The 115343-nt window shown below is 59.6% G+C and carries 92 protein-coding genes and 16 pseudogenes (1 of these 108 running past the window's edge); 58 read left to right on the plus strand and 50 right to left on the minus strand.

From position 1 onward, the window contains the following. Positions 1-77 precede the first annotated feature (77 nt). Both ACVJGD_RS21580 and ACVJGD_RS21585 read left to right on the plus strand, forming a co-directional pair. A pseudogene (locus ACVJGD_RS21580) lies at positions 78-415 on the plus strand (transposase). Between the two features lie 172 nt (positions 416-587). Then, positions 588-1087, plus strand: a pseudogene (locus tag ACVJGD_RS21585) (transposase); the annotation flags it as partial. A 120-nt stretch (positions 1088-1207) separates the two neighbouring features. Here the strand turns inward: ACVJGD_RS21585 and ACVJGD_RS21590 are convergent. Continuing rightward, positions 1208-1621 (minus strand): annotated as a pseudogene (locus tag ACVJGD_RS21590) (AMP-binding enzyme); the annotation flags it as partial. Between the two features lie 68 nt (positions 1622-1689). Between ACVJGD_RS21590 and ACVJGD_RS21595 the strand changes: the two are divergent. The 5 genes from ACVJGD_RS21595 to ACVJGD_RS21615 all read left to right on the plus strand — a co-directional run bounded on the left by ACVJGD_RS21595 (position 1690) and on the right by ACVJGD_RS21615 (position 7001). Further along, the gene (locus ACVJGD_RS21595) at positions 1690-2478 is read left to right on the plus strand and encodes a peptide-methionine (R)-S-oxide reductase (protein ID WP_456636218.1); all 789 of its coding nucleotides are present in this window, start codon (positions 1690-1692) and stop codon (positions 2476-2478) included. Between the two features lie 245 nt (positions 2479-2723). Beyond that, positions 2724-4628, plus strand: coding sequence for an FUSC family protein (locus tag ACVJGD_RS21600; RefSeq protein ID WP_456636219.1), 1905 nt, complete (start codon positions 2724-2726; stop codon positions 4626-4628). Then, positions 4625-4831 (plus strand): DUF1656 domain-containing protein, encoded by a 207-nt coding sequence (locus ACVJGD_RS21605; protein WP_456636220.1) that lies wholly within the window; start codon positions 4625-4627, stop codon positions 4829-4831. Before ACVJGD_RS21600 ends, ACVJGD_RS21605 begins: the two co-directional genes overlap by 4 nt. Before the next feature lie 11 nt (positions 4832-4842). After that, positions 4843-6018, plus strand: a complete 1176-nt coding sequence (locus ACVJGD_RS21610) for a biotin/lipoyl-binding protein (RefSeq protein ID WP_456636221.1) — start codon at positions 4843-4845, stop codon at positions 6016-6018. 113 nt (positions 6019-6131) lie between these two features. Then, positions 6132-7001, plus strand: coding sequence for a class II fructose-bisphosphate aldolase (locus tag ACVJGD_RS21615; RefSeq protein WP_456636222.1), 870 nt, complete (start codon positions 6132-6134; stop codon positions 6999-7001). Positions 7002-8062: 1061 nt separating this feature from the next. Here ACVJGD_RS21615 and ACVJGD_RS21620 read toward each other — a convergent pair. Beyond that, positions 8063-8593: a GNAT family N-acetyltransferase gene (locus tag ACVJGD_RS21620; protein WP_456636223.1), complete on the minus strand. Its 531-nt coding sequence runs from the start codon at positions 8591-8593 to the stop codon at positions 8063-8065. A gap of 229 nt (positions 8594-8822) precedes the next feature. Beyond that, complete coding sequence (locus ACVJGD_RS21625; protein ID WP_456636224.1) at positions 8823-9497, minus strand: peroxiredoxin-like family protein; 675 nt, start codon at positions 9495-9497, stop codon at positions 8823-8825. Between the two features lie 273 nt (positions 9498-9770). Between ACVJGD_RS21625 and ACVJGD_RS21630 the strand changes: the two are divergent. Then, a pseudogene (locus ACVJGD_RS21630) lies at positions 9771-9890 on the plus strand (LysR family transcriptional regulator); the annotation flags it as partial. Positions 9891-10101: 211 nt separating this feature from the next. Here ACVJGD_RS21630 and ACVJGD_RS21635 read toward each other — a convergent pair. The 4 genes from ACVJGD_RS21635 to ACVJGD_RS21650 all read right to left on the minus strand — a co-directional run bounded on the left by ACVJGD_RS21635 (position 10102) and on the right by ACVJGD_RS21650 (position 13120). Continuing rightward, entirely contained in the window at positions 10102-11010 is a 909-nt protein-coding gene (locus ACVJGD_RS21635) for an OsmC family protein (RefSeq protein ID WP_456636225.1), read from the minus strand. Positions 11011-11070: 60 nt separating this feature from the next. Next, the gene (locus ACVJGD_RS21640) at positions 11071-11436 is read right to left on the minus strand and encodes an FAD-binding oxidoreductase (protein ID WP_456636226.1); all 366 of its coding nucleotides are present in this window, start codon (positions 11434-11436) and stop codon (positions 11071-11073) included. Then, positions 11396-12001, minus strand: a complete 606-nt coding sequence (locus ACVJGD_RS21645; protein ID WP_456636227.1) for a sulfite oxidase-like oxidoreductase — start codon at positions 11999-12001, stop codon at positions 11396-11398. Before ACVJGD_RS21645 ends, ACVJGD_RS21640 begins: the two co-directional genes overlap by 41 nt. A gap of 237 nt (positions 12002-12238) precedes the next feature. Next, complete coding sequence (locus tag ACVJGD_RS21650) at positions 12239-13120, minus strand: LysR family transcriptional regulator (protein WP_456636228.1); 882 nt, start codon at positions 13118-13120, stop codon at positions 12239-12241. An 820-nt stretch (positions 13121-13940) separates the two neighbouring features. On the opposite strand from ACVJGD_RS21650, the gene ACVJGD_RS21655 reads away from it, so the two are divergent. From ACVJGD_RS21655 to ACVJGD_RS21665, 3 genes are all read left to right on the plus strand, one after another. Then, positions 13941-15536 (plus strand): GMC family oxidoreductase, encoded by a 1596-nt coding sequence (locus ACVJGD_RS21655; protein WP_456636229.1) that lies wholly within the window; start codon positions 13941-13943, stop codon positions 15534-15536. A gap of 202 nt (positions 15537-15738) precedes the next feature. Continuing rightward, positions 15739-16254, plus strand: coding sequence for a Dps family protein (locus tag ACVJGD_RS21660; protein WP_456636230.1), 516 nt, complete (start codon positions 15739-15741; stop codon positions 16252-16254). 517 nt (positions 16255-16771) lie between these two features. Further along, positions 16772-17341 (plus strand): redoxin domain-containing protein, encoded by a 570-nt coding sequence (locus ACVJGD_RS21665; protein ID WP_456636231.1) that lies wholly within the window; start codon positions 16772-16774, stop codon positions 17339-17341. Between the two features lie 569 nt (positions 17342-17910). Here ACVJGD_RS21665 and ACVJGD_RS21670 read toward each other — a convergent pair. Then, positions 17911-19191: a lactonase family protein gene (locus tag ACVJGD_RS21670; RefSeq protein ID WP_456636232.1), complete on the minus strand. Its 1281-nt coding sequence runs from the start codon at positions 19189-19191 to the stop codon at positions 17911-17913. A 45-nt stretch (positions 19192-19236) separates the two neighbouring features. Next, positions 19237-19751 (minus strand): annotated as a pseudogene (locus ACVJGD_RS21675) (NADPH-dependent FMN reductase). Between the two features lie 302 nt (positions 19752-20053). On the opposite strand from ACVJGD_RS21675, the gene ACVJGD_RS21680 reads away from it, so the two are divergent. Together ACVJGD_RS21680 and ACVJGD_RS21685 are read left to right on the plus strand one after the other, a co-directional pair. Then, on the plus strand, positions 20054-20269 hold the full coding sequence (locus ACVJGD_RS21680; protein WP_456636233.1) for a thiamine pyrophosphate-binding protein: 216 nt from the start codon (positions 20054-20056) through the stop codon (positions 20267-20269). Between the two features lie 204 nt (positions 20270-20473). Further along, positions 20474-20797: a c-type cytochrome gene (locus ACVJGD_RS21685; protein ID WP_456636234.1), complete on the plus strand. Its 324-nt coding sequence runs from the start codon at positions 20474-20476 to the stop codon at positions 20795-20797. 1083 nt (positions 20798-21880) lie between these two features. On the opposite strand, the gene ACVJGD_RS21690 is transcribed toward ACVJGD_RS21685, so the two are convergent. Beyond that, positions 21881-22201, minus strand: a complete 321-nt coding sequence (locus ACVJGD_RS21690) for a hypothetical protein (RefSeq protein ID WP_456636235.1) — start codon at positions 22199-22201, stop codon at positions 21881-21883. A gap of 162 nt (positions 22202-22363) precedes the next feature. Between ACVJGD_RS21690 and ccoN the strand changes: the two genes are divergently transcribed. Genes ccoN through ccoS form a run of 8 tightly spaced genes read left to right on the plus strand, consistent with a single transcriptional unit; the run spans position 22364 to position 29366 of the window. Beyond that, positions 22364-24022, plus strand: coding sequence for a cytochrome-c oxidase, cbb3-type subunit I (gene ccoN, locus ACVJGD_RS21695; RefSeq protein ID WP_456636236.1), 1659 nt, complete (start codon positions 22364-22366; stop codon positions 24020-24022). A gap of 3 nt (positions 24023-24025) precedes the next feature. After that, entirely contained in the window at positions 24026-24757 is a 732-nt protein-coding gene (gene ccoO, locus ACVJGD_RS21700) for a cytochrome-c oxidase, cbb3-type subunit II (protein WP_456636237.1), read from the plus strand. Positions 24758-24759: 2 nt separating this feature from the next. Beyond that, a complete protein-coding gene (locus ACVJGD_RS21705; protein ID WP_456636238.1) occupies positions 24760-24930 on the plus strand; it encodes a cbb3-type cytochrome c oxidase subunit 3 in 171 nt (56 codons plus the stop codon). Further along, a complete protein-coding gene (gene ccoP, locus ACVJGD_RS21710) occupies positions 24921-25802 on the plus strand; it encodes a cytochrome-c oxidase, cbb3-type subunit III (protein ID WP_456636239.1) in 882 nt (293 codons plus the stop codon). Before ACVJGD_RS21705 ends, ccoP begins: the two co-directional genes overlap by 10 nt. Further along, positions 25799-26044 (plus strand): hypothetical protein, encoded by a 246-nt coding sequence (locus ACVJGD_RS21715; protein ID WP_456636240.1) that lies wholly within the window; start codon positions 25799-25801, stop codon positions 26042-26044. The genes ccoP and ACVJGD_RS21715 overlap by 4 nt, the downstream gene beginning before the upstream one ends. Positions 26045-26049: 5 nt before the next feature. Further along, on the plus strand, positions 26050-26847 hold the full coding sequence (locus ACVJGD_RS21720) for a DUF2189 domain-containing protein (protein ID WP_456640330.1): 798 nt from the start codon (positions 26050-26052) through the stop codon (positions 26845-26847). Positions 26848-26895: 48 nt separating this feature from the next. Beyond that, the gene (locus tag ACVJGD_RS21725) at positions 26896-29175 is read left to right on the plus strand and encodes a heavy metal translocating P-type ATPase (protein WP_456636241.1); all 2280 of its coding nucleotides are present in this window, start codon (positions 26896-26898) and stop codon (positions 29173-29175) included. Next, positions 29172-29366 carry a cbb3-type cytochrome oxidase assembly protein CcoS gene (ccoS, locus tag ACVJGD_RS21730; RefSeq protein WP_456636242.1) on the plus strand — a complete coding sequence of 65 codons (195 nt, stop codon included), beginning with the start codon at positions 29172-29174 and terminating at the stop codon, positions 29364-29366. Before ACVJGD_RS21725 ends, ccoS begins: the two co-directional genes overlap by 4 nt. Positions 29367-29431: 65 nt before the next feature. Here the strand turns inward: ccoS and ACVJGD_RS21735 are convergent. Beyond that, positions 29432-29918 (minus strand): annotated as a pseudogene (locus ACVJGD_RS21735) (DDE-type integrase/transposase/recombinase); the annotation flags it as partial. On the opposite strand from ACVJGD_RS21735, the pseudogene ACVJGD_RS21740 reads away from it, so the two are divergent. The 3 genes and pseudogenes from ACVJGD_RS21740 to ACVJGD_RS21750 form a co-directional block, all read left to right on the plus strand. After that, positions 29916-30162, plus strand: a pseudogene (locus ACVJGD_RS21740) (TrbI/VirB10 family protein); the annotation flags it as partial. The pseudogenes ACVJGD_RS21735 and ACVJGD_RS21740 overlap by 3 nt on opposite strands. Before the next feature lie 359 nt (positions 30163-30521). Beyond that, positions 30522-30864: pseudogene (locus ACVJGD_RS21745) on the plus strand (response regulator); the annotation flags it as partial. Between the two features lie 497 nt (positions 30865-31361). Beyond that, positions 31362-33542: an ATP-binding protein gene (locus ACVJGD_RS21750; protein WP_456636243.1), complete on the plus strand. Its 2181-nt coding sequence runs from the start codon at positions 31362-31364 to the stop codon at positions 33540-33542. 263 nt (positions 33543-33805) lie between these two features. On the opposite strand, the gene ACVJGD_RS21755 is transcribed toward ACVJGD_RS21750, so the two are convergent. Next, a complete protein-coding gene (locus ACVJGD_RS21755; protein ID WP_456636244.1) occupies positions 33806-34279 on the minus strand; it encodes a hypothetical protein in 474 nt (157 codons plus the stop codon). Between the two features lie 112 nt (positions 34280-34391). Between ACVJGD_RS21755 and ACVJGD_RS21760 the strand changes: the two genes are divergently transcribed. The 6 genes and pseudogenes from ACVJGD_RS21760 to ACVJGD_RS21785 all read left to right on the plus strand — a co-directional run bounded on the left by ACVJGD_RS21760 (position 34392) and on the right by ACVJGD_RS21785 (position 39697). Then, on the plus strand, positions 34392-34664 hold the full coding sequence (locus ACVJGD_RS21760; protein ID WP_456636245.1) for a hypothetical protein: 273 nt from the start codon (positions 34392-34394) through the stop codon (positions 34662-34664). An 827-nt stretch (positions 34665-35491) separates the two neighbouring features. Then, positions 35492-36352 (plus strand): SDR family oxidoreductase, encoded by an 861-nt coding sequence (locus ACVJGD_RS21765; protein ID WP_456636246.1) that lies wholly within the window; start codon positions 35492-35494, stop codon positions 36350-36352. A 149-nt stretch (positions 36353-36501) separates the two neighbouring features. Next, positions 36502-36611, plus strand: a pseudogene (locus ACVJGD_RS21770) (transposase); the annotation flags it as partial. Between the two features lie 1814 nt (positions 36612-38425). Then, the gene (locus tag ACVJGD_RS21775) at positions 38426-38689 is read left to right on the plus strand and encodes a helix-turn-helix domain-containing protein (protein WP_456636247.1); all 264 of its coding nucleotides are present in this window, start codon (positions 38426-38428) and stop codon (positions 38687-38689) included. Between the two features lie 270 nt (positions 38690-38959). Continuing rightward, entirely contained in the window at positions 38960-39256 is a 297-nt protein-coding gene (locus ACVJGD_RS21780) for a hypothetical protein (protein WP_456636248.1), read from the plus strand. A gap of 132 nt (positions 39257-39388) precedes the next feature. Then, complete coding sequence (locus tag ACVJGD_RS21785; RefSeq protein ID WP_456636249.1) at positions 39389-39697, plus strand: hypothetical protein; 309 nt, start codon at positions 39389-39391, stop codon at positions 39695-39697. Positions 39698-39754: 57 nt separating this feature from the next. On the opposite strand, the gene ACVJGD_RS21790 is transcribed toward ACVJGD_RS21785, so the two are convergent. After that, positions 39755-40219, minus strand: coding sequence for a DUF1348 family protein (locus tag ACVJGD_RS21790; RefSeq protein ID WP_456636250.1), 465 nt, complete (start codon positions 40217-40219; stop codon positions 39755-39757). Positions 40220-40818: 599 nt separating this feature from the next. Next, entirely contained in the window at positions 40819-41457 is a 639-nt protein-coding gene (locus tag ACVJGD_RS21795; protein WP_456636251.1) for an MFS transporter, read from the minus strand. A 59-nt stretch (positions 41458-41516) separates the two neighbouring features. Between ACVJGD_RS21795 and tnpA the strand changes: the two genes are divergently transcribed. From tnpA to tnpC, 3 genes are read left to right on the plus strand one after another with little or no spacing between them, the layout of a single operon-like run. After that, positions 41517-41939, plus strand: coding sequence for an IS66-like element accessory protein TnpA (gene tnpA, locus ACVJGD_RS21800; protein ID WP_456636252.1), 423 nt, complete (start codon positions 41517-41519; stop codon positions 41937-41939). Beyond that, entirely contained in the window at positions 41936-42283 is a 348-nt protein-coding gene (gene tnpB / locus ACVJGD_RS21805) for an IS66 family insertion sequence element accessory protein TnpB (protein ID WP_456632751.1), read from the plus strand. Before tnpA ends, tnpB begins: the two co-directional genes overlap by 4 nt. A gap of 44 nt (positions 42284-42327) precedes the next feature. Beyond that, on the plus strand, positions 42328-44070 hold the full coding sequence (tnpC, locus tag ACVJGD_RS21810) for an IS66 family transposase (protein ID WP_456632752.1): 1743 nt from the start codon (positions 42328-42330) through the stop codon (positions 44068-44070). A 47-nt stretch (positions 44071-44117) separates the two neighbouring features. Here the strand turns inward: tnpC and ACVJGD_RS21815 are convergent, their stop codons facing one another. The 5 genes from ACVJGD_RS21815 to ACVJGD_RS21835 all read right to left on the minus strand — a co-directional run bounded on the left by ACVJGD_RS21815 (position 44118) and on the right by ACVJGD_RS21835 (position 50560). Next, the gene (locus tag ACVJGD_RS21815) at positions 44118-44813 is read right to left on the minus strand and encodes an MFS transporter (protein ID WP_456636253.1); all 696 of its coding nucleotides are present in this window, start codon (positions 44811-44813) and stop codon (positions 44118-44120) included. A gap of 53 nt (positions 44814-44866) precedes the next feature. Next, positions 44867-47707 carry an ATP-binding protein gene (locus ACVJGD_RS21820; RefSeq protein WP_456636254.1) on the minus strand — a complete coding sequence of 947 codons (2841 nt, stop codon included), beginning with the start codon at positions 47705-47707 and terminating at the stop codon, positions 44867-44869. An 827-nt stretch (positions 47708-48534) separates the two neighbouring features. Next, positions 48535-48786: a hypothetical protein gene (locus ACVJGD_RS21825; RefSeq protein ID WP_456636255.1), complete on the minus strand. Its 252-nt coding sequence runs from the start codon at positions 48784-48786 to the stop codon at positions 48535-48537. A 40-nt stretch (positions 48787-48826) separates the two neighbouring features. Beyond that, positions 48827-49765 carry a LysR family transcriptional regulator gene (locus tag ACVJGD_RS21830; protein WP_456636256.1) on the minus strand — a complete coding sequence of 313 codons (939 nt, stop codon included), beginning with the start codon at positions 49763-49765 and terminating at the stop codon, positions 48827-48829. A gap of 48 nt (positions 49766-49813) precedes the next feature. Next, on the minus strand, positions 49814-50560 hold the full coding sequence (locus tag ACVJGD_RS21835) for a sensor histidine kinase (protein WP_456636257.1): 747 nt from the start codon (positions 50558-50560) through the stop codon (positions 49814-49816). Positions 50561-50996: 436 nt separating this feature from the next. Here ACVJGD_RS21835 and ACVJGD_RS21840 point away from each other — a divergent pair, with 436 nt between their 5' ends. After that, on the plus strand, positions 50997-51653 hold the full coding sequence (locus ACVJGD_RS21840; protein ID WP_456636258.1) for a DoxX family protein: 657 nt from the start codon (positions 50997-50999) through the stop codon (positions 51651-51653). A 74-nt stretch (positions 51654-51727) separates the two neighbouring features. Further along, positions 51728-52471 carry a class I SAM-dependent methyltransferase gene (locus ACVJGD_RS21845; protein ID WP_456636259.1) on the plus strand — a complete coding sequence of 248 codons (744 nt, stop codon included), beginning with the start codon at positions 51728-51730 and terminating at the stop codon, positions 52469-52471. Between the two features lies 1 nt (position 52472). On the opposite strand, the gene ACVJGD_RS21850 is transcribed toward ACVJGD_RS21845, so the two are convergent. From ACVJGD_RS21850 to ACVJGD_RS21870, 5 genes are read right to left on the minus strand one after another with little or no spacing between them, the layout of a single operon-like run. Continuing rightward, positions 52473-53237, minus strand: a complete 765-nt coding sequence (locus ACVJGD_RS21850; protein WP_456636260.1) for a glycosyltransferase family 2 protein — start codon at positions 53235-53237, stop codon at positions 52473-52475. 5 nt (positions 53238-53242) lie between these two features. Beyond that, on the minus strand, positions 53243-54253 hold the full coding sequence (locus tag ACVJGD_RS21855; protein WP_456636261.1) for a radical SAM protein: 1011 nt from the start codon (positions 54251-54253) through the stop codon (positions 53243-53245). A gap of 56 nt (positions 54254-54309) precedes the next feature. Then, positions 54310-55182 carry a hypothetical protein gene (locus ACVJGD_RS21860; RefSeq protein WP_456636262.1) on the minus strand — a complete coding sequence of 291 codons (873 nt, stop codon included), beginning with the start codon at positions 55180-55182 and terminating at the stop codon, positions 54310-54312. 5 nt (positions 55183-55187) lie between these two features. Further along, entirely contained in the window at positions 55188-56405 is a 1218-nt protein-coding gene (locus ACVJGD_RS21865; protein ID WP_456636263.1) for a TIGR04282 family arsenosugar biosynthesis glycosyltransferase, read from the minus strand. After that, positions 56402-57205: a nucleoside phosphorylase gene (locus ACVJGD_RS21870; protein WP_456636264.1), complete on the minus strand. Its 804-nt coding sequence runs from the start codon at positions 57203-57205 to the stop codon at positions 56402-56404. Before ACVJGD_RS21870 ends, ACVJGD_RS21865 begins: the two co-directional genes overlap by 4 nt. Positions 57206-57472: 267 nt before the next feature. Here ACVJGD_RS21870 and ACVJGD_RS21875 point away from each other — a divergent pair. The 5 genes and pseudogenes from ACVJGD_RS21875 to ACVJGD_RS21895 all read left to right on the plus strand — a co-directional run. Continuing rightward, a pseudogene (locus ACVJGD_RS21875) lies at positions 57473-57980 on the plus strand (PLP-dependent transferase); the annotation flags it as partial. Positions 57981-58306: 326 nt separating this feature from the next. Continuing rightward, positions 58307-58768, plus strand: a complete 462-nt coding sequence (locus ACVJGD_RS21880) for a hypothetical protein (protein WP_456636265.1) — start codon at positions 58307-58309, stop codon at positions 58766-58768. Between the two features lie 347 nt (positions 58769-59115). Continuing rightward, positions 59116-59493: a hypothetical protein gene (locus tag ACVJGD_RS21885; protein WP_456636266.1), complete on the plus strand. Its 378-nt coding sequence runs from the start codon at positions 59116-59118 to the stop codon at positions 59491-59493. 896 nt (positions 59494-60389) lie between these two features. After that, positions 60390-61106, plus strand: a pseudogene (locus ACVJGD_RS21890) (IS91 family transposase); the annotation flags it as partial. Between the two features lie 833 nt (positions 61107-61939). Further along, on the plus strand, positions 61940-63478 hold the full coding sequence (locus ACVJGD_RS21895; RefSeq protein WP_456636267.1) for a GMC family oxidoreductase: 1539 nt from the start codon (positions 61940-61942) through the stop codon (positions 63476-63478). Between the two features lie 617 nt (positions 63479-64095). Here ACVJGD_RS21895 and ACVJGD_RS21900 read toward each other — a convergent pair. After that, complete coding sequence (locus ACVJGD_RS21900; RefSeq protein ID WP_456636268.1) at positions 64096-65157, minus strand: permease; 1062 nt, start codon at positions 65155-65157, stop codon at positions 64096-64098. Positions 65158-66098: 941 nt separating this feature from the next. Here ACVJGD_RS21900 and ACVJGD_RS21905 point away from each other — a divergent pair. Beyond that, positions 66099-66593, plus strand: coding sequence for a reverse transcriptase domain-containing protein (locus tag ACVJGD_RS21905; protein WP_456636269.1), 495 nt, complete (start codon positions 66099-66101; stop codon positions 66591-66593). On the opposite strand, the gene ACVJGD_RS21910 is transcribed toward ACVJGD_RS21905, so the two are convergent. From ACVJGD_RS21910 to ACVJGD_RS21925, 4 genes are all read right to left on the minus strand, one after another. Continuing rightward, positions 66513-67517 (minus strand): integrase core domain-containing protein, encoded by a 1005-nt coding sequence (locus ACVJGD_RS21910; protein ID WP_456636270.1) that lies wholly within the window; start codon positions 67515-67517, stop codon positions 66513-66515. The two genes, ACVJGD_RS21905 and ACVJGD_RS21910, sit on opposite strands and share 81 nt — an antisense overlap. A 2566-nt stretch (positions 67518-70083) precedes the next feature. Further along, positions 70084-70890, minus strand: a complete 807-nt coding sequence (locus ACVJGD_RS21915; RefSeq protein WP_456636271.1) for a hypothetical protein — start codon at positions 70888-70890, stop codon at positions 70084-70086. 37 nt (positions 70891-70927) lie between these two features. Continuing rightward, positions 70928-72382: a DUF1254 domain-containing protein gene (locus ACVJGD_RS21920; protein ID WP_456636272.1), complete on the minus strand. Its 1455-nt coding sequence runs from the start codon at positions 72380-72382 to the stop codon at positions 70928-70930. A gap of 164 nt (positions 72383-72546) precedes the next feature. Continuing rightward, positions 72547-75006 (minus strand): arylsulfatase, encoded by a 2460-nt coding sequence (locus tag ACVJGD_RS21925; protein WP_456636273.1) that lies wholly within the window; start codon positions 75004-75006, stop codon positions 72547-72549. Positions 75007-75268: 262 nt separating this feature from the next. Between ACVJGD_RS21925 and ACVJGD_RS21930 the strand changes: the two genes are divergently transcribed. Beyond that, positions 75269-75406: a hypothetical protein gene (locus ACVJGD_RS21930; protein WP_456636274.1), complete on the plus strand. Its 138-nt coding sequence runs from the start codon at positions 75269-75271 to the stop codon at positions 75404-75406. A gap of 73 nt (positions 75407-75479) precedes the next feature. On the opposite strand, the gene ACVJGD_RS21935 is transcribed toward ACVJGD_RS21930, so the two are convergent. The 6 genes from ACVJGD_RS21935 to ACVJGD_RS21960 form a co-directional block, all read right to left on the minus strand. Continuing rightward, positions 75480-75887, minus strand: a complete 408-nt coding sequence (locus tag ACVJGD_RS21935; protein WP_456636275.1) for an Ig-like domain-containing protein — start codon at positions 75885-75887, stop codon at positions 75480-75482. 287 nt (positions 75888-76174) lie between these two features. After that, the gene (locus ACVJGD_RS21940) at positions 76175-76831 is read right to left on the minus strand and encodes a MarC family protein (RefSeq protein WP_456636276.1); all 657 of its coding nucleotides are present in this window, start codon (positions 76829-76831) and stop codon (positions 76175-76177) included. Positions 76832-76958: 127 nt separating this feature from the next. Then, positions 76959-78644, minus strand: a complete 1686-nt coding sequence (locus tag ACVJGD_RS21945) for a SulP family inorganic anion transporter (protein ID WP_456636277.1) — start codon at positions 78642-78644, stop codon at positions 76959-76961. A 12-nt stretch (positions 78645-78656) separates the two neighbouring features. Next, complete coding sequence (locus ACVJGD_RS21950; protein ID WP_456636278.1) at positions 78657-79535, minus strand: polyphosphate kinase 2 family protein; 879 nt, start codon at positions 79533-79535, stop codon at positions 78657-78659. Positions 79536-79556: 21 nt separating this feature from the next. Further along, positions 79557-82154 carry a plasma-membrane proton-efflux P-type ATPase gene (locus ACVJGD_RS21955; protein ID WP_456636279.1) on the minus strand — a complete coding sequence of 866 codons (2598 nt, stop codon included), beginning with the start codon at positions 82152-82154 and terminating at the stop codon, positions 79557-79559. Positions 82155-82306: 152 nt separating this feature from the next. Beyond that, a complete protein-coding gene (locus ACVJGD_RS21960) occupies positions 82307-82492 on the minus strand; it encodes a hypothetical protein (protein ID WP_456636280.1) in 186 nt (61 codons plus the stop codon). Positions 82493-83148: 656 nt separating this feature from the next. Here ACVJGD_RS21960 and ACVJGD_RS21965 point away from each other — a divergent pair. The 6 genes from ACVJGD_RS21965 to ACVJGD_RS21990 all read left to right on the plus strand — a co-directional run bounded on the left by ACVJGD_RS21965 (position 83149) and on the right by ACVJGD_RS21990 (position 90442). Beyond that, positions 83149-83778: a nucleoside deaminase gene (locus tag ACVJGD_RS21965; protein ID WP_456636281.1), complete on the plus strand. Its 630-nt coding sequence runs from the start codon at positions 83149-83151 to the stop codon at positions 83776-83778. Between the two features lie 429 nt (positions 83779-84207). Further along, on the plus strand, positions 84208-84540 hold the full coding sequence (locus ACVJGD_RS21970; RefSeq protein WP_456636282.1) for a hypothetical protein: 333 nt from the start codon (positions 84208-84210) through the stop codon (positions 84538-84540). 587 nt (positions 84541-85127) lie between these two features. Further along, the gene (locus tag ACVJGD_RS21975) at positions 85128-86135 is read left to right on the plus strand and encodes a helix-turn-helix domain-containing protein (RefSeq protein WP_456636283.1); all 1008 of its coding nucleotides are present in this window, start codon (positions 85128-85130) and stop codon (positions 86133-86135) included. A gap of 440 nt (positions 86136-86575) precedes the next feature. Beyond that, entirely contained in the window at positions 86576-87514 is a 939-nt protein-coding gene (locus ACVJGD_RS21980; protein ID WP_456636284.1) for a helix-turn-helix transcriptional regulator, read from the plus strand. 213 nt (positions 87515-87727) lie between these two features. Beyond that, positions 87728-89395 (plus strand): arylsulfatase, encoded by a 1668-nt coding sequence (locus ACVJGD_RS21985; protein ID WP_456640331.1) that lies wholly within the window; start codon positions 87728-87730, stop codon positions 89393-89395. Between the two features lie 267 nt (positions 89396-89662). Next, positions 89663-90442: a hypothetical protein gene (locus ACVJGD_RS21990; RefSeq protein ID WP_456636285.1), complete on the plus strand. Its 780-nt coding sequence runs from the start codon at positions 89663-89665 to the stop codon at positions 90440-90442. 168 nt (positions 90443-90610) lie between these two features. Here ACVJGD_RS21990 and ACVJGD_RS21995 read toward each other — a convergent pair whose 3' ends face one another. Next, positions 90611-90838, minus strand: a complete 228-nt coding sequence (locus ACVJGD_RS21995) for a hypothetical protein (RefSeq protein ID WP_456636286.1) — start codon at positions 90836-90838, stop codon at positions 90611-90613. Between ACVJGD_RS21995 and ACVJGD_RS22000 the strand changes: the two genes are divergently transcribed. Beyond that, positions 90837-91436: a hypothetical protein gene (locus ACVJGD_RS22000; protein WP_456636287.1), complete on the plus strand. Its 600-nt coding sequence runs from the start codon at positions 90837-90839 to the stop codon at positions 91434-91436. The genes ACVJGD_RS21995 and ACVJGD_RS22000 overlap by 2 nt on opposite strands. Positions 91437-91464: 28 nt before the next feature. Here the strand turns inward: ACVJGD_RS22000 and ACVJGD_RS22005 are convergent, their stop codons facing one another. Further along, complete coding sequence (locus ACVJGD_RS22005) at positions 91465-91692, minus strand: hypothetical protein (RefSeq protein ID WP_456636288.1); 228 nt, start codon at positions 91690-91692, stop codon at positions 91465-91467. A gap of 359 nt (positions 91693-92051) precedes the next feature. On the opposite strand from ACVJGD_RS22005, the gene ACVJGD_RS22010 reads away from it, so the two are divergent. Continuing rightward, positions 92052-94505: a tetratricopeptide repeat protein gene (locus ACVJGD_RS22010; RefSeq protein ID WP_456636289.1), complete on the plus strand. Its 2454-nt coding sequence runs from the start codon at positions 92052-92054 to the stop codon at positions 94503-94505. 24 nt (positions 94506-94529) lie between these two features. Here ACVJGD_RS22010 and ACVJGD_RS22015 read toward each other — a convergent pair whose 3' ends face one another. From ACVJGD_RS22015 to ACVJGD_RS22040, 6 genes and pseudogenes are all read right to left on the minus strand, one after another. Beyond that, positions 94530-95612 carry a SphA family protein gene (locus ACVJGD_RS22015; protein WP_456636290.1) on the minus strand — a complete coding sequence of 361 codons (1083 nt, stop codon included), beginning with the start codon at positions 95610-95612 and terminating at the stop codon, positions 94530-94532. Positions 95613-96025: 413 nt separating this feature from the next. Further along, the gene (locus tag ACVJGD_RS22020; RefSeq protein ID WP_456636291.1) at positions 96026-99028 is read right to left on the minus strand and encodes a response regulator; all 3003 of its coding nucleotides are present in this window, start codon (positions 99026-99028) and stop codon (positions 96026-96028) included. Beyond that, positions 99025-100095, minus strand: coding sequence for a hypothetical protein (locus ACVJGD_RS22025; protein ID WP_456636292.1), 1071 nt, complete (start codon positions 100093-100095; stop codon positions 99025-99027). The genes ACVJGD_RS22020 and ACVJGD_RS22025 overlap by 4 nt, the downstream gene beginning before the upstream one ends. Positions 100096-100677: 582 nt before the next feature. Then, positions 100678-102042 (minus strand): UdgX family uracil-DNA binding protein, encoded by a 1365-nt coding sequence (locus tag ACVJGD_RS22030; protein WP_456636293.1) that lies wholly within the window; start codon positions 102040-102042, stop codon positions 100678-100680. 84 nt (positions 102043-102126) lie between these two features. Next, positions 102127-103380: pseudogene (locus ACVJGD_RS22035) on the minus strand (putative DNA modification/repair radical SAM protein). A 247-nt stretch (positions 103381-103627) separates the two neighbouring features. Continuing rightward, complete coding sequence (locus ACVJGD_RS22040) at positions 103628-104917, minus strand: DUF892 family protein (protein WP_456636294.1); 1290 nt, start codon at positions 104915-104917, stop codon at positions 103628-103630. 400 nt (positions 104918-105317) lie between these two features. Between ACVJGD_RS22040 and ACVJGD_RS22045 the strand changes: the two genes are divergently transcribed. Next, on the plus strand, positions 105318-105542 hold the full coding sequence (locus ACVJGD_RS22045) for a hypothetical protein (RefSeq protein ID WP_456636295.1): 225 nt from the start codon (positions 105318-105320) through the stop codon (positions 105540-105542). 351 nt (positions 105543-105893) lie between these two features. Here the strand turns inward: ACVJGD_RS22045 and ACVJGD_RS22050 are convergent, their stop codons facing one another. Both ACVJGD_RS22050 and ACVJGD_RS22055 read right to left on the minus strand, forming a co-directional pair. Then, complete coding sequence (locus tag ACVJGD_RS22050) at positions 105894-106397, minus strand: YciE/YciF ferroxidase family protein (protein WP_456636296.1); 504 nt, start codon at positions 106395-106397, stop codon at positions 105894-105896. Between the two features lie 121 nt (positions 106398-106518). Beyond that, positions 106519-106629: pseudogene (locus ACVJGD_RS22055) on the minus strand (integrase core domain-containing protein); the annotation flags it as partial. Between ACVJGD_RS22055 and ACVJGD_RS22060 the strand changes: the two are divergent. Then, positions 106617-107012: pseudogene (locus ACVJGD_RS22060) on the plus strand (TCP-1/cpn60 chaperonin family protein); the annotation flags it as partial. The pseudogenes ACVJGD_RS22055 and ACVJGD_RS22060 overlap by 13 nt on opposite strands. Positions 107013-107284: 272 nt before the next feature. Here ACVJGD_RS22060 and ACVJGD_RS22065 read toward each other — a convergent pair. After that, positions 107285-107500, minus strand: a complete 216-nt coding sequence (locus ACVJGD_RS22065) for a hypothetical protein (protein ID WP_456636297.1) — start codon at positions 107498-107500, stop codon at positions 107285-107287. A gap of 571 nt (positions 107501-108071) precedes the next feature. On the opposite strand from ACVJGD_RS22065, the gene ACVJGD_RS22070 reads away from it, so the two are divergent. From ACVJGD_RS22070 to greA, 4 genes and pseudogenes are all read left to right on the plus strand, one after another. After that, the gene (locus ACVJGD_RS22070) at positions 108072-108521 is read left to right on the plus strand and encodes an Hsp20 family protein (RefSeq protein ID WP_456636298.1); all 450 of its coding nucleotides are present in this window, start codon (positions 108072-108074) and stop codon (positions 108519-108521) included. A gap of 78 nt (positions 108522-108599) precedes the next feature. After that, positions 108600-109096: pseudogene (locus tag ACVJGD_RS22075) on the plus strand (Hsp20/alpha crystallin family protein). Between the two features lie 90 nt (positions 109097-109186). Beyond that, positions 109187-109699 (plus strand): hypothetical protein, encoded by a 513-nt coding sequence (locus ACVJGD_RS22080; protein ID WP_456636299.1) that lies wholly within the window; start codon positions 109187-109189, stop codon positions 109697-109699. A 251-nt stretch (positions 109700-109950) separates the two neighbouring features. Then, positions 109951-110457, plus strand: coding sequence for a transcription elongation factor GreA (greA, locus tag ACVJGD_RS22085; protein WP_456636300.1), 507 nt, complete (start codon positions 109951-109953; stop codon positions 110455-110457). 128 nt (positions 110458-110585) lie between these two features. Here the strand turns inward: greA and ACVJGD_RS22090 are convergent, their stop codons facing one another. Further along, on the minus strand, positions 110586-111278 hold the full coding sequence (locus tag ACVJGD_RS22090) for a hypothetical protein (RefSeq protein ID WP_456636301.1): 693 nt from the start codon (positions 111276-111278) through the stop codon (positions 110586-110588). Between the two features lie 16 nt (positions 111279-111294). After that, positions 111295-111420: a hypothetical protein gene (locus ACVJGD_RS22095; protein WP_456636302.1), complete on the minus strand. Its 126-nt coding sequence runs from the start codon at positions 111418-111420 to the stop codon at positions 111295-111297. 120 nt (positions 111421-111540) lie between these two features. Here ACVJGD_RS22095 and ACVJGD_RS22100 point away from each other — a divergent pair. Next, positions 111541-112110 (plus strand): annotated as a pseudogene (locus ACVJGD_RS22100) (S1C family serine protease); the annotation flags it as partial. A 620-nt stretch (positions 112111-112730) separates the two neighbouring features. Then, complete coding sequence (locus ACVJGD_RS22105) at positions 112731-112994, plus strand: hypothetical protein (protein ID WP_456636303.1); 264 nt, start codon at positions 112731-112733, stop codon at positions 112992-112994. Positions 112995-113339: 345 nt separating this feature from the next. Here ACVJGD_RS22105 and ACVJGD_RS22110 read toward each other — a convergent pair whose 3' ends face one another. Next, positions 113340-113792: a hypothetical protein gene (locus tag ACVJGD_RS22110; protein ID WP_456636304.1), complete on the minus strand. Its 453-nt coding sequence runs from the start codon at positions 113790-113792 to the stop codon at positions 113340-113342. A gap of 749 nt (positions 113793-114541) precedes the next feature. After that, positions 114542-115343, minus strand: the 3' portion of a protein-coding gene (locus tag ACVJGD_RS22115; protein ID WP_456636305.1) for an acyl-CoA dehydrogenase family protein. 452 nt of this gene lie beyond the right edge of the window; 802 of the gene's 1254 nt are visible here — the last part of the coding sequence; its start codon lies off the right edge, out of view; its stop codon occupies positions 114542-114544.

The raw sequence follows: 115343 nt of genomic DNA on the forward strand, positions 1-115343 counted from the left end.
ATGATTCAAACTCCCGATCGAGAGGGCGAATCATTCGATACGAACTCACTGACGAAGAGTGGTCTGCAATCGAGCCGATGCTACCCAACAAGCCGCGTGGCGCTCCTAGGGTAAATGACCGTCGTGTCCTCAATGGCATCTTCTGACCGTGGTTACGACGCCGATTGGATCAGAGAGCTTGCCATGAGGAAAGGCACATGGGCTAACATACCCCGAAAAGCAACATAACGATCCGATCTGCTTCAACCCTTATCTCTACTGGGCCCGCAACCGGGTTGAACGATTCTTCAATCGGATCAAGCAATGTCGTCGGGGTGCGACGCGCTACGACAAACTTGCCGTCAATTATCTTGCTTGTGTCCAGCTTGCGTCCATCCGGATATGGTTGGCTGCCCGTAATAAGTCCACGCCCTAGATGGAAGCAGCTAGAGTCGCTACTCGGTCTCGAACCACGAAGTCACTTTAGCGATGCCAGAGGTTCCCGTCGCGGGATTGGTTGGAATTGAAGGCGGCGTAGTCTCCGAGGTGATCAACCTCGAATCATCCGGCGTTAGAGCGCCGGATCGGAGACCATGCCATGACCAGCAATATCACGAAGACGTATTCTCCGCAGTGAAGGAGAAACGGCTCCCCAGCTTTTCGGCGATTGGTTCGATCCTAGTGGTGCGGCAACGAGCGGGAATTCATTGAAGAATTGATCCGCAGCGGGCTCGATGCGGCCCTTGGGCGCCCGCGGTACGAACGGCAAGAAGGCTGGCCGTGAGGCAACGCCCGGCATTAGGGGTCATCGGCACGGCAGCCGGCTGCGGTTGCTGACTGGCCGCTTCGGACTGATTGAGATCCCAGTCCCGCGCGCGGCTCAACACCGCCGACGGCCAGATCACCGAATGGAAGAGCCAAATCGCTGACCTACCAGCGTCGCACGCTGGCCGCCAACGCGCTGATCGCCAGCTGTTACCTAGCCGGCACCAACACGCGTCGTGTGCGCGGCGCGCTCAGCGCTTTGTTCGCTGACGCCCTCGGCAAGCGCTCGAAACGACCCTGCGGCAGATCCATGTGGTGGATCTACGCCTCTCGCAATTCGGCAGGCGGCACACGGCGGCCCTCGTACGACGAGGGCGGCGGCCTTGACCGCCGCCTCGACCTCACCGGGCGCGACGCCCGGGAGCGAGACAACAATCAGGCTCACCGACGCCTCCTCCACCCCTTGTGCCAGCTTGACAAATCCGATTACGCGCTGGCCGCGCGTGGCGTCCGGCATGCCTACGACGGCGGCCTCCACAACGGCAAGATGGGACGCAATGAGCGCCTGCTCGACTTCGACGGGCGAGATGTTGGTGCCGTCGCGAATGATGATGTCCTTTTTGCGCCCGACGAACAAGAGCTCGTCGCCCTCGCCGCGTTGCATCAGATCGCCGGTGTGAAACCAGCCGCCCTTCAGGCTCTCCGACGTTGCCTGCGGATCGTTCCAGCAACCGTAGCGAGGAATGCCACCCAGCCGCATGGCACCTCGAAACCGACGTCTTACTCTGCAGAGACCTCTAAGCCCCCTCAGTGAGACGCATATGTTTGTACTGCACCGTCTATTTTTTGCACGCAGGGTCGATGGCATCGATTCCATAGCCACAGGTCATTGGACCGTCGAGTTTCGTCGTCCTACTTCTTGCTTGTTTGCAAGGAGATCGGAGGATGAAGACATACAGCAAGGCACTGTCGCAGCTAACGCCAGAACAGTGCCGAGTCACGCAGCAAGACACTACGGAGCGACTGTTTCAGAAGGAATATTGGGACAACAAAGAGCCGGAACTTTACGCCGATGTGGTGTCGGGCGAGCCACTATTCGCCTCCGTCGATAAATTCGACAGCGGTATCGCTTGTCGGTCGAGGCCGCAGTCGTGGCTGCGCTTTCTTTCACCGATTACGAAGGAGGAACGTGGAGAACCTTTTTGTTGTCGCTGCGCCCGTCTATCGCTTCAATGCGGGCTACAACTCGACGGGCTTTTTGGGGGCACGCGCGCTTCGACTCGACGACGGACGACCTCAACAGTTACGTTGCGCGGCCGCGCTACCTTTGATCCCGATTTAAAAAAGGACCTCCCAATGAAAGGCGCGCGAAAGATTGGAGCGTTTATCGCAGTGCTCGTACTTACGGGAGCAACCACGAATCCCGGCTACGCACAGGACGCCGAGCACGGAAAAGCCATTTTCAAAGCTTGCGCAGCATGCCATGCAACGGATCATGCCAATCGCATCGGGCCGGGCCTGGAAGGAATCATCGGCAGGAAGGCGGCTGCGGCTCCCAGCTTCCGCTACAGTGACGCGATGAAGCAATCCGGCATTGTCTGGGATGCGAAGACCCTCGATGCGTATCTGGAATCACCACAGAAGGTGGTTCCGGGAAACAAGATGACCTATGCAGGGGTGAAGAACCCGACGGACCGGACGGACCTCGTTACTTATCTTGCTACGTTGAAGTAGCGGCTCGTTGAGCGAGGTGTCAGCAAAACGTGATCCATTCGGGCGTTACGTCGCTACGCTGGCAATCATTAGTTCCAGTGAGATTTTTTGCGAGCGGTCCAACGATCGCCGCCAAAGACGTCGTCGGCAACTACCGAAGAACCGCATGACAGGCGCGGACAACACCCCTTCTTCCGTTGAGGCGGACAGTCGACCTCACGGAGTAGATTTCTTCGACGCTGCCTAAACAAGTGAGATTCCTTCGATTGGGTATTCCTCTTACTTCTTGGGCTTTCGCGATCCGGATCTGGCTGGCGGTAATCCTGGCATTGTATGTGAGCTTCTGGCTTCAGCTCCAAATGCCGTCGACGGCGATAATAACGGTTGCGATCATAGCCGAACCAACTCGCGGTCAGGCCCTGGAGAAAGCAATCTTTCGTGTAGTCGCGACCATCATGGGTGTTTCAGTTTCGATTGCAATAACAGCGCTTTTCTCCCAGACACGAGATCTTTTGTTGATAGCCTATGCCAGCTGGATGGGCCTATGCGTGTACGTGGCAGGACTGCTCGACGGCAACCGTGCTTACGCAGCGGTCCTCTCGGGCTACACGGTGGGGTTGGTTGCGATCCGGGAAATCGACAATCCGGGGCACGTGTTCGAGGTGGGCATGATGCGCGGTGCAGGTATCTTCATCGGAATTGTATCTCTTACGATTATTAACGATCTGCTATTGGCGCCCGACCGTCATGCGAAGCTTGCAGCGCAATTGGCTGATATCCATCGCCGGATTGGCAACCACGCGAAAGCAGCGATTCTTGGTGAGGCCACGAAGCCAATAGCGTCCGCTGCCCTGCTCGCTGAAATAGCGGCGCTTCGGCCGGAGATGGCGAGCCTGGCGTTTGAGTCGAGCAGCGGCCCAGTTAGGATCGCAGCAGGCCATAACGCGGCCGTAGCGCTTGTGGCCGAGCTTCATGCTGCGCGGAGCCTCAATGTGCTACCGGTGGTCGCCGATGGGGCAACATCCGAGCGGATAGCGCGCGCGCTTGAGCGCAACGAAAGCGAACTCCCGCCGCCGACGGTCGTGTGGCGTGCCGACCCGCAAGGCGACGCAGGCGCGACCGCCTCGCTGGCCTGGACACTCAAGGAATTACTCAGAAGAGATGAGCAGGTTCGACAGAATCTTGCCGCCCTACGCACCGATGGACGTCCTCCATGGCATTGGCGTCCGCTGATCTATCGATCCCACCGCGCTGCTGTTGAAAGCGGCATTCGAGCGGCGATCTGGGTTGCGTTGGCAGGGATGTTCCTTGTGTATGCGGGCTGGCCTGCGGCAAGCACTTCCCTTGCCCTTATTGGAGCCTTCGTCGGCCTTGGAGCAATGACGCCCAATTCGCGCGCGACGACCGCCCTGGCGCTGGTTGCGGCACCAATTGCCGGTTTTCTGGCTGGGCTTCTCGAGTTTGTCGTCCTCGATGGCGTCGATGCCTTCGCGTTGCTCGCAATCGGACTTGCTCCTCTCGTGATCGGCGCCGCAGTCGTGATATCGTTGCCCAATCGGATAGCGTCGGCTCTCGGTCGATTCATCCTCATATCCGCTGTGACAATATTCTCGCCCACCAATCCGCAGACCTACGACGGACAGTCGTACGTTATCTTCTTTCTTTTGGCTTGTGTTGCCCCCGGCGTGTTACTGGCGACGCAATTTCTTGTGCCTCCAGTACCGCAAGACCAGCGGAGACGCTGGATGCTGTTGTCTGCTCGCGAAGAGTTCGCTCAGGGGCTATCGCGTGATCGACGGCATGAGCCCGAGGAGGAGATGTTTCGTGACGCCGTCAGGATTGGTCAGATCCTTTCCGCTGGGGGAAACGCTCCCAATAACGCAGAGACGATCGAGGAGGTTCTTTCCTATTTCGACCGATCTTCGATGATCCGGTTGTGCGACGACAAGCTGAAGATGCTCGCTGGCGGACCCTTAACAGCGTTGGCTGAAGCGGTGCGCGCTTCGTTCAACAAGCGGGAGCCACAAGCACTTCGCGCCGCGTCCCAGTTCTTATGCAAGGTGTCGCCGTCAGATCATGTTGTGGCCGATCTCTGTGCTGCGCTCATAGTGGCGAGCTACCACATCGAGGCGGCGCTCGGACGACGCGTTCTTCTTGGTGAGGCCGCATGATGGCGCATACCTTCCGCGAATTAGTTATCGGCGGCGTTTTGGTTGCGCCGTTCATCAGCTATGCAGCGGTGGCTCTATTTGTCGTGCTTCTCATCAGACCGTTGCTGCGTTTTGTCGGGTTTTTGCAGATCTTCAGCAACGCGGCTATTGCCGAGCTCAGCCTCTACGTGACAATTCTTGGTCTGCTCGTCTTGTTTTTTTAAGGGATATTTCTATGCAGGCTGCGAGTCAAAATCAGTCGATCGATCGAGAAGAACAGCAGTCTGAGTCCTCGTCGGGGCCGACCCAAAGCGAAGCGTTGTCCGAACTCAGTGCGGTTGCGCGTACGAAATCCGATCGGCCTTCATTATACGAGCAGGAGCCCTCCGAAATGGCTACCAAGCCACCGGTCGTCCGGAGAAGGGCCATCGGGCAATTTCTGTGGTCGATCTCGCGGAGGCTTGCGACCTTGGCGATCCTCCTGGTTGCCGTGCTCGTCTCAATCGTGGCATGGGACCAGTATATAAATGCGCCGTGGACCCGCGACGGCAGCGTCCGGGTCCAGGTTGCAAGCGTCGCACCTCAGGTGTCCGGCCGGATTACGCAGCTGCGGATCGCCGACAACCAATTCGTTCACAAGGGAGACGTCCTTTATCAGATTGAGCCCTTTGATTTCGACGTCGCGTTGCGGTTGAGCAAAGCGCTGTTGAAGCAAAGGGAAGCCGACAGCTACGTGAAGGAGCTACAGTCCGAACGGCGGAAGCGGCTATCCGATCTTTCCACCTCGCGAGAAGAGCAGCAGGTATTCGAAGGCAATGCCCTACAGGCGAAAGCCGCGGTCGACGCGGCGCGTGAACAGGTCGCCCAGGCAGATATTAATCTGAAGCGAACGGAGGTCCGTAGTCCAGTGAACGGCTACGTCACGAATCTTCTGTTACAGGTGGGCGACTATGCGCATGCGGGGGTCAGCAACATTTCGATCGTCGATACCGATAGCTTCTGGGTGGATGGCTATTTCGAGGAGACAAAGTTGGCGCAGTTGTGCATTGGCGATCGTGCCGAGGTCAAGTTGATGGGTTCTTCTACGCCGATCATCGGTCACGTGGCGACGATTACCCGAGGCGTTAGCGTGTCCAATGCGGCGACCGGCGCTCAGGGTCTCCCCAATATTGATCCCGTCTACACGTGGGTAAGGCTGGCACAACGTGTCCCGGTCAGAATCGCCATCGATGGGGTACCGCCTGGCATGCCGCTTGTCTCCGGTATGACGGGAACCGTAACGTTGCGCGACGATTCTCATGTTGAGGAGAAAACATGGCTTTGTCGCGCGAAGGCTGTGCTCAGTACGAGTCTCTCCCACATGATAAGTGGGGTATCGCCGCGACCTCGCTGCATCCCGCCCCAGACTTGAGCGAGAACGCATGTCAGTGGCCCATTTTTGGGGCGCGATCCAGTTCTCCGATCCTGAGATGAAATTTATACGCACTGTGGCGTGCAGGCGTATTGTGATGGAAGGAAGCTGTTATGTTCCGATTGCGTGGCGTGCTTGACGAGGCTCAGAAACACCAAGTGGCGGTCGGCCACTTCAATGTTGGCGACTTCGTCACTCTGAAGGCCGTCTTCGCCAGCGCACGGGAATTGAACGTTCCCGTCATCGTCGGGGTGTCTGAGGGTGAGCGCCAATTCATCGGAGACCGTTTGATTGCCGCGATGGTGCGAAGCCTACGTGAGGAATTCGACTTTCGTTTGTTTCTGAACGCCGATCATGTCCATTCACTCAAGAGCGCGGTCGACGCAGTCAAGGCAGGCTTCGATGCGCTCGTGTTCGATCTGTCTGCTTTGCCAATTGGAGAGAATATCCGCCGGACCAGGGAGGCGATCAAGGAGCTGAAGGCGATTAATCCGGCAATCCTCGTCGAGGGAGAGATCGGTGATATCGGTAGCGGCTCCGAAATCCATGAGGCGGCGCCTGATCTCACAAAAGGTCTCACCGATCCAGAGGAAGCCAAACGGTTCGTTGACGCCACGGGCATCGACATGCTGGCGCCAGCGGTCGGAAACATGCACGGACTGCTTCCAAGCATGGTGCGAGGACAGGTGAAGAAGCACCTCGACATCGAGCGGATCGAGAGGATCAAACGCCAGACCAGCGCGCTGCTGACGCTGCATGGCGGCTCAGGAACCGACGACGAGAGCCTGCGTCAAGCGATCACCGCGGGCATCAACATCGTCCACATAAATACCGAACTGCGCGTTGCGTGGAGGCGCGGCCTCGAGGCCGGCCTTGCGAACGCTCCCCAAAAGGTCGTGCCATACAAGATCCTGCCTCTTGCCGTCGATGCGATCAGAGAAGTCGCGACGGCGAGACTGAAGCTCTTCAACAATCTGGGCTAGAGCGGGATCTGCGTGATGACCAGAAACTGGCCGGTCTGGATCCTGTCGTGCGGGAATGACTTCGACATATGGAACCGCATGCCGAGCCGCTTATCTACAAACAAACGTCGGCCGCGGGGCGCAACTCGCTTCTACGGGCGCAAACGGCCCATTAATTTAGACCCGGTCGTGGCCATCACCTCTCTGAGAGGATCGACATGCCAGAGAAGACGGTTCACGGCTGGGCGACCCTTGTGCATTGCTTCGCGTGCGGCAAGGACGGCCTGGCTGCAGTGCGAGTCGCTCGAAGCCCGAACCGTCACGAAGAAATTCGAGGGCAGCCATTCCCAATATCCCTGGCAAGTCGCTGCTCGCTGTTGAGGCCGAACACGCGCCCGGGGCAGCCTCCGTGCCCCACACCCACGCGAAGTCAGCTTTCGTCTACGCCTGTGTGATCTCGGGCGCGATCAAGTCGAAGGTGAATGACGGCGAGACGCGCATCTGTCGTCGTGCGTCTTTCACCACGCGCATTGCGCGAAAGACGAGCATCAAGTGTACCGGATGGAATTGGAATTCGATTTGGCAGTGGTATCGTCGGCGTGACGCCTTGTCTTATGAATCGGCCTCGGGCCGACTATTGGAGCCGGCTTTCAATTCAAGCGCGCAGTTCCTGTAGGTCCGCTGCGAATATGCGGAGGCCCTCTTTTCGGTTGCCAAACCGTTTTCATCCATCATGCCAGCCTTCGTTCGGCTCCCGGCAGCGTGGTCCGCGAGCGGTCAAACCGGCTTATGTGATTCCTCTTCCTCGAAGGCGGCGGCTACGGCTGAGAACCTAACGCGGTCGTCGACGTAGCGGTGAATGGTGGAGATGGCTGAAACGGGCTGCCTTGAGCTGCGGTCGCTCCGCCATGCATCTGATATCCCAAGCAGCCGGAACAACAGCATGATCCCGTAAGCGAGCGCGGGTGGCACCGCATAGGACGTGCGGATCCGGATCCATAACTGATAGCAATAGCAGCGAGCAAGTGGCCTGTATAGGATCTTCGCTTCGCGGCCAACCAGCACGGTTTGGCGAGGGCCCGTCATGTCCCAACGCCGTTTGCGCCCGCCGCCCCTTCGATCTGCGTCGTGTAAAGCGCCCAATGTCTGTCGTGCCCGGGCAACTGGACAGTGCGGAGGAATCGGAGGCCGATCTTCTCCAGCACCCGCTGCGACGCGACGTTGTGGGGTTTTGTGATCGCCAGGATGACTTCGTGGCCCAAGACATCCATAGCGTGATGGAGCAACACGGCTGCTCCTTCGGTCGCATAGCCTAGGCCTGCATAGCGCGAAAGATTTGCGTAGCCGATATCAGGATGCGGCAGGCCCTTGCGATCGACCAAGCCATAGATTCCGACCGGATCGCTCGATCTGTCCCGAGCCACGAGCCAGAGTGATTTCGAGAGCCGGTCCTCGATATAGGCGCGCGCATCTTCCAAGTTGCGAACTCCCCGGTCACTGATGTTCGCGAGCCAACCTGGATCTTTGAGCAACTCGAGGATGAAAGCCGCATCCTCGGGAACGACTCCCGTGAGCGTGAGCCGCTCGGTACGCAATTCCGTCACGCCTGTCACGCAATCCCGTTAACCTGTACCGAACCTGGTGGAGCTCCATTGGATGTTCACTGTCAACTATTCTCGCCACTAATGAGCCCGTGCGATGGCAATGCGGCTCACGCAGCGCGCAGAGGCACTATATCCTAAAGCCATGTTGCCACTGGTGCTGGCGCGATGAAACCCGCGTCAGGCATCCCCGGACGGGCGGACACGCTTTCTGGAATCCAGAGCGGTCCAGCGCCGTGGATCAGTGCGCCAGACGCGCGCGAATATGGTTAAGGATCGGAAAGAGCTCAGAGGGGTCGCAGCGTCGGGTGTAGTCGCCGCTGATATCGGCGTACTCGACGATCCCTTCTGGACTTATTACGTACCGAGCTGGCATCGTCAGTGTCCAGCTCGACTCGCCATTCACGGCGGCAAGGTCGAGACCGCATTCTAGTTCAGCGGCGCGCAACTCTCGGGATAGCTTCCAACGCAGGCCGAACGCGCGAGCGACCTTCCCGGCACGGTCAACAACGCTGGGGAACGATAAGCCATTCATTCGCTCAGTGGAGCGGCTCTCGTGCGCAGACTGCTGAGAAACCGCGACGATCGATGCACCCGATGAGCGGAGCTGCCGCACGACAGCCTGGATCGCCCGCAAATCGAGGGTGCAGTAGGGACACCACCGCCCCCTGTAGAAGACAATGAGAACTGGGCCACTGTTTAGTAAGTCGTAGGATGAAATCGCTTTGCCATCGGGATCGCGCAGCCGGAATTCGGGAGCATGATCTCCAGCATGAATAGCTCTTTCGGCCATGCCCGAAGAGACCAGGTCGTCGATAGCTTCCTCGCGGACACGCCAAATATGCGGAGGGGTGTTTTCATAACACTCGTCCCTAACCGCATCGAGTCTATCCTGGAGTCGCATCGCGATTATCATCACCCTGATCGGCAGCCCCCCCTCTACATCGTGCTGGCGGCAGTCTGGCGGTAGTGCCAAAAAGTGAATTTAACATATCCTCGCACGACATGAGCGCGACTCCAACGCACGAGGCCAATGTTGCCCCCGTGCCACTTCTACGAGCTTATCTCAGCTTTGCGGGGTCGTCCTCCAGGGACTCGCGCAGACGCGAAACGGCGAAATCGACGAAGAGGCGCATTTTTCAATGGCAAGACCGCCGTTTGGAAGCATTTCATCGCCGCGGTGGAGGCTAGCGGAGCCTTCTATCTAGCCGCGTGCAAGCGCATCCTCGATCAGGTTGACGAAGCCGAATCCCAAGCCGCTGGAGAGTATAGCGGCCCACGCGGCACTCTTACGATCACGGCGCCGATCGATTCATCTTTCTCACTTTCCGAGAGGCCGACCGCTTGATTTGCCCGTTATTGGCGCGAACGGTAGGGGCGGGGTGCCCTGAAATGCCGGTTGTCGTAATGATCCCGGTCTTGGGAACGGCGATTTGGGCGCCGCCGAGCCGGAACCTGAGACCCTGCGGTATGATAGGTCTCAGGGTCCCCAATGTAGTGATCGACGGCACAAGAGAGGCTCAATCTGCATCGATATATGGGATGGGGAGTGCAGCCAGATCATCCTCATAGCTGGCTTGAGCGCGCGCGTTGTGGCCGGACGTAGTGGCGTCCGGGCGTGTGTGAATATCTGCACTAACGCCGAGAATTTCGCCAACGGGGCAGAGGTTTGTGGCCTCAAGCAAGAATGCGCGCTGTTGCGCGTCGAGTTCTCCCTCCAGCACGAGAGTGCGCTCGAACGAATCTCTTTCGCCCTGGGCGCCGTGGTGGAAGCTGACGCCCACTTCCACCCGCTCTAGCGGAAATTTTTGGCGCCGGGCCTGAAAACGAACAGTCATAGCGGTGCATGCAGCGAGAGATGCGCTAAGAAGGTCGTAAGGATTGGGACCGGGAGATACGTGACCGACTCCATCTGGACCGCCGATAGGAAACTGAGATGCGTCGACACGACCGACCAGCGCGCCATGATTGGTGGGGTCGCTCGCGACGATAACTTCTCGGAGCTTGGATGCCTTGTCCTGTGATGTCATAGAGCGTCCTTCCACTGTGTCGAGCGCATCGTGCAAAGCGGCGTCGTTAGCCGCCATATCGTTCCGTTTTGATCGCCGAGGCGTCCACCCTGCCATTAGCGAGCCATCGGCCGCGATATTGACGAAGGGGTTTGATCCGCAGATGAATACATGCGCAGGCATGCGAGGGAGCCGGACAATTAACTCGGCGACCATTGCGCTATCGATACGTCGCGCAAAGTCAGAGGCACGCTCTGGGGTCTCTCGAGTAATCGCCAACGCCAACTTGAACGTCGGATCAGCCATCTCCAATGAGAGCAGCTCATCGGAGAACAACAGGTCACGCCGCGTCCGAGATGACAGGAGCAGCGCTGTCGGCACAGTCTGCGCCAGGGCGTGGCGTTGTCGGATCATCGCCATCAGCGGAACGACGCCAGACCCCGCCCCGATCAGAAGTATCGGTGCGGTTGCCCGTTCAGGCTACAAGAAGTGGCCGCCGAGTGAACCTCGCAGTTCGATTTCATCGTCCAGAGCCGCAAAGTCATGGAAGAACGGAGAGACTTCACCGTCCGGGAGGCGTTCGATGACAAGTTCAATGACGTTCGAGGCACTCGGTGACGAGGCGATCGAATAACTGCGCATCGCGGCGTAGCAGTCCAGAGCAGTCAGTCGCACATCGACGTGTTGACCGGCGATATGCACAAACGGTTCACTGAGCCGCAGGAAGACGCTCTTGATGCCCGGCGTTTGCTGAATGATCTTGGCGATGGCGCATGTCTGCCAAACCGCCGATCGCGCGTTACCCTCAGCCATTGGTGTAGCGCTGCTCGCGCCATGGATCGCCATGAATGTGATATCCGCGCGCCTCCCAGAAACCCGCTTCGTCGCGTTCGGTAAATTGGAGCCCGTTTACCCACTTGGCGGACTTCCAGAAGTATAGGTGTGGCACGAGGAGTCGTGCTGGGCCACCATGGTCGCGTGGAAGCGGCTGCCCATCGTAGTTCAGAGCGACCATGGCCTTTCCGGAGGCAAGGTCTGCAAGGGAGACATTTGAAGAGTAGCCATCGTAGCAGTGCGCGAGCACGAAATCGGTGGGACACTCCACCCCAGCATCGGCAAGGATGTCGTCGACGCAAACGCCCTCCCAGGTGGTGTTGAGTTTCGACCAGGTTGTGACGCAATGAATGTCTCTCGTCATCTTGGTCTTAGGCAGCGCGTTGAACTCGCTCCAGGACCAAACCTTAACAGCCCTCGGCCCGATCTTGAGGGTAAATTTCCACTCCGCTGTCTCAATGCGCGGGGTCGGCCCGGCTGTGAGAACAGGCAAGTGCTCGACAAGGTGCTGTCCTGGCGGAATTCGATCGAACTGGTCTCCTCGCGAATTTCGGCCGGTAAAGCCTCTGGTGATCATGGCGGACTCCTTTGAAGCGTTTTGGGTGCCTTGGCCACGATCGGGGTCCCGATCGCTCGAACGACTGATCCACCGGTTTGGATGAGTGCGCAGGTCGGGAACAACGCAAAGTAAGTCTTGGAAGTCGTGGGAGATCTCAGCGCCGCATCCGCCCCAGCCGGTCCGTTCAGCAATTAAATTCGGCGACCATTCGGGTAAAGCTATCATATCCATAACCGGCGGGAATGCTTCGTGAAGTCAGCGTCGAAGCTCCGTGACGAGGAAATCCGTGAATGCGCGCGCGGCGGGCTTGATGGTCTTCCCGCTCACAAACAATGCATTGACTTCCATCGAGCCGAAGTCCCATTCGGACAGAATGCGAACAAGCGCACCACTTTCCAACTCAGCCTTCGCACTAATGAGGCTTGAGGCGACGATACCCAGCCCGGCCTTCGCCGCGGCGATCGCGCCTTCAGTGATTGTCACTGCCAACTGACTTTGCACACGGACAGACGCAACACGCCCGTCCTTGCGGAATGAGAATGTCGGTAAGAGATGGGCAGGGCCGATGATGACCGCGTGGTGCGCGAGATCCGACGGCATCACCGGTGTGCCGTGCTCTTCGAGATAGAAAGGGGCAGCTGCAAGAATGCGCGGAGCGTCGATCACTTTCCTCGCGGTGGCGCTTGAATCAGGCAGGCTTCCGAACCGGAACGCGACGTCGATGCCTTCGGTGACCAGATCTTGATACCGATCGTTGGACAGCAATTCGACACGAAGCGCCGGATGGGTTGACAAAAATTTCGGCAGCCTGGGAACGATCTCCCGCAATACGAAGCTCGACGAGGTGCCGACGCGAAGCACCCCTCGCAACTCTCCGGTGCCGCGAGCCTCGTGGTCGGCCTCGTCAAGAGCAGCTAGGATCGCCTCCACACGCATCAAGTAGGTTGCTCCAGCGTCCGTCAGCGTGACTGCGCGGGTTGTCCGGCTGAAGAGTGCCGCGCCGACGTCGGCTTCCAACGCGGCGATGAGGCGTGAGGCCGAGGGCTGAGAGAGACCGAGTTCACGACCGGCGCTCGAAAAGCTACCCACGCGGGCCGCGCGGGCAAACAGTTTCAGCGCTGTAAGTCGGTCGTTCATCGCTACTCTATTTTTCGCTCAATTTTCCAGCTGGGTTCCGGCGCCGAATGGCACCTCTCGATGGTAAAGACAATGCACGTGATTATGGGCTGAGACTCTCAATTTTTGAGAGGATACGGCGCGGTTGCACGGTCCTTCGAGCGATGGAAAGCCCACGCGTTTTCCAACCGTTTTTTCAGGGCGTAGAGCCGGGCAGCGTCCGCTGTCTCTTTCTTAGCGGTCGCTGTCGTCGTTGAGCCCGTGAGGGTTCCGATCGGTGTCAAAGCAACGGGCAAGGGGTCGCTTCAACCGAAGCTTTCGCGAAGGGCCTGTCATCTCCTGAATGATCTTGGAGTACGTCGGCGCGCAAAATGACCAATTCGCCGAAGAGCGCTAGATCGTGAAAATGCGTTTGAGTTATTCATGGGGATCATGAGTGACCCGCCGCGCCCTGCGCACTTTTGCCGTTCGCACCATCTAAGAGCTTTTCTCGGGCTCACGTCCCGACTCTCACAGCACCAGTCGCGTAGGCCGCGACGGCGTCGATCGCCGATTCAGCAACTGAACGCAGCTTAGGCTTCGCTCCGCAGGATAACAACGTGGGTTTCGAAAGTGTCATGTGGCTCATGGCATTCCTCGCTACGACATCACGCCGCCCGGCGAGCGGCAATAACGATTGTCTATCGACTCTATGGCCACAGGTGATTTCCCTCGTTGGCGTTGCAGGGTCATTCTGCGAAAGCATCGTCCGATCAATGTCAGGATCAGGAGTCGCGATGGCGAGGCGCCAGCTACGGACGTTGATTGAACGATACAAATGGCGCGAAAGAGAAAGACGCTGATGTCTCAGGAGGGGTATGATATTGTCATTGTTGGCGCGGGCGCGGCTGGCTGCGTCGTCGCGAGCTATCTCGCCGAACACACCGATGCGTCGATCGCGCTGATCGAAGCAGGCGACATGGATCGCGATCCGTTCATCCACATTCCTGCCGGCTTTGCCAATATTCTGGCCTATGACCGGCATGTCTGGAAATACGAGACGGTTCCCCAGCACGGCACCAAGCGAGCATATCGCTCAGGCAAGGTGCTCGGAGGCGGCTCCTCGATCAACGCGATGTGCTACGTCCGTGGTCAGAGACGCGACTTCGCCGCGTGGCAGGACGCGGTCGGCGACACCGGCAAATGGTCGTATGAAGACCTGCTTCCCGTCTTCATGGCGCAGGAACGCAACGACACCTTCCACGACGAATATCACGGCATCAATGGTGGTCTGGCGGTGCAGTTGCCCAAAGGCATCAACGAGCTGAACCAGTATTGCCTCAAGGCATTCCAGGAATATGGGGTTCCCTTCAATCCCGATTATAATGGCAAGAGCCAGATCGGCGTCTCGCCGGTGCAGTCGACGGTCGGAAATCAGCGCCGGTGCAGCGCGGTCGACGCTTATCTGCGTCCTCACCTCGCTTCGGGCCGCATCACTCTTCTCACCGGCAAGACCGTCATTCGGATTCTTATCGAAAACAAGCGGGCCGTCGGCATCGAGCTGAGGGACAACGGCCTCGAGAGGATCACGGCCGACGAAGTTGTGCTGTCGGCTGGCACGGTCCATAGCCCGACGATCCTCATGCACTCGGGCATCGGGCCAGCCGAGCAGCTGCGCCAGCACGGTATCGCGGTGATCGTCGATTCACCAGGGGTAGGCGAAAATCTCCAGGACCACCCGATGGTGCCGGTGCGTGCCTACGTAAAGGGTGATCTTGGCTATCAGGCCGCGGCGCATGGCCTCGGCACCATAAAGGCGGGCCTGCGTTATCTCATCACCAAGGATGGCCCGGCGGCGGGCAACGGCATCGAGACGGTTACCCACTGGAATCCATCCGACTTCACCGCCGAACCGACGATCCAATGCTATCACTCTCCCGTGGTCTTGAACGAGCAACTCGGCCCGGCCGGCGACCGTTCGGGCGTCACCTTCGAACTCGTGGTGCTTCAGCCCAAGAGCCGTGGCTGGGTGCGGCTGGCCGACAGCGACCCGACGTCGATGCCCCTCATCAACCCGAACTTCATCGGCGAAGAGGAAGACCTGAGGGCCGCGGTGGAATCCGTGCGTGCGATTCGCGAGGTTATGGCCCAGGAGTCGTTGGCGTCGGTCATCGAGGAAGAGATGGATCCCGGCCCGCACATCCAGTCGGATGCGGAGATCGGCGAATGGGTGAAGCGTGTCGTGACGACGATGTGGCACCCGGTCGGCACCTGCCGGATGGGCCAGGATGCGCGAGCGGTGGTCGACGCAAGACTCAGGGTCCACGGGGTCGATGGCCTCTGGGTAATCGATGCCTCGATCATGCCGAACATCACCAGCGGCAATACCAACGCGCCGACCCAGGCGCTTGCGCGCCACGCCGCGGCGATGCTGGTCGAGGATATGAAGCGGACCTAGGGAGTTCTGGCGCAAGCCGGCAACAGCGATGGCCGTGGTCGCCCGCTTGGGAGGTGTCCATACTCTTGTCAGAAGGAGTAGGTGGGCGGGGTGTTCCTGATCGTGACCCACGGCTACTCGGTGAACAGTTTCGCAAATTGCTTATTCAGAGCCATCCCCCAGCGAACAGCAAGACTGCATCAACCCTGAAGGAAGAATCAAAATGACTATAGAAGACACGAGAAAGCGCCGCGAGGCACCGCTAGAGACGCCGAGCAATCTCGGCTCCAATGCCACCAAGGATATTTCGGCCGCCCTCATGGCGCTTGTGGCAGACGTGTTCGCGCTTTACGTCAAGACCAAGAACTTCCATTGGCACATATCAGGCCCGCATTTCCGGGACTATCACCTCCTTCTCGACGAGCAGGCCGCGCAGATCTTCGCGATGACGGACGACATCGCCGAAAGAGCCCGCAAGATCGGCGGCACAACGATCCGCTCGATCGGTCACATTGCCAGGGTGAAGCATATCGCGGACAATGATGCCGATTTCGTTACACCCAAAGACATGCTGGCCGAGCTGAAGGAAGACAACCTGGCGCTCGCCCAGCGCATGCGACAGACCCGCAATGTCTGCGACGAGCATGGCGATGTCGCCACGGCCAGCCTGATCGAAAACTGGATCCACGAGGCGGAACGTCGCACATGGTTCCTGTTCGAGACGACCGGGAGAGCTTAACTCCGAGCGCACGTCCACCCGCCAAGCGCGGGTGAGTGCCTACACTCCCGCAAGAATCCCCTTTTGGACTTTGACATGAGACTCGTTCGTTTGGATTAGCATTTTGTTGGCCGTTACAGAACGTTCTCTCCATCGATACCCGGCCGTCCAGCAGGATGCGCAGCTCGCGCGATTTGGGTCTGCCATATTTGCGGACTCTAGGTTCGATCCGCTGGGTTGGGCGGTTCGCGACCGGCTCATGACGGAGCTGAATAAGTCGAAGTCGCCAATGACCGCTACCGAGAGAAGCCTTTATCTCCAGTTCTGGCATTGAAACGCGAGCTGTTCGGACTACAGGACGCCGGAAATGACCACTAATATCACGATTGCCCGGCGTAGGCCGCCGAATACCTGAAGGCCTCCGGGCAAACTGAGAAGGCGTTAGCCGCCGGACGACACGCGCCGGACTTCTCTCTGCCGAACCAAGATGGCGTAAAGACCTCCTTGACATCGATAACGCGCCACGGTCCGCTCCTTTTTGATCCTCTATAGCGGCAGTTGGTGTCGCAGTTGCAATCTCGGCTTAAGGGAGCTCGAAGAAGTCCGCCCACTAATCGAGGCACGTGGAGCTTCGCTGGTCGCCATCTCGCCTCAGACAATTCCAAGAACCCGAAGGACCATGCAAATAACGCTACCAATCTTGAGCGATAAAGGCGGGAAGATCGCGGTGCAGTACGGCGTTCGTTGGCGCGTTACCGAGCTGCGCCGGACATTGCATCTGAAGAGCGGAATTGATCTGCCAAGCCTTCACGGGAAGGATAGTTGGACGTTTCCAATTCCGGCACGGTTCGTTGTCGATCAACACGGAGTCATCGCCTACTCGGAAGTCGATCCGGATCAAACTCACCGGTCAAACCCATCGGACCTCTTTCCAGTACTGGATCGCCTCTCGAACGCACGGGCGCATAGTCACCTCAGCGCCACTCACAGTCTCACAAGATACCGCGAAGCGGTTGGGACGGATAGACGCGATATAGGCAGACGGGAGGCATTCGGCGGCACCGCAAGTTTGCTTTTCGCCAGGCGGAAGGCGTCAATTGGGGTGTAGGTAATTGCAGGAGTAGCCACCGGGGATGCCGTAACAGGTAGTCTTGATGCTCTGGCTCGACCGCCCAAAATCGCTCCTCGGGATTTATCCCGGACACGATGGGTCAAGGATTGCTGACCGGGAGCTCAGTCGGAAGTCGCTGCCCTGCTGCTCGTAAATCGTCGGGTCACAAACGACAAGCGCAGAAACGAGATCAGCTGGACTCGCAGGTAACCGAGCCGTCCTTATTGGCGGACCGTGCAGACGCGAGGAGGCACATTGCCAGTTCCGGCGTGTTCGGGCTCAACATTTGAAAGCCAAAACACCATGACGCGAGCGCCTCGCATGGCACTACGAGTGAGCTCGGTCGACACCCGTGTGGCCAAGAAGTCCTCGTTCCGTTCCGCAGTGTCACACAAGATAGGCAAGGCCGCCCCTTAATTGTATGCGTCAAGCTGCGCTATGATATCTCAGCGATCGACTGATTTGCTTGGCAAGGTGACGATCGTGACGGGAGCTCGTCCGCCGGACCGGATCACAGTGGAAAAAGCTGGATGTTGCCTGGTCGATCGCGCTCCGCCTGTAGACGCTTAGAATCCCGCAAGACCCTGGGGGCTATCGTAGGGTATCGGGTTTCGACCAATCTCCGTCAGTCGGCCGCTCGTCTTGTCGAGGCGGTAGCTGACAAGCACCGAGGCATTTCCAAAGATTTGGTAAAAGTACTGGTCGTCGGGAGTCAGCCAGCTGTCGCTGGGTCCGCTGCTGACGAGCCCGTTCACGGCGCGAAAGGTACCGTCGCCCGGTATCGGTTTGTTGGCCGGGTCCTGGAGAAGGCTCAATCGGCCTGCTACGAGCCGGTAGGTCGAGACCGTTCCGTAGCCGAAATTGGTCGCGAGCACGAGCGAGTCGTCAGAGGTCACCTGCAGCCAGCAGAGCTCGGACGGTTTCCCGAGCGAGGTGTCGATCGGGGTCAACGGGCCGTTGGTCACGCGACCTCTGCCATCAATGTGGCTCACCAGCACGCCATCCCCTGCCGCGACACCGTTGAGGAAGGTATCACGACTCTGGTTGAGGAAGGCGATGTAGAATGGCCCCCCGCCGCCGGCATCGGCAAACGAAGCCTCGTCGAGCGCGCCGTCGTCGCGCACCGGGAATATCGCGAGCCCGTCTGGGTCGGAGGCGTTCGCCACGACCAGATTTGGCGACCCGTCCGGATTGGCGGCTGGACGAGCGTCGAAGAGGATATCGATCAGCAGGAAGCGGCCGTCGGACGACAGAACCGCTTGTGACGACACCCGATCGGTCTTTGTCGCGGTGTTTACCGAATGGCGCTCCGGGCGCAACTTCAGCTTGCCATCCTCGGCGACCGTGTAGGAGCGGAGGTGGTTGGGGCCGAAGGCATGGAGAACGTATAGTGTTCGGCTTTGGGGGCGATAGGCGAGCGACTTCGCCGTTCCGCTGCGGCCGGTTACGAGCTCGCCAGTCAGTTGCCGATCGATCAAAGTCAGCTTGCCGTCCGGACCCACTCGGAAGCTCGTCACGCTGTTGTCGCCGCCGTTCGTCGTGAACAACAGGGTGTTGGATTCGGCTAGGATCACGCTGCCAGCGCCCTCGAATGCGTTGGGCGCGCGCTCCTGTCCGCTGATCGGCTTGAAGACGCCCGAGCCAGCGCCCCCCGTAGGGATACTCTCGCGTAGTTCGAGTTGCCCATCCGCATTGCGACCGAAGTGCATGATGCGGTTCTGGGTTTCATTGGTCTGGATGTAAACATGACCTACAAGGTCCGAAGCCAGCGCGTCTACTCGGAGAGCCCCGAAGAGAAGCAGCACGAGCGCGATAAAGATGAGATTCGACGATCGTGAACGACCCATGTAATTCTCCTAGATTGCTGCCGCTTGCGGGCACGGCCTATTGTTTCAAGTGCGATATCCCCGGACGTAGATCCAATCCGAGGCGTCGGTCGGGAGGCGGCATAACGGGCGGGCTTCTAGTCGGTCGACGTCATCTTCCTCGATAAGGCCTAACGTGAGTGTACTGAACACGACGACCATGCCCATCTCGGAGAGAACGCCACACCAGGCGAGCGCAGCGCGCACGCCGGCTGTTCGGCCTGCGGAGTAGCTTGTGATGACGGCGGGCCTCCAAAACCACTCCTCGAGGAAATGATCGATGGGATTCTTGAGGCTTGGCTGGACTCCCCAGTTGTATTCGCCGACAACGAATGCGAACGCGTCGGGCTGACGGATCTTCCTCGCCAATGCCGCGTATTCCTAGTACATGCGATGCATGATCGGCAGGCCGACAGTCCTAGCATCGATGAGCTCGGCCGCGTCACCACGTGATCCGAGCTCCTCGCATATGCGCCGCGCCAGGCGGATCTCCTTCCGTCCGACCGGTACGATCCGTAGAGCGCGAGTATCTGGTGCGGCACGGCGTTGACTCCCACGATCGCCGCCGTCCCCGGGCGACGAAGCAGTTCGGCTTGCGGCGCGTTGGCACCCACGTCTAAAGCTGCGTACCGCACCCAACGGTCGTGTGTACCTTCTGCGCGCGCTGGCGGGAAATACAACAGGGGCATGCTATTCATAACGCGGGGTTATCACTGCGCGAACGTGTCCTGCTGTACAACGAGCCGCTTAGTGCAAGAGCGCGAGACTTCGGCGGTGACGTCGCGGCATTGGCTCGGAGGCGGCGGCCATTTCGACGAAAGCAGGCCAAGCGCGGAGGTGATCCATGTCGCGTACTGTCGCAGAAGCCCTCGTCGACGTCTTCGAGAAAGTCGGCGTAAAGCAGATCCTCGGCCTGATCGGCGACTCCCTGAACCCATTGGGCGATGCCGTCCGGCAGAGCAAGATAGACTGGGTCGGTTCACGCTTCTGCCGCACAGAGGGGCCGCCTGGCTCATGGATGATCACGCGATTATGCCGCTATGGATTGCAACGCTGGTGACCAATAATCAGAGCGACAAGAACTTCCACTCGAGCCGTCGAGGCTTTCTCGGCATTGCCGCTGGCACGGGCGCTGCTTCGTTGGCTCCTGGTGTCCTGACAGGACCGCTAGGGGCACTCGCGCTTCGACCCGGCGACAACCTCAACGATTACCTTCCACGGACCGCGCCACTTCTGATCCAGATCTTAAAAAAGGAGTTCAACAATGAAGGACACGGAAACCGTCGGCGCGTTTATCGCAGTGCTCATGCCTGCGCGCGCAGCTGCTGGCCCCGGCTATGCTCAGGACGCCCAGCACGGCAAAGCCGTCTTCAAGGATTGTGCGACATGCCATGCAACGGACCACGTCAATCGTGTCGGGCCGGGTCTGAAAGAAGTTGTCGGTAGGAAAGCGGGTACTGTTCCAGGCTTCCGCTATAGTAACGCCATGAAGAATTCTCGTATTGTCTGGGACACGAGGACCCTCGATGCCTATCTGGAATTACCGCATAAGGTCGCCCAGGAAACAGTATGCCCTACGCGGGACTGAAGGATGCGACGCACCGGACGGACCTCGTTGCTCATCTTGCTACGTTGAAGTAGCGGCTCGTCGAGGGAGGCATCATCAAGACGCCATCCGCGATCAATTATAGGAAATGCCAGATAGCTTAGCTTTTGAGATGGGACCTTCATCACCACTTGCCACCGGCGCCATGCAGCGAGGTCGCAGTGATACGTCACCTATCACGTGGGAGAGACTCGTCCTGAGCAAAGCTTTCGCGTGATAAAGCCATGTTTTCTCGTTAGCACAAGAATCGTTGCGAAACATCACGCACGCCGCCATTGCGGGTCCATGGCGCAATTACATATTGGTCCCACACCATGAGTGAGACGGGCACCGCAACAAAAGAAGATCGCCAACGTCGGAACTCGACGCGACATCGACCACAGAAACGGCGCCATGGCGACCGGTGATTTGGGCGGTAGTATTGAGGGCTTCTGCTCGTATAATGGAGGCAGATATAGCGCCGCAATCTGGGTGGGAAGCACGCGACAATCAGAATGGCGAGTCGGTGTCGCGTTAAGGTGATGATTGTCGCGCTCAAGAGTTTTGTTGAACTTGGATTGTCGCGGAGCGTCAATCAGCCGCGGTTTTGGGTGTCGCGCGCGACCGCGGCCGTCGCGGACCGCGTTTTCGTTCGTGGGCCACGCGCCCGCGATAGCTCTCGACGTTCATCTCGACGATGATAGCGTGATAAACGAGACGATCGATCGCGGCGAGCGTAATGATGGGGGTCCGGACCCTGTTCCAGCCCTTTCAACGAAAAGAACCTGGCCTACTATGCGAGGGTTCATCGCTTGGCGTTCAGCGAGAGTACAGCCAAGGCTATCCCTGCCCTTCAAGCAAGCGACGATCCCGACACCGAAGTCAGCGAGTATCGATGGACTAATGGCGTGTTGATCTGGAAAGACTAAGGTGTGCACTCGAACGTCAGCTGTTGACGGTCGAGCTGAAATGCTACGAATGGTCACAGCATTACCGCTGGTGACCGAAGCGGACTAACACCGTACGACGTGACAGCTCCTCAAATTTTGGATGTTCGCTGAATTAAGAAACAGTGCCTTTAGACGCTCAGGGCAACTTTCTGTCAGCAATCCACTGTTTGAAAAGTTGAACGTTCTTGTTGGGCCAAGCTGCGTCGCAAGGCATCAGGCCGTTCTCAACCTTGATCAGGATCGTCTCTCCCCATTTCCTTACGTCGTCATACTTCCAGAGATCAAGCTCGGCGAGCATCGATTTTCTATCAAAATCGCGAAACAGGGAACGGATGTCATCCTTGTAAGAGACTGGCATTTTCATCACCATCGGCACAAGGCGGGCTACCCTGAACGGAATTGGTAGCGGGAGTTCAGTCTGGAAGTCAATTTCCTTGCTGCTATGGAAACTATACATGCCAGTTATTGGAAAGCTTCCTCGCATGCTGCGACAACTGACTAGCTTTGTTGGAGATCAGCACCGCGGATATTTGCGCATGATCCACCAGGCGATTGACCTGACCTTTGATCTTTCAACGCAGACCGGATCGCGATTCCAGTTTTGGAGGGCCGCAATACAATGATCGGACAACTGACCAAGGCTGAACGTCAGTATGCGTTATTGATCCTGCTCGGCCTCGCGCTGTGTGGATTGATATTTGGCATATCAGGCAAGGACGATCCGCTCGGCATTCACGGCGCGCTCATCGGGGTCGCAGCGCTTGCCGGGATATTCAAAGTCATTTCGGTTTACTACGATCCTGAACCCGGCAACGAACGCCTCAACCGCTATTACGACGATCCGACGAAATCCGGCATCGTTCTCGCCATGATCTGGGCTGTGTTCGGCCTCTTCATCGGCGATTGGGTGGCGTGGCTCTTGGTGAAGCCCGACTTCACTTTTGACGCCGGGTGGGCCAGCTTCGGGCGGCTGCGTCCCGTTCACACCACCAGCGTGCTCTTCGGCTTCGGCGGCAACGCACTGATCGCCACATCCTACTACGTACTACAGCGAACCTCGCGCGCGCGCTTGCCCGATCAGCTCAGCCCGTGGTTCGTTCTACTCGGCTACAATCTGTTCTGCGTGCTCGCCGTTACTGGTTACATGATGGGTATCACCCAGTCCAAGGAATACGCGGAGCCAGAATGGTACGCGGATATCTGGCTGCTGGTCGTGTGGGTCGTATACTTCGCCATCTATCTGCGCACGCTCGCACGACGCAAGGAACCGCACATCTATGTGGCCAACTGGTACTACATGGCCTTCATCCTGGTGATCGCGATCCTGCACATCGTCAACAACCTTGCCGTCCCCGTCTCGTTCGGCAGCGCCAAGAGCTACTCGCTGTTCTCCGGTGTGCAGGATGCCATGACCGAATGGTGGTACGGTCACAACGCCGTCGCCTTCTTCCTCACCGCCGGCTTCCTCGGCATGATGTACTACTTCGTGCCGGTACGCGCCGGACGGCCGATTTATTCCTATCGGATGTCGATCATCAGCTTCTGGGGCATCACCTTCTTCTACATGTGGGCGGGTTCGCATCACCTGCACTACACGGCGTTACCGCAATGGGTGCAGACGCTGGGCATGACGTTCTCGCTAATGCTGCTGATTCCGTCGTGGGCGTCCGCCGCTAACGCGCTGCTGACGCTGAACGGCGCATGGGACAAGGTGCGGGACGATGCGACGCTGCGCTTCATGATGGTGGCGGCGGTGTTCTACGGTATCACCACCTTCGAAGGATCATTCCTCGCCATCCGACCCGTCAACTCGCTCTCCCACTACACCGACTGGACCGTCGGCCACGTCCATGCCGGTGCGCTCGGATGGGTGGCCATGATCACGTTTGGATCGATCTATGCCATCGTGCCGTGGCTCTGGAAACGCGACCGCATGTATTCGCCGCGGCTCGTCGAGGTGCATTTCTGGCTCGCCCTGGCCGGCGCCGTTGTTTACATCTTCGCCATGTGGAATTCCGGTATCATCCAGGGGCTGATGTGGCGGACCTACAATGAGAGCGGCACCCTCGCTTATACTTTCGTCGACTCGCTGATTGCGATGCATCCCTACTACATCGCGCGCGCCATCGGCGGCCTTCTGTTCCTGATCGGCGCGATCGTTGGCGCCTACAACATCTGGATGACGATCAGAACCGGCATTCGCGAGGTGCATGAATCTGCAACCGACATGCCTTCGCCGGCGCTCGGCGGCACGACCGTCCTTCAACCGGGAGAGTAAGCCGTGTTCGGATTGCACTATCGGCTGGAACGCAAAGCGATCGGCCTCGCTCTCGGCATCACCCTTGTGGCCAGCATCGGCGGCCTCGTAGAAATCGCGCCACTCTTCACCATCCACCAGACGGTGGAAGACGCGCCCGACATGCGCGTCTACACACCGCTCGAACTGGCGGGCCGCAACATCTACATTCGCGAAGGCTGCTACGCCTGTCATTCGCAGATGATCCGCACCCTGCGCGATGAGGTCGAACGCTACGGCCCCTACTCGCTCGCCGTTGAATCGAAATACGACCATCCGATGCTGTGGGGCTCGAAGCGCACGGGACCGGACCTCGCACGCATTGGCGGTAAATATTCCGACGAATGGCACGTCGCGCACCTCAACAACCCGCGCGATGTGCTTTCCGTTTCCGTCATGCCCGCCTATTCTTGGTTGCTGAAAACGACGCTGCGCACCGATGATCTCGGCGCGCACCTGAAGGCCCAGCGCGCCGTCGGCGTGCCCTACACCGACGACATGATCGCGAATGCGAGCAAGGACGCCTACGGCCAGGCCGCGCCGGAATCACCCTACGCCGATGGCGTCACCCAACGCTACAGCAAGGTCACCAACGTCCGCGCGTTCGACGGCAGGCCTGGCGAACTCACCGAGATGGACGCCCTGGTCGCTTATCTCCAGGTGCTCGGCCACCTGACCGACGCGGCGCACAAATCCGTCGCGGACGCTGCGAGGTGATCATGGATCTCGGACACGATACGCTGGTGTGGTTCTCGAAGTCGTTCGGATTGTTCTATCTGATCGCACTCTCGATCATCACCGTCGTCTACGCCTATTGGCCGTCGAACAGGAAGGCGTTCGATCGCGCCGCGAAGTCGGTCCTGCACAACGAGGATGGACCATGGCGGTAGAAGAACGCGACAACTACACCGGTTATCTCACGACCGGGCACGAGTGGAACGGCATCAAGGAATTGAACACACCCGTTCCGCGCGCGGTGTACTTTTTCCTGTTGATCGCTTTTGTCTTTTCGGTCGGCTACTGGGTGTTGATGCCCGCGTGGCCACTCGGCGTCAGCTACACCAAAGGACTGCTCGGCCTCGACCAACGCAACATCGTACAGGACTCGCTGAAGCGAGCCGCCCTCGGCCGCAGCGCATGGACCAAGCAGATCGAGGCCAAAAGCTCTCAGGAGATTCAGGCCGATCCTGCGCTGATGAACATCGTGCGCCAGACCGGCCGCACCGTGTTCGGCGACAATTGCGCCGTGTGCCATGGGCTCAACGCACAGGGTGGCCACGGCTTCCCGAACCTGACCACCACCTCATGGCTGTGGGGCGGCGATCCGGACGCCATTGCCGAGACCATCCGCGTCGGCATCAACTCGCCGCATCCCGACAGCCGCACCTCGCAGATGCCGGCTTTCGGCCATGATCAGATCCTCCAGCCAGCCGATGTCGACAAGGTGGCGGCCTTCGTGCGCTCGCTCTCCGATCCATCCAACGCGAAGACCGCAAAGCCCGGCGATGTGGACGCTGGCAAGGAGATCTTCACTGCCAATTGCGCCGCATGTCATGGCGAGGACGCTAAGGGCAACAGCGGCGTGGGCGCACCGAACCTGACCGATAAGTTCTGGATCTACGGCGGCGACGTGCAGACGATCACGAACACGCTGTGGAATGGGCGGCAGGGCCACATGCCGTCATGGGAGGGCCGCCTGACACCGCTCGATCGCAAGATCCTGGCGCTCTACCTTTTCGATCAGAGGATGCCCACCCCATGAGCAGCGCGGCGGCATCCCATGGTGGGCGGAAGGCGAAGTCCATCGTCTGGCTGTCGATCGGCATCGGACTGATCGTGTTCGCCGCCGCCAATGCGCATCTACTTTACGTGGCTGTATCCTCGCAGCCGGACTGCGTCGCTCATCTCCTGCACGGCGAAGGCAACGGCACCAATAGCTTCAGCGCGGCGACCTCGTCGTGTTCATCTAAACCGTCCATGACAACCAAAGCGCAGGTGGAATGATCGACATGACCATGATCCCGACCGTCTTGCCTCCGCTTCCCACAAAAAACCGCTGGCATCGCTTTCTTGTCCCCGCCGATGCCTTCACATGGCTTACGAAAGGCTGGCACGACCTGACCGTGCAGCCGATGACGAGCCTGAGCTATGGCCTGCTGATCTTTCTCGCGTCCGTTGCGATTGTCGACGGCCTGTTTCGCCTAGAGTGGGATTACATCCTATTTCCTGCGTTCGCCGGCTTTATGGTGGTGGGCCCGATCCTCGCAATCGGCCTGTATGAAAAGAGCCGCCGCCTCGCCGCCGGCCTGCCTGTCAATCTCGTGAACATGATCTTCGTCAGGCCGCGATGCGGCGGACAGATTCTGTTCGTGGGCGTCCTGTTGTGCCTTTTGATGATCACATGGATGCGCGCGGCGGTGATCATCTACGCGTTGTTTTTCGGCCTGGTGCCGTTTCCCGGCCTCGAGTATATCGCACCGATGCTATTCACCACGCCGGTCGGCTGGGCGATGCTCATTGTCGGCAGCGCCGTCGGCGGACTCTTCGCGGCCTTCTCGTTTGCCATCAACGCGTTTTCAATTCCCATGATGTTCGACGAGCGCGTTGACGCCCTCACCGCCATGGGCTCGAGTATGGCGCTGGTCTGGAACAACCTGACCGTGATGCTGACCTGGGGCGCCATTGTGCTTGCACTATTCCTGCTCTCCCTCGCCACTGGAATGCTGGGCCTGATCATCGTGTTTCCCCTGCTCGGGCACGGCACCTGGCACGCCTATCGCGCGGTGGCGGTTGAAGCTGCAATATAACGACACGCCGCCGGCGGAATGCCGGCGACGTACAGAAACGGAGTGCCGATGAGTTGTTGTGCGCCCGGCGCTGAACTCGCTCCCGCGATGGCCGATCCCCACACCGCGAATGAGGAAGTGCTGCTCGCAAGCCGCATCATCGGCGACGGCGTCCGCCAGACTGACCTGTCGGTGCCGGGCATTCACTGCGGCGGCTGCATCCAGAAGGTCGAAGCGGCGCTCGGCGCGCTTCCCGGCGTGGAAGAAGCGCGGGTCAATCTCTCCACCAAGCGGGTCGCAATCCGCTGGCAGGCGGACGAACCGCCCGCACCGTTCATCGAGACACTCAACAGCATCGGTTACGACGCATACCTTCACGATGCGGGCGCGGACGAGACCGACGAGACACTGAAAGAATTGATCCGCGCGCTTGCGGTGGCAGGTTTCGCCGCCAGCAACATCATGCTGCTGTCAGTGTCGGCATGGTCCGGTGCGGAAGCCTCGATCCGCAACGTGTTTCACTGGATCTCCGCACTGATCGCCTTCCCTGCGTTGATCTATTCGGGCCGCGTATTCTTTTCCTCGGCTTGGCGCGCGTTACGCCATGGTCAGACCAACATGGACGTTCCGATTTCCATCGGCGTGCTGCTTGCCTTCGGCATGAGCCTTTATGGGACGTTCCATCACGAAGCGCACGCCTATTTCGACGCCGCAATTTCACTGTTGTTCTTCCTGCTGATCGGCCGCACGCTCGATCACATGATGCGCGCGCGCGCACGAACTGCTATCCGAGGCTTGGCTCGCCTGTCCTCGCGCGGCGCGCTCGTGGTGCAGGACGACGGCACACACGCCTATCTGCCGGTGAACGAGATCCAGCCGGACATGCACATCCTGCTGGCAGCGGGCGAGCGCGTACCGGTCGATGCCCGCGTCGAAACAGGACAATCAGAGATCGACTGCGCGCTGGTGTCCGGCGAGAGCCTGCCGCAGCCGGTTGCACCGGGCGCGGTGCTGTCCGCGGGTACGCTGAACCTGACCGGCCCGCTCACCATCGTTGCGACGGCTGCCGCGAAAGATTCATTCCTCGCCGAAATGGTACGCATGATGGAAGCGGCCGAAGCCGTGCGCTCGGTCTACCGGCGCATCGCGGATCGCGCCTCGCGTCTCTATGCGCCGGTCGTGCATCTCACCGCGCTCCTGACATTTATCGGCTGGATGATCGTGGAAGGCGACCTGCATCGCGCGGCAACCATCGCCATCGCGGTGCTGATCATCACCTGCCCCTGCGCGCTCGGCCTTGCCGTGCCCATGGTGCAGGTCGTTGCCGCGCGGCGTCTCTTCGAGAGCGGCGTCATGGTCAAGGACGGCGGCGCGTTGGAGCGCATCGCCGAAGTCGACACCGTAATCTTTGACAAGACCGGAACGCTGACCATGGATCGGCTGCGGCTCATGAACCGCAATGACATCGATCCTGCGGCGTTGGCGATCGCCGCTTCGCTCGCGGCGCATTCACGCCATCCCTACTCGCGCGCGCTGGCCGCCGCGGGACGCGACAATGCCGTCACGCCTGTGGCGCTGAACGATCTTTCAGAGCAGCCGGGCGCCGGAATGCAGGCCACCATCGGCACGACGACCTACAGGCTCGGCCGGGCGGACTGGGCGCTGCCGGCTGCAGCCGAACAGTCGGCCACCGCCGGCGTTGTCCTCTCCGAGAACGGGCGGCTGCGCGCGGCCTTCCGTTTCGACAGCGATCTTCGCCCGGACGTCCGCGAGGCCGTGCTTGCCATGTCCAATCAAGGATGCCGCGTCGAGATCATGTCCGGCGACCGCGACGAACCGGTGCGCTATCTCGCATCGGATCTCGGACTTCCCTACCGCGCCGGCGTCTCCCCCCCAGACAAAACGAAACACGTCGTTGATCTGACGGAAGCAGGACAGCGCGTGCTGATGGTCGGCGACGGCCTCAACGACACGCCTGCCCTCGCCGCTGCCCATGCATCCATGGCTCCGGCCACCGCCGCCGATGTCGGACGCAATGCCGCCGACCTCGTCTTCCTGCACGACAGTCTTCTCGCCGTGCCGCAGGCCATTGCGGTTGCGCGCAATGCGCGGCAGCTCGTGCGCCAGAATCTCATCCTCGCCATCGGCTACAATGCCATTGCAGTGCCCATCGCGATCCTCGGCCATGTGACACCGCTGGTGGCGGCGGTGGCGATGTCGGCTTCGTCACTGCTCGTGATCGCCAATGCCCTGCGGCTGCATGGCTGGCGCTCGCGCGAGGAGCCGCGCGCGGGCGCGCCCGCTGGCAATATCTCCAACCAGGCGCTCGCGATAGAGAAAGCCCGATGACGGATTACTTCTTCCTGATTCCTGTTGCGCTCGCGCTCGGCGCCATAGCGCTCGGGGCGTTCATGTGGTCGCTGCGAAGCGGCCAATATGACGATCTTGCGGGCGCCGCCGAACGAATCCTGTTCGAAAACGGCGATGGGCCCGACGACACAGCCCGGGCGCACGGGGACAAGCCGAGTCACCGCCACTAGTTGTTCGGTTCCGATGTGAGATGGATCGGATCGTATCTGGATCGCTCGGCGTTGTCCGTTCAAGCTTTGCAGATGGCCTCATATGATGTGAGGCCTTGTAAAGTCTTCAATCGCCTGGCGACGTTGTAGGCATCGAGGAACTCGCGAAGCTGTTGGTGATCCTCGCAGTAATAGCGCTGAACGTTCGCCTCCCTGAGGGTGTGGTTCATTCGTTCGACCTAACCATTGGTCCAGGGCTGACTAGGCTGGGTCAGGCGATGTTCGATGCTATGGCTCCGGCAGGCGCGATCAAAAGGGATGGCCACGTCATCTGGCGGTAGGTCCCTCGTGGTTTCTAGGCAGCCGATCGACGAAATGAATGCCGTTGTCGGTGAGCGCGGCGTGGATCTCATACGGCACCGCTGCCATCAAGGCCGCCAGCAAGGCGCGAGCCTCGCGCCCAGTCGCCTTCGGCAAGAGCCGGGCGAAGGCGTATTTCGAGGTCCGGTCCACGGCGACGAAGAGATAGAGCTTGCCTTCCTCAGTCCTCACCTCGGCGATGTCGATGTGGAACTAGCCGATCGGATCACCGCGCAGGTCACTGAAAATATCTACGACAGCCCAACGTGCCGAACTCCCCTTGCGCCGCAGGGGACGCGCGTTATCGGTGAGCACTACAACGCCAGTTAGGTCAGCGCCGCGAACCTTTGGTCTGGGACCGCCTGATTTTCTCCGACGGCCGCTCGATCGTGCACGAACGCCAGCCGGATGCTGACGCCGAGGGCTACGCCGGCTCGCGGGATGGGTGGATTATCACTAGTGGGACCTCGCGCGCAACTCGCCTCGATGCACGAACGGCGGCGAGGACCGTCGCGGCAGTATTCCCCGCCGCTATGGAAACTATTCTCGCAATGCATTGGAAGATTTCGTCGCGCGCCGCGATAACTTGGTAGCTTTGTCGCCGATCTCATCGAGTAACGGCGAGGGCAACTGAGGACGGAACACAGCGGGTGGAAAACCGTCTGCCGGAGAGTTACGCACGTTGAACGGAATCGACGGGCTTTTGGCCAACATCGACGGACCTCATTCGCTGTGTCCACGCGCGTGGCTTTCCAGTTCTGAGACCGTGCAATGACATCAACCAGCAAAGAACGCCGCAGGTTACATCGAGACGAAATCGAGCTGCCGGACGATGTCGCATGCCTCCACGTCGACGACGACCATCATCTTCGCGGCTTGGTGAAGAATTTTCTGGAGGATTATGGCGTCCGCGTGATGTGCGCATCCCGGCTGCGCGACGTGGCAGCGTTGCATGCGTGCAACCAGCCCAATCTGATTGTGCTCGATTTGCAGTTCGGACAAGAATGTGGCCTCGATCTGCTTCGTGAACTCCGTGCGCGATCCAGTATACCCGTCTTCATCACTACCGGACGTCTCGGGGACGAGATCGATCGAAGTCGTCGGGCTGGAGCTTGGAGCTGACGACTACATCACCAAGCCGTTTAGCTTAAGGGAATTGTCGAGTTAAATCCTGGCGAAGCGAGCAGGCGAACGCGCTCCTGTTTGCATCGGCTGGCGAGACGGCACGAACTGACCACGTTGCAACGCCTAGTAACGAGAACGCCGCACCGGACGAGGCCGGCCGTTACGCAACTCCGGCCAGCTCCATGGCCGGGCTACTCCCTTCTGCCTGGGAAATAACGTGAGGCAACGATCGCACGTTCGGCAGCATCTACTCATGAAGCAGTACGGGCTTTCCACCCAGATTGTCGCGCTATACCCGATAGCGACCGAATTCCACATCGGCGCGAAAACGACGCGATGGAGGCAGCTCAACCGCCTGCTTTGCTTTTCAAGTGCGACCGTTTTGGCCGCTCGGCTACAATCGCAATCGTTTGCCGATGGACTGAAACAGTCTTCCGATTGCGGTCCGGAGAACCCTTTAGACAATGGCGCTTGTCGGTGGACTGGCGCGGTCGGTCTGATGCCACCGAGCATGCGTAGGAAACGGTCGAAATGAGCAGCCTGTTATCACGCCTCTTCGTGCTGGTGGCTGCGGCCACGCTGCCGGCAATCGCGATACAGGCGTACAATGAAATCGACCTGCGTCGCACGCGCCAAGTTGAAGTGCAGAACGAAGCACTCGGCCTCGCCAAGCTTGCCGCCGCTGAACAGCAGCAGATCGTCCAGGGAATTCATCAGGCCCTGATTGCGCTCTCGGAGCATCCGGCGATAAAGGTGAAGGACGCCGACGGATGCAACGCCTATCTGTCCAGAGTCAAGGAACGATATCCGGCCTTCGTCAGCTTTGACGTGGTCGATATCAATGGCAGTCGCATCTGCGACACAAGCAGCGATCATAAGCCGACGACCGCCGCCGGGCGGGCCTACTTCGCCAACGTCCTGAAAACCGGTGAATTCACAGTCGGAGAGTTCGCGATCGGTCGAGTGACCGGCGGCAAGGTGGTCCATTTTGCGCTGCCATTCTACGGCGACGATGGCCGCATGGGCGGGGTCGTCATAGCGGCTCTCAGTCTCGATTGGTTGGCTGACTACATCGCGAACAAGGGCGTTCCGGAGGGAGCCGCGCTCGCCATCGCGGACCGCAACGGCATCTGTCTCGCTCGCTATCCCGATAATGGCCTGTGCGTCGGCAAGAAGTTGCACATTGTAGACCCGATGCTCAACAACGGGACTGTAGCCGACATGGTTAACATTGACGGCGTGCGAAGAATTGTCGGCTTCGCCGCTGTGGACGAAGATCTTCTTGTCGGCTACGGACTTGGCATGAACCAGACTTTCGCCAAGATCGAACGTCGCACGCGGCGCGACGTGTTGTTCATTTTTATGAGCACCATGCTTGTCTTGATCCTGACGGCGTGGGGCGCCCAGCGGTTCATTCAGCGCCCGTTCGCGCAATTGGTTGACGCCGCGAACCGATGGCGGCTTGGCGATTTCGGCCAGCGTGTGGACATCCCGGGCAACTCGGAGATCGCACGGGTCGCTAGGGCATTCAACGCCATGGCCGATGCGCTGAAGCACCGTGAGCATGAACTATCCGAAGCGCGGGAGCAGTTCCATCAGAGCCAGAAGATGGAGAGCGTCGGCCAGCTCACCGGTGGTGTCGCGCACGACTTCAACAACCTGCTCACGGTGGTCTCCGCGAGCCTCGAACTTATCGAGACCGGCGACGACATTGGCAAAGCCAAGCGCTTCGCTGCAGCTGCACGGCGGGCTGTTGATCGGGGGGCAAGACTGACGGCGCAGCTTCTTGCCTTCTCGCGACGGCAGATATTGAATCCAAGACCGGTCAATGCGAACCAGCTTGTTTCCGAGTTCCAGGGGCTCATTCGCAAAGCCGTTGGGGAAGCATGCCGGGTCAAGGTGTGGAGCAGTGAAGGGTTATGGCTCTGCCATGTCGACCCGGCGCGGCTGGAGACCGCCCTTCTCAATCTGGCCCTGAACGCGCGCGACGCCATGCCCAATGGCGGCGTGCTCGACATCGAGATGAGAAACGTCGTCGTGAACGAAGGAGCCGTGCCCGGCTGCTCGCCCGGCTCGTACGTCAGGATCTCTGTTAGAGACACGGGTTCTGGAATGCCTCCCGAGGTGCGGAACCGGGTGTTTGAGCCTTTCTTCACGACGAAGGAGGTCGGCAAAGGTACCGGGCTCGGCCTTAGCATGGTCTACGGCTTTGTCCGTCAGTCCGGCGGTCACATTACGATCGAAAGCGCATTGGGAAAGGGGACCACTGTCGCTCTCTACTTGCCCAAAGCCACGCAAAAGCCTGACGTTGAAATCGAAGACACCCAATCCCAAACGTTTCCGGCCGGCTCGGAACGAATCCTGGTTGTCGAGGACAACGACGATCTTCTGGACCTCACGTCGGCGATGCTGACCAGGTCGGGCTATCAGGTTCGTTGCGCCCGGAACGGCACTGAAGCAATTCGGTTGCTCAGGAGCGAAGAATTCGACCTCTTGCTGAGTGACGTTGTGATGCCAACCGGGGTTAACGGCATTGAGGTTGCCCGCGAAGCGAGGAAATTGAACAAGCGCATCAAGGTCCTGCTTGCCTCGGGCTACGCCGGAGACGTGCTAGAACGACATCAGGCGGTCGGCGAATTTCCGATTATAGACAAACCATTCCGCATGTCAGATTTGGCGGCGCGCGTGCGGTCAATCCTGCACGAAGATTGAGATGATATCTTGCCGTTGCTTTCTTGCGGCGCATGGTGCCATTAACGAGCTTTATGGACGCCGGTGAATCTAAGCTGCACTTCCTTCACACTTGACGTAGGTCCCGGTTCACCCCCCCAAACAGCGATGAGGCGGCGGTCGACGAGCCTTGGTTTGCAACGGGTCATTCGCGACTGGGCGGGCCAAGCGGCAAGTCCGGGTATAGTCCGTATGCCGCTGAAAGCGGAAGTTCACGGCCTTGGCGCTGCGTTTAGAGACCGCCTTCACCCTGATGCTGCAATCGGAGTATCCTGCCGCGACGCTTCAGGAACGAATACACGTTGATTGAGTCCGTCACCAACGATCCGCTGGCCGCCTCTCGACCACGATTTGGAAAGCCCGCATCCGTTGTCGGCGCGTCGGCACTGGCATTGCACCTCGATTGCAGCCGCACCTACAAGTTCGAAGCTAAAGGCATCATCCAGCGGCAAACTGACGGCTTCGCGGTCGACCAGGGCCGCGCCTATCCGCGATTCCTGCGACGCAAGCGACGACCATCGCCGCGTCACGAGGCCGTCGCTGACCACATCAAAGTCAAGACCGAGATGCTGCAGTTGCGACTGATGGAGAAGAAGCGAGAACTGGTACGAAGGGACGAGGTCGATGCGCTGATCGACCAGATCGCTGGCACCAATGCGGACGCATCCGAGCGGCATGTCGGCCTGGTGCTCGCGTGGCGCAGCGGTCAGGCGCAACATCGACGCCATCGTGAATCAGGTCCGGCGCGAGATCGCGTTGGCCTGTCTTGCCAGGGCCGACGAGTGGAACTAACCACCGTTCGATAAGCGGGACTAACGCTCCGGTCAGGCGGTGCAGCGCTACCTTGCAACTGCCGCCTTGTACGACCGGTCGAAATGGACACAATATGCTCGCTTCGGGATCGAGAAGGATGCCATGCCCGAAACGCCGACCGACATTGGTTATACTGTTGATGTGGGCGGACACGAGACGGTGTTCCGCGCGAACACACTCAACGGAGAGGAATTTCTCGGCGGCGATGATCTTAAAATGTCCAATGAGGAAGCACATACATTCATACAGAATGCTCGCGCGGCAGGGCTGACGGTCAGATCGTCTTTCTAGCAGTTCGCAAGCGGATCCGCCCCACCCTATCTGCGCCAAGCCTGAAAGCGGACCATCGCTGGGCCTTCGGCCGAGGTCGAAGGGCTGACAACGCTCGGCAAAATCAAGAAGGCCGTCAACTGACGTCGGCTCGTTTGTTCCAGAACGATTCTCCGCGCTCGCATTGAAACAGGCGAAACACCTTCCCATTGATGTTGAGTACGTCAACGAAGACACGAGGCGCGGTGGTGCATTTGGAGCAAGATACTGGGTCGCTCTCGGTGGCCTTTCTGCCCAAGCGCTCATTTGTGTCGATGCGATCCATTGATCGTGTCAGCCGGCCGCTTGCGTCCCCGGCCCGCCAAGGTTTTTGGTTTATGACCCACCACACAATTCGGCGCCTTATCCTGAGTTAGAAACGAAGCACTGGAACATATCCACATCCACGACGCTTTGTTGTTCGGCTCGGTTCCGACTCCCAAACATTGATAATTTGCCCCAACGGGTTAGCCGCGCTTTGATGCCAGGAGCTTCGACATCGTCGCGAGGGAAATCAGCCCTCGCCATAGAATCCGTAGACGATCGTTATTGCCGCTTGCCGCGCGGCTTGACGCAGTCGCGGCCTGTGCAACTTGCATTGATTTACGAACGGCAGTGAGGACTGTCGCACCGCAATTCCCCGCCGCTATGGAAACTATTCGTACCAACTATTGGGAAATTTCGTCCCGCGGCGCGACAACCGAAATGTCAACGCCACGGGTTCGCTAGCGCAAGCATCGCGATGAGAATCGCCAGTGTCTCGGGCGTTGCCTTGACTAACCCCAGCCCATCGCCAGAAGGAACTAATCATGTCTAAGAGGATTCTGATCACTGGTGCAAGCACCGGCTTTGGCCGCGACACGGCGGAAACCTTGGCTCGCGCCGGCCATACTGTGTTCGCCTCAATGCGCGATCCGCAAGGGAAGAACCGACCTCATGCGGAGGCTCTCCGCAAACAGAGCATCGACGTCGTGGAGCTCGATGTCAGCAACGATGCCTCGGTCGACCAGGGCGTGCAGGAGGTGATGAAGCGCACGAAGTGTATCGATGTGCTAGTCAACAATGCTGGCATCGGGTCGGCCGGAGTCACCGAGGCCTTCACGCCCGACCAGGCCAAGATCGTATTCGACACCAACGTCGTGGGCATTCTGCGCACCACCCGCGCGGTTCTGGCAACGATGCGTGATCAGCACGCGGGATTGATCGTCAACGTTGGCTCGGTCCTGGGCCGCGTGACGTTCCCCTTCTTCGGCATCTACGGCGCGAGCAAGTTCGCAGTTGAGGCACTTACCGACAGCCTCCGCTATGAGGTCTCGCAATTCGGTGTCGATGTCGTCCTAGTGCAGCCGAGCGCCTATCCCACACCGTTTTACGAGAACGTTCAGCAGCCCGCCGATACTGATCGGATCGCGGCCTACGGGACGGTGGGGGAGATTCCAAGCACTATTTTCAAGCACTTCATGACAAAGTTTCAAGCCCCCGACGCTCCAAATTCCCACGACGTCGCTGAGGCAATCGCCAAACTCGTGGCGCTGCCCAAGGGCAGCCGCCCTGCGCGCACCGTGGTCGGCGTGCCGTTCGGTTCTGATACCGTGAACGCGCAGACGGCGCCCGTGCAGGCAAATGTCGTCGAGGCGCTCGGCTTAGGTCATCTAACCAAGGTCGCCTAAGCAAGCCATGCCAGATCGGCGGCGCCACCCTGCCGATCCGACTGCGCCCGGTCCCGCATTCCTTAGAAACTCGGAGGCTTTCATGACTTGAGCTGCAGCCGGTTTGATGGACACCAAGTTTAGGTGTTTCATGGAGCGGGAGGGAGGTCATGCAAAGACGAAGATTAAGTCGGGAGTCAAGGTGGAGGCGGTCAAGCTTGTGGGGAATCGCGGGGTTTCGGTGGCGGAGGCCGCCCGGGACCTGGATGTTTATGAGAGCTGGATGGGTCTGCGATGCCGATCAGGGAGCATTTCTCGATCAGTATTTACATTCGGCAACACCGAAAGTTCACTGAACTTTTAGCGCCATCCCGCCCATACCAATATCCGAGCAAGAGGATGAGCAATCCGGCGATCAGTATCAGGATCCCGGCAACCGTTATCTCACTAGCTAGCGAAGATGAAACTCCATCATTGACCAAATCGCCGTTCTGCATTCGGAACGCATGTGTGCCACTTCGGCGCCAAGTGTTCGCAGCATGGTCCTGACTGCGTCGCTCTGTACGAACTTTGGCGCGGCCAGTTACTACTGTAACCAAATTTCCGAAAGTCGAAACAGTGGAGCAACGGGAGATCTTCACGATGCGATGTGTGATGACTTGGAGACTTTGATGCAATTTTCTGCAGTTGTTGTACCAGCCCCGCCCGCGAGAGCCTTGAGCGCACCGCTTCGCGACTTTTCACTCGCTTCGCCGGATGAAGCGATCTGCACAGCGGCTTCGACGGCCTCGCTCGAAGGCCTCTCCGATGACAATTAGATTTACGCAGTCCGCGATCGTGTTCGAAAAGCTGGAAGGCAAGCTTGAGCCAGGGCGCCTGCCAAGAACGCCAAGGGCGGCAAACGATAATCAGTTAGCTTGGCCGCTTATCTCTTTTCCTCCAGGATGGCACGCTACCAACTAACAACTCGGGACAGTTCGGTGCAGGAGGCGCCGCAACCATCAGCATCGGTTACCACGATAACATCTTGTCGAGCAAACCTCTCTGGTGATCGGCTCCGGCCCGACGTAATCTTCCGAACTTACTCAATGACGAAACCCATCATCTCGCAAATCTTCATGTAGCGGCAGGATCGCAGACGGTGGCTTGGTCACATCAATAGCGCCAAAAAGGAAAGTCTTTTTTCGACCTTCCGCTCGTTAGAAAGAGACAGCGTTTATGCGACATTCCCCCTGAGGATGCCTGCGGACAATGATGTGCGACGCGTGAGCAGCCATAAGGTTCTAAAGATTGATTCGTCGGTACAAATGTCCCATACGTCTGCGTCGCTTCCAGCAGTGTTCCGGCAACGAGAAGCGTTATTTCACGTTTCATATTGTAGGCGAGCGCATTCGGCGCCATCTTGGTCGTGACCTTGTGTCGTCTTCGCAACAGTAAGTGCTTCGCATTCATCTAGGCCTTTATCCGTAAGCCACGCCTACGAGGCCATGCCGTTCATTTTCGCTGTGACAATGAGGCTATGGATAGCCGTGTGTCATTACCGAAACATGATCCGAGTGTGATGCCGCGTTGGTTGATTGCAGCCTCATACCAGGGTTCCAAATTTTCAGCCAACCTAGCTCAACGGATAAAGCAGTCGCTTTGTAAGCGAAATGTTTTTGGTTCAACTCCGGCAACCGGCTCCAGGTTGACGTAGGTCCGTTCCGGACACATGCGTTACGGTTGACATCGGAGACGTGGGTAACAGTCTGGTCGTCTCGTGTCATGGGGGGGACGACGCCGCCTATCGTGCGTAGGTGGTTCGGCGGCGACGGCTACAAGCATGCGCTAGCCTTCCTGGCTACCGAGCAGGCACGACAAGACATATGGATCGACCGAGAGTGCAGTGTCGAAGTGAGGCCGCTTGAGTTCAGTTAGGACCTCATCGGGAACGCTTTCACGAAGCGCGTCTGGGATTCAAGCCTGGCCAGTCTCCCGCCGAGCAGTCTGAATTCGACGAGCGTTTGGCTCGAACGCTTTTCTATCCTGAGTGACCGTCAAATCGCTCTTGCGTTCGCCGATATGGTGGCGCGACCATCGACCGATCACTCTGTCATGGCCTTGGCGCAGAAGGCCGGCTTGAGCCGATCCGCATTCATGGCGCGCGTCGTGCGCGCAATCGGATGTTCGCCAATGATTGCGCTCCGGCAAATGCGGATGAAGCGTGCAGCCGATATGCTCGCCGCGAGGACATTTTCAGTTGAGCAGATCGCGCGGGCGGTCGGTTATAGGAGTTGCAGCAGCTTTCTCCGTGCCTTTCGCCAAGTGCATCGATACGTCCCAGCAAAATCTGAGGCTGATGGACAGCACTCCGATTGAAGATACGGCGAGGTGCCCGCGGCAGCATCAGGCAAGGCCGCCGCGATGCGCTCGCGTCTGAATCAAGGTCCATGATGAATGGTTATCGGATAGATAGTCACACGGCATTTCCCTTTACCCGGCGGCGGCGGCATCCTCCAACCAATTCGCAGTATGCGTTTAAGGCCGCTATGCCGTGGTACCCAGCCTCGGGTCGGCCGGCCGACGCCGGAGTTGGAGGAATCCCGTGGAGAGAGCAACTTCGTTAGCTCGGCGAGAGGGAGCGGATGTATGCGACCGATCGCGGCGGACGTACTAAATTGGGCGGGGGCCACGCCAACCGGGGCTGCTGCGTTCGGCTTTGACCCGCTGTCGCTTCGCCCCACGGAAGCACTTGCCAAAAGCGGTGCGGTCGACCTCGGCACCGGCGACATCGCTATCCTGAAGGATCAACGGAAACTGATCACTGACGGCGACGACCTCGAAGCCAAGAGTGCGTCAGGCTTACTGGTGAGCCCTGTGGGCGAGCCGGTGAAGACGACAGACAATCTGGCGATTTGTCCGGTCGTAGGCTTCACCAATGAATAATCTTCCGGCCACATAACTGCGCTCTCCTCTTCATGCGGGCCAGCGCAATCGTCTCTCCAGCCACTGACGCTTACAAGCATACTCGTGGCCCAAACGATATTAACGACAGTCAGAAGCGTGAAGGAGATTGCAATGACCAAAGCTAGCACCACTCCTCCTATCGTGACGAACGCTGAAAGACATTCACGCCTTGCGTACTCATTGTTTTTTGCCGCGCTATTGGCGTGTGGTCTGTATGTGGCTTTCATCGCCGGACCAGCCGTGCGCGCGAGTGCGCAAGAGCGACTTGATCTCGCGATAGCAGAAGAAAATTGCGACTTCTGTGAGAAGTTTGGAATGCGCGCCGGGACCAGCGAGTTTCTCGCTTGCGTCAATGAACTAGCGGTTATCCGGCGAAAGCAGGTTGACCGCGACCATGCGGCCGAGCTTGGTTTACTGTAGAGCACGGGTTCTTCATCAGCACCCGTTTCGACAGAGTATCTGGAAGTTTCGCGGTTCTTAAAAATCGAAATGGCTGAGCTCGGGATGGTTATCGGGCCTGCGTCCCAGCGGCCATACGAACATCCGATCGACCTCGTCGATCGGATGATCGTTGATACTAGCGATGCAGCGCCGTATCAGTCCATCTGGATCTAGCTCCCAGTTTTCGCTTGCATACGCCCTGAACCATCTGCCATTGCCATCGCGATATTCGCACGCGGACCTCGCTGCTATCCGATTGTCGGTGAAGGCCCAGAGTTCGTGAATAAACCGGCACTCAAGCTCGCTTGCCCATTTGCGTGCGAGAAACGCCTCAATAGCAGCGCGCCCTGACAGAAACTCGAGGCGAATTCGCCAGAAGCTATCGATGGAGTAGTCACGCGCCACCTGAGCCGGTTCGCGGCTATTCCAACTGTTTTCTATTGCCCGGACCTTTTCTATTGCGGTTTCCCACGTGAAGGGAGGCAAAGGGCGGGGTAACATGACTACTTCTCCGGCGGATGACCCTGAAATGCGCTACACATTGGCGCGATACACGACCAGTTGCGAGTTCATTTGTGTGGGAAAGTGTGAATGCGACGCTCGGCAAGGCGGCCCTACGGCATTCTGCGAGCAACGAGCCGTTCCTTGGAGAACACCCAAAAGGAGCCCCCAAAATCGACTGACTCGTCTGCTGATGCTAACCAGCTCAAGAATGCAATGCTCGGGCTTCGAGATCGCGAAGCAGACGCTCAGCCTCGATCAGATCGGCACTTCCGAATCTTTCGGTGAATCGCTCGTAGGAATCCGCAAGCAGATTTCGCGCTTCGTCTGCACGCCCGTGATCTGCCCATTGGCGGCCCGACGCTATTGCTAAACGAAGTTCCCAACCGAGGACGGACTGTCGTCGTGCGCAATCGAGCAAATCCTTCAGTGCAGCCCCCGCTGTTCGCCGGCGGCGCCGCAGAACTCACTTGACTAATTCCTTGTGGCTCACGACCTTACCGACCCGCTCGACTAAAGCGTTCAGAATGTCGAGAGCACAACCCCCGGCGCCGCCGGCTCGGAGAGGATCAGACGATACAGTCCGAGCGTCGAGGACTTCACGGCAACGGCTGCCTAAATCTATCCGTAAACCGCAGGAGAGCAAAGCCACTGAGGAGACCTGCACCTATCACGATCAATGCTGGTGCACGGGCGTCACCGGTCGCAGCAACGAGCCAAGTTGCCAAAGCTGGCGAGAAGCCGCCGATAGTAGCTGTCAGGCTGTACGCTAGAGCGACCGCAGTGGCGCGTACAGACGTGGGAAATAGCTCTGCCAGAGCCGACATCAAAGGACCCGCGTACAGCGCTTTGAGGACGCCAAAGCTCGATTGAACAATCGTGAGGAGTGCAACGGAAGGCCACGTCGTGACGATTGCGAACATCGGATAGGTCAGCAGCAGATAACTTAATGTTGCAAGTAGGAGTAACGGCTTGCGGCCGAAACGATCGGACATAGCCGCCACAAGCGGAGTGCAGACGATTGTCACACAGGTTGCTACGACCGTAGCGAACAAACCTCCTGCACTGGGAAGGCCCAGCTTGTGAACGGCAAATGTCGGCATGTAGACCGACAGGACGTTACCGGTGACAAGGTATAGCATTAAGATGCCAAAGGCGAGTAGTAGCGCCCGGCCTTCGCGCTCGAGCATAGTCACGGTACTCGCCGCTGCTGGCTCATTGCGTTTCTTGAGGAACACCGTACTCATCCGAGGGCGGCCGCCTTGCAGAGGTTGGCTATCGCATGATTACAGGCAGTATGGACACCATATCGACTGCCAATAATGCGAAAGTTATGGAGATCGTCGACACAGGACGGCGCCGACGGTTCAGCATTGAAGCGAAGCAGCGGATTGTGGAGGAGAGTTATTGCTGTGGCGATCCTGTTTCTGTCGTTGCTCGCCGCCACGGACTTTTTCCTGGTCAACTGTTCGGGTGGCGACGCCTGGCGCGGCAGGGCACTCTTGCAGCGCTGAACGCCAAAGATGGCGATTACGGGTTTGTCGCGGCGCTGATTGAGCCGGAGCCAACGAGAAGCGAAGGGAGCCGTGACGACGCTCGCTGCGAGCAGACTGTTGGACGGATGGAGATCGTGCTCGGCAGCGGTGTTCGTCTGATCGTTGGCGTGGATGTCGATACCGCCGCTTTGTCGCGCGTCTTGAGAGTGCTGGAGGGGCGATGATCCCGATTCCGACGGGCGTTCGTGTCTGGCTTGCCACCGGCTACACCGACATGCGGTGCGGCTTTCCGAGTTTGGCTCTCCGCGTGCAGGAAGTGCTCAAGCAAAATCCGCTCGGCGGGAATCTTTTTTGCTTCAGGGGGAAGCGCGGCGATCTTTTGAAGGTCATTTGGCACGATGGCCAGGGGGCATGTCTGTTTACAAAAAGACTCGAGAGAGGAAGGTTCGTCTGGCCTTCGGTGGCAGGCGAAGCAGTGACGATCTCTCCGGCGCAATTGAGCTATCTCTTGTCCGGAATCGACTGGCGCAATCCTCAAGAAACGTGGCGTCCAACGCGAGTTGGATAGCGATTTGCGGTTGAACTTGCCAGCAAATATGATTCATTGGCTTCATGAGTCTGAAGCCGGATGATCTTCCCTTGGACCTTGCCAGCGCCCAGGCCGCACTGCTGGTCGAACGTGAATCGTTGCGGGCTGAACGCGAAGCGCGGCTGAAGGTTGAGGTTGAGCGCGATGCGGCCGTGGCCCAAGCCGCCAAGGTACAGGTCGAGGCCATCAATTGGCAGGTCGAAGCCGCCAGTGCGCAGGCGAAGCTGTCCGACACCGAAGCGTTGATCGCGCATCTGCAGCTCACGATCGAGAAGCTGAAACGAGAGTTGCACGGGCCGCGCTCCGAACGCACGGCACGGCTGATCGAGCAGCTGGAGCTGCAGCTGGAAGACCTGGTGACGTCAGCGACCGAGGATGAGCTCGCAGCACAGGCCGCGGCGGCGAAAACCCAGACCGTGCGCGCCTTCACGCGCAAGCGACCGATCCGCAAGCCCTGGCCGGATGACATCGAACGCGAGCGCGTCGTCATCGATCCCCCGGCCGCCTGCGCCTGCTGCGGCGGATCGCGGCTGTCGAAGCTGGGCGAGGATGTGACCCGGACATTGGAAGCGATCCCGCGCCGTTACAAGCTGATCGAGACGGTGCGCGAGAAGTTCACCTGTCGGGATTGCGAGGCGATCACGCAGCCGCCGGCGCCGTTCCACGCCACGCCGCGCGGCTTCATCGGTCCCAGTCTGTTGGCGATGATCCTCGTCGATAAATTTAACCAGCATCTGCCACTCAATCGTCAGAGCACGCGCTTCAAGTGCGAAGGGATCGACCTGTCGACGCAAACGCTGGCCGATCAGGTCGGCTACGGAACCTTCGCCGTCATGCCGCTCTTCGAGCTGATCAAGAGCCATGTGTTCGCCGCCGAGCGGCTTCACGGTGACGACACCACCATCCGCATTCTGGCGAAGAGCAAGTGCACGACCGGACGGATCTGGACCTACGTGCGTGACGATCGTCCCTTCGGTGGCACCGCGCCGCCGGCGGCGGTCTATTACGCCTCCGGCGACCGGCGGGGTGAGCACCCGCAGAAACATCTGGCGCTGTTCAACGGCATCCTGCAGGCGGATTGCTATAACGGCTTCGAGCCACTGTTCGATCCGAAGAAAAAAGTGTTGCCGATCACGCCGGGATTTTGCCTTGCGCATGCGAGACGGAAGTTCTTCGAGCTGGCCGACATCGGAAAAAATGCGCGGGAGGGCAAGAAAGGCAAGCCGATCTCCCCGATGGCGCTGGAGGCCGTCAAGCGCCTCGATGCACTCTTCGCCATCGAGCGCGAGATCAACGGCCTGACCGCCGCCGAGCGAGTTGCCGTGCGACAGCAAAAGAGCAAGCCGCTGTTCGATGAGATGCACGAGTGGTTGACCACGGAACGCGCTACTCTCTCTCGCGCCTCCGAGGTCCGCGGGCCGATCGATTACATGCTCAAGCGCTGGACCGACTTCGCCCGCTTCCTCGATGACGGCAGAATCTGCCTGACCAACAACGCGGCGGAAAGAGCGCTGCGTGGTATCGCTCTTGGACGACGTAACTGGACCTTTGCCGGCTCTCAGCGCGGTGCTGACCGTGCCGCCGTCATGCTGACACTCATCACAACCGCACGCCTCAATGACGTTGACCCGCAAGCCTGGCTCGCCGACATCCTCGCGCGCATCGCCGATCTGCCTGCTTCGCGCCTGCACGAGCTGCTTCCCTGGGAATGGAAAAGGCTGCGCGAGGTCGAAAAGCCCGCCGATCAGCGGCCCGTCGCAGCCTGAACTGTCCTCCATCATAACGCAGTCACGACTGCTCGCGCGAGAGACCGTTACGCGGCCTTCCTCTGATGCGTACGGAACACCTCCGGCTCTTGAAGCTTGAACCGGACGTAGATAGCGACCGGCACGATCACTAAGCCGAACACAAATGGCAAACGCCAGCCGCCCGCCTCGATCTGGGCTGGGGCCATGGAAAGGTTGATGACCATGACAACAAATGCGGCAAGCAGGAAACCGATTTGCTGGCTTGAGGCATTCAAGCTTGCATATAGGCCTCTCCAACGGTCCGGCGCGCTCTCGACCAGAAGGGCTGTCGCGTTGCCAAGTTGGCCGGAGCCCGAAAACCCCTGCAGTAGCCGCGCAAACACAATGAGCAACGGTGCCGAAACTCCGATGGTTTCATAAGTCGGTGTTAGCGCCATAAGGCCGGTACCGATGCCCATCACAGACATCGCAAGGCAGAGTGCTGCCTTGCGACCGATGCGATCAGCATAAAGTCCAAGGACGATTGCCCCAGCAGGTCGCATCGCTACCCCGCCGCCGTATGTGGCAAGTGATAGAAACAGGGATGTGAATTCATTCTCAGCGGGAAAGAACAGCTTAGCCATCGTGATGGCGAGCACGCCATAGACAAAGAAATCGTACCATTCGAACAGATTGCCGATCGTCGCGGCGATGACGAGATGTCGACGCTTGAGGTCGAACGCATCAGACACGGGGGCAGCGATGACTTCAGGATTAGACATGATGAGTCTTGTATGAACTTTTGGCGTGACTTTTCTTGCGTGTTCGCGAATGGTCAGGCCCGGGCTTCGAGATCGCGAAGCAGACGCTCCGCCTCGATCAGATCGGCAGTCCCGAATCCCTCAGTGAATCGCTCGTAGACATCGGCAAGCAGATTTCGCGCTTCGTCTGCACACCCGTGATCTGCCCACCGGCGACCCAATGCTATTGCCGAACGGAGTTCCCATCCGAGGGCGGACTGCCGCCGGGCGCAATCGAGCGAATCCTTGAGCGAGGCTTCGGCTGTCGGCCAGTTCGCCGGCGAGGCCGCCATCAGCACTGATGCCCGAGCCCGCAGCAAATCGGGCAGTTCGAAGGTTTCGGAGCCGCGTGCGGCGTCGGCCACGATTGCGTCGATGATGCTGATTGCCTCTGTCGAGTGTCCGGTGCAAGCCAAACCTTCTGCCAAGGCCCGAGAAAATGCGGATGAGAGGATATATTGCCGCTCGGTTTGCAGGATCGACAGCGCGGTACGCAAGGCCTCGATACCAAGCTTTGTCTCTCCTCTCGCTAACATCAGCTCACCCCGCAGACCTAGACCGCAAGCACGGTACGGCGTGAGCGAATACCTGGCCGCATAAGCGATAAGCCGTTCAATGAGATCCCCTGCGATCTTATAATCTCCCCGCCATAGTAACACCTGCGTAGCATAGAGAAGAGAGATGCAAAGCGTGACGGGGTGCTCTTGTCTTCCAGCAACGTCAATGGCCTTATGTGCGAGTTGAGCCGCCTGATCGGGAAGGCCTCGGTCCCATAACGTCCGCGCGTACCCGATCAAGGCTCTCACGTAGTGATCGTATCCGAAAGAATGTACTTCGCTCAGGCTGGCGGCGGCTGCACGCTCGAAGCCGCTTTCAAAGCTATCCTGCGCCGCGGCGTGGTTTCCCACCAGACGATAACTCGCTCCGAGCATCCACTCGGCCATCACGGTCTCGCGCGGCCCACCAGTTTCCCTGGCCAGGGAAGCATAGCTTTCCGCTGCCACCAGCGACCCGCCGAAATCCGCAAGCCGAACCCGGTAAAGATTGAGACCGGCCAGCAATTCCAACTGGTACTCGTTATCTCCAAGGGACTTGGCAAGATTGAGACCGCGCTCCAGCGCCGTACGCACCTCGTCGCTATTGCCGTTAACGTAGGTCGAGGATATCGCCAATGAGAGTTGCAGAGCGAGTTCGAGCTGTGTTCCACAATCTTTCTCGCTCAACGCATGTATCGTTTGCAGGCACCAGCGCCGGCACTCCCTCAGCATCGACAGCCCGAGAAACAGTGGCACCGCCCCGGCACTCAATTCCACACCAACAGAGGTGTCGCCTGACGGCGAAAAACTCCATTCGAGCGCCGATCTGATGTCGCCTACCTGCCGCGAGCAATCGGATAGATCGCGCTTTTGCAACATGTTGGTGCGCATCCCCACGAGGCGCTCTGCATAGTAAAGTCCGTGTCTCCGCGCGATTGCATTCGCCTCCCCCCGCTCTGCCAACTTGACCGCAGCATAGGCTCGTGTCGTATCAAGAAGCCGATACAGGCTTGGGCCCTCAGTCTGCGGAACCGAGACAAGCGATTTGTCGACAAGGCTCGCGATCACATCAGCGACGTGCAATGCGTCGCCGTCCGGCTCTACGACGGCCCGCGCCATTTCTAGAGTAAATGCACCGACAAACACGGAGAGCGCGCATAGAATCGCTCTCTCGCGTTCTGATAACAGATTGTAGCTCCAATCGAGTGTCGCCCGCAGCGTCTGATGGCGAGGCACGCTACGCCGCCCCTGCCAAAGGAGCATCAAGCGATCGCCGATCAGCTGCGCTAGTCCGGTGATGCCATATTTGCTTGCCCGGCTGGCTGTTAGCTCGATTGCCAAGGGCATCCCGTCAAGTTGACGACAAATGGTCGCTGCGACAGGTGCCTCCTCGTCGGTGAGATCCCGCCGATATCCACCGGCAGCCGCACGGTCCATAAAGAGCTGTATGGCGGGAGAGGACAGCGCCTTGGCCGCCGTCAGCTTGATCCCGCTTTGCGGATAGTCGAGAGATTTGAGCAGATGGACGTTCTCTCCTTCGACCCTCAATGCTTCGCGGCTAGTCGCGATAATGTGCACAGGCAGCGCTTCGCGAAAGAGCCCCTCAGCCAACATAGCTGCAGACTCAATCACGTGCTCGCAGCTGTCGAACACCAGAAGGATACGTTTGTCGGCCAGGAATGCTAACAGTCGCGGCAGGGAGTCTTGCGTCTGCGCCAGGCATCCCACCGCCGACGCGACGGCAGGAACGACAAGCGCGCCGTCCTGGAGCGCACTGAGGTCGACGAAGCAAATCGAGTTACGGAAGTCAGCCGCCATCGCGTGTGCGACGGCGACCGCCACAGTTGTTTTGCCAACTCCGCCGGGCCCCACGATGCTCACAAATCGTTGAGACGTGACCTGCGAACTCAACGATTTAATAGCTTCATCGCGGCCGACCATCCGCTGTAAGCGCGCGGGCAGAGTCGAGACTTTATTATGCCCGGCCGATGCACTCTTGGACAAGTCCTGTTGCGTCGAGTGCTGGACCGATGCAACAAAGGAATAGCCTCGTCCGGGTACATTGGCGATGTAGCGCGCGCCCTCCTGGCCGTCACCAAGCGCTCTGCGGAGCGCGGCAATTTGGTAGCGAAGGTTCGACTCTTCGACGAAAACGTCACCCCAAACCTGCTTGACTAGTTCTCGGTTGCTCACGAGCTGTCCCGCCCGCTCGACCAAAGTGATCAAGATGTCGAAAGCACGGCCGCCTAACGGCACCGGCTCGTCCCCCTTCGCCAACAGTCTTTCGGACGGTATTAGGCGGAACGGGCCGAACCGGAATCGCTCATAATCCTCGGTCAACGCGACCTCAACGTTTCCCCATACTAGCTACTATTCAATATGCGCTGGTGTCGGCTGATACATCTAAATCGCGCTCGCCTCCTTTGGTGTCTCCAAATGGTCTTGGAGCTTCCGTAGATTGGCCTCCGCCGCCGGCAATGGAAATCACCCTTCGTCATAGAGTCGATAAACGATCGTTATTGCCGCTCGCCGTGCGGCGCGATGCCGTAGCGAGGAATGCCACAATCGGCATCACACCTCGAGACCGACGTGTTTATTCAGCAGAGACTTTCAAGCCCGTTCAGTCGCTGTATCGGAAATCAATACCGTCGCATGAACTCTATTGCTGAACCGGTCTCTGGATGTTCGCGAGGGCTAGGATGCCGGTGCGACCGTCGCTGGATCGACGACGCGGAATGTTCCGCCGTTGGGGGGCGCCTACGCGATTTCCATGCCGGCGATACCGCTCTGTACCACCGCATCGCCGACGTGCGGGAGAAAGAAGCGCACCAGTGTGCCGGCACCATGCTCTCTATACCGATGGCGCCGCCTCGCGCTTCGGCGAACCGCTGAACCTAGGCGAGTCCGAGGGCCTGTGCCGCTGCAGCGACCTTTGTCATGAAGTAAGAGGTGGATACCTGCGAGAGGACTCCTCGGTCAGACTTCCCCGTCGTTGATAGCGAGGATCTCGACGAACCCCGGGATCGCGCCGGCGTACGACACGACGTTACGCACCACGACGGTGATCGCGCCGCCGTTCGGCATAGTATCGGCCGCCCTGCGATGTGGAACGCGAACACCTCATTGCGGTCGTTCAGCATATTGCGCCGGATTGCCTGCACCAACTATCAAACGAAGATGTGAGGAAACCTGAGCGAACGACGGACAACATCGAGATAAGCTGCTTCAAGCGTATCGGCGCTAGCAAGATGATTGCGCCACTCGATCACGGCACTCCAATTCTGTTGCGCATTTGCGTCCGCAATGACCGAGATCTGAGAGCTCGCGACCGGGCACCACGGGTCGTCGAGCGGAAAAAGCTCGCTACGCACCTGGCTGAGGGTCTTGGTTAAATGGTCGGACATCAATTCGACGGTCATCGACACACCGGGCATCTCAAAAAATGGACGATGTGCGCGGTCATGCGGACATCCTGGCCGCTTCGAGGTGGTTGCGATACTCTGCTTGGAGAGGCGATTCCGTGTGAGCAGACCAGTCGCGCAGACGCGCAACCTTTACGAAGGCATCAAGCGCCGGTGAGTAGCGGCGGCCCTGCACGGTAAGAAGCCGGACCTTTCGGCGTACCGGATCCCCTTCGATCGGAAGCGCCTTTAGGGAGGGTAACCGGGGCATATGCTCGGGAGCGAGGACTATTCCGAACCCCGCGGCCGCCAAATGCTGCAGGTGCAAGTCCCGGCTGCTGCGGTGATTGTGGTTTGGCGGCGCGTCAGGAAAGCAGAAACGGTGAAATTTCGGAGCCACGTCACAGTTGAAGCGATCCAGAATCGTGGCTTCGCGAAGCGCTTCCATTCCAATCACGGGAAGATCCGCAAGTTCATGCGACGGAGCGAGAACTGCGACATAGCGCTCTTCGAACAACGCCCAATCGTCGATCCGTTCGGGCTTATCGTCGAGATCACCAACGATGGCGACGTTGATGTCGCCCTCTAACAGAAGTTCAACAAGGCGGCTTTGGGGCTCTTCTCGAAGCTCGACATGGAGGCCAGGCACAAATTTGCGAATTTCAGCGATAGGCTCAAGAACAAGCGAAGCGGAAATGGACGGGGCGAGACCGATAGCCAGAGGAGCCACCTCCTTTTGCTGAAACTCACGTGCGCGGCGTCGAACGGCCTCCGTTGATGCAAGTGCGCGCTCAAGCATGGGCAGCACCGCGTACCCCAAGTCAGTCAGATGCGTGAGTTGACGTTCTCGGTATATGAGCTCGCCCCCAAGTTCCTGCTCCAGCTTTTGCACGCCTTTGGTCAGTGCCGGCTGCGTGACGTTACACACCTCCGCAGCGCGCGTGAAGTTCAGCGTGTTCGCGAGAGCTAGAAAGTACCGAACCTGGTGGAGCTTCATTGGATGTTCACCGTCAACTAACTTCGTGATTTGCGATCAAGCAGCGAACTAAGCTGTTTCCATCTGGCTTTCGGCCGCCACCGGTAAGTAGAGCTTTATGGATGTGCCCTGTCGCGGCGTGCTGTGAACTTCAATGTGGCCGCGCGCCTGATCAACAAAATGGCGTATCATGGGAAGTCCAAGCCCTGTTCCAACACCTTGAGGTTTCGTCGTAAAGAATGGTTCGAATATCTTTTGCAGGACGTCGGAGGTAATGCCGCATCCAGAATCGGTGACGCATAGGGAAACATACTCTCGGCCATTGTCGCCTTTGGGCGAGTAAGTCTTGCCGGTCTCGATTGTAATAATACCTCCCTTGGGCATAGCGCCTCGGCTGTTTATCACCAAGTTTATGATAGCGCATTCGAGCAGGTGAGGATCACATCGGATCCGAGTTGCTGAATCCGATAAAGCCAAGCGTAGCACGATTCCTTCTCCGACGACGCAGCGCAGCAGATCACTTATTGAAAGCAGGGCATCGTTAAGTTGAAATAGAGTGTCTGATTGATGATGCGTTTTACGTGCAACGGTCATGAGACGATGCGCGAGTTTGCCGGCGCCAGCTAATGACCGTTCTGCAACTTCTATGAGAGAACCGAGGTCAGACGTGCACCCCGTGGCAACGCGCGCGCGTATCAGGCTGAGGGCGCTGGCCATGCTCTGCAATCTATTATTAAAGTCGTGAGCAACCCCGCTTGCGAGCAGGCCGATCACATGCATGTCGTTGTCTCGCCGAAACGTCTCATGGAAGTTCATGCAATTCGCGCCTCCAAGCGCCAGCAAACATGCGAGCCACCGTTCGCCTACGGTCGTGCCCGCATGCTATGCAAGCACCGTGGCTAGCCGTTGTCCGGTGTGTGGCTCTTTTCACTGCGCAGTAAAGTGCCAAGGGTTCGGGCCGGATGCCCGTTAGAATCTGCGGGAAGTTGTGAGATCGAGGAGGCGCCTCACTAATGTTTGTTCGCCGTCAGCGCCGTTGAGACAAATTGAAGGATTTGCGGAGGGAGGATTTCTGGTTCATCGTAGCCACCAGGAGCGAAAATAAAACAAGAATCCGGACCGGTACGCGCTGTTCAGCGTAATAGTTGCGCGTTCTGCTGCGTAGTAGCCCAGGTAGGCGCACCTCTCGACCCGCTCGCGTGGTGGTGCGCCTTACGCAGAGTAACTATCCAAATCTCTGGAGCACCCGCTTATGCCCAACAATCCCTTCACCAATGCGTGGCAATTCCTGACCGCGAATACGGGTGATTATCTCCGTCTGGGAAACTGGCGCTATTTGGTCCTGGCACTGTTCTGGGCATTGCTGATCGCCGGCGTTGCAGTGGCGTTTCAGAATTGGCGGGAGGATCCGGCGCAGCGTACTGGCCGACATCTTGGAATCTGGCTGGTCCGCGTCCTGATCGGCTGCATGTGGTTCCAGGGCATGTTGTGGAAACTGCCGCTGCCCGTGTCCGACGGCCTGCAATATTGGACCGAACAGGAAACGACCCATGCGGCTTTCGAATTTCACCGCACCTTCATGAAGGACGTCGTGTTGCCTAACATGACGATCTTTGGACCAATTGTCTTTCTTGCCGAGCTGGTGTTTGCAGCATCGATGATCCTCGGGCTTGCCGTGCGGGTGGTTGGCGTGCTGGCCATCGCCTATGTGCTGCAACTGTGGCTCGGCCTCTATGGCAATCCGGCAGAGTGGCCGTGGACGTATATGTTTCTGGCCTTGCTGATGTTCCTGTTCGTGGTCGAGAGCGCCGGCCGCAGTCTTGGCCTTGATGCTTGGTTGCGTCGCAAAGTCCCTGCCGTGCGCGACAAGAAGGGCTTTATCGGTTGGTTCCTCTACATCGCAGGCTAGTTGCGGAAGGATGATGCTGGATCACCTCGTGAGCTGATAGAACCGGACGACGGCGCCGGATGCTTGGCAGGCAGATGATCGCACTGGTGCGCGCGGCGATGTTTATTGCGGCGCTGGACGCAGCTCGCGCATACGCTGCCGACATCGGCTACCTGGCTCCGCCTGGAGTCCCTGCAAAAGAGTTTCCCTCGCCTCGGCGTCCGGTTGCACAGATCGTCAGCCCGACCCGTGGCTCCGAGGAGCGCCGCGATTCACTGAATGAGACCGGCGAGATCGCCCGTCTTCTTGAAGTCAAGCCAGGGATGACGGTTGGCGATGTCGGTGCCGGTAACGGCTACCACACGGTCCGGCTCTCGCGGCTCGTCGGTCCCGCCGGCTCTGTCATCGCCCAAGATGTCACGCGGCATTACCTCATCGCGCTCGCCAAGCGAACGCAACGCCTGAAGCTGACAAATGTCATATTCGCATCGGGCGAACCGCACGACCCGCGCCTGCCCGCTTCCCTGCTCGACGTCGCCATCCTCGTGCACATGTATCACGAGATAGCTCAGCCATACGCTTTCCTCTACAATCTGGCGCCCGCCTTGAAGCAGGGCGCGCGGGTCGGAATTGTCGACCTCGAGCGCCCGACGTCGGAGCATGGCACGCCAATTGAGCTACTGCGTTGCGAGCTCGCCGCCGTTGGCTATCGCGAGATCGCCACGTATCAGCTCGCAGGCGATGGTGGATATCTGGCGGCGTTTTCTCCACCTGAGGAAGGAAGCCGAAAATCTCCCCGGGACATCGTTGCCTGTGGTCATCGTACCGGCCCCCGTTGATCTAGCCACGCCTGTCTGCCGGAAGCCTCCGGTGTCGGAGTTCAAGGGCGAGGCGGACGAACGTCGCCGAGATGGACCATGCCGCCTTGACGCCAGCGATAAGATTGCCGGAGACCTTCGATACACCGCCGATCCGGCGCCGCTGCCCGACAGCGATCTCCAGCGCCGGCAAGCGGGCGACCGCGACCCGCATCAACATTTCCAGGTTCCAGCCATACGTCTCTTCTTTCATGCCGAGACGTCTGAGCTCATCGCGCCGGATGGCGCGAAACGGCGACAGATCGGTGAAGCTCGCGCCATAGGTCAGCCGCAAGAGCAGACTGCCAACATGGGCCGCGACGACCTGCTGCGGCGTCAAGCTGCCGGGCTCGCGCGAACCGCGAACGCGCGAGCCGAGAACGAACACAGCCTGCCCGGCGGCGATCGGCGACACCAGATCAGAGATGAATTCCGGGCGATCGCTGCCATCCCCGTCGAGGAAGACAAGAATGTCGGCGTCATCGCGCACGGCGGCGATGCCTGCCTGGATGGCGCGACCGTAGCCGCGTTGTTGCTCGACAATCACGCAAGCTCCGGCGGCCCGTGCCCGCTCGGCCGTGCGGTCCCGCGAACCCCCGTCGACCACGATGACTTCACTCACCCTCTGTCCCAGCACCGCAGCTACGACCTGGCCGATTGCCGTTTCCTCGTCGAGGCATGGAATGATCACCGAAACGACGGGCGGTTGGCACGATGCAGGCCGCTTCCCGTCGATCTCGTGGCTCACCTCGCTCACAGGCTCCAGCGCAGGCCGCAATTGGCGCAGCTCTTGGGCGGCTTGTCCGACAGGAGGGCCGCACGAAAGTCCCGGTACGCCGGTCCGTTCCAGATATCGTGCAAGGACTGCTGCCCTGCATGGCCTAGTGTATAGTTGTCGTAGCCATGCTGCGAAAATGGCGCGATACAGCACGGCAAGGCGCGGCCATTGGCCGTGAAATACATCAGCGACCAGGGCCGCCGGCAGAGCGACCACGGCGAACCGTCACCGCTGCTCTTTAGACTTAACCCCGGCTCGCTCGCTGCGCCCGATGCGCTGAAGGCCACACCAAGCGAGCGTGCGAGATCCTCGGCCTGTTTCAGATACACTGCCTCCCCCTCAGTCAGACGTTCGAACAACGCCTGATCGGGACGCGCCTTGCCGATTGCTGCTTCGTCGAAAAACACGAGCCGTTGCAGATAAACTTCTTTGACACTGATCTCCGCCGCAACTTTCACAAAGGCCGGGAGTTGCTCGACGGTCTCTTTCAGGCCGGTAAGCCAAACAGAAACTTGCGGCCTTGTGTGACCCTCCCGCTCCTGCAACTCGCGAAATGCACGCACGTTGCGGATGATACGACCGAAATAGTCCCTGCCACGGATCGCCTTGAAGCTCTCGCGATCTGATGCGTCAAGCGACACACGCAACTCATCAAGTCCCGCGTCGATCAGCGCACGGCCGTTGCGCTCGCTGAGCACTGTTCCGTTGGTGTTGAACAGGACGTAAACGCCGCGCTCCTTCAGGTACCTGACCATCCGGGGCAGGTTGGCGACCAGCATCGGCTCACCGACGCCGTGCAGCACCGCGCGCGAGAGGCCCGGAGCCTGATCGACAATCGACGTGAACAGGTCCCAACTCATGTCCGCCGGCGGCTCGAGTTCCTCGTAGGTGCGAGGACAGGTCGTGCACAGCAGGTTGCAGCGATTGGTGACTTCCAGATAAAGACAGACCGGCGGACGCGGGGCGATCTCGGTGCGTTCGCCCATGACCGACTCGTGATATCGGCGCGGATCAAGCGGCGCGCGACCGTTCTGCGAAAGGCTCATCGCGATGCCTCTGTATCTGCAATCCGCTGCATGCGGGCCCTCCAGGCTGTGAAGGCGCAGGCTAGGAAAAGACCTCCGAACAGAATTGATTTGGTCACTATTCTCGGAATTTTGGTCACTATTCTCGGAATGTAGAAATCCCGATCGAGCTGTTCGGACAGCAACAGCGCGCCGATCGAAACGACCCAGGTAGATGCCGATCCACGCAGGGCGACAAACGGCATGATGATCAGAAAATACCAGGGATAGTTGGGCGACAACAACAACAGCGTGAGGAGTAACAGCATATTGATGTCGGCAAGCGTTGACACGATCGTGCGGTCAGAGCTGCGGGCCACGGAGAGCCCCTTGAACAGGAGGACCAACGCGGCCAGGGCGACGTAGACGATAACAACACCTTGATGCTCGCCAAACAAAAGGCGCCAGACGGACAGCAGCCAGAGATCGTTGCCGGCACTGATCCCCTCTTCCGTCAGATAGCCCTTGGTCAGGAATCCGAGAACGCCCCAGCCAACCGACAAATAGGGAAGATAACAAAGCGCCACGGTGGCGATCACGACGAGTGGCATCCTGAGGTCCCAAGGGCGCCAAATTCCGGCCAGCACCGGCGCCGCATAGGGCTTCACCAGCACTGAAAAAGTGATCACGACGGCTCCGCGGAGAGCGTGGCCCGTCAGGGCAATCCACAGCCCCAGCAGCATCAGCGCAACCATCAACGCATCGACATGGCCGCTGTTGGCAATCTCCCACAGGGGAAGCGGGTGCCAAAGATAGGCGATCACGCGCGTCACCCGACGGTTCATACGCCGCAACAGAAGCATGATCAGGGTGACGGTGACTGACTCGCACCCCTGCAGTGCAAGACGCATCGTCGTCACGCCTTCGCCGATCCGCGTGACAATAAGAAGAAGAATTGCGCCACCGGGGGATAGATGGTGACGGCGATATCAGCCCGGTTGATGTGAGGAAAGATCGTCCCATCGCGCAGAAACGCCAGCGCGTCATCGGCTGGCATATAGCGATAGGGATTGATGCCAGCGGCCTGCACCTTGCCGTCCCAGACATAGCGATAAATGTCAGTGGACAGAAGTGGATCGAACAGCAGCGCACAGATTCGCAGCGCAATCCGGAGCCCCAAAACAAGCAACAGGGCTCGATCAGGCGGCGCGCGCTCGACCAGGCGTGTTGCTACGATCGTCAGCAGACCTGCGGCGATGCTCAGAGCAATGAAAGCATTGTCACCATAGGCCTCGAAGGCAAAGGGTGTCACCAGGGTCAGAGCCACCAGAGCCGCACCGATGCTAGCCAACAAGTGAAGCGGAGGCATGTTGTTGGCGGAGCGCGCAAGTCGATCGAATTGACTGGGAACAGCCACCGGCATTGGCTTCATGGATCTATCTGCGGCGCGGCCTCGAGAAAGGCCCGGCTCGCCGGGGCAAGACCACCGCCACGAAAAGCGCGTGGAACTGCCGGACAGTTCGTCCCTAAGCCAACCCAGCGTTTCAACGTCGTCGATATCGTACCATTCCGGAAGCAGCGTCGTCGCAAGCCCGATCGCCGTAGCGCGCTCGCATGTGCTGCGAGCCACAGTTTCGGTTCCCCAGGCAATTCGCGTGAACAGCTGCCTGTGCGGGTGTTTCAAGCCGATAAGATAGTAGCCGCCATCGCTCGCCGGCCCGAGCACCATTCGGTCGCCTGGCTCGCGGAGGATTTCAATGGCCTGCATCAGGAAACGGGTAGGAAGGGTCGGGCTGTCGCCATTGACGAGCAAGACGCAGTCATGCCCATCGATCAGCAGATCGCGCGTGGCACCGAACAGAACGTCACCTAGATCGTCGCCAACCTGCAGCATGAGCCCGAACGTTGCGGGAAGAAGCTCCCGCATGATGTGTTCGACTCCCGCGGGCGCATAGACACCATACCCGCGCCGGCCGAGAGTCTCAGGGACCGCGTCAATGGCTGCGGCGACGTCACGCAGAAAGCAGGAGGAGAGCTCCGACGCCGCAACTGCGCCAATGGCGGTCGCCAGCCGCGTCTTTGCGCGGCCGGGCTGTGGCGCCTTGCAAATAATCCCGATCGCCGCGACACTCACGGAAGGAGCCGGAACCGCAGGCGATCGGCGGCGATCGCGATCAACTGCAGCGCGTCCCGGCTACCGTCTGCTTCGCCCTTTTCAAAGTCACCATCGACGCGCCCCATTTGATTGGTCACATGGGCAAGACACAGGACGGGCTTCTGTCGGGCTTGCGCGAACGCGTAAAGCGCAGCGGCTTCCATTTCGACTGCCATCAAATTCCTTTGAACCATTGCGTCGATCGCCGGCTGGGTTTCACGGAACGGCGCGTCAGTTGTCCAGGTCGCGCCCGTTAGCACCGGCACGGGGAATTCGCGGAATGCGCCGTTGAGCGCCGAGATCAATCCGGCATCAGCATGTGAATAGTCGGACGCCGCCATATAGTGATAGCTGGTGCCTTCGTCGCGCAGGGCGCGTTCGATGACGATGAAATAAGGCGGCGGACGTACCGGCACGATCTGCCCGGAGGAGGTGACGCTGATCAGCAGTTTGCAGCCCGATGCAAACATTTCCTCGGCGATCAGCACCGCGAACGAGGCGCCGACAGCGCAGCCGACAATTCCGAAATCGATCCCGCTCCGGCTGAAGGTGTAGAGCTGTGTATGATAACAGGCCCATCCCGTTTCAAGTCCGGCCTCGCAGCAGGCCAGCAGGCTGCGCACGATGTCACCATCGGGGTCGAGAATGCAAATATCCGGGACGCGGGAGCGCCCAATCTGCTTCTGCCGGCGCGCTTCGCGCAGCAAGTTTTCCGGAGTGAATGCGGACGGCTGCCTATAATGTTTCTGCGCGAGGATGGGCGGAACGCCCCCCGTCATTTTCCGCCATCGCGGTAGAAGTCCTTGTTGCCCACCAAGTCTGTTGGAGGTCGGTAACCTGATCGCTTTCGGACCGATTTTGCTCCTTTGCCTCGACTTATCGCGGAGATCCTCGAACTGGGAAATAGCTTACGGTTATGGAATCGATAAACGCACCTGGCTTCAAATGATCGGCGCGCTTCGTTACACGACACTGCGAGGTTTTGCTCTCGACCGCCATTGCCGCGGCCAGGGCGAGTTCGTGTATCGCGGTTTCGGAGGGAAGGCGTGCGTTCGGAGACGATAGCGATTCATGCTGGCTTGCGTTGCGATGAAGCGACCGGTGCTGTGGCCGTCCCGATCTATCAGACAACTGCATTCCAGTTCGACAGTGCGGAGCACGCAGCGAACTTGTTGCCCTGAAGGAACTGGGCAACATCTATAGCCGCATCCCACTTCAGACGCTTTGGAAAGGCGCGTCGCGACTTTGGAAGGCGGCGCGGCTGCGCTTGCGGTTGCCTCCGGTCAGGCGGCGAGCGCGCTTGCGGTGCAGAATCTTGCGAAGGCCGGCGATAACATCGTAAGCTCGTCCGGGCTTTATGGGGGCACTTGGAATCTTTCCGCCAATACCCTGAAGAACCAAGGCATTGAGACTCGTTTTGTCGAACCGTCTGACCCAGAGGCCTTTGTTCGAGCCAGGGACGAGCGAACTCGCTGCTGGTATGCCGAGACGCTACCAAATCCAAAGTTGAACGTATTTGCGTGCTCGACCGGACGATCTGGGCCTACGCCGCTCGATCAATCTCAGATTGGAAAAATGCTTGCCTTGATCAGTGCGACGGTTGTCGCGAAAAAAGTAATTGCAGCGGCTTCTTTGCCACCGGCCGCCCCCGCTATAGTCGGGGTATCGCGGCAATAGCATGAAGGCTGCCTTGTTGCGCGCGATATTCTCAAACTCAATCTTGTCCTTGTCGCTCGTGGCGCTTTTGGCAACTGCCATGGCCGACCTCGTTAGCGAGTGCGAGGGTGGGCACGAGCCGTGTCACGGGACGATTGATGCATCTTCCGAATTGGAGAATCAATTAATAAAAGCGGGCGTTATTCGGAAGGAGCAACCGCTCGGTGCCGCGCATCAATGTTTCAGATTGGAGTCCGTCGCCTTATGACCATCAGTTGCGCGTCGTTGTGGGCCACAAATGCGAGATCAGCCGAGGCTCGCTAGCACTGCTCGCTATACGTTTTCGCGCGAGCGGCCATGTCCGTGTAGCCAGTTACGCGTGCGCCGACGACCTCTTTTCTCAGTCAGCAACGCAAAGCGTGATGCATAGTGAACTGGACAAAATTCTGTCGCTTTCGCCTTTCGTTAGGAAGGCAGCCGCGTTATTTGCGTCCACACCGGGGCTGGTGCTTGATCTTGCTCGTGGGTCTGGCCGCCACACGTTTTACCTTGCCAAGTTCAACGTACTCGTTGATTGCCTAGACATAGACCTCGATCCGCACTTCGTCATGCAGAAGCGGTTGGCGAATCCTCAACTGTTGTCGCGCGTTAGCTCTACGAGGTTTGATCTATCCAAGGATCCTTGACCATTCGCCAACGGGAGCATCGGAGGGGTCTTGATGATAGATTTCCTGCTTGTATCGGCCTTTCGAAAGATCGCGGATGCCCTCGCAAAACGGCTCGCCCTTCCTTGTTCAGACCGTCGGCAATCGTGGGCATTGTCAGCGAGGATAGTCATGCTCGTCAGCGAACGTTTCGCATTTTTTTCAAACGCGCCGGATAGCGCTACAGATGAAACTGTGCGCGGACGATTGAAGACGTGTTGTGGACTCGCTGTGACCAGCAAGAGCATAGCCTGGAGAGCACTTTGCTCTTTCTGGTTCTGGCCCGTTGGCGCAGACCAACGAGTTAAGCAGGCAGAGGAGCCGATAACGTGGAGATCGAAGCGAAATTCTTTACGTCCTGCGATGTCGCCTCTGATGGTGGCCTCATCTTGCTTGGTTTCGTCGATTCCAACGGACAGCCCGTGACCGTTCGGCTGTCGGTGGATCAGGCCAGCGTATTGATCATGACATTGCCCGACCTGATCGATAAGGCGCTGCAGACCCGCTATGCCGATGCCACTCTGCGCTATAGTCATGAGCTCGCATCATGGAAGCTCGAACAGTCGAGCGAGGCGAACAAAAGTCTGTTGACGTTGCGGACCGCCGATGGCTTTGGTGTCTGCTTCTCGATCAGGCGTGAACAGCGGAGCCTGCTCAGCGAAGCACTCGCCACCAGATCTCCGCTGGTCGTCTTTCGGCCGAATTAAGGCGCCGGCCGAAGCCCTTGCCCATCCGGCCGCATGCTGATGTTGTGCGCCAGATCGTCGTCAGGCCAGACGGCACCACCAGCTTCACCGGCGATGACGGTGATACTTGCGACTACGAGACGCTGTCTTGGGCACTGCGCACGGTAAACACTCGGAGTAACCAAAATGCCAAATCCGCCATTGATCCGCATCGCAATCGGCTGCACCGGTTGTCCCCGGCGGGTGGCCGAGCGCTTCTGGAGTGATGTCGCCCGGATGTACGGCGCGCATTCCGGAAGCGACCAATCCTGCAATCGCGTGGTAGCGATGTTATCGGTGTCCGCTTTGAACTACCCTCGCGGACTCAACTCGGACATTTCCCTAGGTCTGGGCAGGCCATGTGTGGACATGCTCCACGCGCAGAAACGCGACGCTTACCATCTGGGCTGGTACGTACCGCCGTCGTCGGTGCCGAATGTGTGACGCGCGTCTGAGAACGCTTCGCAGCCGCCTTCGCCTCAGGGGGTTGAGATCAACCGCCATTGGGGTTGCCGCCAACCGAGCCTCCAAGGTTGTTCGGGCCTGGATCGTTGTAGGCTGGCAATAGTCCTAGCACCACCAGAATAGAACGCATTCGATCGCTCCGATTCGGTTAATGTCTATGAGGTCAACAGGCTCAGCCGGGGCGAACAAGGAAGCCGCACGTCGAGGCGAGGCGTTACAGATCAGGTATGCAGCACCGACCGTTTTTCAAACCTATAGCGGTTCACGGTTACTCACGTTGTCGGCGCAATGCGCCATGCCGCGAAAGGTCACCCCGGCCTCATATGCAAGGTCGTCCTGCGAAAGCCCCTTGGCGTGTCGCAGCCGGCCCTCGGATAACTGCCGTGGCAACCTGAGCCCGAAAAAATGTGTCCGTGCACATGATCGTGCCCGGCGGCGGCATCTCGCTGGATGGCCAGCGCTGGGTGTCGTGCCGACCCGGCTTCTTCCTCCCCGTGCGCGTGCTCTCCCGCCTGTTTCGGCGACTGTTCCTTCAGAAGCTCGTCGCCGCGCATCAAGCCAGCCGCCTCAGCTTCTTCGGCGATCACATCCATCTTGCCGAGGCGCAATCCTTCGCGGCCTTCTTGGCCCCGCTACGCAAGGTCGAATGGGTCGTCTACGCCAAGCGCCCGTTCGGCGGGCCCGAAGCGGTGCTGGCCTATCTGTCGCGCTATACCCACCGCGTCGCCATTGCCAACAGCCGTCTGATCTCGGTCGACGATGCCGGTGTGACCTTCAAGTGGAAGGACTACCGCATCGAAGGCCGCGATCGATACAAGCGCATGACGCTCGCCACCGACGGGTTCATCCGCCGCCTCCTCGTCCACCTGCTGCCCAAGGGCCTGCACCGCATCCGTCACTACGGCCTGTTCGCCAAAAGCTCTTGCGCCGACAACATCGCACGCGCCCGTGAGCTGCTGGCCGTTGCAAAACCTGAAGGCCAGCCCACCGATGCCGCCGTCGAGCACAGCAAGCCCAGTTGTCCATGCTGCGGCGGCCGCATGATCGTCATCGAGGTGTTCGCGCGAGGAGCAACGCCACGGCATCAGCCAACAGCTCCAACGAGCCGCATCAGGATCGACGCCTCATGACCGCGTCACGGTCCTGCAAATCTGTTCGTTGTGCCCGCTGGCTCTCGACCGGCCACGGCACAGCGCGCCCCGATATCGGGCGCGCATCTCCAATCGTCCGACAGTTCACGATGTTCGATGCGATCCGCCGCTCAGTCGCCAGCCGGTTTACCGTCGCACAACTTGCTGAGTCGGCTCGATCCATCTCAGCCAGCTCGCCCGCAGCACTTAAATCCCCATAACGCCTGCCGCACCGCCCGACGTTCCCTTAAGCGCGGTTTCCTCCCTTGGAGGCTTTCGGACGCCGGCGCTCACAGCCCGCGGCACCGTCAATCATTGGGCCGGCATCCGAAACCCTTCACAATCAGAGACATCAAGCGAGGACACGCAGCCCTGCGCATCTCGGCTTGATTTAATCGGACGAACAAGTATTGGCAACGAGACCTCCTGCGAAAACACAAACGGTGCTTCTCTGCGGAGAAAACAGGCATTCGTCAGGAATCTCTCGCATGACCTTTGTAAGACTTGCAGATGCACTCGCAACGGTGCCAAGAGCATCGGTCATGCAAAGCCCTCCACAGCATTCTAGGTTGCGGTGCTTCCCGCCGATGTCTTTTTTCGGACAGAACCTTCAACTATCGGCGACATCTGCGCCAGGCTTCTCCACAGCCACAGCATACCGGCAATACAATCGTAACATCCTTTGTCCGTGCTGAAATCACACCGTAACGATTCGTCGCCATGACGATTGGCGACACAGCATCATGCAAGAACTTTCCGGCCGCGACTTTGTGCGGTTGCCCGAGGCTTTGTCATTCGACGGCGGCCGATTCAATTAGACGGCGGAGTGGGACGTGCTTGAGACCTTCGACTTTATCGTGTGCGGTTCTGGATCATCGGGTTCAGTGGTTGCAGGTCGTTTGGCTGAAAATCCTGAAGTCCGGGTCTTGTTGCTTGAGGCCGGAGGGAGCGATGACGTTCCGGAGGTGATGAATCCGGCGGCGTGGCCTGCCAATCTGGGCTCGCAACGCGACTGGGGATTTACGGCGCAGCCCAATCCCCATCTCAACGGGCGCGCCATTCCCCTCAACATGGGCAAGGTGCTCGGCGGTGGTTCCAGCATCAACGTCATGACCTGGGCGAGGGGCCACAAGAATGACTGGGATCATTTCGCCGCCGAAGCAGGCGATCCGGCCTGGGGATACGAGGCGGTGCTCGGTGTCTACCGCAGGATCGAGGACTGGCAGGGCGCCAGCGATTCCCTCCGACGCGGCGTGGGTGGCCCCGTCTTCGTTCAATCGGCCATCGACCCGCAAGCCGTGGCCCTGGCTATGGTCGAAGCAGCCCGTGGGCTCGGTTTGCCACGCTTCGACAGCCCCAATGGCGAGATGATGGAAGGCAGGGGCGGCGTCGCGATCAACGACCTGATCGTTCGCGACGGGCGGCGAGTCTCGATTTTCCGATCCTATGTGCAACCGCGACGGGGACAGTCCAATCTCACGATCCTTACACAGGCCGTGGTGAGCCGGCTGATCCTGAACGGCACCCGGGTTTCAGGCGTGGAAGTGGCCCAGGACGGAGAATTGCGCCGCTATGTTGCGCAGCACGAAGTCATCGTCTCGCTGGGCGCGATCAACACGCCGAAGGTGTTGATGCAGTCCGGCATCGGGCCGGACGCAGAACTCCGACGACACGGCATCTCGACAAGAACGCATCTGCCCGGGGTCGGCCAGAACCACCAGGACCACGTTTCTTTCGGCTGCATCTTTGAATATGCGAAACCACAGCCGATCGGCTATGGCGGCTCGGAAGCCACCCTGTACTGGTCCAGCGACGAGCGTCTGGATCTCCCCGACATGTTCCATTGCCAGGTGGAATTTTTGGCACCCAGCGCCGAAACTGCGTTGTTGGGCCTTCCGGAGCATGGATGGACGATGTTTGCGGGCTTGGCCCATCCCAAAAGTCGTGGATCGGTCCGTCTGTCCGGCCCAGATCCGCGGGATCCGGTCCTGATAGACGCCAATACGCTGTCTCATCCGGACGACATGACGACGGCGCTCGCCAACATCGAGCTATGCCGCGAACTCGGCAACCACGGTGCTTTTCGCGAGCTGGTAACTCGTGAGGCTCTGCCTGGGAAGCTCCGCGAGCAGGCTATGCAAAACTTTGCGCGAAACGCCGCGGTCACTTACTGGCATCAGTGCGGTACCGCCAAGATGGGACGCGATTCGATGTCTGTGGTTGACAGCTGCCTCAAGGTGTACGGTGTCGAGAACCTGCGCATAGCCGATGCGTCGATCATGCCAAGAATTACCAGCGGAAACATTATGGCGCCCTGTACCGTTATTGGTGAGCGGGCAGCGGAGATGATCAAGGCCGCCTGCAGCATCTAGACAAGCAGTCGTCTTCAAACTCGCCCGTAGGCGCTCGATGGCCTTCGAGGAGCAGAACGTGTGTTTAAAGATTGCGTAGAGAGGCGCGACCCGCATGGACCCGAGAGTCGAGAAAGTGGCTGTACCGATAAGGCCCGTTGTGGGTCATTCGCGTCATTTTCGACCTGTTCGTCAGATGTCTGCTTGTCCCCCTGACAGCGGTGGAATAGACGACATCCTCGAACCGTCGCTTCGGGCCAACAACCGAAATGCCCTGCTACTCTTACCTTGATTAGTATTTTCGGCGGCGTTCGCCAACTGGGTCGTCGACTACAATATCCGGCCGCCTCACTCGTCGCTGAAATACCTGACCTCCGCGGCCTATGCCGCCCACCTCACCGCAACGGACGATCGGCTGCGCAAGCCCGACCTGCTCCGCCGCTCATCCGTTGCTCCACTCGCGCCACTTGGCGTAAAAAACCCCGAGACTCTAACAGCCACCGGATTAAAGTTCAGTGGCGGGTCATTACAAATCCGATTTGGAACAAGTGTTGTAAGCCCCGCGCTGATTGCGCCCTGCAACCCCAGAGATTTGCAAGTCGTTTGCTGACACATCAATGTGGCTGGGAATGCGCGGGCTAGAACTTTAGTAGGGCGGCCAACAGTCCGCCGATGATACCAAACGCCACGACGACCAAGGTTACTATGACAAGGACGCGTGGTTTGAATGACCGCGAGACAATAGCGAGCGACGGTACGCTGATCGGTGGCAGCGTCATCAACAACGCTCCGGCAGGTCCGTGGCCGACCCCGAGTGCCAACATGGCCTGCACAATCGGCACTTCACCAGCGGTCGGGATAACAAACAACGTACCTGCAACTGCGAACGCAATGATCCAGGCAATGCTGTTGCCGATTTCTGGGCCCGCATGGGGAAAGAGCCAAGCGCGGGCAGCTCCAAGTAACAATACAAGCAAAATATACTCGGGAATGAGCCGTATCGCCATCTGCCACAGAATGAAGATCCAGCGCTTGAAAATACTGAACTTCTGTTGATTGACCGCGAGTTCGCCGAGTCGCTTGTCGACAGCTGCCATTTCTGCGGGCGTCATTATTCGATTGATCAAATATCCAAGCCCGAACACCATCAAAATGCCTAACACGAACCTTAGGCCGGTCCAAGTCCAGCCCAACACGAAGCCCATAAAAATCAGGGTTGCCGGATTTAGGACCGAGTTGCCGAGCCAAAACGATATTGCTGCGCCTGGCGATGCCAATCGTTCACGAAGGCCGACGACGACGGGTGCGGCGCAGCAGGTGCACATCATGCCCGGGACCGCCAACAAGCCACCTTTCGCGACACTGCTGAACCCAGCTTTGCCAAGTAGCCTTGCAACCCATTCGACAGGCAACAACGCCTGTATCGCCGAACCAAGCAACAGACCGAAGACCATCGCCTGCCAAACCGCCTTGCCGTAGGCTAATGCGTAGCCTACCGCGGCAGCCCAGGATGGACTCGGTGCGCTCGGATTCGCGCCCATTAAAATGGACAAACCAATCGAATGGTTCGCGGCGGCAGCAAAAGCACGATTATAGTATGGAACCCACTTCACGTAGAGCAAGCCGCCTGTTGCGACGAGCGCAAAAGTGATCGCGCCTAGCCAGATAGTGGCACGGCCTGTTTGCTCTACGTTGCTCATTAGGATTGTCCCTCAACAGGCGCGGAAGAAGTGGAACGCGCAATGATGGCCGGCAGCATTGTTGGACTTGCTGGCTTGGCACTTAACCCGCCGCGACGTCGAGTGAGGAGGCTGTTGCCTTCGTTTCTTGGATACAAGCCGGACCCGAAAGAACTGGCATAGGGGTGCGTGCGAGCCGTCGTATCGCGATCGAATAGCATGGAGAATCGCAACGCGTCTCCATTCTGCGCCGAGGCACACACCACACTGATGATTGGTCCAGATTGAGTTCAAACCAAGCTTCAGACGCTGATAACAGAAACTGAATCCCCTTCCGAGGCCAAAACCGATCGCGATAACGTACGCGGCGCAAAGCATCATGTGGAAGCAGACGCCAACTACAGTCACTACGCCGACGGGGACGCGTGCCTCCCGCTTTAGCCCCATCACGATGTCGCCGATGCTGTTTGGTAGCGTCCAAAAATCGCCCTCGGTCGCGGCGCTGTAAGCGATGGCGTCAAGAATGCGCTCAAAAGCGAAAGGGCAAACTCCATACAGACCCCAAAACTAATGGTCCACGAGACCTATCGACAGCACCGGCGACGTCAAGCTGTAAGGGATTTATAGTCGAGTTCACCATGACGTTTTGTTATCGTATCGATGGCCATCGATGTGGCTAATGGCGCCTGTATGGCGTGGTGACTCCCCGTAATCACCTTTTTTGCGAAGGCGCGATGCCGAGTTAGGAAAGAGCAAACGGGCTGGAAGTGCCGACCAACCAAAGAAGCTTGGCTGCTCGGGTTAAGAGTGCAGTGCCGCCCGCTACACTCGTCGAGTGCCTGTCTCGATAACCCGCCGTTATCAAGTCGATCGCCCGAAGGGGCGATGAAATGTGGGACCGTGGGAAGATTCGCCGCTAGAGGCCCTCAACCCCTATTTATCATCCAACGGTTCACCGTTTGATGAAAATTAAGCGGGCCTGGAACCGTGATGTGCATCTCAACGTACTTGAAACCGGCCTTTTGCAGAGCAACACTCGCGGCACGCCGCAAGGTGGCGTTGCAAGCCCACTGCCTGCCAACATCTATATGAATCGGTTCCTGAAGCATTGGCGGCTGACGGGGTGTTGGGAACCGTTCCGTGCGCACGTTGTTGCGTACGCCGACGATTTTGTCATCCTCAGTTGCGGATACGCAACTGAGGCTTTGGCATGGACGAAGGCGGTGATGACCAAGCTCGGGCTCACGCTCAACGAGAATAAAACCTCCGTGAGGAACGCTCGACAACAGCGCTTCGACTTCCTGGACTACTCGTTTGGGCCGCACCGCTTCAAAGCGAACGGTAAGCGGTATCTGAGCGCCTGTGCCTACCGCAAATCAAATCCGGGCATATTGGTGGTGCAGTCCGCCCAGAATCAGGCGACCGAGAATGCGTCCAACTGTCTCGGCGGCGCGTGATATTGGCGCGTCTTTGTGCAACGACAAATGGGTGCGCGTGCCGTTGTAATAGTTCATGTACGAGAGCAGCACGTGACGCAGATGGCGCTCTCCGAACACCACGACATGATCAATGCATTCCCGGCGGATTGAACCGATCAGCCGTTCTGCACAAGCGTTTTGCCAAGGTGAGCGAGGAGCCGTCGGACGGTCTCGAATCCCGATGGACCAAACCCGACGCAGGAATATCTCGCCGTAGGCGCCATCGCGGTCCCGGATCAGGTAACGAGGGATTTGCTCCCAGCCACACGCCTCGGTCAGTTGATTGGCGATCCATTCGGCCGTTGGGTGCGCGGTCACTCCAAACCACAGAATCTGCCGCCGTCCATGGCCCATGATCAGCAATCCATAGAGCAACCGGAACGAGACCGTCGGCACCACGAAAAGGTCCATCGCAGCGATCCCGTCAGCATGGTTACGAAGGAACGTCGTCCATCCCTGCGAGGGAGGTCCCCTCCTCCGTGCCATATACTTGGCGACGCTGGTCTGGCCGACATCGATGCCGAGCTTGAGAAGCTCGCCATGGGTTCTCGGTGCTCCCCACAATGGATTGACGATGCTCATCTCGCGGATCAGCCGGCGAATCTCCAACGACACCGTTGGTCGACCGCAACAGCGTCGCGATCTCCAGCGCCAACACAGCCTAAAACCGGCGCGGCGCCAGCGGATCACGGTATCGGGGCGGACAATTGCAAGTGTATCGTACATCTTGGGAACCAGCCGGCAGATACCTCCCAATATCAGCCGGTCAATCGACGCAAATCGAAGTCTCTTGGGATTGGCACGCCGCAGCACATTGATTTGCTGCCTCAGCATCAAAATCTCCGCCTCGAGCATCGCGCGCGACCGCAGCAGATCGATCACTGTCCCAACGATCAGTTGCATAAATCAAACATCGAGCAGTAGCATCGCCCGATTCTCGATCAACTGCCAGCGGATTGGATTTACGATAGGGACCGGGGTTCGCAGATGAGTACTGAGTGGCGCGGGCGAAGGGAATCGAGCCCTCGTATTCAGCTTGGGAAGCGCGCGTTCGTGAAACGTCGGTCTCCTCGATTGCACGGGACAAGATTCTGTCGTGCCAAAGAGTCGATGCATCATGCGCCGGGCCTATTTGTGCGCCGACGGCGATGTCGACGAGGATGTGTCGCCCCGGAGTTTGATCGCGGTCGGACGATCGAGGCCTTCAGTCAAGGATTCGCGAAAGAGATCGACCAAGGATTGGGCTGGGCGACAGACGAACACGAAGGACCAATCGGGCGTAATGGAGCGAGCGAATAGGAGACTGCATCGAGGAGACGACCGGACAGCAATTGCTTTTTACCCGGCCAAGTGATCGAAATCTGCATTCCCTGAGGCCTATGTCGGCCTCGGACCAAAGTGACGCTGTTTCAAAGATTCGGGCTTTCGCCGTCGACCCAATGATGGCAATTTGAACCGACTGCGGGTCTCCACCGCGGTTCTCCACCGTCCGAATCCCGGTGGCTCGAGAAATGCCCGGCTTTATTGGGTCTTTTGCACCTCGCGTCTAGGTGGCGGAGAGCTAGGGACTCTCATCCCCTGCAGCCCGCCGATCAGAATCCCAGAGCTGCACGCACAAAACCGCGAAGCGTCTGCGAGCCTGGCGCTATGGCCCAACTGCTAGACTTTCTCACCACTCCCAATTTGCGCAGCGAATCCTGAAACCCAGGTTGCGGGCACAATTCGATTCACGGAGGTTCCGGACCGAGAGTGCTTTCCTTTCAATGGGCGCCCTCTACGGGTTGCGAACGTTTCCGGTTGGCAACAAACGTTAGATCTCCTCTCGTGTGAGGCTGATTTGTCAGAGTCTTTTCGCGTGAGAAGGATCGGCATCCCGAGCTTTTCGGGCATCGAAGGATTCGAATGAGGAGCAAGTTTTCAAGGATTTGGCTATTCTCCGCGACTAACCGCGACGCTACCGACTTGCTACGAACTCGCGCGCCAAAAATCACGCTGCGCGTGGTTGGTAACCAAGACTTTGATTTAATGAGGTTTTCTGGTAGCGGGGGGGGGGGGGGGGGGGGGGGCGATTCATCTGATTCCCCCTCCCCCGTCGCGCTTGTTTACACCATCATACGGCAACGAAAGGCCGCCTAGCGTCCGGCGCTCGTTTCACACGAGAGGTCCAAGGTTTCGATCCCTTGTGCGCCCACCATTAGGCCTTTTCAATCATCAACTTAGCAGCCTTATTCCCTGGAAGGGTGTCCCGAAAAAGCTGGGGCACAACAGGGGTACATCGCGGCTTACAAAAATCGTTTCCTCGGGGGCTAACCCCACTGGCGCCCCATCAAGAGCGACTGCTCTGATGAGTTAAGTCGATATCCTTGGCAGGACGGCCCTATCACAAACCTCAAGGCCTGGCGGGCAAAGCTCGCGTTCCGATGAGATTCGAGACCGCCTCAGAACCACGCGCTGCAGGAAGGATGTGGGCTGCAAGAACTATGATCGCCGGATCTATATGCCCGGGAGAGACGGTCTAGTTGCTAGTTCGATACCCGCTCCCGGCATCGAACGTGCCAAAGGGTGATCGAATCACTGGAGGTGGTCGTCACATGCAGGTTAGCACCGGCGTTGATCTCGCCAAGAGCGTGTTCCAAGTGCACGGCGTGGATATTTGCGGGCAAGGTCGTCATCACCCGTCAGTTGCGGCGCAAGCAGGTCATCGACTTCTTTAGCAAGATTCCTCCTAGTCCCACGCCTGGATTTCTTCGGGGCGCGGCGTGAGCCTAGTGTTGGCAAAACCGTAGAAGTAATCGAAGCCGAGCCAGGTGGGCCACAGGTCGAAGGGGCCGGCCTGGCTCGATTACCAGGCGGGGACGTTGTGGTTCTTGCCAGCCTGAGCACCTCCGCGAACGTACCGGAGCTCTTCGGCATGAGCGAGTTGTAGCCAGGACAACCCCTGGCCAGCTCCATGACGACGCCGGTCGCGTTGGTATGGTGGTTGCGTCCGGCGAGCAGCGCCGCCCGCGTGGGCGAGCACAGCGCCGTGGTGTGGAATGCGTGTAGCGCAGCCCCGCCTGGGCCAGCCGGTCCATCGTCGGCATGGGGACCGGGCCGCCGAACGTGCTCGTCGCGCTGATGCCGACGTCGTCGGTCAGGATGAGCAGGATGTTGGGTGCGCCCTTTGGTGCGCGGACCGGCGTCGGGAAGTCCGGCGTCGAGTCCTTCGCCTCCCGGCCGATGTGACCCGTGAAGGGCGGCGGGAACGGCGGCAGGTAGTTGCCGCCGGCAGTGGTCGTCGCGCCGGGCGCAGCCGGAGTACCGGTGGTCTGCTGAGCGATCGCCGGAGCCGCATCCGCGAGGACGCCGGCGACCGCCAACCACAAAAGAACCGCTGGCTTGGTCCTGATGGCCCTCTCTCCCTCAGGTTGGGAGCCAGCTCTTCTGTGCAATGCCGCCAACGATGTCATCGCCCTCTGTTTTTGCCCCGCTAGGGGTTGAAGTTGCAGGCGCCCTCCTTGCATCCGTCGTAGCCGTTGTTGAACTCGTCATACATCAGCCAGTTGTAGCCTTGAGGGGTCGAGACCACGAGCTCCCTGTCGAGCATGACCATCCGGTACTTCCAGCCGTCGGTCTTCTTGAACCTGTCGCCAAGGGTCTTGAGGTCGTCATACGTCCACCTCGCATCGTGCGTCTGCATGACCCACGGCGTGCCTTCCTTGTCTTCGAGGACGAAGACCGGCTTGCCCTTCTCGAATCTGATTTGCGACTTTCGATGCGACTGGACCGGGTGGTAAGGGGGTAGGCCGCCGCCCTCGTGGAATTTGTAATGCGCCGCCACCTTGCCCTCGCCCCCCCAGCGGGTCTGGAATCCCTCGAAGGCGATCACCGGACCGACCGGGAGTGTGATCGAGTCGAACGTCCAGGACCGCGGGCCCAACTTGTGGGTACCAGACACGTCGTACTCGGCCTCGAGCTTCTTGGGATCGACCTTGGCCCAGAGGCTTGGCGGGCAACTGGTCATCTTGTCGGGGTTTTTGTTGAGGTCGATGCTGTTGAAGAAGACCACGGAGAAGCCGGTCTGCTCGTTTCCGGAGATCAGCCAAAGCTCACAGAACCCGACGTCGCGCTGTGACGCGAAGGTCATTTCGGTGGGATTCTTGGGAATTGGAATCGGCTTGCGTGCGTCGGCCCGCGTCGTATCCTGGGATTTAGCGTCGGGCGCTGCGAGCAACAGGGCTGCAAATAAGGCCAAGAGTGAGCCGGCCGCGCTAGTGTACTTCGTTGTTCGGTTCATGGATGTTCTCCTCTCAAGAGGCTTTCGGTCCATTCCGTCACGACACCTTCTCGACATCCGGCAATGTCCAGCTCTTATCGAGGAACGGTTTCTCCGGCCCGTAGAGGCGGAAGAGCAGGAAGAAGTCCTGGCCCGTGGGCAGCCAGTTCGACTCAAAGCCAAGGGGAGCCTTTGGCCCGAAGTAGATGTCGATGGAGCCATCGGCGTTGGCCTTGAGTTCGGCTTTTTCGTAGGACGAAGTGCCGACGCGCGCTGACTTGGGGATAAAGGCGGCAAAGCTGTCTTTGGTGCCGCTGTAAACGATGACGGACCAGAACTCGGCAGCGGGGGTGTCCTTCGGAACACGCAGCCGGTACGTTGACGAGCCGTCAAACAGCTTGCCGTCCTTGTCGCGCTGACCCATGAGATAGAAGGTGGCTTTGCCCAGATGCTTGGGTACCCAGGTCGCCCAGAACGCGAAGCCGCCCGCCCGGTGATCGAGCAGATATTGATCCTTGAACGCAAAATGGAAGCCCGATTCCAGTACCTCCTTGGGAAAGTTCGGCGCGCCCCACTGCCGGTCGGACCAATAGGGCGCAAAGGCCCTGCCCGGCGTGATGAAGTATGCCAGCATCTCGCCGTAGGCGAGCGTGATGGCGTCGTCGAGCGCCTTGGCTGCCACGGGATTCGGTTTGAATGGCTTGTCCTTCTCGATACCGATGGTGGGCAGCATTCCCATCATGACCAGGTCCTGAGGTTGCACCGGCTCTTCGTTGATGACCGCCGCCAGGCTTTCGAACCAGCTCAAGTCGTAGCCCGGTAGGGTGTCCCAGGTCTCGGGGAAGGCGTCGATATACCGATTCGGCTTCGGGTTCTTAGCCTCGGACAATGGATACGCCTTGAGCTGTTTGGAGTAGGCGACCGCCTCCTCGGCGGTGCCGCCATTGATCTGGATAGGGCGCAGCGCTGTCGAGACGTGAAAGGTCGCGGGCCGGTGGACGAAATATCCCTCCGGCACCCCTCCTTCATAGCCCGGCGGCAAAAACAGGTATTTGCCGCCTCGGCCCTTGTCTTGCCCTTCCGGCCCGACATCGACGATGGGGACTTGCCAGGTGTCAGTCGCTGTGCCGAAGAAGATCACCTTGGGGCTCGCGGGCGGGACCTCGAGGACCATGGGCCCGCCCTTCGTATTCATCAGCGAAAAGACGTACGGGGTTTGATTGTTCGGCGTCAGGAAGCCGTGCCGGGAGACCATCGGCTTCGAGAAGTAAATGATGTCTTCGTTGACGACTGCGCCCAACTGACTTTTGGCACTCTTGATCAGGCCCATCATGCTAGCGGCCGGCGCGCCCCAGATCACGGCCTGCGCGCCGCGCTGGAAAACAAGCTGATAGGTCAACTCGTCGCCGGCCAGCAACTGCGTTCCGGTCTGCTGCTGCGCCAGCGCCGGGGACGTGCCGAGGATGCAGCTCGTCGCCAGCGCGATGGACAGTGCGGTTCTTCGCAAGCTCATGGGATGGCTCCCTTTAGATAGCGACGACTTGATGCTTCGATTCGGTCCGCGGGACTTGAGCCTCCTCCGCCTACGAGATGAATGGGGACGCTTTCACGCGACAGACGCACTGAGGTCAGCCCCGTAAACGAGCTGACCAGTCTTTTGATAAACTGCTAGCGCGCCTATCGACGGCTCCCTTGCGTCATTCCTGCCGCCGACATCTCATTCGGCCCGAGCTTCACCGTCAGCTTGTCGATCTTGCCGGTGAACTTGAACGGCACCTGATAGTCCTGGTCGTCCACCGGCGTGCCGGTGTCGAGGCAGACGTTGAAGGTTTCGTCCCACGGGAGGGTGATCGGCAGGCTGCGCGGCATGGGGTGACTCTCCACCACCTTGCCGTCCACTTTCAGGGTGCCGGTGCCGCCCTTGCCGAGTCCCGGGCCGTCGTACTCCCAGTCGAACTCGAGCGTGTGCTTGCCCGGCGCGAGCGCCTCCTTGCCCTGCCACTTCACGCGCACCAATTCGATGAGATTCCACGTGAACACGGGCCGGCCCTTGACCAGGTAAAAGCCGTAGCCGCCGAAGCGACCACCGTCGGTGACGAGCATGCCCTCGGCGCCGGCTTGCGGAATCTCAATGTCGGCAGTGATCGTGTAGGAGCGATTCAGAAGACTTGGTGCACCGCCCGTGCCCGGGAACGGCACGTTGGAGATCTCGCCCGAATAGGTGTACAGGGTCCGGTCGGCCGCGTAGTTCGGCTTCGGCGAGATGAACCTGGCGAGGCGCGTGTCGTCGAGCGGGAAGACCTGGTACTTCGTGGCCTCCATCGAGAACAGCTGCTGCATGTCGCGCAGCTTGTCCGGCATGCTGGCGGCGAGGTCGTCGGCCTGCGTCCAGTCCTTCGCGACGTTGTAGAGCTGCCACTTGAAGCCGTTCATGACGTCCGAGGGCGGTTTCGTCAGCGTCACGTCCCAGGGTGCCTGGATGGGGGGCGCCGAGGCGATCCACCCGTCGTGATAGATCGCGCGGGAGCCGAACATCTCGAAGTACTGGGTCACCCGGCGGTCGGACGCCTTGGCGTCGTCCCACGTGTACGCCATGCTCACGCCCTCGATGGGCCGCTGCGTCACGCCGTTGACCATCACCGGCTCCGGCAGGCCGGCTGCTTCGAGGATCGTCGGCACGATGTCGATGACGTGGTGAAACTGGTGGCGGACGCCGCCCCTGTCCTTGATGCGCGCGGGCCAGGCCAGAGCCATGCCGTTGCGCGTGCCGCCGAAGTGCGAGGCGACTTCCTTGGTCCACTGGTACGGCGTGTCCCAGGCCCACGCCCAGCCCACCGCATAGTGCGGATAGGTCTGGTCGGTGCCCCAGGCGTCATAGAACTTCATGTTCTCTTGCACCGACGGGTGCACGCCGTTCGCGACTGCGAACTCGCTGTACAGGCCATGCAGCGTGCCCTCGGGGCTCGAGCCGTTGTCGCCGCTGATGTAGATGATCAACGTGTTGTCGAGTTTGCCGGCATCCTCGACGGCCTGGATCACGCGGCCGATCTCGTGGTCGGTATAGGCCAAGAACGCGGCATAAATGTCGGCCTGGCGGATGTAGAGCTTCTTCGCCTCGGCCGAGAGCGTGTCCCACTGGGGCAAGTCCTTTGGCCACGGCGTGAGTTTGGCGTCTTGCGGGATTATGCCGAGCTTCTTCTGGTTGGAAAGGATGCGTTCGCGCTGGCTGTTCCAGCCCTCCTCGAACAGATGCATGGCGCTGATCTTGTCCACCCACTCCTTGGTTGGATGATGCGGCGAGTGGGTGCCACCCGGCGCGTAGTAGATCATGAACGGCCGGTCCGGCTGCACTTCGTTCAGCATCTTGATGCGCCCGATCGCCTCGTCGGCCATCGCGGTGATCAGGTTCCAGCCGGGCCTGCCGAGATAGGGCTCGACTGGCGTGGTGTTGCGGAACAGGTTGTTCGGCTGCCACTGGCTGGTGTCATCGCCGATGAAGCCGTAGTAGTAATCGAAGCCCTTGATGGGTCCGGTCGCCCAGTTGTGGAACGGCCCCGCTTGGCTTCCCTCCCACTGCGGCACGTTGTGGTCCTTGCCGTACCACGAGGTGTCGTAGCCGTTTTGCCGGAGGATCTCGCCGATGGCGACGGCGTCACGGGGGATGACGCTGTTATAGCCGGGGTAGCCCGTCGCCTGGTCGACGACGACGCCGGTGGCCACCGAATGGTGGTTGTGGCCGGTGAGGAGCGCGGCCCGCGTCGGCGAGCAGAGCGCCGTGGTGTGGAAGCGCGTGTAGCGCAGACCCGTTTGGGCGATCCGATCCAGGGCCGGCGTCGGAATTACGCCGCCAAAGGTGGACGGCGCGGAAAAGCCGACGTCGTCGGTCATGATCAGAAGCACGTTGGGCGCGCCCTTGGGCGGCACGATCCGTGCCGGCCAATAGGGCTTCGACTGGGCGGCGTTGGGATCAATCTCGCCCCTGAAGGGCTGTGGCGGATTCGGCAGGTACCTGCCATCGATGGTGGTCGTCGCGCCGGGCGAGCCCGGCACCCCGGCCGTTTGCTGGGCTTCTGCGGAAGCACAGGCCACGGCCGTCAAGATCGCGGCCAACATCAACGTATTCGTGTTCCTGCTCATGGCATTCTCCTACGATATCAGCAGATTCGTATGGTCGGTGACTTGACGTGCAGAATCGACCGCCGCATGCCGCGAACGCATCCTCTCGGTTTTTTGATCTTACTGAAGGTAGGAGGTTTGACTATGCAGGTCCGGCAGAAGGGGCCTTCTCCTGAGCAGGGGCAACATGTCGCAGCTGTCCAGTGTATGAAAAACCCTCGCGGCGAGGCAGCCGTCTGGGCAACTTGTTCGGCCTGCGCGTCGAAACCAAGATGTACAAAAAGTGACCCGCGCGGAAGCCGCGACGTCCACGAGGATGCGCGACCACGCCCGCGCGCTGGTCAACACCGAAGTCTTCTGTCACTCCTCGCGCGAGGGCAAGTTGGCGCGCGTGCAGAAGCAGAACGCCGGCACAGCCTAAAGAAAAAAATCCCCGACCATACCGAGGGCTTCCAGGTCGGAAATACATGATCCGCCGTGCCTTCCGGAGCGTCTCAGCGAACTGTCGCATTCATGGTGATCACCGACGTTCCCGCAGGGCCATCGATGTCCTTTCCTGTCGCCCGTATCACGAACGTGTCTGTGCCGGTAAAGCCCGGGTTCGCCGTGTAGGTGTAGGTGGATACATTCACCATGCTTACCCTTCCATTCGAGGGCGCTTGCGTGATGGTGGCGCTTAGGATTTCACCATTTATGTTGAGCGAGAAGAGGCAGGTGCCGCCCGGGGAAACATCGAAATAACCCGTCGCAGGAAATCCCCAGGTGGATGCACTTCCGATGACGGGGGGCACTGGGTCTGCGCCTGCGCCGTGACGAAGAACGCGATCACTGCCACTATTGTGCCGATGCCACTGGCCGCGCCCCCCCAGAAGGCCATGCCATAATGCGCGTCGAACTTTCATTGGCTTCCCTCCATTCGATCTTGCCAACTCGCCTAGAGACTCCAGCCGGAGGAAACTTTTAGTGCTGTGCGATTCCGGCAGCTTAAGTTCGCCCATCACCGTTCAAGGCCCGGAGCCTCCAATTGTGCCCTGCTCCGCTATGGCGGCCTACGCGGCTTCGGCAATCTGTGCTGCAGTCGATCGGATTGGCGTTTGCGCGCCTTTTTTGCTTCATGATGGAGGTCCGAGTTGGGTCGATGCTGTCAAAAACGCACTGCCGCAGATCGCTTGTGTCCCTCAGCCCACCATCAGTGCGCAACTACCACACCGTATTCCTGCAGGGCTTCCATTACTCCATGGAAAACAAGTCCCACACCCATCGCGGCGACGAAAAATCCAACCATTCGAGTGACTGCATCGATGCCCATCGAGCCGATTCGCCCAACAACGTATTTGGCGTAGGCCAAGCATAGATAGGTCACAGACATCGTCGCTAGCATCGCGATTGCAATAGCGAGAAAGGAGACAAATTCGAAGTCGGAGTGTTTCACTAGCGACGTCATGCCAAGCGTCGTCGCGATTGCACCGGGTCCGCACATTAGCGGCATGGCGAGGGGCACGAATGCAATGTCGCCTTTTTGGCGACCCGCGCTAGGCGCAATCATAGAGCCGGTAGAGGAAGAGCCAGAAAAAAGTTCGAAGCCAATTCGCAACAGAACGATACCACCAACGATGCGAACCATGCTGAGTGAAACTGCGAATATTCGCAATATAAGCGTGCCAAAAATCAGAAAGAAGAATAAGAGAAGCAAAGCATAGAGACACGAGCGACGTGCAACCTGTCTATGCCGATCGTCTCCCTCGCCCTCGAGCAGCTTGAGAAAGACCGGTAGAGCCTCGAGTGGATTTATGATTGCAAGCAGCGTCGAAAACGTGCTGACGAACAAGGTCAATATTTGTCGCATATAGGCTCCTCAGAAATCCAGACTCTAGACCGCTTCGTGCAAGCGGCGTGAGTCGGATCGAAGCGCGACCGCCTCTCGCGGAACGCGACGAACGAAGGCAGCAAGAGTCCCGCCGTGGTACTCCGCGTTAGCGACGGTCGTCCGGTTTCGCGCCCGGACCCAACAGGCGCACGGCTTCCTCGACGGACTTGAAGACGCGGCCGGGTCCCAGCGCCGCGATCAATCCGATTCGGCCGGCTTCCTCCTGGGCCCGCGTATCCGACAACCGGGCCATGGCGACGGCGATGGAGCGCGACTGCAGCTCGGCGATGGTCTGCTGCAAGATCTGCGAGCCGGTATAGTCGATGTCGATCATGCCGCTCGCTTCGATCACTAAGAGCTTCACCGGCGCCGGCGCCATAGCAAGTGCGCCTATGATCTTGTCACTGATGTACTGGGCGTTGGTGAAGGTAAGCGGTGCCGCCGTCGCAAAGACAAGGACACCGGGCTCGTGCTCGCCCTTCTCGTCCCGACCAGGCGGCCACCACACCGTGCTTCCCGGCACGCGCGCAAGCTCCGCACAATAGGGCCGGGCAACGGCATATAGGCTGTAAACGAAGGAGAGCACGATCGCCAGAAGCATGCCGGTTTCGATCGGCAGCGCCACGACGAGCCCGCCGCTCGCCGCCACAAGCAGGATCTCTCGCCGGCTCCGGCGGTAGATGCGGATCATTTCGCCAAGACGAAAGAGCTTAAAGGCGATGTAGACGAGAATTCCGGATAAAGCGGCATGGGGCAGATAGGCCATCAGACTCGCGGCTAGGAGGAACAATCCAACCATCAGCACGACTGCCGTGATCGAGGCGATCTGGGAATGGCCACCGGACTCGACGACGATGGCGGTGCTGGGCGGACTTGCATCGACGGCGAACGAGCCGATCAGCCCGGTCACGATGCTGCCAGAGCCGACGCCGGCAAAGTTTCGGCTGGCGTCGTCCGGCGTACCCTTCTCCGAAGGAAAGGTGCTTGCCACCGCCGAGGTCTGCATGATGCAAACCATGGCGACTGTGAGGGCAAGTGGCACCAGATGACCGAGTTCGCGAGCGTCTGGCAGCGGCGGAAGGGCCAGGTGCGGCAGTTCGATGGACAGTGGCTCCAGTAGACTCACCCCGCGGGTCTGGAGATGGAATAGCGCAACGGCGATGCCCGCCCCGACCATGCCGATCAGCGCCCCTGGAATCTTGGAGCTGATTCTGGCCATGCCCAGGGTCACAGCCAGCACGCCGGCGCCGAGCGCCAACGTATAGGCATTGGCCTCGCCTAGGCGGCCCAGGATGTGAAATAGGCGCAGCAGCAGAGGCCCCCGCGCCTCCGATATACCGAGCAGCGTCGGAAGCTCCCCCACGATGATGTGGACGGCTATGCCAGCAAGAAAGCCTGTCGTCACGGGAATCGAAAGCAGCGTCGCAAGCCAACCGGCACGGAGCAAGCCGACGGCGAGAAGGATGGCGCCGGCCATCAGCGCGGTTAACGTCACCAGGTCGGCGTAGTGCGCCGTGCCGACGGCGGCCAGTGACGCAATCCCGCCGGCGAAGATCGGCGCGATTGTCGAGTCCGCGGCGACTGACATGAAGCGGTTCGCCCCGACGGCGGCGAATGTGAGCGACCCGGCGGCAAAAGCATACAGACCGGTCTCGGGCGGCATGCCCGCCAGCCGTGCGGTTGCAAGCTGTCCCGGGATCGCAATCGCAGCCAGCATAACCCCGGCAACAAGATCCTCCGGCAGCCGTCTGATCCTGTAGCCACGCAGCGATGCGAACAGCCAGGGTGGCATTCGGCGGTTCCGCTATCTGACCTTCTCGGCGTTTTTGCTCTGTTGCTGTCCGCCGATCTTCCGCTCGCCCTCCGCCGCGTGATACTTGCGGCGAATGTCCGCGATATCGACCCGCGTCGGCGGCAGCTTGAGGCCCATCTCACCCATCGCATCTGCGATGATCTGCGATACCGCAAGATTGCGGAACCACTTATGGCTTGCCGGAATGACGTACCAGGGCGCGTGCTTCGTGCTCGTCAGTTCCATCGCTTCCTCGTAGGCCTCCACGTATTGTGGCCAAAGCTCGCGCTCGGAGTAATCGCTCTCGCTGATCTTCCAATGCCGCGATGGGTCGTCGAGGCGCTGCTTGAAGCGGGCCAACTGCTCTTCGGGGCTGATGTGCAGGAAGAACTTCAGGACGGTCGTGCCGTTTTGCGACAGCATTTTTTCGAAGTCGTTTATCAGGTCGAAGCGCTTTGACCACACCGGCTGCGGCACGAGCTTATGCACCCGCACCACGAGGACATCCTCGTAATGGGATCGATTGAAGATCACCACCTCGCCTTTGCCTGGCGCGCGCGCGTGCGCACGCCAGAGGAAGTCATGAGCGGCCTCCTCCTTGCTCGGCTGCTTGAACCCGAAGACGAACGTTCCTTGCGGGTTCATCCCGCTGAATATGTGCCGAATAGTGCCATCCTTGCCTGCGGCGTCGAGCGCCTGCAACACGACGAGAAGGGATTGGCTGCCGTTCGCGTAAAGCAGGTACTGCAGCTTGTCCATGCGTTCGACATGTCTCTGAATCTCGGGGAGTGCCTTCTCGTGGGTCTCGTGCTTGCCCGTGTAGGAAGCGTCAATTTTCGCTAGCCGAACCTTCGCGCCGGGCTCAACTACAAACTTCCTGCGATAGTCCATTCTGGATGCTCCCAATATGCCTTACGCTGCAGCATGCAGCTGGAGCGATTGGTTCACCATGCGAGCGCTTTTCGCCTGCCGCGCGGTTCGATAGGCAGCGAGGTGCTCGGCCAGCATTCTAATCCCGCCGAGCACAAACATCCAAACGATGTTGTAGACCCACACCCATCCGATCAAGGTCCAGGGAGTCGACGGGACGAGCCACCCGAACCCGCACATCGCCACCGCGAGGATCTGGGTGAGCAGGATCGCAGCGAATAACGTCGCCGCCGGGAACGGCGGCAGGAAGAACCAGCGTTCCGTCCGGGTGATGAACAGTAGCAAATGGCCGCCAGCGACAAGTTGCAGGAATATCACCGTTCTCAACTGATCCTGGCTCACCAGTCGGAAAAAGTCCTGCAAGTACGGATGGGAGAGCACCCGGATCCCGATCAGGAGAAGCCCAAACGTCTCGACGATCGAGAACACCCCGAGCACGACCGCGACGCCAAGCAGCCGAGGCATTTGCCAGCGGATCGGCTTTGCGCTCACGGGAGTATTGTCATAGGCGATGGTCATGATCGGCACGTCATCGAGCAGCGACATGGCCACGATCATCATCGCAGTCAGCGGCGCAAACTCGAGAAAGATGGTGGACAGCACGACCACAAACATGATGTCCATGGTCAGCGCTATGCGGTAGATCGTGTAGCTGGTGATCCGTCCGAAGATGCGCCTGGCTTCATCGATCGCGTTATTAATGACGGAGAGGCCGGGCGCGGTTAGAACCAGTGCGGCGGCGCCACGGGCCGCGTCGGTGGCGCCGGACACCGCGGTACCGCAGTCCGCCTGCTTCAATGCCGGTGCGTCGTTGACGCCGTCGCCCGTCATCGCAACCAAATGGCCGCGCGACTGCAGCGCCTTTACGATAGCGTATTTGTGCTCGGGGAAGACGCGGGCGAAACCGTCCGCCCGCTCGATGGCATCGACAATGCCGGTCGGCACCTTGTTGGGATCCATGTCCTTAGGGAACGCCTCGGCGGCGGGAATGATGTGCGTGCCCATGCCGAGCTTGCGCGCGGTTTCAATGGCGATGGCAGTGTCATCGCCGGTCACCATCTTGACCCGCACGCCCTTTGCATTCGCCATCTCGATGGTGGCCTTGGAGTCGTCGCGCGGCGGATCGAACATCGGCAATATGCCGAGCAGAGACCAGGTTTGCCCCGCATCCTCGGAGCGGGCGACGCAAAGCGCGCGCGAGCCCTTGGCTGCGAGTTCATCGACGGTCGTCTTGATCCGTTGCGCGATCTCGGCTACGGGCTTCGCGAGATCGACAATTACCTGCGGCGCCCCCTTGGTGACGACGAAACTTTTCCCCTTGGCGTCGGTCACTGTTGCCGCGGTACGCTTGCTCACCGGATCGAAGGGCATAAACTTTGTCTGCTTGTAAGTTTTGATCGCATCCTGGTCCGTCAATGCTTCAATTACCGCTGTATCGATGGCGTCACGATCCTCGATCTTTGAAGCGAGCGCCGCGGCCAGGATGCAATCCTGCTCGCTTTTCTCGGAAAACAGGATAGGATCGCCGAGCGTGAGCTGATTCTTGGTGAGCGTCCCGGTCTTGTCCGAGCAAAGGATGTCGACACCTGCCATCTCTTCGATGGCAGACAGCTTGGAGACGATTGCCTTTTCCTTCGACAGCGCAAGTGCGCCCAGTGCCATGGTGATGGAGAAGACTGCTGGCATCGCAACTGGGATCGATGCGACGAGCAGAACAAGGACGAACTGCAAGATGCCGAGCGCGTCTTTCAAACCCCAGTTATCAGTGATGACAATGTCGGTATAGACTTGGACGGCGACCATGATTAGCGCCAGCGCGACAGCGATGATGATTAGAAAGTTCCCGATCTCGAACATCGCTTTCTGCGCATGGCTTATCGCACCGGCACCGGCCACGAGCTTGGCAGTCCGACCAAAGAAAGTGTTGGCTCCGGTTGCAATGACGACACCTTGCATCTCGCCTTGCTTGACGACGCTGCCTGAATAGGCCTCATCCCCGACTTTCTTCGCCACCGGCAGGGATTCGCCCGTCAGGGCGGCCTGATCGATGGAGGCGTAGTCGCCGCCCACTAGCCTCAGGTCAGCCGGCACTATGACGCCGAGCCTGATCTTGACGATGTCGCCGGGAACCAGCATCGCGGCTTCAACAGTCTGCCACTTGCCGTCTCGCATTGCGGTGGCTTCGGGGGCGAGCCCCTTCTTCAGTGCGGCCAACGCATTGGACGCCTTGCGGTCTTGCCAGAATTCAAGCGCGGCATTGAAAAACAGGAGGCCCATTATGATGGTGAAGTCGTCCCAATGGCCGATGATGGCCGAGACGATCGCGGCGGCCTCGATCATGTAGGCGATCGGCCCTGTGAAATGCCCGACGATCTTACGAAGTAGACTTTCCTCCTTTTCGACGAGGGCGTTGGGTCCGTACTTGGCAAGTCGCTGCTTGGCGTTGGCGCTGCTCAGCCCGTGGTCAGGCTTGACGGCGAGTTGGGCGAGGACTCGATCGACCGGCACCTTTTCAAGATCAATGGCGCTGGTTGTGTCTGAATTGACCTCGGGGGTGGGATCCAAGGCATGAACGGACATGGGCCACTCCAAACGATGCTACTACTCAAACGTCAGCTACGGCCGCACTAATGCCGGCGGATGGTGTGCGATCATCAGCTCCTCGTTGGTGAGGATGACCAGTCCGGATAGAAATGCGCGGGCCCCAGAGGCGTTAGGCTGGTCGTCCAGTTTCACGCCGAGCCACGCCAGCTTGCGGCACAGCGCTGCGCTGAATTGAGATTGATTTCGCCCTGATTTTTTTCACCGGCGCTACTGTCGTCGCCTGTTGTAACTGAGCGGTCATTGATGTCAGCAGCAACATTGTGCATCGCAATATCCGGAGCAGCTCGACCGTTCGTTTTCACGAGGTCCATCATGCACGGCCTCCTCAGTTCGGTTACTTCCTCCTCACTTCCGTTGTTGGGCAAAAGAAAAACGCTGAAATTTCGAGGCGCTTTCGCGCTAAATCAAGTTCGAAGCTCAAATCTAACTCCGAACTTGTAGGGCGCTATGCATTATCGGCAGATTTGCACGCTCCGTCGGCTTTGGCGTGGGCGGCGCCAATGCCGCCCTGATCGAAGCAAGCGGCATTGCCGGCACCACCGCGGCAGTCGCAATGAAGCGGCATCGTGTCGTCATTGTAAGCCTTCCGCTCCTGGCCGGAGATTGACCGCAGGGCCATGTCAGGCGCTATGCGATTTCGGCTGAAATGGGCATGCCCTCCACATCAGAGCAAAGCTCTCACGATTGAGGAGGCTGTTGTCCCCCTTTCACGCCGTTGGAAGCACAAGGAGGGGCCACTCGCCCGCACGCCGAAGGACCACTTAAAGGCCGTTCGTACGTCCCTGGCGCCGCGTTCGGAGAATTCCGAATCTGCATAGTCAGCGTTGCGAACCCGGCATTAGCTTTGCATGGCTTATTGGAAAGCAAAGCGGCCTGACATCCCTTATCGAGCGGCATCGCGCGGCGTTCGGCGAAAATCCATCGGCGACGCTGCGACGCGCGCTGATCGACAGCGCGAGAACGGAGCGCGATGAGAGTCCCTGATTCGGAGTCCGATGCGACCATGATGCGTCGTTGCGTTGCTCTCGCCCAATCAGCGGGGCAAAGCGGGGAGTACCCCTTTGCCGCCGTCATCGCTCGGCGGGGCGAATTCATTTGCGAATCCCTCAATATGGTCAGAGCCGAAGGAGACCTTACGCGACACGCCGAGATGGTTGCCATTGCCTCCGCTCAGAAGAAGCTCTTCACGACGAGTCTTGATGATTGCACGCTCTATTCAACCATTGAGCCTTGTGCGATGTGTTCTTATGCCATCCGGGAAACTAGGATCGGACGAGTGGTGTTCAGTTTGCGGTCACCGCTCATGGGTGGCCACTCGCGATGGAAGGTTCTGACCGATAGTCACCTGTCATCGGCATTGCCCGAGGTGTTTGCCCCGCCGCCCATCGTCGTGTCCGGATACCTACAACACGACGTTCAGACTGTGTTCCAGAAACGAAATCCGCTGAGCTGGCAATTTATGAAAGCTCGAAGGATATTCGTCGAGTGTTCCGATCTTGGGCATGTCGGCGTTTCGAGCACCAGGTCGCGGCTCGGCCGCTGGCCCAGTCTCGCAAATTTGGCTAGGGCTGTGGTTCTCGATCGACTTTGGCGTGGTTAGGGATCATCAGATCCGCGGCGCATGATCCCGGCGCGCCGCAGCCGCTGGCTCCCGATCTTTTTTCTCCGACAGATGTCGGACCGACGATTCGGCCGCCAGGAACGGTTTGAGGCTATGCAGAGTCTGTCGCGATCGGCGGTCGGCTGACACCTCCGCTCTGAAGAGAGTGGAAGCGATGACAGCCCCTGGGCAAGGTTTCTCAAAGGGCAAATCGTTTCCCGGCTCGACGTTCGCGAGATTCCGAATCTGCATAGCCCGTCATGCGAACCTGGGTTTAAGACTTGACATTGCTCTCGGCAGGTGGGCGATCGGCGTCCGATAGCTGCCAAGTCTTCGTTAGTCTAGCGATCAAACTCGGAAAGGCTGAAGATGAGAGACTGGCAACCCCTTTTGGGGCCAACCTGAATATTAGATGGAAGGGATGGTGTTATGAAACGTATATCACTGGCCATCGGCATGGTGGCCGCGCTCGCGGCTACCGTTGCATCGGCTCAATCGCTTAACCTGACCGGTATCTATACGTGCGTTGAAAGGTGCCGGGGAAGCCTACCTGCCCATATCACGCAGAACGGCCCTGCACTTAATCTGTTGACCGAAGGAGGCGTACCTGCACAAGCATGGCCGGACTGGTTTGCGCCGACAAGCCGGATCTGGATTGATGCCTTCAACGAAGGTGCGGTTTATTCCCCCGATGGCATGGTCATTCAGTTCGACAATGGGACCATCTGGCAACGAGGTTTGTCACCGCGACAGCGAAGATAAGGACCGCCAAGGCTCGTCCTACCCCGTTGTCCCCTGCTTCCGCGCGGACCGATCCTTTGCCGTTCTGGAACGACACGCTCGCAAAACAAGCCATTATCGAATTCTTCGTCCGTCTCACCGGAACTGGTAGCTCGGATTCATCGCACCTTCCGATTGCACGCCCTATTCGACAATGACGGCACGCTGTGAGTGGAGCAACCCAACTCGCCTTCGCGCTCGATCGCAGCCAGGCGCTCGCCCTCATGCATCCGGAGTGGAAGGACAAGTAGCCTTTCACGGCAGTTCTCGAAGGCGACATGAAGATGCTGACCGAGTCCAGTGAGCCCGACCTTGTCGAACTCATCATGGCTCCCCACACAGACGTCACAAACCAAGCATTGATTTAAGTCAAGGATTCCGCCAGTTGACCAGAGGTAATACAGAGATTATTATACAACTGCGACTTTGGGTCGCCCCCATCGCATTGCCTGCAGTGCTTCTGCAATCCGCAGCTAATTGAAATCCTGAAGCTAAGTTCTCCTGACGACCGTCGCCGTAACACCGGTTGCCATACGAAATAGTACTTTTCTGTTTTGGGTAGAACAGAAATGGCGTTGAGTAGAGTTCTTAGTTTTACCGATCCGTCGGCCTGCCAGCAGGCTATTCGGTTTGCCAACGTCGAGCTATATCCGACAGCCAAAGGAAATTTTCATGCCGAGCTTACACAGATCGGCATGAACAGGCTCTGGATGCATCGATTTCATATCGCCCTGCCACAGGTCAATACTGTCGCGGTCAGGCCCGGCCGTAGATCGATTGGCTTTCTTACCGAACCTGATTCATCACCATTCCTGCACTGTGGCTTGGAAGTCTTGCCCGGCGACGTCGTTGTCAACCGGTTCGACGTCGTACATCAACGATCTGAGGCTGACCTTCATTATGGAACGATGTCTCTTCCAATTGATGATCTGGACGCCGCTGCCGAGACAATCATGGGGCTTGGGTTTCTGAAAGCGTCGCAGAAACGAATTATTCGCCCGAACTCTGCACTGATGCTCCGTCTCTTAAGACTGCACAAAGGCATTGGGCAGCTTGCGCATGACACTCCGGATATTCTGGAGTTACCCGAAGTCCTTCGGGCGTTGGAGAATAAGCTCACTCACCTCATGGTGAGGTGCCTTGCCGAGGGCGCCGGCATAGAGCCGACCGCCGGCAGCCGTCGTCACGACACCATCGTCGCGGGGTTCGAGGAATTCTTGGAGGCAAATCCCGACCGGCCGCTCTATCTTCCCGAAATTTGCGCAGCGATCGGCGTCGCCGAGCGGACACTTCGCGCCTCCTGCGAAGAGCATCTCGGCATGGGACCAATCCGGTATCTCACTTTGCGCCGAATGCACCTCGTGCGGCGGGCGCTCCTGCGCTCGGATCCGTGCAACGCCACCGTCACTCAGATAGTTACCAACCACGGCTTTTGGGAGCTCGGGCGCTTTTCGGTTGCCTACCGCGCACTGTTCGGGGAGCTGCCGTCGTGCACCTTGCGGCGCCCCGCGAACCAGCCGGAGGTTTGTTTCAAACGCCCGTCAGTGCTCGCGGCCACGAACTTGCAGGTCGCTTGACTGTCCTGCTAGTCCCACTTTGCTCTCAAAGACGACTTCGGACGTGATGAACACGATCGGGCGGCGCCAACTGGCGGACAGAGGGCGGTGCTGAGCTCGCACGCCGAAAGCCGATCTTGCCGATTCTTTTCCGTCGGCTGTCCGGCCGTATAGCGTTTGTCTGAGCAAATTATCCGGGAAACGAGCAGCTCGCGTTTCGGTTCTGAAAGACCGCCGTCAGGCGGTCTTTCCATTGACCGTGGCGCCCATAGCCGCAGCATTTGGTCGCGATCATCTTGGACTTGCCGGACTTGCATATTCGTCACATTCCGCCATCGACGTCGAACTTCCGAACCCGCATAGCCGAAGGAGCCCAACTACGGAATGCTGCCTCCCGTCGATCAGACCGATAGTTTCAATGGGTCGCAAGAACTGTCCGCCGGTCCGACGGGACGGGGCATATGGCAGAATGCGGTACACTCACGTTCGGCTACGCTGACGGCTACACCGCCGGGTTCGGCGACGCACGTATCAATCTCACGATAACGGGTGCCGGCGATTTCGACGCACGGTTGATACGGCTGAAATTGAATCAGCTGGAAGCGTGTCGGTGCTGCGAAAGCCTTCCGCGCATCGCCTATCTTTCGTTGCCCCCCGAACGGATATTCCTGTCGTTCCCGCTCGGTACGACGTCCCTTGTATCCAATGGATTTGCGTTGCGAAAGGGTGACATGGTCTTGCACGGTCGCGGCGAGAGCACGCATCAACGATCCGAGGGTGCTTGCCAGTGGGGCTTGATATCGCTATCGGCCGAGCAATTTGAGAATTGCAGCAAGGCATTGACCGGACACGAGATCGTACCGCCGCATGCGAGCAGAAGACTCCGCCCCGCTCGCGCGGACGCATCACGGTTCCAGCGCCTCTTTAGAGAAGCTTGCCATCTTGCGGAGGCGAGACCGAAGTTGATCGAGCGCCCCGAGGTGGCAAGAGCGTTGGAGCAGGCACTGCTTCATGCAATCATCAATTGTCTCGCCGAAGAGACCGACGACCATTCCAGGGCAAGATACCATCACAACGTCATCATGAGGCGCTTCGAAGACGCCCTCAGCAAAGGGATTGATCAGAAACTGAAAATGCCTGCGCTTTGTGCAGAAATCGGCGTGCCGGAGCGTAGCTTGAGGATGTGTTGCGCCAAATTCCTCGGCGTGAGTCCGACGCGATATCTTTTGTTGCGACGTTTGAACAAGGCTCGTTCGGCGCTCCGACGTGCCGATCCTTCGATGGCCACAGTTGCGGAGGTCGCCCGAAATCATCAATTCCTGGAGCTTGGGCGCTTTGCGGTGACGTATCGCACCACCTTTGGCGAGTCACCTTCCGTCACGCTGCAGCGCGATCCGTAACGATAACCTGCCGAAAGCGCATAGCGCATCCAGGGCGCTTGGATCAATTTCCTGTCCGCGAGGCGTCCGACCGATCGCCGAATGTGATCCGGCGTGGATGGGGTTGGGCGAAGGCTGCGGCCCTGGATTCAGCAGCCAACATCGAGGAACGCAACCATGAGCTTGTTCAGAACAATCTGGGTCGCTCTTGTCGTGTTGTGCACCGCCACGACAATGGCGAGCATTCCTGCCTCCGCCCAGCAGGCACAGAAGCCCAACATTCTCTTCATCATGGGTGATGACATCGGATGGATGCAGCCGAGCATCTACCACCAGGGACTGATGGTCGGGGAAACGCCGAACATCGATCGGATCGGCCAGGAAGGTGCGAAGTTCATGGACTACCTCGCCATGCAGAGCTGCACCTCCGGGCGCAATGCCTTCTTCACCGGAATGTATCCGCTGCGCACCGGCATGGTCCAGCCGCAGATTCCGGGCAGTCCCACCTATCTGCAGCCTGGCACGCCGGCGCTCGCCAAGTTCCTGCTCGACCTCGGCTACAGCACCGGCGAATTCGGCAAGAACCACCTCGGCGACCACACCGCCGCGCTGCCAACCGCGCACGGCTTCCAGGAATACTGGGGCTACCTCTACCACCTGGACGCCATGCAGGCGGTGAGCTTCCCCGACGTCAACAAGAGCCCGACCACCCAGGCCTTTGTGTCGCCGTGCAAAAACACGCCGATCCCCGGCCTGCCTGAGGTCCCCGGCGCCGTGGATCCGAAAACGACGACCTGCGCGACCCCACCGCGACCCATCATCTGGTGCAAATCGAGTGACGGCACGTCGAAGAATCAGACGTGTCAGGACCAGGGTCCCTTGACGCTTGAGCGCTCGAAGACGGTGGACGAGGAAATCTCAGCCAAGGTCATCGACTTCCTCGATCGCAACGACCCCAAGAAGACCGGCAAGCCTTTCTTCGTCTGGTACAACCCGGCGCGCATGCACGTTACAACTGTGCTGTCGGACAAATACCTGGCTATGCTCGGCGTAGTAGGCGGCAAGGATTGGGGCATCAATGAAGCCGGTATGAAGCAGATGGACGACAATATCGGCTATGTGCTCAAGAAGCTCGAGGACATGGGCCAGCTCGACAACACCATTGTCGTATTCACCACCGACAACGGTGCGGAAACGATAACTTTCCCCGATGGTGGGATCACGCCGTTCAGAGGTCAGAAAGGCGAAGCTTGGGACGGCGGCTACCGCGCTCCCGCTGTCATCCGCTGGCCGGGGGTCATCAAGCCCGGTACGATCAAGAACCAGTTGTTCGCCTCGCTCGACTGGTTGCCCACCTTTGTCGAGATCGCCGGTGGTCCGAAAGGTGATGGGCTCAAGAAGCAAATCGAGGCCGGCCAATATCCCGGCATCGTCAAGACGACCCTCGATGGCTTCAACCAGATCGACTACCTGACCGGCAAGTCGGACAAGTCTGCCCGGGACTACTTCTTCTACTACTCCGGAGCCAAGCCTGCGGCGGTGCGTTACAAGAACTGGAAGACCTACTACGACGTGGCGGGGCCCGGGCCCGCTGGCTGGCTCAAGGGGCCCGAGAAGTGGAACTTCCCGCTGATCCAGAACATCAAGCGTGACCCGTTCGAGCAGAACGTGTCCCCCGACGATGCGAAGTCGCTGCTCTATTTCGGCGGCTCATTGGCGGCGCCGAGCACTGCCTACATGTACGACGCACTTGCCATGTTCCCGATGGGCCAGTCGTTGTGGCTCAAGGAGTTGGAGTCGTACCGCGAGTTTCCGCCGATGCAGGTGCCGTCGAGCTACAACCTGGATCAGGTCATTGCACAGATCAGGGAGACCAAGACTACAACCCACCAGGGCGAATAGGGTATCGAGGCGATGAAGAAAAGGGGGCGGCCATGGCCGCCCCGCTGTCGAGACGCGCTTGATTGGAGTCCAGATCCACGTGCCATGCCCCCGTCCCCTCTGTCTGAGCCTCAGGTGCGGCATCGACTGAATTGCGTGAGTTCAAAAAGCAACATGAGGCTCATCCGAGCGACTGATCGCGTAGGACAGTGTGAGCAAGTGGGCGCCCCATGACGGGCGCCCGCACTCGGGACGAGTGCAAGAACCAGCACAGACGGAGTCGCAACCATGACCAAGACACACAGCGCTTGCATGATCATCGCCGTTCTGCTCGCCAGCGCGGGACCACTTCTGGCGCAGACCACACCTGCGGTGCCGCAGCACGTACCGCTGCAGAAGACGATCGGCCAACCCGGCCCGGATATCGTGCCGTCATTGATCGTCATGAACGCCCGCGGCGCCAGCCTGCAGGGCGGCAAACTGACCCTTACCGGCGTAGCGCCCAACTCGATCGTTTTCGCGGACCGCCCGGTGCGGGCGGCAGGGCATGCGCTTACGACGCACCTGCTGGAGGAATGGTCGCCCAGCAACGAAAGCGATGAGAGCTTCACGAAGGATCCGCCGAACGGCACGATCTCCGTGTTCAACACGGACGGGTCGAAAATCCGCGATGCCGTCGTGGTACTGAAGACGGCCAAACTCGAGGGCGACAAGCTGACCTTCGATGTTGACGTGCTCGAAGGCGAACTGACGGGCGGCGACGGGCCGGCGGCACTCTTCATCGACCGCTTCGGCTTCGGCGGCTTCCACGCCGGTGGTTTCCATGCTGGCGGCTTCGGCGGCTTCCACGCCGCCGGCTTCCGCGGCGGCTACGCTCGAGTGGGGGATGTCCGCTTCGGTCGGGTCGGTGCCGTCGGCTATCATCCCTACGTCGCGCGTGGCGCCTGGTATCGCGGGGCTCCATACGCCTACGGCGCTGCGGCGCTCGGCGGGGCAGCGCTGGGTGCGGCGGCGGCAAGTGCCGCCTATCCCTACTGCGGCTACTACCCCTATCCGCCTTGCTACTGAAGCAACGCGAATGATGCGCGCTCTCTGGGACCGTAGGTCCAATAGAGCGCGCAGATCAGCCGAGCCGGGCCCGAGCTGGGTATGGAGGATCGATCGTGCGATCTGAAATGCGTGTTTCTCGGGCTGTTCGCGACGCTCGTAGGCACAGCGGCTATCGTTACGCCGGCATCAGCGCAACAGCCGCAGAGGCTCAATACCCTCATCATCATGGGCGACGATATCGGATACTGGAATATCAGCGCCTATAACCTCGGCCACATCGATCGCATCGCGAACCAGGGCGCGATCTTCACGGATTATTATGGTCAGCAATTCTGGACGGCAGCGTATTGGAAGAGAGTGTTCCGGTTCGAGCAATAGCACTGCCTCCACAAGGACGTCTTCGAGATTGGCCATGCTGATGTCATTCGGAATGCTTGATCGCCCTCGCGCGTCAGAGTTTGTACCGCGGCGTCCGCCCGTCACGGCTTCATGCAAGCGCCGACGACGATGCATCGGGTTTGTGTTTGTGGTCCTTATCATGCTGAGTTGCTCGACCGGACAAAGCTACGGCGCCGAGACTCTCGATTGTCCAGAAATCGGTTCAACCTCCGTTCCCGATCTCATCGGCGACGTTTCCGGCGGCGAGTTGTTTGGCACCGAAAATCGCGTCGACCTCGCCAACGAGATCAACGAGGCGATCAACCGGCTGCAAATCGCTAGCCCAGCTATCTCATGGACCGATGTGCAGAACGTCCTGATCGCTGCCTATTGTCGTGTCGTTGCCCGAACGCCGGGGCTCACCGCCGCAGAGAAATGGGGCCGCATGCGCCAGTTCGACAATGTCCTGGAGCGGCAGATCTCGGTAAATATGATGCCAGCGGGAACGCTGATCATCGCCAATGTTCCTCTTCCTCCAGACGTGTATCGGGAACTCCGGAGGCAGGCCGTTGTCTCCAATCAGACGACGGCCCAATTGATGACAGCCATCCTGACGCGTGCGGCAGGGAAGTAGCCGATCGCTAGATAATAGCCGTGCAGGCTCATCCCCCTTGGCACTTCAGCTTGGCGAGGTCGACGTTCACGCTGCATTGCTCCGCGATGGTCTTGACCGCTCGCGTGAAATTGGGGTCGCACAGCAAATCCTCGTAGCTCATTCTGGGGACGGCTGCGCTTGATGGCTGCGAGAGATTAACGACCAGCGCGACCGCGTTCAGCGCGCCCAGCAAACACAGTAACGTGGTCAAGACAATCCTGGATCTGTGTGACATTTCCGATCTCCCGATTCCACATCGCAGTTGAGAGCAGCAAGGTTGCGGTGCCCGCCCACTCGCCGAGCGTGCATAATAACATACGGTGCGCCTGCTCGACATTGCCCTTTGGGCCCAATTCCGCGATCTGCTTGAACCTATCGGCGACATTGCGCCAGGGCGCGCTATCGAGAAGCGGACGCCCATCAGGGGGTGCCGCCGACTTTCGAGACTCAATTCGATGCTTGAATGTGATGACTTGTCCTGCTGACATGCCTTTCTGCCGAAACGGCATAGCGTACTCAGGTCGATTCGACCCAGCTTCTCGTCGAGGATCTGCACGAGGATTTGGGAGTCCCTTAGCCAGCAGGTAACAATCCGTGGCGCGCAAGGAGATCAGAGCGGACAGGAGCGATGGGTTTTCGAGGCGCCCTTCGGCCTCGACGGGCGCCCGTGCCGATCGCGCGCGCGCCTCGCCCCGCCGCTCGTGGCAGTCGGCGACCCGCCTAGCGATACTGGCGACAGTCGTCGCGCTCGCGGGCGTGACTTCGCTGTTCGTCACCGAGGACGACATCGTCTTGCCCAAAGCTCTTCGCAGCAGCGACGTGGCCCCTGCCCTCGCCTTTGTCGGCAGCGAAGCCTGCGCCGGGTGCCATCAGGCTGAAACCGCGTTGTGGAAACAATCCCAGCACAAGCATGCCATGCAGCATGCTACGGCCGCTTCCGTGCTCGGCAATTTCGATGATGCCAGCTTCGACTATTTCGGCATCCATTCGCGCTTTTTCAAAGATGCCAACAGATTCTTCGTCGAAACCGACGGCCCCGACGGCAAGCTCGCGACCTTCGAAGTCAAATACGCCTTCGGCGTTGATCCGCTCCAGCAATATCTGATCGAATTTCCGGATGGACGCATACAGGCGCTTTCGATCGCCTGGGACAGCAGGCCGAAAGACCAGGGCGGCCAACGCTGGTTTCATCTCTATCCCGGCGAGGAGATCAAGCACGACGACGTGCTGCACTGGACCAAGCTCAATCAGAACTGGAACTTCATGTGCGCGGAGTGTCATTCAACCGGCGTACGGAAGAACTACGACGCGACCAATGATCGTTTCCAGACGACATGGGCAGAAATCAGCGTCGGCTGCGAGGCGTGCCACGGCAAAGGCTCGCGCCACGTCGATTGGGCGATGAGCCAACGGAGCTGGTTTGCGAGAGATGACGACCCGCGCAAGGGGCTCGCCGTCTTCTTGAACGAGCGCAACGGCATTACTTGGCACCCCGATCCGAAGACCGGCAATCCGCAGCGCAGCGTCGCCCCTGCGGTGACGCGCAGGGAGGTTGAGACTTGCGGTCTGTGCCACGCCCGACGCGGCGAATTTTCCGAGGACTGGGTGCCCGGACAAGCGTTGTCCGATACGCACGTCGTCTCCCCCCTTGCCCGCGGCCTGTATCACGCTGATGGGCAGATGCGCGACGAGGTCTACAACTATGGATCGTTCAAGCAGAGCAGGATGTTCGCGGCCGGCGTCACCTGCAGCGATTGCCACGAGCCTCATGCCGCCACGCTTCGCGCTCCGGGCGATGGCGTTTGCCTGCAATGCCATGCTTCGGAGAAGTATGAGGTTGCCTCGCACAATCGCCACGAAGGCGTAACGCCGACCGTAACCTGCGCCTCATGCCATATGCCTGTCAGCACCTACATGGTGGTCGACAAACGGCACGACCACAGCCTTCGAATTCCGAGGCCGGATCTCTCCGTGAAGCTCGGGACACCCAATGCCTGCAACGATTGTCACGCCGACAAATCCGCAAAATGGGCGGCCGACGCGATCGAGCGCTGGCACGGGCCTGTGCGAAAGGGCTTCCAGAATTACGCCGAGGCATTCCAGGCTTCCTGGACCGACCGCGCCGATGCGCCCGCGTTGTTGGCTATGGTGGCGGCCAGTCCCACGGCGCCGGCAATCGCGCGTGCAAGCGCCCTAAGCGAACTTCATTCGCGCGTCTCGCCCACGAATATCGAGCTCGCCCGCAAGGGCTTGGCCGATCCTGACCCAATGGTGCGGGTCGCGGCACTTGACATGCTCGACGGCCTGCCCGGCGATCGGATCTGGCCGCTCGTCTCGCCTCTTCTCTCCGATCCAAGCCGCGGCGTTCGTATCAGAGCGGTGTCCGTTTTGGCCGCCGTGCCAGTTGCCAGCCAGCCAGCCCCCGACCGCGGCGCGTTTGACCGGGCGGCGGCCGAGTTCGTTGCGGCGCAACGCCTCAACGCTGACCGGCCCGAAGCCCGCTCGATGCTCGGAAACTTCTACGCGCGGCGCGGGCTGACAGCCGATGCAGAGGGAGAATACAAGGCAGCCGTCCGTCTCAGTCCCCAATACACGCCTGCGGCGATAAATCTGGCGGACCTGTATCGGCAGCTTGGCCGGGATAGCGACGGCGAAAGTATCCTGAGAACAGCCATCGCGTCTTCACGTCAGGACGCCGGTTTGCACCATGCGCTTGGGCTCAGCCTGACCCGACAGAAACGACGGGATGACGCGCTCGACGAATTCCGCATGGCCAGCGAGCTCGAACCAGACCGATCGCGCTACGCCTATGTCTACGCCGTGGCGCTGCATTCGGCGGGCCGCATCGATGAATCGATTGACGTGTTGAAGAAGAACCTCGCTCGGCATCCGAACGATCGCGAAACCCTGTCAGCTCTCGTCACGTTCAACCGCGATTCCGGCAACATCGGTGCCGCGCTCGAATATGCTGAGCGACTCTCTCGCCTCTTCCCGAATGACCGTGAATTGACCCGCCTCACCGACGATCTTCGCGCGCGTCTGAAGTGACGTCATTGAACCGTGGGACCAGCGCTAGTATTTCCTCACTATCGGCCTCGGTGACGTAGGCGGCGTTGGCGCTGCGGGGGAGAGGTTGAACGTCAGCCAGAGGTTCCAGCCCGCCGGCCGATTCTCGTTGGCAAATTCGCCATAGGCTTTCAGGTTTAGATAGCCCTGCATGTCTCCGACCGGGAAAATGTAGCCGAGCTGCGGTCCGACGCCGACCACCCGCGACTGGAAGCAGCCGACGCGATCGCCGGAGCCGCTGTCACAGCCGATCTGCTGGTAGAGGTAACCCACGAGGCCGACCTGCCACTGCTTGGTCAGGAATTGCGACACGCCCCAGTCGAGGTGCATGTCGACGCCACTCTGGTATTGAGTAGCAGGGTTTATGAAGTTGTAAGTGAACCCGAGCACCGCCGAAGCTTCATGCCCGGTCTTCGGGTCGAAATAGGTGTAGCCGCCGCCGGCGTCGATCGCCCAATGCCCGAGCCCCAGATTTGCAAGGCGGGATGATTCGTAGGCCCCGACCGGGATGTCCCCCGTGATGTAGGTCATGTAGTTGTGAACGCCGGCATTCCACTTCAACTGGAAAATCGGGATCAGATCGCCAAATGCGGTGAGCGAGCTATCGATGCTGTCGAACCGCGAGAACGGAAACGTGCCGCCCGGCGTTGTCAGTGTTCCTGTGAGCTGCCCGGCCAGTGACGTCGAGTTGTTGCCGTAAAGCCCTAACAGGGTGGCGGAGGCCTGCGCACCCAGCACAGGTGTCTCGAAAACGTAACTGGGGGCCACTATGCCGAGATTGGCGGTTGCATTGACCCTGGCGTCCAGGCTGGCCGTCAGGTTCGTCGGTATTTGACCGATCGTGATTTCCCGTGCCCGCGCCACGTTTCCGCCGGCGGAAACCGCCGTGCGATAGTAAATCGAAGTTATCGACCAACCCGGCTGTTGGGGGGTAGCCGCGAGGCTACCGAAGAAGCCGGGTATCCAGAAGCTGATGCCGCCCTCATCGGCGCGCGCTGCTTGGTCGGGGAGCACGAGTAAGGCCGCAATTGCTGCCGCGCTCAACCGCCGGACGAAACCGGCCGTCGATAGCGATTTCCCGCCCTTCATCTGCCAATCCCCCCTTTTCTTCAACGGCTCTCCCGTCACAGCCGAAGAATGATCCGGCGTGCGAGGGACCGGAAACGAGGAGATACTATCACAGCGCATCCACACGTGATCCGTGCTTTCCCGACTTGTGCATCCTTGGCAAGAGACTGTGCCTTCCATGCCACAATTTCCCGGGTGCAAGTACCTGCCGGTTTGCCGAATTTGCATAGCCGCACAGACCGAACTCTCGCAAAATCCAAGGCTGCGGCTTTCCTGCTTCGCCAATCCATGCGCCCTGCTACGGCGCCATCCCCCCGATTTTCCACGATTGACGCCGGCGCGGCTAGCAAGGATGTGAAAACAAGGCCGGCATTGTAGCTTGGCCGCGGGAGCGGCGGCTCCAGCCCGCGGCGTTTCAGCCTTAGTCAACGCGATCAGCAGCGGATGCCGACCGTCCGGATCGCCGCCTTGAGCTCGTCCGAGGTGTATGGCTTGTTCACGATCGCGACCGAGACCATCCCTTTAACCATCTCGCGCATGTCGCCCGCCCTTTGGCCGCTCGCGATGACGATCGGCATCGACGGGTAGATCGAGCGTACTTCACGGATAAGCGTATCGCCTTTGCTGTCCGGAAGTCCCATGTCGACGACCATGGCATCGACGCCGCCCGGAATGAGGCGCAGCTTGTTGAGAGCCTCGGCGGCAGAAGACGCCACATCCACTTTCAAGGCGCATTCTTCAAGGTACTCCCGCGCGAGCATCTGAATCAGCGCCTCGTCTTCCACGACCAAGACCCGGGCCGGAGTCGATCGCGCATCGAGGATGTCGCGCAGCTTCGCCCCGAGCGCGGCTTGCGTGAATGGCTTGGTCAACAGCTCGACACCGGGGTCGAGCCGCCCGTCATGAACGATGGCGTTCCTCGCGTAGCCAGTCGTAAACAAGATCTTGAGGTTCGGATGACGCTTGCGCGCCTCTTCGGCGAGCTGGCGGCCATTCGTGCCGCCGGGCAGGCCGACATCCGTAAATAGAACCGCGATATCGGGATGGGCGTCGAGCATCTGAAGCGCCGCGCGCGCATGGGATGCCTCAAGCACGCTGTAGCCGAGTTCCCGCAAGCTCTCTGTTGAATATGTCCGCACGTCCTCGTCATCCTCGACCACCAGCACGATCTCGCTGTGGCGGCCACGCGCAATCCCCCGCTCCCCCGTTTCCTCTTCCTCTGGGGCGTCCGCATGGTGCCGCGGCAGGTAGATTTTGACGGTCGTCCCCTCACCGACTTCGCTGTAGATCTTGACGTGGCCGCGCGACTGCTTAACGAAGCCGTACACTTGGGACAGACCAAGCCCGGTTCCGTGCCCGACATCCTTCGTAGTGAAGAACGGATCGAAGGCTTTTGCCTTTGTATCCGCCGTCATGCCCACGCCGGTATCGCTAACGGCAAGCAAGACGTACTGCCCGGGCAGCACTTCGGCTTGGGCAGCGGCATAAATTTCGTCGAGATGGACGTTGGCCGTCTCAATGGTGAGCTTCCCGCCCTTTGGCATGGCGTCCCGGGCATTGACGGCGAGATTGAGGATGGCCACTTCGAGTTGGTTTGAATCGGCAAAGGCGCGCCACAAGCCCCCGGCGTGAACCGTCTCGACCGCGATGTTTTCGCCAAGCGTGCGGCGCAGCAGATCGGACATGCCCGCCACCATCCGCCCGACGTCGACCGCCTTCGGTTCAAGCGGTTGCTGTCTTGAGAAGGCGAGCAGCCGCTGCGTGAGGGCCTCCGCTCGCCGCGCCCCGCGCATGGCGTTATCGGCCGCGCGCTGCAAGCGGCTCTTGTCCAGACCATCGTCCCGGAAGTTGCGCTGCAAGGTTTCAAGGTTGCCAATGATGATGGTCAGCAGATTGTTGAAGTCATGGGCGACGCCGCCGGTGAGCTGCCCAATCCCTTCCATCTTTTGAGATTGGTGCAAACGTTCCTCGGCGGCGCGCCGTTCGGTGAGATCGCGCGTCACTTTCGCAAAGCCAAGAATCGCACCGCGTGCATCGCGGATCGCATTGATGACCACGCTGGCCCAGAACTGAGTGCCGTTCTTGCGCACCCGCCAGCCTTCCGTTTCGAACTTTCCGGTGGCGGCGGCTGTTTCGAGTGCGTTCCATGGGACCTGCTTGGCGCGGTCCTCCTCGGTATAGAAGCGGGAAAAATGCTGTCCGATGATTTCCTCGCGCGTGTAACCCTTGATGCGTTGTGCGCCGGGATTCCAGTTGATGACGAGCCCGTTGGGGTCGAGCATGAAGATCGCGTAATCGTTCACGCCCTCGACCAGAAGCCGGAAGCGGCGCTCGCTCTCTTCCAGCTTGAGCGTGCTGGAGGCGAGCTCGGCCGCACGTTGAAGCGCCCGCTCTTCAAGCCCGCGGTTCAATGCCTGGAGCCGCGCTTCGGCCTCTTTTCGCGCGGCCAATTCGCGCTGACTGGCCGCAAACAGCCGTGAATTGTCGATCGCCACCGCGGCTTGGGCGGCAAGCCCGACCAAAATTCGCTCGGCCCGGGCGGTGAAAATTCCCGGCTGGCCGTGGCCGAAGAACAGCCCGCCCAGGACTTCCCCGCTGCGCGATAGCACAGGCACCGCCAGATAGCTGCGGACGGGCAAATGGCCGTGCGGCATCCCCCGGTAGGGCTCCATCTTGCCGTAGCGCGGATCGGCGAGAATGTCCGGGGAGCGCACGACACCGGTGCCGCGGAACGTCGGCTCAAACACTTCCGTGTTGCGCGGCATGGGAAATCCGGCGAACGCCTCACGCGACGCGCCGGAAAGGGTGAAGAGCGTGTAGGCCTCGCGGTCAGGCCGCACGACATTATAAAAGAAGGCCCCGAATTGCGCACCGCTAAGCTCGACGCCGGCGTCGGTCACGGCTTGCACGAGCCGCTCCAAATCAAGCTCCGCCCCGACCGCGATGCCGGTGCGGTTCAATACTTCGAGCGCACGCGCCTCCTCGCGCAACTCCGCCAAGCGTGCTTCCAGCGTTTCGTTGACGGCGAGAAGGCGCGCCTCAAGCTGCTTTCGCTCGCCGATGTCATAGAAGATGCCCCGCAATATCCCATCGCTTGCCTCCCCTTTGCCTGCTAGCCATTGCAACGGACCTTCGGATCGCCTGACGCGGAATTCAACATAGAATCCGCCGCTGGCACTGGCCGTATCGATCGCATGCCTAATCTTGGGCACATCGTCGATGAACACAGACTGGAGCCATTCCTCGAATCTTTCGGGCGCACGGTCGCTGGCGAAACCGAACAGGCCGGCAAGCGGCGGACTCCAGGCCCATTCCTCCAGGGAAAGGTCGAGAACAAAAGCGCCGATACCGCTCGCGGCCTGCGCCTCCCGGAGCTGCCGCTTCAGCACCGATGTGCGGGATGTGGAGCCGCCAGGATTTTGCGTCTCTTGGTTCATAGGGTTGAGCGCGCATTTCCGGTGAGGATAGCCTTGGCCTCGACCATCGCGCGCAACTTGCCGAGCGCTATATGGCGAGGCAGATGGTTGAAGCCGCAGGAGCTGGTGATCAGTGTTTGCTCTGGCGAGAGCCAGCGGTGCGTTTGGATACGTTCAGCCACCTGCTCGGCGGTTTCTACGTTGGGGGCTTGTACGTCGACGGCCCCGATGCCGAGCTGACGGTCTCCCAAGCAGGATCGATAATGCGGCGCCATGTCGTGTTCGATCAGATAGCCGTCGCATTCGATCCCGCACACGAGATCGGCCTTGTACCGTCCGTGGTCGAAATAGCGGTGCCCGATCTGCCCGTCATAGTCGGGACCAACGGCGTAGTTGCCTTGGCAGACATGCACCATGACGTGCACATCGTTGGGCAAATCCTCGATAGACAGGTTGATGGCATCGATGGCCGCACGGACTTCATCGTCTCCAGCAACGGTGAAATATGGCTCGTCGATCTGGATATGCTTGCAACCCTCTGCCGCGAGAGCCTGAAAGTTCTGATGCAGCAGTTTGCCGAAATCTCCGATCATCCTTTTTGTGTCGTTGTAATACTCATCAAAAGCGAGCGCGGTGAGCAGATGCGGCCCAGTCATCGTGATTTTGACAGGTTTGCTTGCGAAGGCTGAGACTGTTTTGAATTCCTCGGCAAGGCCGAGGTCGATGGTGTCAGGGATCGGCCCGCGGCAGATCGCCGCCGGATGAAAGACGTTCGGATCGTACTTCGTGATGGGCTTGGGCTTGGTCTCGCCCTGGAACGAGGGAATCCTCTGCCAGAAGTGGTTCAGCATGGCATTGGGCGGCGAGTGTCGGTTGTGGCGGCGCCGATGCATCTCTCCGCCCGTGATGACATCAATGCCGGCAACCTCCTGTTCAAGGATCGCGGCCTGCGACGCGCGGAGTTGCGCGTCGGCGAGATCGCCTTCGGTAAGCTGGCCAAGCGCGACCAGGCGATCGAGGCCCTCGTACCAGCGCGGCACGCTGTGCGCGCCGATCACCGTCGTCGTATAGGCTGGATAGCGCGGCATTTTCCCCTGCAGCGGCTGTTCCTAATATCGTCAAATCGCGTTTCCGCGCCGGACGAATACTGTAATGCTTTCAATTTCTTAGTCACAAAAGTAAGCACTACAACGCAACACGGCTCCTTTGGTTCCGCCCATCGCCGCATGGGCACCTCAACACGCTGGGCGCGCGGCTGAGCGAAAGATCCTCACGGCTGCGCACGCCCGTCGCTTTGGGGCTGCGCCTTACCGTCAAGCCGCAGCCCTGGGCCTCCGCCTCGGGCTGGCGAACCGCGCAGTCACCGCTTTCGTTTCAGTTCCGGCCCGCATCCTCTCCCGTTTTTCCTCTGACGCTGGTCTGGTTCAGGCCGCGCTTGCCACCCTGCCGGCGGATGGCATCTCCGATTTGCTTGGGCGTTCGGGCGATCAAGGTGGTCCTCCAGGCGAACCCGGCGAGGAGTTCAGGTCCATTCAATCACGTCATCACCAAGTCGCGCTCCGGTACATGGGCTCCGCAAATTGATCGAGACGTAGGCCGGCCCCATTCCGAAGGCAGCCATGCCACACGAGCGGAGTGACCGATCGGAGAGCGGCTCAGATTCGGCAGGCTCAGCATCCAAGCGCGTTGCGATCGTTGCGGGGTTGCGCTATCAGCGCGCGCACGGCGCGAAGGTCCTTGACGAACGCCTCGTACTGAACTTCCACGTCCTCCCGCGGCAACCTCAGCAGAAATGAGGGGTGCACCGTCACGAACCCACGATACGAACCGAACGCCATCATGCCGCGTTGACGTGTGACCGACACGGCGCGGCCCGCGAGCGCCAGCGCGGCGGTCGCGCCGAGCGCCACCACCAGCCGGGGCTTCACGACCGCAAGCTCGCGCTCAAGCCACCAGCGACAGGCGGTCACCTCGTCGGCGTTTGGTTTGGAGTGGATGCGCCGCTTACCACGCGGCTCGTACTTGAAATGCTTCACCGCGTTAGTGATGTAAGCCGTGTCGCGTGAGATGCCGGCCTCGGCCGCCGCGCGGTCGAACAGCTGCCCCGCTGGACCTACGAACGGTCGGCCGACCAAATCCTCCTGGTCGCCGGGCTGCTCGCCAACGAACATCACCTTTGCTTCGGGCGGTCCGTCGCCGAACACCGTTTGCGTAGCGGGACCAAACAGCGGGCATCGTGTGCAGCCGACCGCTTTCGCGCGTAGACGCTCCAGCGGAATTTCCGGAGCGGGTGCTTGCGGCCGAAGCCGGGCGGCGATTTTTCTTGCAAACAGTGGCGGGCGATCGGGCACTCTCCCATTCATGTCCGCGACGCGTCCGTTTGCGCTGGCGACCATCTCGGGGATGAGCGACGCCTCAGGCATGTTGCGCCAGTAATGGCGGGGCATCTCGTTGACCATCGACTTCGTCCGCACACGCGCCGGATTGAACGTGGTGCGGTAGTAAGTGAGCCACAATTCGTCGAGCACGACATCGTTGGCCTCAGCGGGCCTAGAGATGGGTGGTCCGAATGCCAGCCGACCCTCGCTCCACGCCGCGGTGCCGATCGGCGTCGCGATTAGCCAGTCCATGTTGGCGAATCGGTCGACGAAAAACGGCGCGGAGCGCCTGAGCGTGTAATGCTGCGGCTCAAACCATGCGCCGTGCAGCGTCCGGCCCTCGACCTGGCGCGGCCGAAAACGCAGGAACGCGTGTGTCTTGTGAATGTCGCGTCGCACGTTGCTGGCATATTCGTTTAGCCGCGCCACATCGGCATCGGAGGCCCGCGCGACAAGTTTGCGATCGCCCTGCGTGATCCGCCACAGCACGCGATAGAGAATCCCGAAGCGGTCGGCGGCGCGGTGGCAAACGGCATCCGTCAAAAGCTCAGCATAGGCGCGGGGCACGCTGAATGCCTTCGGCTCGGAACCGTGGGACGGCAGGATTGGCAGCAAAGACGGCTCGTCCTCCGTGGTAAACACGACGTCGCCCGGCATTAGCCCCAGAGCGAGGCAGCGGCGGGCAATCGCGCGAAAAGCACCTTCATCCGGGTCCCGAGAGGGAGGCACCGCGTACATCGTTCACCCGAACAGACGCAGTTGAATTGCCCGCGGCGCGAACTTGTGTTGCAGGTGTGCATCTTCGAGCCTCGCGCCGGGATGCCAATCGGCGGTTACGATGAAAGGTCGCGCACGCGAGATGGCGCCGCACAGCCGCGCCACATCATCCAGGCGGAGCGTCGCGGTGCGGCGCGAACCGATGAGGCGGTCTACGGTGCGCACGCCGAGCCCCGGCACTCGCAGCAGCATCTCCCGCTCGCCGCGATTGACGTCAACCGGAAAACAGTGCCGGTGGCGAAGTGCCCAGGCCAACTTGGGATCGATGTCGTGATCGAGCGCGCCCGACGGAGCGGCCGCCGCCAGGTCGGGCAACGTGAAGCCGTAGTAGCGAAGCAACCAGTCCGCTTGATAGAGACGGTGCTCACGGACCAACGGCGTCGGCACCGTCGGCAGATGCGCCGAAGGATGGCCGGTCGGGCTGAATCCAGAATAGTAGACACGCTTCAATCGATATGAAGCATAGAGAGATACGGATGCGCCAAGGATCGCGAGATCGTCAGTTTGATCGGCTCCGATAATAATTTGCGTGGATTGGCCAGCCGGCGCGAAACGCGGCGGACGGGCGCGGCCGGCGGTGTTTGCGTCGAAGCGCTTTCGCGCATCGACCGCGTTGTCGATGCCGGCGCGGGTTAGCGCGAGGCCCTTTTTTATGCTGGCGGAACTTTTCTCCGGCGCGAACGCGGCCAGTGATCGTTCGCTTGGCAATTCGACATTCATCGAGAGACGGTCAGCGTAGATGCCGGCCTCCGCTATTAGCTCGTCGCTCGCGCCAGGTATCGTTTTCAAATGGATGTAACCTCAAAAACCGTGCTCCGTGCGGAGCGATTTCGCGACCCGCACCAGATCGGCCATGGTGTCATCCTCGCTGCGCGCAATTCCGGACGATAGGAACAGCCCTTCGATGCAATTGCGACGGTAAAGGTCGAGCGTTAGCTGCACGACCTCCTCTACCGAAAAGCGCGCGCGCTTAACGTTGCTGGAGCGACGGCTGACGCAATAGGCGCAGTCATACCTGCAAAAGTTGGTCAGCAAAATTTTTAGCAGCGAGATGCAACGCCCATCAGGCGTGTAAGCATGACAGATGCCGGCGCCGGTAGTCGAGCCGAGGCCGCCCGTCCGGGCGTTGCGCCTGGTGCCGCCCGACGATGCGCAGGAGACGTCGTACTTTGCAGCGTCCGCGAGGATTTCAAGCTTCTGCAACAGGGACCTTGACATTTGGGTAGCAAGTGTTCACTTTTTGTTCTTTTCTTCGCACACGTTCAAAGAGCGGATGCGAGTCGACTCTCGCCACGTTCTACCTCAGCTAAAAATTCGCCGCACAGCAAACCTCTGGATAAGTCAGCGCGAAGATCCGGCCGTTTAAGATTGCGAGCACAACCCTCGCTGCCGCTTGCCTGACTTCAGGCATACCCTATTGCCATTGTTAGCCCACGTTGAACCTCCGATGCGCAGCCAATCGCACTTACCGCGCGGGCTCCTCTTCCGTGCTCTGTTCGATGGCGTCGGGCATTTTCGCAACCGACATCATGCTCCGCGCGATTTGGTTGAGGAGCTGATCGGCGTTTTCTTCCTCAGCCAGCGACTTTGCGAGCAACGCGACGACGGCGCTGTGGCGCAGTTGCTGCGCGAGGCTTTTTGCAGTGGTATAACCTGATATTTCGTAATGCTCGACCCGCTGCGCGGCGCTGATGAGCGCGAGGTCTGCGGGGGCATCTTCCTTCTCTTCTCCCTCTTTCATAACTTCCTGGCCTTCCTCAACGAGGCCCATCATCCCCCTGCACGGCTTCGCCCGGGCCGTTTCTCCGAGCAGCGAGAAGCACTCGTTGAGCCGCTCTATTTGAGCTTCCGTTTCGAGGAGGTGTTCTTCAAAGCATTCGCGAAGCCGATCGAACCGGGCCGCTTTGACCATCTTCGGGAGCGCTTTCGTCAGCTGCTTTTCGGCGTGAAGAATATCCCTCAGCTCATCGAGAAGAAGATCGCTGATACCTTCGGGCACGATCGGCGGAGAGCTTTCCGCTTTGATGGGCGCCTCGGTTTCGGCGTTTGGAGCCGATAGCGCCGGCGACGAGACGTATTCCCAGTCGCCGCCCTCATTCCAGGGGCCTCGCGTGTCGATCTCGCCCTCATCGCCTGACCCGGTCGAATCGTTGAAGTACTGATCCACCAGGCCCGGGGTGGGAGCAACCTTGCCGATTGTGAATGCCGGCTTCTTCATGCTTTCGAGTGCGGCCGAAAAGGCCTTCATGTGGGTGATTTCGCGCGTCATCAAGAATTGCAGCGCGTCCTTGGTCCCCGCATCGTCGCAAAAATTGATGAGCCGCTCGTACACGATTTTGGCCCGCGCTTCCGCCGCGATGTTACTGCGCAGATCAACGTCGAGTTCGCCCGTGATTTTGAGATAGTCTGCTGTCCAAGCGTTGCCCTGCGAATTGAACAGATTGACGCCGCCGCCCCCGGCGATCGCAATGAGCGGGTCTGCCTCTGCCTGCTCCCGATCAAACTTCAGTGGCTTGAGATGGAGGCGGGCAAGAGAGCCTACAACCTCTAGGTGGCTGAGCTCCTCGGTTCCGATATCCATCAGAAGATCCTTGCGCTCGGGGTCTTCGCAATTGAGGCCCTGGATAGAGTACTGCATTGCGGCAGCGAGCTCGCCGTTGGCGCCGCCAAACTGTTCGAGAAGCATGTTGCCGAAACGAGGATCGGGCTCGTCAACGCGAACGGTGTACATGAGTTTTTTGACGTGATGATACATAGCGGTCTCCTGCCCGATGGGATGAGTGCGGAACATGCTTGTCAATCATCGCGTGGCGCAGGGGTTCCTATAAGAGGTCCGCGGCCATTTGTGCCGACACCCGAAAGCATGATGTGCGGCGTTTGCGCATTTTGAACTGTAGCCGTCGTTGAAGTAAACTCAGGCGCTCGAAGCGTCTTTAGCTTCGTCCTGTCGGCCCATATCTGAAGCTCTGCGTTCGACTATTGTGTCGTTCCACCGCGCAGCGTATGCAGGCGCAAGAAACCTCGTCCGAGGTCCGCACGAGCTCGTCGGGAAGGCGCGGCCCCTGCAACGGGGGGTCCGGATATTTAAGGGAACCTTCCGCTTGGCTCTTAGTTTATGGCTTGCCTCGTTGTCCGAACACAGGGAGGAGCATTCCATGATTTTCGAGAGCTTCGATCGCCGCACGCTCGCGAACATGCAGGCGGCGCTGGACCGGGTCTGCGAAGGGCGACCGGCTTGCGCAGATCATGGGCTTCGATCGTTCATTGCCGAAAGCCTTGTCCGTTGCGCGGGGAACGGTCAGACAACCATTGGGGCGCTGATGGAAGCCGGAGAGGCGGCACTGGCTCGCTGGACGGTTTCCGAGCAGAAGCAGGCTTGAGCCTCTGCGAGCCGGTGGGCGACAGCATGACCGGCGCTGCTGCCTAGCTTCATTTTCCGGTCCGAGGCAGCGGCGCCCACCGTACGTTGATCAGTAGGAGAGCGGCGTTCTGGACGATGAGCGAGGTTTTGCCCGTCAAGCAGGCTGCCTGAAATCCAAGCGACAGACGCCGCAATAAAAGTCAGGGACCCGCATATCTCAACCCGTCCATCAGTTCACTGCGATCAATTCCGCCGCGATCATCGTCGTGGCTGCGGCCACCGTTTTGATGACCAGATCGATAGTCTCTTGGCGGATGAGGGCCGTCCATAGAAGACAGCCCTCGCTCGTATTCTTCTTCCGGCCAACGAGCTACGCGGCTTTCTGATTCACACTCCGCAGCGCCATTGTATTCAGCTTCTCATCCGTTGCCTTCTCCTCATCAAGGTTTTGCTGCAAGACTGAGGCGCAGTCATCGCGGTCAAGCATTTTGGCCCAGGCAATCAGCGTGCCGTAACGAGTGATCTCGTAGTGCTCGACCGCCTGGGCCGCCGCAATCAATGCCGCATCCAGCACCTGCTTGTCGTCAACTTCGCCCGCGACTTCACTCGCTTCTTTGAGGATTCCGTCGATTGCCGGGCAATCGACGCCCTTCGCCTCGGCGCCGTGCATCTCGAACACTTTCTCAAGCCGGGTGATCTGGCCCTTGGTTTCGGAGAGATGCGTCTGGAACGCGTTCTTAAGGCCGGCATCGTTCGCTTTCTCGATCATGTCGGGCAGGTTTTTCGCGATCTGCTGCTCAGCATAATAGATGTCCTGCAGGGTGTGCACGAACAGGTCGTTGAGCGTTTTGATGTCTTTGGTAAAAAATCCCATGGCTTCCTCCTGGATATGGTCCGTACAGCAAACATGCCGCCCGGCAGGACGTTCCTAACTGGTTCAAGGAAGATGATTTCCTGAGCGCGGATGATAATCTCTTCCTGCGACAGCTCCCGTTCGAGTCGAGACTGCCATGAGGTCGGTGCCAGTTGTATCGGTGAAGCCATCTTGGCAGCTCGGCGGCACGTTGTTTTGAGGTGCTGTAAGCCTGGGCATATCCTTCCCGGCGGCGGCGTCGCGCTGCTCCGTGCGCTCAAGGCGCTCGACGGCGTCAAGACGGTCAACGCCGAACAGAAGGCCGGCGTAGACATCGTGCGCCGCGCGATCCAGGTGCCGGCCCGGCAGATCGTCCAGAACGCCGGTGAGGACGGCTCCCTGGTGGTCGGCAAGCTGCTCGAGAACGGCAACTACAATTGGGGCGTCAATGCTGCAACCGGCGAATACCAGGATCTGGTGAAGGCCGGCGTGATCGACCCCGCTAAGGTTGTCCGGACGGCGTTGCAGGACGCAGCCTCGGTTGCCTCGCTATTGATCACGACGGAAGCGTTGGTGGCCGACAAGCCCAAGAAGGCGGAGGCTCAGATGTCGGCTGCGCCGCCGATGGACTTCTGACAAAACTTGCGCCCGGCCGTCGGTCGGCCGGGGCTCCCATCACTTCCGGGCAAGGAGACAGTAAACGCGACGAAAAATGGGGTCCACGATGAGCACGCAGATCGAAGCTCCGTTGCGCAAGGCGAGGCTGTTCTGAACTGGCTCATGCTGGCCTCGAATGTCGCAACCATTGCATGGGCAAGTTTTCGAACGATAGGAGGATGAGATGATCAGAGATCAAACCATTGGCTCCGCTCGTGCGGAGAAGCACAAAAATCGCGTCACCAACCGCGTCATTCAAAGCTTGTGACGGCCTTGCTGGCATCGGCCCTGACGCTGCCGTCGCTGGCCGCCTGGGGAATTGAGAGTTCGCCGCAACGGGCCGCGGCGAGGGCCGGCGATATGCTGCCTTTGCCACCGATCCGATATCTCGACTCGATGCCCTGGATGAACTGGACCGCTCCCGCCCCGACGCTGAGGATCGATACGCTCATGTCCCCGAGCGTCACGCCCTGGGGAATCCTGCAAACTCCTCGGGATCGGACACAGACCTCACCGGCATTCAGCTAATCGATCCTGTGGTGGCACAATGCGGGCAGCCCAGCGCGGCCCGCGTTGCGCTGACTAATCTTTCGTGTGCCCATGTTGGAATTGCAAACCGCACCAAATTCGGCGTCCCCGGCTAGGTGGTCCGCCCCACCCCCTGCGAACGATGCCGTTCGTAGCTTCCGGGTTGAGAGCGAACGGCGGGTCGTTTTGCATTGCAGAAAACCGCTGGACGATCCGAGCACGACGACAGAGGAGCGGGGCCGGCTGATGCGACTGCTTGGCGAGGCTGAAGCCCAGCTCCAGAGTCTCGCCGCATGAGAGCACCCCGAAATTAACCGTGGGAGTCGACCGCAAAATTTTTTGGAGATGCTCTTGAAATTGAATTTGACCCTTCTAATTCGATTTGTGCCGCCTGTGGCGGTGCCGGGCGCCAGCTTTGGGTCCGGCGGACTGAACAGGGCGCCGGACCGGTGTCTTGCACTGCTGTCTTGCGCTCCTTCGTATCCATCTTGCTCTTAGGAGGACTTGGCTATGAGGACCTACGACTCTGCTCCCCTGTGGCGTTCGACCATCGGCTTCGACCGCCTTTTCGATCTCCTCGACGAAACCCAGCACAGGACCGAGGACAACTATCCGCTCTACAATATCGAGCGGCTTGGCGAAGATCGCTACCAGATCTCGCTGGCGCTGGCTGGTTTTCGCCCGGAAGAGATCGCCGTGACAGCCGAGCAGAACGTGCTGACCGTTGAAGGCCGCAAGAGCGACAAGGACCAGCACGAATATCTCTACCACGGCATTTCAGCTCGGCCGTTCAAGCGGCAATTCAACCTTGCCGATTACGTCCAGGTGAAGTCCGCGACGTTCGACAGCGGCCTGCTTCGGATCCTGCTCGTTCGCGAGATCCCCGAGGCCATGAAGCCCCGGCGCATCGCCATCGACGGCGGCGCCTCTGCCGGGCAAATCACGCAGAAGGCAGCCTAGGCCGCCTCATGCCTGATCACGTCGCGCAGACAGCAGTCGTCCGCGCGTCGACCAGCTTCATGAGTCAAGGAGGATATCATGGGTATTCATGATCTTGTTCCGTGGACGAAAGGTCAGCAGCTGTCGACCCGGCAGGAGCCTTTCGATCCGTTTCTCACGCTTCATCGCGAGATGAACCGCCTGTTCGACGATGTCTTTCGCGGATTCGGCCCGCTTGGTCGTGTTGGCAATCCGTTAATGGAGGGCCAATTCGCCTGGCCTCGGCTCGAACTCAGCGAAACCGACAATTCGGTCACGGTTTCGGCCGAACTTCCCGGTCTCAACGAAAAGGACGTTCAGGTCGAGATCGCCAACGGCGTCCTTTCGATCCGCGGCGAGAAAAAGGCCGAACGCAGCGATGACTCGAAATTCGTCAGCGAACGCTACTACGGTTCGTTTGAACGCCAGATTCCGCTGGAGGGCGTCGAGGAAGACAAGGCCCAAGCGGACTTCAAGGACGGCGTTCTAACGGTGAGCTTCCGAAGTCTGAGCAATCGAGCCGCAACGTCAAGCGTATCGCGATCAACACAAACTGAAAGCAAGAAGGCGGCGGCACGATCCCGCCGCTTTCGACCTCGTCTCATGTCAACCCGTCTCTAGACGAAAGGAGCCAAAGGAGAGACCACATGACACAGGCCAATCGTACTGCCAATAGTGTTGAGCCATTTTTCCACCCGGTATCTCATTACGATTCACCCGACGCCGTCCTGGGCGATGCCAAGCTGTCGACCGACGAGAAGCGAATAATCCTGTCGTCCTGGGCATCGGATATGTATGCCGTCGAATCCCAGCCGGCCCTTCGTAAGGTCCCAGGCATCACGCATCGACTCCGTCTGGATGACATCCTGGGGGCATTGAAGCAGCTGGACGAGGACAACGATCCACCGCCACGCGCGGCATTGGCCATGCGGCTGCCTCGTTTCAGCAAGCTTGAATGCACTGCTCCCGATGAGCGCAAGTTGGAAAGGCTGGCGGCGACGAGGCGGTATCGGTCGACGCCGACCGCGCGCCCAGCAAATCATTCGCGATGGACTCGCGAGGCAAACGTGCGGCGCTATCAAAAGCTGCTGAACACGCAACTGACAGACGTTGAACGCACCTTCATAGAGCGGCGGCTCGCTGAAGAACTGCGGAGCTAACAAGTCTCGAGGGTCAGTGGGATCCGTTCGGCGATGTCTACGATTGATGACAGCTTCAGTGAGATCAGATCCGTGCGGAATGACATCTGGCGTTGTCGCAAGCTGCTCCAAACTGAGCTCGCCGAAGCTGAACGAGAGATTGCGGAGAAACGCCTTCGTGAACGCCTGTCAGCCTTTGAAGGCCTCTTAGCGTCTGCATTCCCTTTGGCCTTGAAACTTTGAAACAACTCGGGGGACGGTTGGGTGCTGCGATGACAAGGCTTCCTATGACGGCTGCGGGGCACGCCGCCCTTGAAGATGAGCTGAGGGGCCGCATCAGAATAGAGCGACCTCGCCTGGTTCAGCGAATTCGGCAAGCGATCGCGGATGATGCCAACCTGGTTGAAAACTCTGAATATCAAGCTGCACAGGCAGAGCAAACAGTCAATGAGGCCCGGATCGCCGAGTTGGAAGACAAGCTCGCGCTTGCAGAAATCGTCGACGTATCCAAGCTCTCCGGCGATACAATCAAATTTGGTGCCACCGTGACGCTGATCGACGATGATACCGGTGAGAAGCGGACTTGGCAGATCGTCGGAGAGCCGGAGGCTGACGCGAGCAAAGGAAAGATTTCGGTGGCGTCACCCGTCGCCAAAGCATTGATCGGCAAGACGAAGGGAACAACCGTGCTCGTCGAGGCGCCAGGCGGGACCAAGGCCTACAAAATCCGGCATGTGGAGTGGTTTGCGGACAAACGAAAGAAACGAAATCAGGTCTAAGCTTAGGTTGGCCCCGCGGGCTGTCTCGGTTCCGCGGATCGACTGCCGATGGCAAAAGTCGGAATATCGGAGCTTGATCGACCGGCTCGCAGCCGTGCTTCGGGTGCGACGATGCGATGCCCGATACGTCACGGGTCGCTTCCTGCAACAGCTCCAAAGGCGCATTCCAGAATGCGAGCACGATGCGGAGCTCCGGCCGCCTGATCCGAAGCCGTCGCGTGAAATGACGAGCAGGGATTACCGGTTTCTCGCTGAAATAACTGAGGCAGACCGTTTCCGTTCCCTTCCGATGGGACCTGTTCGACATAATGGCGGTTCACCGTCGCGGCCGGGCGCGCTTCCGCTGCAATTCCCTCAAGCTCAAGCGCGTGAGCAACTATGCGAGCGGCAATTGCATCGACCTCCCATTTACCCCCAATACAGATAACCCCTGCTTTTGCACCATCGCCAACCTGCCGGGGTCCTTCTTCAATCAACTCATCCGGCAGCGCGTCCATTCCCGTGGCGAAGCGCAAACGATGCGCGGCGGTAGCATTCCGCAGATAATCTTCGCTCGCGTGGCAAAGGACCTCAATGCTGACTTCGTTATAAAATTCTCGAAGGGATGATGCTTCGATCCTTTCGTTGGCGATATCGATCGCCTCATCCGGATCGCTGGCGATTAATCGCTGGTAGATGCGTCTAGGAAGATTAAGCGCTGGCGTCGAGCCGAGAAGGGTGTCGAGAAACTGCAGTTGCGGCAAGTTGCGGCCGAAAACCAGCAGACACACGGTAAGGGGGTCGAGAGGATCAATCTGGCAGGACCCCAGAGTGCCGTCCAAAACATCGCGGCCGTGATCAGGGAATGGCCGAGAGGCCGGTGCTGGATCCGTAGAGAAGTGGCTCGACGATGTTGTTGCTGACCAGCTCCAGGACGATGATGAGCGTCACCGTCCACAGGATCATACTCCAGCCGGTGTCCATTGCGAAGGCCAGCGACTGGGAAGATCGCGGAGATCAGTGGACCCAAAAACGGAACGAAGGGCAGCACCGCAGCCAAGCACCCCCACAGCAACGCGCCAGGGACGTCGATGAACCACAGTCCAAGCGCCATCGGTAGGTCTTGTTAGCGCTTTGGGACGCACAGGTCTCGTGAAGCAAGGCTACGAGGATTTCATTCAGACCGACGCGGCGATCAACCCTGGCAACTCGGGCGGCGGCTTGATCAATTTGAAAGGCGAATTGATCGGTATCAATACCGCAATCATTTCGCCAGGCGGCGGCAATGTCGGGATCGGTTTCGCTGTGCCCATCAACATGGCGAAGAAGGAGATGGATCAGCTGATCGCGACAGGCCGCGTCGACCGCGGCCGTATCGGTGTAGCGCTCGAGGATCTCGAGGCGCCCGCCGCTGATCATCTCGAGGGCGCGCGGATCAAGGAGGTTAGCCCTGGCTCTCCGGCAGAGCGTGCAGGCCTGCGCAGGGGCGACGTGATCCTGAAGGCCAATGGTTTCCCGATCCGGAGCGCGACGCAGATGCGCAACCTAATTGGTCTTACTCCGGTCGGCCAGCAAGTCCGCATCATCGTTGAGCGAGACTGCGCGCAAGAAGCTGTGACCGTCGAAGTCGTTCCGCTCACAAACCAAAAGTCGAAGCCACGAGGGCCCAGCTAATCACGACTAAGTAGCTGGTTCGAGAGACGACGGCATTGGACCTGCAAAAGCGCCAATCAGGAAAGCTGCTTGCTCCGGACATCCAAGCAGTGGCGGTTCTTTCGGGCAGAAACAACCTCAACACACAACATGACCGTATCGACTCGGACAACGTGGCAAATGCTTGATGCACCATCGATATCCTGATCTCGTGAATCCACAGTGGTCCCGCTCAAGCTGGCAGGCAGGCCTTCGCTTCCTTAAGGCAATATCTAATTGCGCCTTCAATTCATCCACTCTCACCTTCAGCGCTGCGAATGAGGTTTCACGGGGCGTGAGCAAGGCCCTACCTTCTTTATCGAACGCGCATGTGCCCGTTTCTACTCCAAGATACACGCTCTTGGCGTCAGCTGGCCTCCGCCACATTCAACAACAATCTTTCGGACGGCCATGGTGTTCTCCTCGCAGCGAGGGCGACAGTCGGTTCTTACCTTACGCTCACCTCCTGCCGCTGAAACACAACGTAGCCCGTGACGAATAAGACGACTGTCCCGGCGATAAGCACCACCTTCTGCGGCCAGGCGAGCATCCGGCTTTTACCGACAAGCGGGGCGCCCAGACGGTAGGCGACCTAGAATAGCGTGGCCGATTTTCAAGAGCGGCCCGCTCGGCTGAAGGTCGTCAATCGCCGCGACGATAAGGGCCACGCAAGTCATGACGCTGATGCCGGTTTTGCCCAGGAATTATTCGACTCCTGCTGCCAACCACAATGTCAGTCCAATCAAGAAGACAGAAACGCTGACCGTAGCGCCTTCGCATGCCTAATCCTTCTCGATCGTAAGCTGCGTTTCGGCTGCGAGGCCGGCCAACAAGCGCGCAAGGGAGTGCCGCAGTCCTTCATCTGAAACGTCGCTCGTTTTCCGGACGATGATACGCGGGCCTCGGTCCGGCCATTCCAGACCAAGCCGTACTTGCGAATCAGTCCGCGTGCCTTCACGCGATCAAGCGCCCCCGTCAATGCCTCATGAAGCTCTGCAGTCATGTTAGCCTCGTTGCGAGATGATCGACGGCTCTGCTTCTGTTCAATCAGATGAATGACGCCGAGCTGGTTTGTCCCCTCCAGCCGCACCAAGTGTCGTGAAGCGCGTCATCTGCACGATCCACGGACCCAAGACGCTTTGCCAGCGGCCTTTTCAGATTGTCGCAGTCAAGCAACAGCCATCGGCGCAGCAAATCAGCACCGGATTCGCTCATTGCGGCCGGCTCCCTGCACGCGATCCTATCCCCGCGCGCGTCGGCGTGGCGTGGCATGAGGTCGACGATCCGGTCGGCGGATAGATCGCCATGTTGACAGGCTGCGGCATATCGGCCGGCGGCGCGCCGATCACGATACCTTGCAGGGCGACCGCCAGGGTTTGATCCCCGGCCAAAGTACCGTCGTCAGTGACCACCTCTGCCCGTGCGATCAAGCCGGACGGCGCGAGCCAGAACCGGAACAATACCTCGTCGCGCGCTGCGGCGATCAATGCATTTCGGCACAGCGCGTCGCTGACACGCGCCTGGATGGTTGCAAAATACGGTCGATACGCTTGAGCTGCGGTGGGCGCCGCCGGATCGGCGACCGATGTTCGGGTGGCTGGAGCGATGGTGAAGACGCCAGGCCCAGTGCTGCGCGCGTTGTACCCGGTGCCGAGGAGCAGCAATTGCAAGGCTTCCGAGGCGGTGAAGGCCCCTCTGACTTCTGTCGAGTACTGCCGCTCTCCCAGATCCGCATCGTAAAAGACGTCGAGACCGGTTGCGGCACCATAGCGATCAATGCGTGCACGAGCGACTGTGCCGGAATGTCGAAAACGATCGGCGCTGTCCGACTGGACGATCGAGCGGCCGCCGTTGAACCGGAAAACGAAAGGCTGGTGCTCAGTAGCGCAGCACAGCTGACACAGATGATCCGAAACAACAACAGACCGGCTTTCAAACGAGCTAGATGCCGCTCACCAGTCTATCCCGACATCGTTATGATTTATTCAACCTGTGAGTCGCGCCGGGACGCTAGTGCCAGAATATGATGGTTTGACGACAGGAGCGCCTCGGTAGACGCTGTCCGCCTGGAATCAGTAATCGGACACTGTCATCGATGTCGGTAAGCCTCGTTCTCAAGCCACGGCTTTGACGGATTGCTCGCGATAGCGTCCCGACTAGCGCTAGGCGCTGATCAGCACCCGGGTGAAGAGTTTCATAGGAATAGCCTTCCTGCTGAATGCCTGATAGCTGCTGGTGTGTCAGAATTCGACGCGAAGCTGCTGATGAACGAATTCCATTCCAGGAGTGAGTCGGACAACTACGCCTCCTGCAGCAGGCGAAACTTATGGCTCGAGACGTTCCGAAGAACGTGCATTTTATGAGCGTGCTCGTAGTTGTGTTGTGACAGACGATTGCCCATGCATGTCAAAAACTACGACTTTGCGTGCGGCCCGTCGCTTGGGCTACTGCCTGCCTGTTGCAACCCGTCGTTCCCCTGAGAAAGCAGTAGCTTTCCGGCCTGAGCGTAGTGGCGTGCGTGCACTCCTGCGTGTTGCGCGGCGGTTTGCATGTCGCGCAGTCTTCGCTGCAGCGGCGATGAATTGGAGACAGCGGCACCGCCCGCCAGCGCGAAACAACTCTGGATCACCCGAAGACACGCTTCGGTCACCCATATCATGGATTGCGTCGCTTCCGCGAGTAGCGCGTCGCCACTGAGCGTGCCAGCAAGCGCGTGGCGCCAGTGGCTGGCAATTTGAGCGTCGCACAGCACCTGAGCGGCGCGGAACTCGGCTTGAGCACGGCCGAGTTCGTAGTGGAAGATCTCGGAATCTCGCATCGATACGGCCGCGCGCTGCTGCTTCCTGCCGCTCTGCGCTATGGCGACGATGTCGTCGAGCGCGCCTTCAGCCATTCCCAGCGCAATCGGCCCATGCAACAGGGTCGCAATCTGCATTGGAGGAGCGCTGTAGAGCGGTCCCGGGAGACAAGGTCGAGGGGAGGCCATGTCGAAGACATTTTCTGACGGCACGAAAACATCCTTGAGCACGATGTGGTGGCTGCCGGTGGCGCGCAGTCCAGGGGCATGCCAGGTATCCTCGATCTGCCAGTTGCCAGCGGGCAGGCACACGACGCGCGTCGCGGGAATTTCAGGGGTCGGGCCCGGAACAGGCTTTCCGTCTTCGGTCAGCACACAGATTGCTGCGATCCAGTCAGCGTCCTCACACCCGCTCGCA

The sequence above is a fragment of the Bradyrhizobium sp. USDA 10063 genome (assembly GCF_054063735.1).

Coding starts and splice junctions, on each gene's coding strand:
- ACVJGD_RS22040 (WP_456636294.1), bottom strand. CDS start 104,917: ATGTATCATCACGTCAAAAAACTCATGTACACCGTTCGCGTTGACGAG.
- ACVJGD_RS22080 (WP_456636299.1), top strand. CDS start 109,187: ATGACACAGGCCAATCGTACTGCCAATAGTGTTGAGCCATTTTTCCAC.
- ACVJGD_RS21615 (WP_456636222.1), top strand. CDS start 6,132: ATGTTCCGATTGCGTGGCGTGCTTGACGAGGCTCAGAAACACCAAGTG.
- ACVJGD_RS22020 (WP_456636291.1), bottom strand. CDS start 99,028: ATGAACCAAGAGACGCAAAATCCTGGCGGCTCCACATCCCGCACATCG.
- ACVJGD_RS22015 (WP_456636290.1), bottom strand. CDS start 95,612: ATGAAGGGCGGGAAATCGCTATCGACGGCCGGTTTCGTCCGGCGGTTG.
- ACVJGD_RS21840 (WP_456636258.1), top strand. CDS start 50,997: ATGCCCAACAATCCCTTCACCAATGCGTGGCAATTCCTGACCGCGAAT.
- ACVJGD_RS21995 (WP_456636286.1), bottom strand. CDS start 90,838: ATGGCCAATCTCGAAGACGTCCTTGTGGAGGCAGTGCTATTGCTCGAA.
- ACVJGD_RS21985 (WP_456640331.1), top strand. CDS start 87,728: ATGGCGAGCATTCCTGCCTCCGCCCAGCAGGCACAGAAGCCCAACATT.
- ACVJGD_RS21845 (WP_456636259.1), top strand. CDS start 51,728: ATGATCGCACTGGTGCGCGCGGCGATGTTTATTGCGGCGCTGGACGCA.
- ACVJGD_RS21980 (WP_456636284.1), top strand. CDS start 86,576: ATGGCAGAATGCGGTACACTCACGTTCGGCTACGCTGACGGCTACACC.
- ACVJGD_RS21780 (WP_456636248.1), top strand. CDS start 38,960: ATGCGACCGATCGCGGCGGACGTACTAAATTGGGCGGGGGCCACGCCA.
- ACVJGD_RS21900 (WP_456636268.1), bottom strand. CDS start 65,157: ATGAGCAACGTAGAGCAAACAGGCCGTGCCACTATCTGGCTAGGCGCG.
- ACVJGD_RS21925 (WP_456636273.1), bottom strand. CDS start 75,006: ATGAGCAGGAACACGAATACGTTGATGTTGGCCGCGATCTTGACGGCC.
- ACVJGD_RS21855 (WP_456636261.1), bottom strand. CDS start 54,253: ATGGGCGAACGCACCGAGATCGCCCCGCGTCCGCCGGTCTGTCTTTAT.
- ACVJGD_RS22030 (WP_456636293.1), bottom strand. CDS start 102,042: ATGCCGGGCGACGTCGTGTTTACCACGGAGGACGAGCCGTCTTTGCTG.
- ACVJGD_RS21990 (WP_456636285.1), top strand. CDS start 89,663: ATGACCAAGACACACAGCGCTTGCATGATCATCGCCGTTCTGCTCGCC.
- ACVJGD_RS21910 (WP_456636270.1), bottom strand. CDS start 67,517: ATGCAACTGATCGTTGGGACAGTGATCGATCTGCTGCGGTCGCGCGCG.
- ACVJGD_RS21830 (WP_456636256.1), bottom strand. CDS start 49,765: ATGAAGCTCCACCAGGTTCGGTACTTTCTAGCTCTCGCGAACACGCTG.
- ACVJGD_RS21705 (WP_456636238.1), top strand. CDS start 24,760: ATGGATCTCGGACACGATACGCTGGTGTGGTTCTCGAAGTCGTTCGGA.
- tnpA (WP_456636252.1), top strand. CDS start 41,517: ATGGACACCATATCGACTGCCAATAATGCGAAAGTTATGGAGATCGTC.
- ACVJGD_RS21765 (WP_456636246.1), top strand. CDS start 35,492: ATGTCTAAGAGGATTCTGATCACTGGTGCAAGCACCGGCTTTGGCCGC.
- ccoS (WP_456636242.1), top strand. CDS start 29,172: ATGACGGATTACTTCTTCCTGATTCCTGTTGCGCTCGCGCTCGGCGCC.
- ACVJGD_RS21680 (WP_456636233.1), top strand. CDS start 20,054: ATGTCGCGTACTGTCGCAGAAGCCCTCGTCGACGTCTTCGAGAAAGTC.
- ACVJGD_RS21715 (WP_456636240.1), top strand. CDS start 25,799: ATGAGCAGCGCGGCGGCATCCCATGGTGGGCGGAAGGCGAAGTCCATC.
- ACVJGD_RS22070 (WP_456636298.1), top strand. CDS start 108,072: ATGAGGACCTACGACTCTGCTCCCCTGTGGCGTTCGACCATCGGCTTC.
- ACVJGD_RS21655 (WP_456636229.1), top strand. CDS start 13,941: ATGTCTCAGGAGGGGTATGATATTGTCATTGTTGGCGCGGGCGCGGCT.
- ccoP (WP_456636239.1), top strand. CDS start 24,921: ATGGCGGTAGAAGAACGCGACAACTACACCGGTTATCTCACGACCGGG.
- ACVJGD_RS22095 (WP_456636302.1), bottom strand. CDS start 111,420: ATGGACACCGGCTGGAGTATGATCCTGTGGACGGTGACGCTCATCATC.
- ACVJGD_RS21635 (WP_456636225.1), bottom strand. CDS start 11,010: ATGGCGATGATCCGACAACGCCACGCCCTGGCGCAGACTGTGCCGACA.
- ccoN (WP_456636236.1), top strand. CDS start 22,364: ATGATCGGACAACTGACCAAGGCTGAACGTCAGTATGCGTTATTGATC.
- ACVJGD_RS21920 (WP_456636272.1), bottom strand. CDS start 72,382: ATGAGCTTGCGAAGAACCGCACTGTCCATCGCGCTGGCGACGAGCTGC.
- ACVJGD_RS21640 (WP_456636226.1), bottom strand. CDS start 11,436: ATGGCGATCCATGGCGCGAGCAGCGCTACACCAATGGCTGAGGGTAAC.
- ACVJGD_RS21905 (WP_456636269.1), top strand. CDS start 66,099: ATGAAAATTAAGCGGGCCTGGAACCGTGATGTGCATCTCAACGTACTT.
- ACVJGD_RS21825 (WP_456636255.1), bottom strand. CDS start 48,786: ATGACCGTCGAATTGATGTCCGACCATTTAACCAAGACCCTCAGCCAG.
- ACVJGD_RS21970 (WP_456636282.1), top strand. CDS start 84,208: ATGAAACGTATATCACTGGCCATCGGCATGGTGGCCGCGCTCGCGGCT.
- ACVJGD_RS21955 (WP_456636279.1), bottom strand. CDS start 82,154: ATGTCCGTTCATGCCTTGGATCCCACCCCCGAGGTCAATTCAGACACA.
- ACVJGD_RS21685 (WP_456636234.1), top strand. CDS start 20,474: ATGAAGGACACGGAAACCGTCGGCGCGTTTATCGCAGTGCTCATGCCT.
- ACVJGD_RS21860 (WP_456636262.1), bottom strand. CDS start 55,182: ATGCGTCTTGCACTGCAGGGGTGCGAGTCAGTCACCGTCACCCTGATC.
- ACVJGD_RS21690 (WP_456636235.1), bottom strand. CDS start 22,201: ATGTATAGTTTCCATAGCAGCAAGGAAATTGACTTCCAGACTGAACTC.
- ACVJGD_RS21645 (WP_456636227.1), bottom strand. CDS start 12,001: ATGATCACCAGAGGCTTTACCGGCCGAAATTCGCGAGGAGACCAGTTC.
- tnpC (WP_456632752.1), top strand. CDS start 42,328: ATGAGTCTGAAGCCGGATGATCTTCCCTTGGACCTTGCCAGCGCCCAG.
- ACVJGD_RS21870 (WP_456636264.1), bottom strand. CDS start 57,205: ATGACGGGGGGCGTTCCGCCCATCCTCGCGCAGAAACATTATAGGCAG.
- ACVJGD_RS21610 (WP_456636221.1), top strand. CDS start 4,843: ATGCAGGCTGCGAGTCAAAATCAGTCGATCGATCGAGAAGAACAGCAG.
- ACVJGD_RS21950 (WP_456636278.1), bottom strand. CDS start 79,535: ATGGACTATCGCAGGAAGTTTGTAGTTGAGCCCGGCGCGAAGGTTCGG.
- ACVJGD_RS21935 (WP_456636275.1), bottom strand. CDS start 75,887: ATGAAAGTTCGACGCGCATTATGGCATGGCCTTCTGGGGGGGCGCGGC.
- ACVJGD_RS21815 (WP_456636253.1), bottom strand. CDS start 44,813: ATGTCTAATCCTGAAGTCATCGCTGCCCCCGTGTCTGATGCGTTCGAC.
- ACVJGD_RS21945 (WP_456636277.1), bottom strand. CDS start 78,644: ATGCCACCCTGGCTGTTCGCATCGCTGCGTGGCTACAGGATCAGACGG.
- ACVJGD_RS21755 (WP_456636244.1), bottom strand. CDS start 34,279: ATGTTGCGCCTGACCGCTGCGCCACGCGAGCACCAGGCCGACATGCCG.
- ACVJGD_RS21670 (WP_456636232.1), bottom strand. CDS start 19,191: ATGGGTCGTTCACGATCGTCGAATCTCATCTTTATCGCGCTCGTGCTG.
- ACVJGD_RS22025 (WP_456636292.1), bottom strand. CDS start 100,095: ATGCCGCGCTATCCAGCCTATACGACGACGGTGATCGGCGCGCACAGC.
- ACVJGD_RS21595 (WP_456636218.1), top strand. CDS start 1,690: ATGAAGACATACAGCAAGGCACTGTCGCAGCTAACGCCAGAACAGTGC.
- ACVJGD_RS22050 (WP_456636296.1), bottom strand. CDS start 106,397: ATGGGATTTTTTACCAAAGACATCAAAACGCTCAACGACCTGTTCGTG.
- ACVJGD_RS22005 (WP_456636288.1), bottom strand. CDS start 91,692: ATGTCACACAGATCCAGGATTGTCTTGACCACGTTACTGTGTTTGCTG.
- greA (WP_456636300.1), top strand. CDS start 109,951: ATGACAAGGCTTCCTATGACGGCTGCGGGGCACGCCGCCCTTGAAGAT.
- ACVJGD_RS21940 (WP_456636276.1), bottom strand. CDS start 76,831: ATGCGACAAATATTGACCTTGTTCGTCAGCACGTTTTCGACGCTGCTT.
- ACVJGD_RS21975 (WP_456636283.1), top strand. CDS start 85,128: ATGGCGTTGAGTAGAGTTCTTAGTTTTACCGATCCGTCGGCCTGCCAG.
- ACVJGD_RS21650 (WP_456636228.1), bottom strand. CDS start 13,120: ATGAACGACCGACTTACAGCGCTGAAACTGTTTGCCCGCGCGGCCCGC.
- ACVJGD_RS21660 (WP_456636230.1), top strand. CDS start 15,739: ATGACTATAGAAGACACGAGAAAGCGCCGCGAGGCACCGCTAGAGACG.
- ACVJGD_RS21915 (WP_456636271.1), bottom strand. CDS start 70,890: ATGAACCGAACAACGAAGTACACTAGCGCGGCCGGCTCACTCTTGGCC.
- ACVJGD_RS21965 (WP_456636281.1), top strand. CDS start 83,149: ATGAGAGTCCCTGATTCGGAGTCCGATGCGACCATGATGCGTCGTTGC.
- ACVJGD_RS21785 (WP_456636249.1), top strand. CDS start 39,389: ATGACCAAAGCTAGCACCACTCCTCCTATCGTGACGAACGCTGAAAGA.
- ACVJGD_RS21625 (WP_456636224.1), bottom strand. CDS start 9,497: ATGATAATCGCGATGCGACTCCAGGATAGACTCGATGCGGTTAGGGAC.
- ACVJGD_RS22000 (WP_456636287.1), top strand. CDS start 90,837: ATGCTGATGTCATTCGGAATGCTTGATCGCCCTCGCGCGTCAGAGTTT.
- tnpB (WP_456632751.1), top strand. CDS start 41,936: ATGATCCCGATTCCGACGGGCGTTCGTGTCTGGCTTGCCACCGGCTAC.
- ACVJGD_RS21960 (WP_456636280.1), bottom strand. CDS start 82,492: ATGATGGACCTCGTGAAAACGAACGGTCGAGCTGCTCCGGATATTGCG.
- ACVJGD_RS22045 (WP_456636295.1), top strand. CDS start 105,318: ATGATTTTCGAGAGCTTCGATCGCCGCACGCTCGCGAACATGCAGGCG.
- ACVJGD_RS21725 (WP_456636241.1), top strand. CDS start 26,896: ATGAGTTGTTGTGCGCCCGGCGCTGAACTCGCTCCCGCGATGGCCGAT.
- ACVJGD_RS21605 (WP_456636220.1), top strand. CDS start 4,625: ATGATGGCGCATACCTTCCGCGAATTAGTTATCGGCGGCGTTTTGGTT.
- ACVJGD_RS21835 (WP_456636257.1), bottom strand. CDS start 50,560: ATGAACTTCCATGAGACGTTTCGGCGAGACAACGACATGCATGTGATC.
- ACVJGD_RS21720 (WP_456640330.1), top strand. CDS start 26,050: ATGACCATGATCCCGACCGTCTTGCCTCCGCTTCCCACAAAAAACCGC.
- ACVJGD_RS21775 (WP_456636247.1), top strand. CDS start 38,426: ATGGCCTTGGCGCAGAAGGCCGGCTTGAGCCGATCCGCATTCATGGCG.
- ACVJGD_RS21790 (WP_456636250.1), bottom strand. CDS start 40,219: ATGTTACCCCGCCCTTTGCCTCCCTTCACGTGGGAAACCGCAATAGAA.
- ACVJGD_RS21750 (WP_456636243.1), top strand. CDS start 31,362: ATGAGCAGCCTGTTATCACGCCTCTTCGTGCTGGTGGCTGCGGCCACG.